The organism is Candidatus Nitrospira nitrificans (assembly GCF_001458775.1).
Lineage (GTDB): Bacteria > Nitrospirota > Nitrospiria > Nitrospirales > Nitrospiraceae > Nitrospira_D > Nitrospira_D nitrificans.
In genome coordinates, this window is record NZ_CZPZ01000001.1 from 230,686 (window position 1) to 346,028 (window position 115,343).

A 115,343-nucleotide genomic window follows, 5' to 3' on the forward strand; every position below is an offset into this window, starting at 1 on the left:
ACCCACTTTCACGGCGATCTTCATGATTGATTCTTTGGTCATCTCGGCATGGGACGCGAGAAGCGCCTCATGGAAGACCTGATGCTTGCCTTGCGCCTGAGACGCGAGCGCCGCCTTGGCCGCCAGTTCAGAGGGTTCGCCCAGAATAGGCAAGTCCTTGTAGACCACCCGCACTCGCCGATCTTCTTTCTGGAGTTCCGTGACGGCCGAAGCTGCTTTTTTGCAGAAGCCGCAGCGGTAGTCATAGAACTCCACCAGGGTGATGTCACCTTTCAAATTTCCGCTGATCGGTGACGCCGGATCGTGCAGCAGTTCCTGCTGCTTCGTCGCAAGGGCAGCTTTATGATGGTCCCGCAATTCTGCTTCGCGCTTGGCGAGCAATCCCTGCAACGATTGTTCGATCACTTCCGGATGGGCACGGATATAGCGCTCGATGGCGGCATCAGCGGGCTCTTGAGAATGGGCCGGTCCACTCTTGGCCGTGGTTGAACAGCCAGAGAGGAACATGGTGAGGATGGCAAGGGCAGGCAGGGACAATGGAACACGACTCGAGACAAAGGTGCTGTTCATGGATGGTCTCCTGTACAGGGGCGTTCGTCAAGGAGGCTGTGGATAGGATAGATGGTAAGCGAGTTCCCTACAGCATCCTGGCGCAGAGCACTTCATCCTGCCGAAGCGCTTCGAGTGCATTCGCGGGAACGGTCGTCACGGTAAGTGTACTTCCGAGAGCCGTGAAAACTTCAATGGAGTAGCCTTCGGTCCCATCAGGTGCCACATGGTGCTCGACGAGCTTGACAATATCTCCTCGACGGAGCCGATGCTCCGGTAGATCACAAGCCAATGTCACATCGGTATAGAGCTCAAATCTCACTTTACCTCCCATTATCTGGAATCAGTGTAATAAACTTCGTCGTTCCCGACAAGTGTTCTGTCATCCAGATCGTTCGAACCGACAGGATTGTCCCGTTGGGCCCTTTCAATGCGCCCCTGATTTCGTAGTACTGCCCGAACTGGTTTCTCTCAAGCGGTATCGCGTCTAACGGTAGAATCTGATCGCGCATGTCACGTAAGAGATGCGCGGCGTTACTCAACTCATAGCCGGATCTTCGGAGAAACGATGACTTATCTCCACGAAGCTGTGGCACGAGAAGATAGCGCACCAGCTTGTCCTCGGAAATGACGGTCTCAGCCGATAATTTCATAGGATTAAGAGGAACAGAGCCCTCAGCGCCACCCCTCCCCGCTTGTCCCTCCGCCGAAGCCGCCCCAGTTGCCGCCGAATCCGCCTTGGCCGGTGCCCCAATATTCCCTTTTTTGGATGCGCCGATAGGGGTGCCGCAGATCCGGACGGCTCAGCCACCAGAAAAACGAGACGATCGCCGCGGTGGTGCCGAGCGTAATCCAGACTCCGAGCCCCTTAATCCGAGGCCTGGAGGGAGGCGTGAACCTCACCTCTTGCGCCGGAGTCGCCAGCGCAACCGCGGTGCGGTACAGCCCTTCCCCGAAATGTCCTCGTTCGATCGCAGGTTGCAGATACAGACGACTGACTTCGTTCCTCACCGCCGGGGTGATGACCGGAAACATTTGGCGCCCCAACGCCATCGCCGCCTGCCTTTCTTGTACGGCCACCAACACCATCAGTCCATGTTCCTGCTGCGTCGAGCCGATTTGCCATTTTTCATACAGCGCGTCCGCATAGTGCTTGGCCGACGGATAGGGCTTGATACTGGGCACCGTCACAATCACCATTTCCACGCTGCTTTTCTTCTCAAGGTCGATGCAGACGGACCTGATCCGGTCCTTCCACTCGGGCTCCACCACTTGTGCATGATCGCTGACATACCCGATGGGGCTGGGAAGAGGCACGCGTTCTTTGGGCCGGTCATACAGCGAGGCCTGGGCATCAACCGCCGACAACATGAGCAGCAGGCTTGCCCAGCCGATCCCGATCCCGCGCCCGTTCGGTCGATGTACGATCACGTGATCCGTGATTCTGCGGTGGTGACGAGCCGAGTCAGGCTCTCGAGATATCGATCCATGAGCCGCGGAATCTCTTTCTGCCCGGGAGAAATCTGCCCTCGCTTGAGCAAGAGCGCATCGCGAAGGCCGGTGAGATCAATCTGAAGATGAGATTCGAGGTCTTGCAGCAGCGGCTCCCCATGCGTCGGCACAGGGCGCTCCAGCAAGCGCTGGAGCCCTCGCAGCACCGGCAGGAGCGCGGTCAGAGAGAGCGACAAGAGGATGGTCATCGCTTCTTCGGTGCTTCGTCCTTCCACCAGGCGCTGGCGGAGACGGAGAAGATTTCCGCGTAAGCCCTGCAACACTTCAGCGGCCAAGTGCCGGGAATCGATTTTCAGGCCGACGAAGGGATCTTGCCCCCACAGCAGTCGATGGCATTCATGGATGTCTTGGTATTCGAGAGGGAAGACGAATGAGGCGGATTGCAGATCAGCGGCCGTGAGAAAGAGCGGGACGACGACATGCTCCTTGCTCCAGCGCTTGTGAATGCCGTCATATTGTTTCAGTACCGAGAGGTCATAGGACGACATCACCAACAACAGATTAAGATTGGAACTGCCCGGCAAAAATTCTCCTCGCACCGCGCTGCCATATAACAACACCCCTTCCAACTCGCTTCCATAGACTTTTGTCACGTCCTTCACATAGGACTGTAAAAGTTTGTGCGTCTCCTCCGACAAGCCGTTGATCGTCCAGTCCATCGGAGACATGCCGTTACTGAACTCCTCCCGCTGCCATGTCACGAGCCGAGGGATCTGGTAGAAATCCGGCCGCCATCAGGCGATCCATCATGCCGAATGGAGGCTCGTTGCGAAGTCCGGCTGTCGTCGACAAGACGCGATACCGAAGTCGCGCGTTGCGATCCAACGTACTGAAGACGCGGTCTCGGAGAAAGGCGATGATCGGATTCGCCGTGTTCCAAAAGATGACCTGTTCATCCGCGAGCTTCTGCAACATGGTGACCTGAGGCCGACGCGCGGTTTCATAGGCCCTCAGTTTTTCAGCGGAGTAATCATTCGTGGCGAGACATCGAGGTAACAGATCGGCCAGCGTCGCCGCATCCACCATGGCCTGCATGCGGCCCTGCGACGCGTGAGGATTCATGGCATGCGCCGCGTCCCCAAGCAACACCGCTCCGTCCGCCACCCACGTCGGGGTGCGGACACGGCCGGTCGGCATGAAGGCGGTTTGCTTCCAGTCGGTGAGCGTGCGGAAGATGGCCTCACTGAACGGGTCGATCGAGATCCAGGCCTCTTGCAGCGCCGCGATGCCTCGTGCCTTGACAGTCTCATATGAACCGGCCTTGATCATGTAGAACGCATACACCTTGTCCCCGGCGGCGGGAAACATGCCAAGGATCGTTCGCTTGCCGACAAAATACTTCGCCTCTCCCATAGGAATCGCCGCATCCAACAGGGCGATCAAATATCCTTGCGGATAGAGATGAAGATCGGCCGGAATCCGCAAGGCCTCTCGAACTTTTGAGAATGCTCCGTCGGCGCCGACGACCACCTTAGCTTTCACGGTCACAGGGTCTTCCCCTTGCTTTGCCGTCAACCCAACGACCCGCCCATTCTCTCGAAGCAGGCCCGTGAACGCCGATCGATACCGCAATGAGACGGATGGTTCGCGCTCGATCGCGTCCAGAATGGCATGGTGCGCCACATTCGGCAGTGTGACCACGGCTTGATTGTACGGTGGGGGCAGTTCGCTGTAGTCGACCGTGCACAGCCGCTCGCCGCCGACACGGCAAAAGTGAAACTTATGCACCGTCCGGGTTGACTCGACCGGCAACCGGCTCAAAAGCCCCAACCGATCAAGTATTTGTTGTCCGTTCGGCTGCAGGATCTCTCCGCGTAAACCCTGGGGTGGTCCCGGCGCCTGTTCGAACACGATCGTGTTGATCCCCTTTTGAGCCAATGCGAGGGCCAGCACGGCTCCGCCTCCGCCGGCTCCCACTACGGCAATGTCGGTTTCTTCGACCATTGTTCCTCAGCCTTCCCCGGCCATGGAGATGCGTTTGCACCTTACCCCCAACATTCCTCCTATTTCCACTCCTGGAATCGCTCGCGATCTTTCCAGAGCGAAAGAAACTTTTCACGCGCCTTGACCGTCATGGCATGGTCTCTCATGATATCCAACCGTTCATCATTGTAGCGGTTTCCACTGGTCGTCTGATTCATGGACCCGTTGGTATTGATCTCGTCATCGATCACCGCCTGTTTCAAATGCATCAGCCCGTCGTGCCGATTGATCTTGATCGGAATCCCGGCTTCGCGCAACGTTGAAAGGGCAGTTTGCTGCTTCATATCCACCAGTCGCTCGCGATCCGTCAGGACACGAACATCCACGCCACGTCGTTTCGCCTCGACCAGCGCCTTCACCGTAAGCGGCGACGTTAAGCCATATACGGCCACAAAAATATAGCGTGTGGCACGATCATACATCCGTACGAGGTGTTCGAGCGGCCTATCCTCCGGGCCATACCAGACTTCGACCGATGTCGCCGAGATCTCCGCGCTGGGCCCAAGCAGAACCGCTGCAAGCAGCCAGGCGAGACACACTCGGCGGCACTGCACGGATAAATGGAGCGGTGACGGCCGGATCATTCAAGTTCGAAGAGGTCGCGGAATTGATCTTCTGAGGACTCCCAGGCCTGAGGAGCATGTACCTGAAGCCATTGCCGGAGAAACTGCTTTTGCTCCCGTGTGAGCAGTTGCTTGATCTGATGAGTGCGCCCTTGAAGGGGCTGAAGGAGACTGACGTGCTTTTTCACATCCAGCATCGCGGTTCGAACATACAGATTCGTAAAGCTCGACGGCTTCTCTTCCGTCCCTTCGCCCTGCACCCACACCGAAAGAAACTTGTCCAGAACGAGGCCTGCGCTGTCCAGCGCCGGTTCCGTATCGTGGAACAGCTCGTTCTCGGACTCGGTCAACGGCGCCGATTCAGCGGCGCGAAAGAGGAAGTTCTTTTTCCACATCTTGCAGGCGGCATAGTGGCGGCGAGCCGGATCAAAGTCAAGCAACCCCTTCAGATATTCTCTCCCCTTCTCAGCGGATACCGACGAGTATGAATCCAATCGAGCCTTCGTGTCTCTCACTGTGGATGACGTAGCCTTGACAAGCAGCGCATGCCTTTGCTAGTTTCAAAATTCTTTAATCTCTAAGCCAACTTGGGAGAATCCGTGCAGGTCAAGATCAATGGAAAGCCCGAAGAGGTCCGGAACGGGACCATCCTCGATTTGCTGAAAACCAAGAACATCGAACCACAGATGGTCGCCGTCGAGGTCAACGATAAGGTGCTGGACCGTGACCATTTGGCCACGACCCACCTCAACGAAGGAGATCATGTGGAGTTCCTCTTTTACATGGGAGGGGGTCGTTGAGCACCACGTTGCATCAAGACATTACCGAGCTGATCGGCAAGACCCCGCTTGTCCGGTTAAACCGTCTTTCAAAGTCCGGTTCTGCGACGATTTACGGAAAGGTCGAGTTTTTCAACCCGGGCGGCAGTGTCAAGGATCGGATCTGCCTCAACATGATCAATGAGGCGGAACGCCGAGGAACGCTTAAGCCCGGCGGAACCATCGTTGAGCCGACCAGCGGAAACACGGGTATCGGACTGGCCTTGGTCGCAGCCGTGCGCGGGTACAAGCTGATCCTCGTGATGCCGGAAAGCATGAGCATGGAACGGGCCAGCTTGCTATCGTCGTATGGCGCCCAGCTCGTGCTCACCCCGGCTTGGGAAGGCATGAAAGGGTCCATTAAGGAGGCGGAAAGTATCTTGGCGCAAAATCCGTCGTACTTTATGCCTGATCAATTCTCGAACCCGGCCAACCCCGCGATGCATAAAATGACGACGGCTCCGGAACTCTGGGACGCGCTCGAAGGAAAGATCGATGCCTTTGTCGCCGCCGTCGGAACCGGTGGGACCATCACAGGCTGCGGTGAAGTCTTCAAGGAACGGAATCCGCAGGTACAAATCATCGCCGTCGAACCGGCAGGCTCGCCCGTGCTGTCCGGAGGAGACCCCGGCCCCCATAAGATTCAAGGGATCGGAGCCGGCTTCATTCCTAAGGTGCTCAACCGAAAGATCCTCGACCGCGTGATCACGGTGACGGATGACGAGGCCTATCAGACTGCGAAACAACTCTCGAAGAAAGAGGGCCTGTTGGTGGGCATTTCAGCCGGCGCCAATGTGTTCGCCGCTCAAAAGATCGCCGATGAACTGGGCCCCGGTAAGAATGTCGTGACCATACTCTGCGACACCGGCGAGCGCTATATCAGCATTGAGAAATACTTTAATATCTGAAAGGCCGTTAATCGTTAACCGTGAACCGTTAAAGGCAGGAACGATCGATTAACGAATAACGATTAACGTTTCACGTCTCGATCCATGGATTTTACTGAAGAACAAATCAACCGCTACAGCCGGCATATCCTATTGCCGGAGGTCGGCGGCAAGGGACAAAAGAAGATCGCCAAGTCCCGGATTCTGCTCGTCGGCGCCGGTGGCCTCGGCTCACCAGCCGCGTTGTATTTGGCCGCGGCGGGAGTCGGCACCATCGGGTTGATCGACAGCGATGTGGTGGACCTGACCAATCTGCAGCGCCAAGTTCTTCACCATACTTCCGACGTGGGTCGTCCCAAGGTCCTCTCCGGCAAGGAAAAGATCCAGGCATTGAACCCCGATGTCTCAGTCTCTCTGTATGAGGAACGGCTCACGGCCGGCAATGCGCTCAAGATTTTCGGCGATTATGATGTCGTGATCGACGGAGTCGATAATTTCCCAGCCAAGTTTCTGATCAACGACGCCTGTTTTTTCACCGACAAGCCGCTGGTCCATGGCGGCATTCTGCGATTCGACGGCCGTGTCACGACCATCATCCCGAAGAAATCGGCGTGCTATCGTTGCGTGTTCAAGGCGCCGCCTCCTCCTGGCCTGGTTGCCTCCTGCCAGGAAGCCGGAGTGATCGGCGTCTTGGCAGGGATTATCGGGACGATTCAGGCGACGGAAGCATTGAAGCTTGTCCTCGGTATCGGACGGCCGCTGACAGACCGCCTGCTCGACTTCGATGCGCGCAAAACCCAATTTCGAGAAATCAAAGTCCGCCGCAACCCGAATTGCGCGCTCTGCGGAGAACATCCGACGATTACCGAACTGTTCGACGATGGGGACCCCTATGCCGGATGCGCCATGCGTCCATCTGCATAGAGTTTGAGAAGGTGATGTGACCATGAACAAAATGAAAGCGCTGGTATGCCGCGAGTGCGGCAAGGAATATCCGACGAAGGCGATCCACGTCTGCGAAATGTGCTTCGGTCCCCTTGAGGTGAAGTACAACTACGACGAGATCAAGAAGACTATTTCTCGTAAGAAAATCGAGGATGGACCGCACAGCATGTGGCGCTATCTTGACCTGCTGCCGGTCGAAGGCACGAACTTCGTGGGGCCGCATGCCGGGTTCACCCCGCTCGTACGGGCGAAGAACCTTGGCGCCTATCTTGGCCTCGACGAGCTCTACATCAAGAACGACACGGTGAATCACCCCACCCTCTCCTTCAAAGATCGCGTCGTCGCCGTGGCGCTCACGCGCGCGCGCGAGCTCGGCTTCGAAACGGTGGCCTGCGCGTCGACCGGCAACCTGGCGAATTCCGTCGCCGCGCACGCGGCATCCGCCAATCTCCACTGCTACGTCTTCATCCCCGGCGACCTTGAGGCCGCAAAGGTGCTCGGCAATCTGATCTATAAACCGCACGTGGTCGAGATTGAAGGTAATTACGACGACGTCAACCGTCTCTGCAGCGAGATTGCCGGTGAACATGGCTGGGCGTTCGTGAACATCAACATCCGTCCCTACTATGCGGAAGGCTCCAAGACCCTTGCCTTCGAGACCGTGGAGCAACTGGGATGGAAAACTCCGGATCAAGTCGTCATTCCCATGGCGTCGGGCTCGCTCTTGACGAAGATTTGGAAGGGCCTGCATGAGATGAAGGCCTTGGGCCTGATCGACCACGTTCGTACGAAGATCAACGGCGCCCAAGCGGAAGGCTGCTCACCGATTTCGACCGCATTCAAGGCGGGACGCGACTTCTTCAAGCCGGTGAAACCACAGACGATTGCCAAGTCGCTGGCCATCGGCAACCCTGCCGATGGGTACTATGCGCTCAAGGCGACCGCCGAGAGTCATGGCGCCATGGATATGGTGACGGATGAAGAAGTGGTGGAAGGCATCCAGCTGCTGGCCCAAACCGAGGGCATCTTCGCGGAAACAGCCGGCGGCGTCACGATCGGCGTGCTCAAGAAACTCGTCAAGCAAGGGGTGATTAAACAAGATGAGGTTACAGTGGCCTATGTGACCGGCAACGGCCTAAAGACCCAGGAAGCGGTGATCGATTCCGTCGGTCGCCCAGTCCGCATTCAGCCCAGCCTGGTGGACTTCGAAAAGACGTTTAAGATGGGAAAGAACGGTGGTGGCGCATGATTACAGTTCGCATTCCGACTCCACTTCGCCCCCTGACCAAAGGTCAGGGCGAGGTCGAGACCAAAGCCGACAGCGTGGTGGCGATGATCGACGCGTTGAACAGCGCCTATCCCGGCATCAAAGACCGCCTGTGCGATGAAACGGGAGAGCTCCGTCGCTTCGTGAACATGTATGTCAACGAAGAAGACATTCGCTTTCTGAAAGGGAAGGAGACCTCCCTCAAGGATGGCGATGAAGTCTCCATCGTCCCGGCGATCGCGGGAGGGTAGCCATGGCACACTTGCGATTCCATATTCGCTTTCCCGAAGACAAAATCCGAGAGCCGATCATCTATCAGATCGGGCGCGAGTATAACGTCGTGACCGATGTCAGACGAGCCGATGTCCGCGAGACGACCGGATGGGCCGATGTGGAACTCTCCGGCGACACTGCCGAGATCGAGCGGGCCGTCGCCGGACTGCGAGCCAAAGGCTGCGTCGTCGATCCGATTGAATTGAATGTGGTGGAATGACAGAACGTGAAGCGCACCTAGGCAGTTTCGGGTTCAAGGTTTCTTGTTTCATGTTCGAACTTGAAACCTGAAACTTGTCACTAGAAACTCGCAAGCGACACAATGGAACTCACCGAACAAGAAATCGAACGGTACAGTCGGCACATTATCCTCCAGGACGTGGGAGGCAAGGGGCAACTCAAGCTCAAGCGGGCCAAGGTCCTCCTCATCGGCGCGGGGGGTCTCGGCTCTCCTGCCGGGCTCTATCTTGCCGCCGCCGGCATCGGAACAATCGGGCTTGTCGACGGCGATGTCGTAGACCTCTCAAATTTGCAACGACAGATCATGCACTCGACCGCCACGCTCGGGCAGCCCAAGGTCGAGTCCGGACGGAAAACCTTGTCGGCCATTAACCCTGAAATTACGATCAACGCGTACCATCAGCTCGTCGATGCCGAGAACATTCTCCCGCTCGTCTCCCAGTATGACATCGTGCTGGACGGATCGGACAATTTCACGACGCGGTTTCTGGTGAACGACGCCTGTTTCTTTGCCAAGAAAACATTGATCTCCGCCAGCATGTTTCGATTCGAGGGGCAGCTGACGTCGATCAAGCCGCACCAAGGCTATCCCTGCTATCGATGCCTCTATCCCGAACCTCCGCCGGCCGGGCTGGTCCCCAATTGCCAAGAAGCCGGCGTGCTTGGCGTTTTGGCCGGCACGATGGGGGTTCTCCAGGCCTCGGAAGCGATCAAGGAAATCCTGGGCATCGGCGAAACGATCGCCGATAAATTGTTGATCTACGATGCGCTCGAGATGAAGTTCCGAAAGGTCGGCCGGCCCAAAGATCCTGCCTGCCCGCTCTGCGGGCCACATCCCAAGATCAAGGATTTGAGCCTGGATTATGCCGTCAGCTGCACCATCTAGTGGACCATCGTGGCTGACTTAGTCATTCCACAACCCATCCTCGACGACATTATCGCCCATGCGAAGGAGCTCGCGCCATACGAGTGTTGCGGGCTTCTAGCGGGAACCGATGGTGTGGTCAGCCGCATCTATCGTATCAAGAACATCGTCGCGATGGAGGGGGCGCACAACCTGTCGTCCTTCGACTCGGCAAAAGCCGCGCATCTCGAGCGGCTCTCGCCCGCGGAACGGGCTGAAATCGCCTTCGTGATGGACATGCAGGACTTCTCCACCGCCAAGAAAGACATGCGCAACAATGGACTCGATCTTCAAGTCGTCTACCACTCGCATCCACACGACCCGGCCCGTCCCTCCGTCACCGACATCAAAATCGCCACCGACTACGAAGAGATCTGGCCCAAGATCAACCTGCCCCTTCCCGCCTATCTCCTGGTCTCGCTCATGCATTCGGAACCGGACGTGAAGACCTATTGGATCAAATCCGGCCGGGTCACGCCCGCAGACGTTCTCATTCGCTAAACTGATTTTTGCAGTTCACATCATCGCCGAAATATACTAATGTTCCCTTGCGACCCCTACGAGGAGCGTTGCGTCCGAACATGCGACGACGACTATTCCCATATGGTCTTCCCCTTCTTCTTCTCCTTCTATTGCGTACGGTCATTCCGATTTCAGCGTGTGCCGAAGACCGCAGCTTTTACAGCCCGGTGATTTACATCGATAAGGAACAAAATCAGATCCTCATCTCGACGAGTGCCAGCGTGTTCTATATTGAAGTGCCGGAGGCTGCCAAGCCCCATATCGAGAAACTTCCCCTTTCCGGCCTTGTGGATTTCGTCGTCGAGATGCGTGGCGAGGACAAACGTCCGTTGATCAAAACCTGGAAAGTGAAATCAGGAGAATCAGCCTGTATGTACTTCAACGGGAAGGAGTGCAAATAACGACCGGACAAACCGCGACTACGCCGCGCTGCAGCTACTCAGTAATTCGACATAGAGCCTGTCAGCATCTTTGAAATAGCCAAATTTCAGGACAATACCCGATCACAACATGCGCTGAGCGCCCGCTCGCTATTTTATCGCTTCACGCTCGCCTCGCACGATGCGGGCTGAGTCGAAGCGGGCTTCACAAACGGCGCTTCACCACTATTCCCCGCTCCCCGCCATGTCGTCGATGAGGGGACGATTGATGTCGGTGCAACCGCAACAGATGGTATCGAAGAGCGTCTCCGAGTCTGCCACAAAATTCTTCTCGTCGGTTAGCTTGTCGGCAATGACCTGGGCATAGCAGACTTCGCAGAGCATCATCAGGCCGCGCGACACCCCTACAGTTTTTCGTCCTGCACTCGTAGCCATGTGGCCTATACCGATCCTTTCTGAAGGGCAACGAAAAAGTCTTCGGCTTCAAGATCGATTCCGCATTGCTGGCACTCATACGGACGATCAGGTTCCGGAAGGTTCAACGGTGTGCGGTCGATGCGCCCCCTGCAGACATGGTAAAAGCTGCCCCTTGAATTTTCATCGTCCATGGGGTCACTCTCGTAGATCAGCACCACCGATACATTACCTCTCTAATATTTGATCGTGGGGAAGTATACCGGCCTCAACTCTGTAGCCGCAACCCAAAGCGATGACGAATGCGACAGCCTTGTCTCGCAATAGGCCCTCATCCTACTACACCTGAAATTGAGCTTCATAGAGACCTGCGTACACTCCCCCTCGGCTCAGCAGCTCATCATGCCGGCCGTCCTCCACGAGTCGACCGTCATCGAGCACGACGATCCGGTCCACATCGTGAAGCGTGGATAATCGGTGGGCAATGATGAACGTGGTTCGCCCTGTCGTCAGTTCGTTCAAGGCCTCCCGGATTTTGACCTCGGTTTCCGTATCAATATTCGACGTGGCCTCGTCGAAAATGACGATGGGGGGATCTTTCAACAACACCCGCGCAATCGAAACCCGCTGTTTTTGACCGACCGACAGTTTGACGCCCCGTTCGCCGATCCAGGTGTCATACCCTTCGGGTAACGCCGCGATAAACTCATGGGCGCGCGCGGCGCGGGCCGCGGCTTCCAACCGAGCCTGGTCCGCATGCAAATCGCCGTAGAGAAGGTTGTCTCGAACCGTCCCGTTGAACAAGAACGGCTCCTGTTGCACGAACCCGATCTGCTGCCGTAAGTAGGCAATCGGCAGATCACGGATATCCTTCCCATCGATCACGATCGCTCCGTCGGTGACGTCGTAAAACCGCATCAACAGCTTGAGGAGGGTGCTCTTCCCTGCCCCGCTCATCCCGACCAGCGCCACGCGCTCTCCTGGCGGCACGGCCGCTGAAACCCCTCTCAGGACGGGCACGTCAGATCGATAGTGGAACCGGACCTGGTCGAATCGAACGGCTCCGTGGGCACGATGGGCAGGAGCAACCACTCCGGGACGATCGGCGACGTCTGGAATCGTATCCAGCACCTCAAAGACCCGCTCGCTCGCCGCCAACGCATGCTGCAACATATGATTGACCGAATGAATCTGATTGATGGGCACGTAAAACATCGCCAGGTAGGAAAGGAACAAGACCAACTCGCCCAGGGTGAGACGCCCCTCCATGACCTCCCCCGCCCCGTGCCAGAGGACTAAGACGGTCCCGAAGGCGGCAACCAAAATCATTCCCGGCGAATAGACCGACCACAAGACCATCGCCTTGAGGTTCTTCTCACTATAGGTCTGGCTCAGCCGATCGAAGCGGGCTTGTTCATGCCCCTGGCGGCTGAACCCCATAGTCTCCCTGATACCGGACAAGGCATCTTGCAGATAGCCGTTCAGTTCGGCGGCGCTCTGACGGGTCTCCCGATAATACCCGTGGACCTTCGACGTAAACCAACTCGCGGACAAGGCCAGCAATGGAATCGGCAAAAGCGAGAGCGCCGCCAGCTTCCAATTGAGCATGAACAAGAGTCCCGTGATCCCGATGAGCGTCAGCGACGCCGTGAGCATCCCTTCAAGCCCGTCAATGAAGATCCGCTCGACGTGCTCCGTGTCGTTGGTCACCCGGGACATGATCTCTCCTGTCGAACGATTCTCAAAATAGGTGATGGATAGACGTTGGAGGGCGGAGAAGATATGCCGGCGAAGATCGTGGACTACCGTCTGCTCCAGCTGATTATTCAGCCGGATCCTGAGCGAGGCAAACACATTCTTGAGCACATGGGCGCCCACCAGCAGACCGATGACCCATGGCAGCAATGAGGCCTGCTTCGCCTGGATCACGTCGTCGATGATGATTTTGATGACCCAGGGAGGCACCAACTCCATCGCCGTCGCGCACGCGGCGCAGAGGAGTGTGGCGATCGCGAGAGCGCGGTGAGGCCGAAGGTACAGGAGGACGCGAAGAAGGGACTTCACGAGCGGCTCAACAAGGCAGGCATCAAATTACGTTCGTGGGCTCTTTCTGCCAATACTGCGAAAATTCGTCCAGTTGCGTGAGGGTGGACATATCGGTCATGCGATCCAGAAAAACTTTGCCGATCAAGTGATCGAGTTCGTGCTGAATACAGACCGCATAGAGGTCCGTCGCCTCGAAATCCAGAGCTTTCCCTTTCCGGTCCAGTCCCTTAACCCGCACTAATGAGGGTCGGGTCACTTTGCCCCGTAGTCCATCAACACTCAGACAGCCTTCCCAGTTGTCCACTTGTTCAGGCCCGTAATACACGATCGAAGGGTTGATGAGGACCGTTTCCGGGAACCCACCCTCACCTTTGCAGCCCATCACCACCAGTTGAATCGAGCGTGAGACTTGAGGGGCAGCCAACCCGATGCCCGGTTCGTCGTACATCGTTTCAAACATATCGTCGATCAACCGCTGCATCTCGGACGATTTAATCTCGCGCGGATCGATTGGCGCAGCAACTTTGCGAAGAATAGGATTGCCTAGCTTGGCGATCTTGAGCATCGTTCCGCTCTTGAGCTTCATATCGCTATATTCGTAGCATAGGAATCTCTCGGCTCGCAACCTCCTCGGCGGAAGTGTTCATGAATCGTGCGGGTTAAGAGCTCCGCTTCGGCCGCCGCGGTTCGGGAATCTCAAAGGTCTCCTTGTTGGCGTCCCACCACTCGGTCCATTCACTCGACCATGCGGCACGATCCTGCTTGGTCGAGGTGTCCCAATCATGAAACTCGGTCTCATGACGAGTCAGAATCCACAGTGATTGCAATGCCGACAGCGCTACAAAACGCTCGTCGTCGCTCACCATCGGGATCAAGGCGGAGATCACGGCCTTCTGCCGGACATACCGCGCTTCGAACGCCGCCGCTTTTCTGACGGATGGATTGGAGTCCTTTGCCATGACATCGATCGCCTCGGGCGCTTTCGTCGAATCCAGGCGAACGGCAACGCGCAGGGCATGTTCCCGCACCCGAGGGATTTCGCCGGACTCCTTTGCGGTGGAGAGCAGGGCGGGCACGCCGGCGACTCCCTTCATCATCAACAAGGTTTCGATCGCGTTGTACCGAATCCGCGGGCTCGGCATGGTCAAGGCCTGAACAAGGGCGGGAACGGCCGGCTCTCCCAAATGCACGAATTCTCCCATCGCCCAGAATTCCTGCTTGCCTTCCAGCAACGGCAACAAGGCTTCCGCGCGCTTGACCTCTTCAGGGGTGAGCGGGTCCTTATTGGGGGGAACCGAGACGTCCGGCACATCTTGATTCTTCGGTGGCGCTTCATAGGGAATTTGGACCGACCATGCCCGCGCGGGCTGATCGGACACCGCATACAGCGTCTGTACTTGCGCGAGGCCGGCAAAAATACCCGCGGCAATGCCTAGAGAGGTGATCACGGCGCGTATGCTCCTGTTCTTCCGGTTCATGATCGATGACACGTTCGGGAGGTTATATATTGACACGAGTGCGCATCCGGCACATCGACTGTGGCGATGGGCGCACACGACCCACCGGTCGTCGGCCTTAGTCCAACCCTGAATTGGCTTCCCGGAGGTGCTTTCTTACCCGAACCTTCTCATGGTGCTTCCGAAGCAACTGTCGGCGGACGACATCCTGGTTCTCTGCGACAATCCGAACCAACCGATCCATATCCTCGGCATGATCCCGAACGAGTTCGGACAGCTTCTGGATCTGCTCCTCCAGCTTTTCCAGACGCCAGGCCATATTGCGTGCCGGATCCGCGGGTCTCTCCGTCAGCTTCGTCACACGCCTGGAATCGACTCGTGGGAGAGCCGCGACAACGACATCTCGCTTCATGCTCACTCCTTTGTTCATCATCAACCGATCCCGAGCTGCTCACTTCGGTGTTCCGATCGCTAGTATTATCCGCATGGAACGGGAAGTCAACGATTCCACTTCCTTTCTATTTCATGGTGGTCCTGGTAGAATTCAGCCGATGAAGAACATTTTCACGATGATCTTGGCCGGCGGCAAAGGGGAGCGACTCTTTCCGTTGACGGACCAACGCGCGAAGCCGGCGGTTCCTTTCGGCGGCAAGTATCGCATCATCGATTTCACGTTGAGCAATTGCCTGAATTCCGGGCTCCGCAAGATCGCGGTTCTCATTCAATACAAATCACACTCGCTCGATCGCCATATCAGGACCGGCTGGAATATTCTCAACGCGGAACTTGGCGAATATATCGCCTCGATCCCTCCTCAACAGCGTATCAGCGAAGATTGGTACCGTGGCACCGCCGATGCCGTGTACCAGAATATGTTCTTGATCGACGGGGAACACCCGGAGTTCCTGCTGATCCTCGCCGGCGATCACGTCTACAAAATGAACTATGCGGAGATGTACCACTGGCTCATCGCCAAGAGCGCGGATGCGGTCGTCGGGGCCATCGACATTCCCGTCCAGGAGGCGACTCGCTTCGGCGTCATCGCCGTCGACAAGGACTACCGGATTACGCGCTTCGATGAAAAACCGGCGCATCCCATTCCGCTCCCCAACGATCCCGCCCATGCCTTCGCGTCGATGGGCATCTATCTGTTCCGCACCAAGGCCATCCGCGAACACCTGATTGCGGACGCTCGAGAGGGCAGCGCGCACGACTTCGGGAAAAACATCATTCCCAGAATGATCGAACAAGGACGTGTGTATGCCTTCAAATTTCAAGATGCCAACAACAAAGCCGTCAAGTACTGGCGCGACATCGGAACGCTCGACGCATACTGGGAAGCGAACATGGATTTGGTCGCCGTCGATCCTCAATTCAATCTGTACGACTCAGGCTGGCCGATCCGAACCTATCAGGGGCAGTTTCCACCGGCCAAGTTCGTCTTCGCGCAGGATTTCCAGGGAGGCCGGATGGGGGTCGCGCTTGACTCGATCGTCTGCGGCGGCTGCATCGTGTCGGGTGGACGGGTCCAAAATTCGATCGTGTCCCCGAATGTCCGCGTACAAGATCACGCGGATGTCCGTGAATCCATTCTCATGGAGAACGTGACGATCGGCGCGCAGAGCCGCATCAGACGCGCCATCATCGACAAGGACGTGACGATCCCGCCGCACACGGAAATCGGGTACGATCGAGAGGCCGATGCGCAACGATTTACCGTCACTGAATCAGGCCTCGTGGTCATCTCAAAAGGAATGAAGCTGCATGCCGCCGTCGATCCATCCGGTTGATCTCATCGCGGCGCTCCGCCAACGACATCTCACGCCAGCCATCGTATTTCTCACCTCACGCCGAGCCTGTGACGAGGCGATGGAGGCGTTCAATCACGCCGATCTCGTGCTGCCTCCGGCGCGGCAAGACGCGATCGGTGCGGCTCTCGAGCAGGTCATCGCGCAGTATCCGAGCATTACCGAGCATCCCCTCATTCCCATCGTGCAGCGGATCGGCGTCGCCGCCCATCATGCCGGACATCTGCCTTCTTGGAAAATAGCGATCGAGGAGCTGATGCGACAGGGCCATCTCGATGCGGTCTTCGCCACGACGACCCTGGCGGCAGGTGTCGATTTTCCGGCCCGCACGGTCGTGATCACTCAATCCAGCATCCGCAAATCCCGCGACTTCACCGACCTGACCATCGGCGAAGTCCAGCAGGTCGCCGGACGAGCTGGCCGCCGAGGGAAAGATCACGTCGGGTTTGCGGTCGTGACCCCGTCTCCGTATATCGATCTGACGGTCCTGACCAAAGGGTTGACCGGACAGCCGGAAGCCATCGACAGCCAATTTACCATCAGCTATCCGATGGTCTTGAACCTCTTGAAAGCCCATCCTCACGAACAGATTCAAGGCATCCTCGCCAAGAGTTTCGCTCAGTTCCAACTCAACCAGCGCGCTGAGCTGCTCGAACACAAACTGGACGCACTCCATTCACAAATGGAACCGTTCGGCCCTCGCGTCTGTACGGACTGGATCACCCAATGGCAAACCTTCGACCATGCGCGGAGACACCGCCACACGCGACATCAGACGCATCGATCGGAATCGCCGGAGATTTCTGCTCGGTTGCCGTTCCTGAGCCCTGGGCGCGTCGTCGGGCTCAGCAGAGGCCGTGGGATTGTGCTGCGGCAATACCGGAGTAAAGGCCAAAAGACTTCCATGCTCACCATCTTACGACCGGACGGGGCCGTCACCGAATGCCCGGTCACCAGCGTGAAAGAGATCTACGACCGCACGTACGACTTCGCGGAGACGCCGACCTATCCTTGGTGTTCCACCGACACGTTCGATCGACTCAGTCATCAGTTGGAAGAACTTCCGCAACGCTTGCCCGTGCTTCCGATACTGATCTCCACCAGTCGCGAGCCGCTGCCCGACGCCATCGTCCAATCGTTGGGAGATTTCCCTTGCCCAACATGCCCTTCGCGGCCGGCCTGCCAGAAAGACTTCGTGACCGCGTCGCGACTACGCCAGGAACAACAGCGCCACACGAAATCCATACAAGCGCTGCGGGCCAGTTTGTGGCATCGCTTCCAAGAGCGTGTGGACGTCTTGCAAAAGTTCGGGTATCTCACGCTGACGACCCAATTGACGAGCGAAGGAGAATGGGCACGGCTGATCCGGATCGACCATTCGTTGCTGATTACCGAGCTGATCCGCGCGGAAGCTTTTACGGGGGCAGACCCGTCTCTCCTCGCCGGCATCTTGGCCAGTCTGGCCCACGACGACGATCGTCCCGGCGCATTTCCGCGCATCAGTGCCGGGCTGAGTTCCCTGCTCGGGCAGGTTCGCAAGTTGGCGGAGAGTTTATCTCCCTATGAAGATCCTCCCCTCCTACGCGCCGATGTGGCCGCCTTGGTTGAGCGCTGGGTCGCCGACCCCACCCTCACATGGATTGGGCTCTGTCGACTGACCACGATGGCGGAAGGCGACATCTATCGACTGCTGGCCAGGACCTTGGAGTTTCTGTCACAAGTGCAGGCCTTAAAATCGACTCATCCCGGCCTCGCCGGATCCGCTTCGCAGGCGATCACCTTGATCCGCCGGGGAGTATTGGAGGAACTGCCATGAATGCGTCGCTCGTCGTTCGTATCTCGGGATCCGGAGTTTCAGGTGGCTAATTTCATGTTTCACGTTGCATAAGAGGATCATTCCCAACCTGAAACGAGAAACCTGGAACTCGAAACCTAGCAGCAAAATACGTTTCACAGAAACAAGATGACCACCGACGAACTGGAACAATTACTGGCCCAACAACCGGTCGCGTTGTTGCATCGCCTGGCGCGGGGACGCGTCCATCGGCAGTTTCGCGCCGGCAAGCGGCGACTGATCGAGCTGTTGCTTCAGCATTCAAGTCAAAATCTTGCCGGCCTCGAATCCGACCTGCAGACGTTGATCGAAGAACGGCAATCTCGATCAGAACCAAGACCGTCACAGACTCCTCGCCCTTCCCTCCCCCCTCCCAAGAAAGCCTCGCTGCGGGGAACGGACTCGGAGCCGTTGGAATCCGCCGTCTCTCTCTCAGCTTGGCTGGAAGGAATCGGCGTCCCTTCTCCCCAGCCGTTTGTACCGGACCCTTGGCAAACCGAGGCCTTATCCGCCGTGAGTGAGACCGATGTCGTGATCAGTGTCCCAACTGGAAGCGGCAAAACGTATGTGGCCGTTGAGGCAGCCCGTCGGGCCATGGAGGACAATCGCACCGTTATCTACACGTCACCGCTCAAGGCCTTGTCCAACACCAAGTACACTGAGTTTTCGAAAATCTTCGGATCGGACACAGTGGGTATTCTGACCGGCGATCGTCAGGAAAACGGGCAAGCCCCATTGCTCATCATGACCACGGAAATTTTGCGCAATCTGCTCTATGATGCCGCCAGCGGCGAAATCGATATCAGGCTGGATACGCTGGGGCTGGTGATTCTGGACGAATCGCAATACCTCGCCGACCCCGAGCGAGGGGTGGTGTGGGAAGAAACCATCATCTTTTGTCCCGCACAGGCCCGACTCCTCTTGCTCTCCGCCTCGATCGGAAACCCCCAGGACATCGCCGATTGGCTGACCTCAATCCGATCCACTGCCTGCCGGCTCGTACGTCACAGCAAACGCACCGTGCCCCTCAGAGCCGGGTATCTGCATCCGAACGGGAAATTGACGCCGCTGTTTAGAACGCCGGGGATCCCCTACGGACATCCCAATCAACTCCATCCAGAAGCCAAGCGCCTCTTCCTTGAGTATGAAGACGAAACCCTCCCATCCGGACGGCACAGACGATAACTTGCTTCTGATCCCACGCAGTTAAAATGACGCACTCAGCGCGACGGTCACGCCGTGACGGAGGGTTTGAAATTCAGTGAGAGGAGCTGTTTCTGAACCGGTGCCGAGACCGTGAACTTCCCATCGCCCGTAGTATGCCCGACTCCACATGACGCGATACCCTCCTACGAGCGCGAGATGACGGGTCAGCATGATTTTCACGGTCGGCTCGACGGTCGCACTTACTCCTACACCCCACATCGAGAAGCTCGGATCCTGCTCTAAATCACTCCGTTGAAAATGGATATCCTCGTTGTAGACGATACTGGCCGGCGAGAAGAGCATCTTCACATGTGCGCTCACCCGGCGCACGATCCGATATTCGAGCTGTCCGCCGATCTGGAGCGGCGTAATCCAATGTGCCGTATTCTTGATCGCCGGAAAGGCAGACGCCGGTGGAATGCAACTCAGGACCGACGAGTCACAAACAACTCGATTAAACCCGGTTGCCTCGTACGCCGTTCTCCAATACTGAAATCCCGCCAGCACATCCAGATGACCGCGTTCATTGGGAAGCTCGGCTGCGCGATATCCGACATTTCCATTGAAATACCATGTCCCTTTACCGGTGATGCCGCTGCTGGTGCGGGAGAACAATCGCTGCCCGGCCGAGTAATCATCATCGATCAATGTCCCGCGATCGAAATCGACGGACAACCCAAACTCTCCCTCCAAGAACAATCGACGATTCAGATGCGCTTTCGCTCCAAGCCCAACAAGGTGGGTATCGGTGTCTTTGTATTTCAGCTCAGACGTAGGATCGCCCAACGTGGGATTGAGTCCGGATGCATCATGGCTCCATCGGGTTTCGCCGGCAGTGAACAACCATGACCTCAGAGACAGTTCCACTCGCGGCCGTGCTTGAACATCAGAATCTTGTCCCCAGCTCGGAGCGCCCACAGTGAATAGAATCAGCATTACCCCTGCTGAGCACATCCAAGGTCGCGCTCGACGCATTCCGATCACCGCCGCACCCTTCCTCGCTGGATCACCACTGTATCGAAGCATCGGTCGGCCATGTCCGGCACCGCTCGTCGGCAAGCGGCTCGAATATCGTCTTCTTGAAGGCTCTTCTGGATAAACGCCGAGAACCAGACAAGCCATGTCCCAATCACCACAAGCAGTACCAGAGTCACTCCCAGATAGGCCCAGACTCTCGTAGCGGAGGTTTTTACGGTTGTGACGGTGCAGGACCGACCTCCTCATGTGTCACGATCCGAACAGCCGGCATGATTGATCTCCCACCTTGTTGTGTGGTGAAACAACGTTGCTGCCGCCACCATATGAATCTTACGGGAGACGATACTGTATGTGTAGGGTTTTTTAATCTCTCACTGACAACGCGTACCGCGGAGACAGACCAGATCACTCAAGATCGAGCGTCGCGCCACACCCACGAGCAACCATCTTTCTTTAGTCATTCACGAAACGAATCCCGATTCACTTCCCGGCGCAACCCACCTCAAGGGCTGATTCCATGGACGCACGACATTTCATCTCCGCACGATGGGCAAAACAACCCAGCCTAATCAGTTGGCTATTTTTCTGTTCCATCTCGCTTTTCGAAGGCTGACTCCTTCACACCCTACACCTTCAAGTTTCAACCACCTAGCTCTAAGCAATTATAAATCAATCCCTTCGAGCATATCTCGCCCGGCATCACTCTTGCTCATCTCTCTTCTCCAAAGAAGGCAATACTTGTGGTGATTCCCCCGGCTTTACATTGATCACCATTGGACACAGCCTGAATTCCATAGCAGCTCCATGCCGATTCATCTTTTGAGGAGTGTTCCTATGTTGACTTGGAAACCGATCTTCTCGATGACCCATCTAGCGTTTTTCACTCTCTTCCTGATGCCACTGGCTGGTTGCTCAGGTGAGGGAGCGGGGGGACCGACAATTTCTAGCCTTCCTAAGCCAACGAATGCGACAGCGGAACTGGACTCAGATCCGGCCTCTGACTCCGATGCCGCTGGAGAAGAGGACCCGGTCATTTCCATGACGTCCACACCAACGGGAGTGACCGCGAAGTTGACGTGGGATCCGCCCCCTGACATTAAAGTAACCGGCTACCAAATTTTCTATGAGAAGCGTTCACCAGAAAGCCAAGGCTCGGAAGAGTTGGACTGGTCAGAAGGGTCAGCGCAACCAGAAGAGTTAACTTCAGATAAGCCAAGCTTATGTTCTTACGGAGAAAGCCACGCTGCTGAGGCTTCATCCGCCACCGTTGTCGGACTCGAACCCAACACGCCATACGTTTTTGCGATCCGCGCATTCAACGAATTGGAAAGCCTCTGTTCAAATGAGATCCCGGCGGTAACGCCTCCGACCCAATCCTAAGAGGTTGGTTCATTGACCGGCAGCACCACACGCCTCGTCGGGTTTCTGAGGTTCGTTTCGCAGGCTTGTGAAGACTACGCATCGGAGACTCCGTGGGGCAACGCCCACCACCGAAGAAAGGCAGAGACGCTGATGAGACGATTTTCTCAGACACCCACTCCACGCACGGCACGGTCTCGTCGTGCGGATCAGGCTTCGGCAACCTCCTTGTTCTGGCAGGTTCTCGGAATCACGGTGTGCATCTGCCTGGGACTCGTTCCTGACGGCTTGGCGCAAACGACCATTAGACCGACCGCACTGACCTATTATGCGGTGCAAGGCGCAACGAACCCACCGAACCAAACATTAACCCTCTCCAGAACCCGTACCTATTCGGTTAGTCTCACTGCCTCAGACAATGCATCTTGGCTTACGGTCTCTCCTACCAGCACATCCTTCACCACATCAAAGAATGTTGCAGTAGCTGTCAAGACCAGCGGGTTAACGGCAGGCACCTACAGAGCCACCATCACGTTCACTGTTGGCACCTGGTCGAAGTATTATGTCCCTGTGACATTGATTATCTCGCCTCCGAGTGGTGGTGGAGGCGGCGGCGGGACAACCTCTTCGGCAGCCCTCGCATGGAACGCGGTCACCGGCACCCCCATCAGCGGCTATAGGGTGTACGTCGGAGAGGCACCTCGCCTCTATACCAGAACCATTACGGTGGGCACCGTCACATCCGCCACCGTAAGCAGTTTGACCCGAGGGCGAACGTACTATTTTGCCGTCGCAGCGTATAACAGTGCCGGGCAGAGTCCCCCTTCCAACGAGGTCAGCAAGACGATCCCATGACCCAAAGAGCATTCCCGCATTCGAGCTCACGCGGTTAGGTCGCGTGGAGCGCTGCACGGAATCTCTACCAACGCAACGGGCCATCCTCCAATGGGGGATGGCCCTTCTACCTTATCTCTTCGTGGACAAAGACGGGTTATACCTCTCTAGATAATTCCACCGCTGATCTCTTCTGCTTTTTTTCATCACGCACTTCTTATCAAACATCGTTGATTACCAAGAGTCACAACAAAAACTAACAACACTGTGAAAGAGACGAGCCGTGCACTTTCTTCTTGATTTCCATAAGGAAGGAAGTCCCGAAACCCTTCAAGACGGAGAAAGCAGCGCAAGTAAAACCTGTGCACCGTCCGGGGCGAGCGTCTCTGCGCTGCCGGTTCTATAGTAAGCGAACACCGCCGCATCCTGAGTGGTGCTACCAGTACAAAGAATAGGCATTGTATTATGCGATTGGCCCTACTAGCGTAGAAGTATGCTGTCGATTCGTCATCTGACTCGGATACACAAATGGAACCGCCCAGCCGCCTTCGGCCGCTGTCGCGCGTGATAAAAACCATTACTCCACTGCTCATGCGGTCTTTGTAGCCTGGCCTACAGAAGGTAAGAGGAGAAGCGGCATATTGACAACGCATCGAGGACTTCGGTTGTTGCCGTTAGCCCTAGCCGCCATCATATTCTGCACGGCAGTACCCATTGAGTTCCGCGGGCCGGTGCTGTGGTCTAATGAGTTCGATATCGGGGACTTTGTGAATAACGTGCTGCTCTACGCCCCGCTGGGAGTGGCGCTCTGGAGGCGATCTTTGCTTGTCGGCCTGGCGGGAGCGGCGACGCTTTCGACTGCCATTGAGACTCTGCAGATCTGGCATTTCGAGCGGTTTGGATCAGCCTTCGATGTTTTGGCAAACATACTTGGGACAGCCTGCGGCATTCTATTGGCTGAGCGACTAGCGCAGTCAAGACGCCGTACACCCGATTTATTCTCGATCAACCAGCGACTGGCCGCGTTTGCCATCCTGGGTGTTGTGATGCTGCTTGCCCTGTGGATAGTACCTGTTCAACCCGCTACCCTATCGAATTGGAACCCCGACTTCGAACTGCTTCTTGGCAACGAGCGAACTTCGGATCGCCCCTGGCGTGGCACCATATTGGAACTCGCTCTCGTGCCCGCGCCATTATCAGATGCGGAAGTTTACGACCTGAGAGACGTTTCTGCCCCATTGGTTCGAAGCGCCCTGCTCGCTCGCGGGGCATACATCCTACCGGAGCCTATCACGCTGGACGGAGGTGAAGCCAAGCGGCTTTCGCCTGATGTCTCCCGTCGATTTTTTCATTCGGCAACCACCCGCAACGGGTTCACCCTCATTGCAAAAGTCATGACTGCGAATGCCCACCAACACGGTCCGGCTCGGTTGATGAGTTTTTCCGCCGATCAATTCAATCGGAATTTTGATCTGGGGCAGGAAGATGCTCGACTGGTCTTCAGAGTGCGGACATTCATCACGGGACCCAATGGTATGCACCCGCATGTTGAAACGTTGCCTGTTCTTGTGGCTCAGATCCCCATTCTCGTGGTCGCGACGTTCGATGGAGCAGTTTCGCGAGTCTACGTGGATGGGCAAGCACGGGGTCGATCCAATCTCGCGGCGGCGGGCTGTCTCATCCCTGTGCTGTGCGATACAGGGGTGCCAATCGCTTCCGCCCTGTTCGGCGGCCTTTGCGCAATCGCGGCCATCGGCATCTTGAGGCCGACGTCCAGGGGAAGCGCCATGATACTGGCAATTCTGGCCGGAATGCTGGGTACCGCACCATTCTACCTCGTGACAGAATCACTTCCGCTTGGTGTAGGAAAACTTGCAATAGTCTTGGCCGGTGCGATCACAGTGGGCCTCGGAATCTCAGAACATCACCAGCCGATTGAGTCTGAGGGCTGACTCAGCACCCAGCATCCGCTCACAACCCATAACCAGTTGTACACTGTGGAATCAACCGGATTGAGAGAACGCACGAACTACATGACACGCAGATTGGTGGGTGCAGAAGGAGGAACTGTATCACCCGCGGCCCTGATCGGTCCTATAGGTTTGGTTGCCACGACGAGATCATCGAACAAGACATCGTATGGCGTCCCCACGTCACTATAGTTTTGCAACTTGATCCAATTGATTCCATATGTCAGGACGTCGCGCCACTGGAGACCAGGAAATCCACTTCCTGCGCCAGTCCTCCATGCACCACCCGCATCATAAGTCCCGATTGGCGAGCCAGGAACAAAGTTTTGAACCTGAGTGCCGTTGATCCAGATTTGCAGTTCACCGTCGCGCCCAGTTGCTGTGGTATTCATCTTCACTCGCATCTCTACGCACTGCCACTGCCCGACGCTGAGGGGCACATTCTCGGTAACAATGTAATTGCGGCCATAATACAGACCATTAAAGGCTGAACCTTGCATTCCCACGAAATTGTTATAGGTATCAAGCCTGGTTGCGGGCTGACCGCCATTGGGTGAACCCTGCTGCTCCAAGGCTGAGATAAAGAGCCTGTCACCGTTCGGACGCACTCCCTTCAACCCGGCATCGCCCTGAGGCCAACCAGATGGTGGAAAGTAGCCGCCCATATATCCACCGGCATGGTGCGAGACGTTCCCGAGATATTTCACATAATAGCGAAAGTATAGGGTGTTGTAGTTCGTAGGAAGCTGTCGGTAGAGCGTTCCATTTCCCCCGTTGGGGATCAGGCGTACTGATTGCCCTCCACTGCTGACAGAGGGATGGTCTGTGGATGTGGAAATTCCAGATGGACCTCCTCCGTTAAACCGTGTACTGAAAACCGAGACGTTTGTCTCGAAATTCTCGGCGAAGATCACATCGGGATCATTCGCGATCCCCTGATCGCCTATATACTTACTGGCAATCCCGACTTGAGCCAACACATGCGCTGGAGTGAGGGGAAACACCATTCCAAATAATATACCTACCAGAAAATGCGAAAGTACCCAGATGTGTTTGGTTCCAGTTGGTCTCATAATCAGTTTTTCTCCATCACCACGTATTCATAATCTTGAGATACATCTATTTCTGAATCTCAATCAAGCAATAACCGTACCGACCTTCTCACCGGTGAATTTATGTAAGTGCCTGCATTTTCACTGTAAGATTAACAAAGTTCCTACGTTGTCCTACTGTAGGAAATCCATATGGGAGGGCAAACCCTACACTCCAATACACACAACAGGATTTGAAATGTCTTACGCAGCAGCGTTCAGTTATTGATCCGAGTGACGTTTCCTCGAAAACGACGACAGGGAGTCACGCTTCTGATGGACCGTCCGTGTGGCACGGCAAATAGTTGGGAGAAACGCGTCGGCCTGATGTGGGTGCGGACACGAGTGAGCGGGGTTCCGACGAAGAGAACCCGCGCACCCATTTCATGTAATGCGTCGCGCAGCTGTGCTCACTCGCCCTGTATCTCGGAATCGGACATCGCCTTGAGGAGTTCGTCCGCCACAGCCTGGGACTCGCGGGCTGGTCATCGAGAATGTTGATCATCTTGTGGTTCCTGCATCGCAACACTACGCCGGTCGGATGACTCACCCAAGGCCGTCCAGCCCCCCGAGGCCCGTCGGCTTCTTAGTCCAGCTCGAACCGCGCATTGGGTCGTTGATCCGCATTTCATCCTTTTCCAGGTCTACATCGAGTTCTACAGCACATCCGAAAATGCAATGATGGTTGCAAAGCTAGATAACCGTGTCGGTCTAGGACCCCATGGCCATCATCAAGAAAATAGATCAGCTTCGACACCCAACCCTCCCTATAGTGCTACAGATTCTGTCGCACACTCTGTTCGAGAAGGTACCTAACGAGCGAATAGGTCCCTGGCTTAACATGGATGGATTTACCTTCATAAGCAGATGGACTCCACATGAATATCCTTGAATTAAACCAGTAGAAACATGGCCTGAACCTTGCATTCACACTGTACTGGAACTGGAACCATGACGGCCTTTATTAATAGAATCGTACGTCAAAAGTTATCGCTCAATAGGACATAAGCGCTGAATACGCAAGGTCACGAGGAGGAGAATTCATGTCTAATCGCCATCTCGCAATTCATCGAGTAACCAAATTTCTAGTATGGGCGACTCTGTCGCTTGCTTGGGACGCACACGTAAACGCGGAAGAAAGGCGATGCAACGAATTAGGCGCCAACTGCATTTGCTCTGAGCCGTTCAACACAAATTCCTATACGGTCAACAGCGGATCCTGGTACAACCCAGCTGATTCTACAATCAAGGAATGCCTTTCATCGGGCGTCAGCCCAGGAGGGCCGCTTGAGCAGCTTGGTGGAGGCGCCTTTTCGGCAGGCATGAACACTCCCAGTAGTGGAGAAGCGATCAATGCACTTCCATCAGGTCACACTAACAACTATGTGCTCGCTGCGAATGAGGGACGGGGGTTTGGCTTCATCGGCGGCAAGATGCCACCAGGAACACCGACGGCCCGTGTAGCTGTACGTTTTTATAAATACTGGTCGACGAATTATGCCTGGGTTGGTGGGTCGTGCCTTAACAGTAATAAGCTCGCCGAATTTGGGTATAGAGGTGCTGGCACTATGGGGCCTATTTTCACAGAAACCGCAGGTACTTGGGCATTTTATGGAGTGACCAATAGCGGGGGAATCTGGAACCAGTACAGCGAATGTTGCTCTAAGGGGCCTGGAGGCGCGTCTGGACCTTCTTTATCGAGCATTCGCGGGAAATGGCTTCGCATCGAGATCATCCTTCACAATGCGGCACCCTCAGGGGCGGCGACAACCTGGGAGGTATATCTCAAGAATGTCACGGATAACACCTCGGAAATAAAGATTATCGACTCATCAATCCCAACGGCGATGTCAGAGGGTGGGTTAGCGAACTGGACCTCCGCCAACGCCACATCATTACATCCAGGCAATCTCATTAATGAAATATCTGTTAACGGATTTCGTAACGGCAGCTGCCCCGGCTATTCCGCCGTGTCACATTACTTAGCCGCCGCCTGGTCCACTGATGCAGGACAACGCATTGGGGCAGCCACGGAAATTGAAGGGGGCGGAGGTGGAGGAAATATAACGCCCCCTCCTCCACCTGCAAATCTCAGAGTAAGTATGTTAATGGGGCAATAAGGAACTACCGCAGCACACCGAAGCAGGTCTCGACTCACAGGCTGAGAGGCCTGCTTCGGCAACGTCAAAGATCCACTACGACTGAGAGAGTTTTTGACTAGAGCCGTTGACTTCTTCGGCTGCACGGATGACCCGCGATCGCTCAATGAACGCTACGATCGATGCTCATTGTAACCCACGCACCAAGTTTCGATGCCGGCTGCGTCTCTGCGGCAAGAATAGCGTACGCTCAAACCCCTGTTTCCTAGCTCGGTACACGACTCGATGAAGACGTTCACCGGGGGATACACGAGGAGTGGGTCTATCGATGGATGCTTAACTGTCTCGCCTACCATTCGGTGAAACAGCCAACGATGATCTCCTGACAGCGCCTCTTCATACTGCCACTCCATTTTCGAACTGCGCGGCTTGAGAATCCTAGAGGCCAGAGCTGGCTTTGATCGGCATGGACGGGAAAGGCTGGCGAGACAATCTGTTCGCGGAACGACTGGTGTATGTTGACAATCTGACGACGGGGCTGACCGCCGCGTCGTCATCAACACGCTCCCAGCGCTCGGACCTTTTATCCAGGCCAAGGCCCATCGCCATCGGCCCCTGAGCGAGGTGGAGCGCGCCAGCAACCCACGAAGGCGAAGGTCCGGGCCTAAAGTCGAGCACGTGTTCTTGATGATCAAACGGATCTTCGGGTGGGCCACAGTGCGCTACCTCTGTTTGTGGTGCAACTGCGGCTGGTGGCAGGGAACGCGAAGGCAGGTGTATGAGCGGAGGAGAATGGGTGGCCCGACCGCAAGCAACCCCGAAAAAGAGAATCCCTAGCTATGAATCGTCACTGTTTTCCGAGAGAGATCAAGCTCACCGCTGAGGGAAATCCATGCGTTGTAAATTCATCGCAATGGTCTGAACTGCGGGGGAGAGGATACCGGCAATTAGCTCATGTCCCGCCTTACTGGGATGCATTGTGTCCCAAAAAAGGAGACGCTTATCTCGCTGGTTGAAATTTTCGTCCAGATCTATCAGCGCAAGATCAAACCGCGCCGCAAGTCGACGCAACGAGTTGTTGTACGCGTTATGAAGACTGAGCAATCGCGGTACACTATAGGCCTCTGGGAAAAACGGAAAAAACACATGCTGTTTGCGAAGATCTTCAGCCGTCATATCCAGGAATAGAACGGTCGGCCTCGTCAGTAACAGTACGCTCACATTCCGTTCTTTTAGTAAAGCTATCATGGCTGACACATTTTCTTCATATGTGGCCGGGATAAATTGATCAAAGACATGGTACTCGGATGTGTCCCCTTTCAAGGCAGGAGCCGAAAGTAACGGTCGAATATGAAAGAACATGACCTTACTTAAACCCTTATAGAGATAACTGCGGTTTAGAACCCTGCCTAGCCAAGTCACCCGCCCGCTTGAAGAAATATTTTCAGGGTTCGTCTTCATCAAATCATTCCAACCGATATAAATAGTCACCAGGTCCGGCTGGTATTTAAGTATGTCATCCCGCAAACGGCCGAGCGCATACTCCGAATTATAGCCTTCAATTCCTGCATTGATAACTTCATACGATTGACTGGTAGAATTGAGCCGTTTCCCAAGATATGCGGCGTAGCTGATATCCCAATCTCCAAACGTGCATGAATCGCCTAGCGTAAATATTCTAAAAACGCCGGGAGCCTTCGGGTCAGCGAACTCAGGACCAACAAACCCTTTCGAGTTGACCCGAGCTATACGTCCATCCGGCAATACGGCTTGATAATTTGGAACGAGCTCCAGGCGGCCCTTTACGGAATTGTATTGTTCGTATACAGTCCTGAAATATAGGGCGTATACTCGAAGTCCCCCTTCCGCAAGGATAAGTATTAGCATGACAGGAAGCAGAGAAAATGAAATGACCTTCATCCATGAAAGCGATTTACCATTAACGAGAGATGACTGAGTAGCCATAGTTGCTATGCCGAGCTCCTATATCGATAGTGTGCCGCTGAGGTCCATGCCGGTCTTGAGCCGGACCACCATCTCGCTCACCGTCGGACCGACTCTTCAATCTCACATGGCCGTCGGCGAAAATTGGTCCTTCTTACGCAAGAAAAGCCGCTTTGCTCCACCTTCGATTTCGCCATGACCATGCTGCCCCTCTCAGGTATGGAGATGAGATCACGCAGCATTTGCGGGCACCGGCAAATGCTGCAGCTCGTCAATCCGCCCCATCAACGCGAGCGCCATCTCTGATACCGGCATCGGTTGGTAGTCCGTCGTCAAGCGTGCCACGCCAAGCAGTTGTCGGATGATAGGCAACTGATGAGGGCCCGTCGATCATCGCTTTGGACTCAGCACGCCGCCTTGATGAGCGACCCTTCTAAAACATCTTTCGCCAGTTGCCAGATTTTCGCGTGGATGGTTTTGAGCTTCGGGGCCTCCAACGGCAGTTTCGTTCCGCCAAACTCGTCCGTGGCCCATGCCATCAACGGCCGCTTCTATTCCGTGATCGGCGTGGAATGGGCACGGAATTGATCGGCTAACTCGGCCAGATTCTTGTGGCCTTTGACCGCCGCCAACAGCAGAAGCACCTTACAGGGATCCCCGTGATTACGTCTCGTCCTCTTCCTGCATGGCTGTTCAGCGTCGTCTGAACCTTCGATATCCGTGACGGCTAGCAGGAGACAGAAGGTGTTTTCCCGCAACTTGCTAAATGGCTCAACCGTTCTTTTACAACACTCGCTGCAAGCCGATGTCCTTCGGCCGTCCAATGCCCGTCATCAAGAAGATATAACTTTCGAGGATCTTCTTTTTCAGCACGCTGAAAATCATGAAGTAAATCAATAATCGCAATCTGTTCCTCTTGACCGATCGCTTTCATGCGCGATTGAGGCTGATCAATCGCAATCTGCTCAATTGATAACTGGTGCTCACTGAGAAAACCTTGAAGCCGCTCTTCAGAAACTTGAATCCAGAGCGGGATTAAAAACACCGCTACGTTCGCCCCTTGCTTCAGGCTCTCTACCTTCATCTTCCTGAATAAGTGTTGTGTCATATCCCACGCCTGCACCACTTCCGGCGTGGACTGTCTCTTAATCAGTGAAGCCACGTGAGAGGACAAGCGATTGCCCTCTTGCTGAACCCAGGAAAACCGCTTCACCCGAAGCAAAACCTGATAGAGGTGCGAATGCGACGCCAAAAACTCCTTCATTTGAAGAAAAGCAAAGTCTCCTATAGAAATTTCCGACCTAGGCTTTTCTTGAAGACGGCCGTCTGTAAACACATGAAACTCTTCGTCTTGATTATCCTGGACATCATTGTGAAGCGTCATGCCGACGAGGACAAGATCGGGGCGATATCGTAGACCTTCGCGCATAAGATACATGAGTTCATCATCGGTACCCCAACCGCTCACACTTGCGTTGATAACCTCTATCGAGCGGCCCGTCACACCCTCTACCTGACGCTCCAACAAACTCGCAAAGGCATCTTCAAACTTGACCTGATTCGCTTCCATGAACGAATCCCCGAGAAGGAGAATGCGGTAAACCCCCGGAGACTTTTCCAAACTATGATCATGATCTCGCATTCCTACTGAGTTCGTCGTAATCAGATGTCCGAACCTATGAGACCACTGGGTCATATTGGGAAGATGAAGCGTTAATCCATCACGTGTGTAGGTCCAATTGCCGAGTTCCTGGGGGTATATGATTCTGACAACTCCTTCCCCGGCGCACATCGCTATCAAAACGGAAGCCAAAAATAGGAGACCATTAATCAAGCCTCCCCTCCATGGTGACCGACCTACTCGGCCATCAGGATCGTCGTTATGATAGCCCACATTACCTCTCTACTACGCAACTCGCGTAAAGCATTTGCCTGCCGAAGAACGTGACCGGTCTATTTTGTGCCTGGCGCCCTAGTCGTCTATCAGCAAAAGCGCAGATCAGCTATATCGTCCCACGATAATCTGAGAGCGACACACATCTGATGAATTGCCAACCATCAAATGGTTCAAGATGAACTACCAGAAAACCGAGCTTCCGCATTATTTTAATTCACGAGTAGGTATTTGAACCATCCTCTCAAACACTAATCTAAAACCAGCAATCAACGCACTGTACAGCCACCAATAGCTGTAATATAAAGTGCTGATAAATGCGCTGCAGACCAAAAATGCAATGAGGGAAGCAGTCAATCCGTGCGCATAACAGTGAACAAGCTTCAGGATGGCTGGCGATGGAAGATGCGGATCGAGAAACTCTCCCATACGTATGACCGAAGATTCTCGATCCAGCATCGTCCGAACCCCTGCCTTAATTTGCGAAAGATCACGGAAGTTCTGCACGAGGAGGAGCCCAAAGATAATAACGCCGGCGATTCCGAGTTCAGCCAGAAGCTCAAAATATAATGAATGGGTAAACGCACTGCCACCCAGCGAATGTCCATACTTCTGGATAATCTCACTTGTCTCAAATTCCTGAATCCTCCAACGAAAGTTATTAGGCCCCACTCCCGTCAATGGGTAGCTCATGAACATATAAGTTGCAATACGCCATAAGTCTTTTCGATGGTCAGCTGTTCCTGTTTCCGTATCTGTAATCGTTCCTATTTCCTGCCAATACGTGGCGCCGGCCATTACCCCGACCACCACCGCCAACACGCCAATGCTGATCAGAGCGGCGATGCGGCGCCTGGAATAAAACACCATGTAACCGATGACGCATATGAAACCGATAAAGCCCCCCCGAGACGGATTTTCTGCTACGACAACCGCAAGCAACAAAATAGGAATCGGAGCGAGATAGAGAATCTTTTTTCGACGAGTTTCTGCCGCAAGATACGAGTACAAGAAAAAAGGAAGCCCCATGACCATGCAAGCCGTGACATAATTTTCATCCTGACCACCGTCTGCGGCTGCAGGCCCATAGCCTCTGTGAAACGAGGCCCATACTCCGATCACGACAAAGATCCCCATCAATGAATGCATTATGGCTTGAAATCTGGCGATTGAATTGATGAACTGCACAAGCGGCAAACACAGCCCCAAAAAGAGAACCGCCATTCCATAACTCGTCCATACAGTCGCAAAGGTGTTTTGAGCTATCGGGACATCAAGGACCATGACAGCGAGAAAACACAACATCAAAAGAAGCTGTCTCGGCATGCGCTTATCGGGTTGGAGCAACCAACTAACGAAGAGCACAGTGGAAAGAAGTTTCGGGAAATGCCAGACAAAGCTCGGACGGACAAGATCGAGCCATATATAGGAATGGATAAACCATGTTGCGATCGTCCCTTTCTCAGTCGTCTTGGGGACATTCGCGGACTTCTCCTGCCGGAATCGAGGCGACATATGCCTACCTATTGGCTTTTCCTGGTGCGGCTTAGAAGCGTCATTTGACCCGATAGACGGCATTACTAAAACCTACCTCGCATTAACCTGCACAATCTTCACTGGATCAATCCAAAAGGCGAATGGGTTCATGATGTCGGACGAGACCAGTGCGTGATGGTTGATCCAAATCGCCGTTCAAATTGAAAGAGAATCATGAGGGTGCATGAATCTTAACCGGCGATCTTCGATCGCAAAGCTATGGATTAGATTTTCCGACGCTGTTGTTCCCAAAGAATCAAATTGATCAAGGCCCATAATTTACTCTCATGATTGGCAGTCCCGGAAAGATGCTCGGAAATCAATTTTTCAATCTCGACATGTTCGAGATACCCAACAGTTTTAAGCGCATCCTTCGAAAGGACGTCACAGAGAAGTGACTTCAAATCAGTACGCAACCACAACGCCATCGGAACCGAAAATCCAAGCTTCTTACGGTCAAGGATGCTGGACGGCAATAGGCCCCGAAACGCCCGCTTAAACAGCGCTTTTTTTGACCATAGGGTGAGCTTGTGCCGCGCTGGAATTTGCGCCATCAATTCAATGAACGGATGATCGAGAAACGGCACCCGCACTTCCAATGAATGGAGCATACTTACTCGATCCGTCAGCATCAACAAATCACCAGGAAGATACAGTTGCATGTCACAAAGCAACAGATAGTGCAGTAAACTATCGGCGTCAGGAGAATGAAATATGGCTCCGACCATCTCATTCGAGGACTCCGGCTTGGCACCGGCATGAAAGTCAGGCGAGAGAATCCGTGCCCGTTCAGAAATGGAATGCGCCATAATGAAGGCGGCATAGCGCTCGACCTTTGGATTTGCCGCAGAAGAAAGAAATCGTTTAATACGGCTCATGCCCGGATGACCGGTTGGAGAGTCCGGCAATCGATGCACCCAATATTCCCCGAATAACCCTCGTGCAAGACTCGGAAGCTTTCGAAAGTACTCTGCCCACTGCATGCCCAAGTAGCGCTCATATCCTCCCCCTATCTCATCTCCTCCTAACCCCGATAAGGCCACAGTCACATGCTGCCTCGTCAGCTTGGTAATGTAGTAGTTAGGAATCGCAGAGGAGTCCGCAAATGGCTGATCGAAGCATGCAACCAGCGTTGGAAGAATACCTAGAATATCTGCGGATACAACAAACTCATGATGGTCTGTCCGATAGCGATCGGCGACTATTCGAGCGTATTGCCGCTCGTCCTGAAAGGCTCCTTTTCCCTCGTGTCCGATCGAAAACGTCGCCACAGGCTTCGGCGACTCCAAGGCCATCGCCGCGACGATCGCGCTCGAATCAATCCCGCCGGATAGAAATGCGCCTAATGGCACTTCGCTAATCAAGTGACTTTTTACGCTGTCACGAAACTGATGAAGCACGCGCTCCGTCCATTCACCAATCCGGACGTCAGTGCGGGAGTGGTACCTCAACGTCCAATAGCGGTGAATCGACGTTCGTCCACCCTTCTGTACGAGTACGTGAGCCGGAGGCAGTTCAAGCACATCTTGATAGATAGTCTCAGGCCCGGGGACATAGAGAAAAGCCAAATACCGCTCGATCGCGGCAGGATTAATTGTCTGCTGTAGCCAAGGAAGCCGAATCAGCGCTTTCAGCTCAGAAGCAAATGCCAACCGGCCGTCGATGAAGGTGTAATACAGCGGCTTGATGCCTACACGATCTCTGGCCAACAGAAGCTGCTCAGCCCTTTCATCCCAAAGCGCGTAAGCAAACATGCCGCGAAGCTTTGCGACACCATCCACCCCGTACTGCTCATAGAGATGAGCCAGCGTTTCCGAGTCGCTGTTCGTGTAAAATCGATGTCCGGCCCGTTCAAGATCTCGCCGCAGTTCGAGATGATTATAGATTTCTCCATTAAAAACAACACAGACGCTCTTGTCTTCGTTGTAGACCGGTTGATGACCGCCGGCCACATCAATAATGGAAAGGCGCCGCATCCCAAGTCCCATGTTTCCTCGGACATAGGTTCCGCTGTCGTCGGGACCACGATGGATGATTGAGTCATTCATGGCATCAATCCACGATGGATCCACGGTGCGGCCCTTCATATCGAGCATGCCGACAATGCCGCACATACGATTATCGTTCCCTTCCTTTAGCGACTTGGTCAAGCGCCTGGAATAACCGCAGCTCATCGACCGCCCAATTATACTTCTCGGCGATCGCAGCCTTCCCATTCCTCCCCATTTCTTCCCTCGTACTTGCCTGCTCCAACGTAAGAACGGCACGTGCGAACTGGTCGAAGTCTCTGTCCGGAAATACCAGTCCGCATCGCTCTTCCTCGACGATGCGTTCTGTCGGCTTTGCATTCGATACGATCACAGGTTTGCCCATCGACATATAATCAAATAATTTATTGGGAACGGTCGTGTTCCAACTCTCAGTAGCATGGTGGGGGACCAAACCAATGTCCGATTCCAGAATGACACGAATGGCAGAAACATAGTCGAGCCAGCCTAGGAATGTCACGTGTTCCAGTAAATGCAATTCGGCCGCAAGCCGCTTAAAATCATTCTCGTGCCGTCCCGTGCCTACGATGAGAAGCCGCGCGCCAGGAATCCGCTCGCGGATAATCGGCATAGCGCGAATAGCCGTTTCGATCCCACGTGGCCATTCCAATAACCCCAAATAAACAAGCACCAAACTGTTTGAATCTCTTATCACCACACCATCATGCGAACTCGGCGCTTCTTCCCATCGCGCAGACGTCGGGGTATTGATGACGAGTGAGATTTTTTCTGCGGGAACGCCGGCGCTCAGAAGGCGATCGCGGGATTCCTCAACCACCACGATAATATGGTCACACCACCGAAGACTGAGGTATTCGACCAGACGAATGATATGCGGATTTCTCACCACCAGATTAAGAATTGAGAACCCACCTCGATCCCATAGATCTTGAATCATAGCGGGATAGTTCTCAGCCATGTCGACGACCACAGGAATGCCCAGGAGGCGGCCGCTTCCGATCGCCGTCAATGCCAACGGTAGATCCCGGACGATGATCACGTCCGCTTTTACTTTTCGAACTGTTCGCCAGATATGATAGATCCAAAGGGGATTGCAAAAAGCCGGAAAACCGATGAGGTTATTCAGCCTTCCCCAACTTGAAGACAGCGCCGGGAGGCGATGAATATGAAGATGTTTCGTTTGCTCATAACTTTGACGTCGCTTTGAATTCCGACAAACGAGATGGACGACGTGCTTCTTCGCAAGCGAGTCGCATACTTTTTCGACCCGGACATCCCAAGGATAATCTGCATCCCAAATGTGGCAAACAATCACGCAGGCACTCTCGAGTTACCCATCAGCTCACAATATAAATCGCCTGTCAGGGCTGCCGTCCGCTCAATGGAAAAGCGTGACTCGACTCGCGCCCGCGCAGCCTTTCGCAGCCGATTGCGCAACACCTCATCATTCGCCATCGTCTCAATAGCATCCGCGAGTACGTCGACATCCCTGGCCTGCACCAGTAGGGCTCCTTGCTCGTCGTCCAAGATCTCCGGAATCCCTCCGACACGGCTCGCAATGATCGGCACGGCCATCGCCATCGCCTCCAGTAAAACCATCGGAACACCTTCGTGGAGAGACGGCAATGCCAAGACATCAAACACCCCCATCAGGTCGTACACATCATTTCTGGCGCCCAAGAACAGTACGCGTCCCGCAACACCAACTTCCCTCGCAAGCCCTTCCAACGCAGGCCTTAACGGACCATCGCCGACAATCAATAACTTCCTCTCCCGAGGTCCTTTATTCTTCGATACGGCCCGTATTAAGTATTCAAGCCCCTTGACCGGGGTCAGGCGCCCCACCGATCCAATCACAAACTCGCTGGACGAAATACCTAACTGCTTACGCAGATGGGCGCCGCTGCTTGTCGTTTTCACACGTGTTAAGTCGACGCCGTTTCTGATACAGCTGACCTTTCCTGTCGTATACCGACACCGAAGTATCGCGGAGATTTCTTCCGACACGCCTACGAATCCGTGCCCCGCGACTTTTCCTACAATCGTATTCAGTGTGGTGTAGGCTCTCATCTTCACCGCAGCCCAGCCGTGAAGATGCTCATCCAATCCATGGTAAGTTTGGACCACTAGTGAATTGTGCGATAGTTTTGCGGCAAAGGCACCTAAAATATGCTCTTTGTATCGATGGGAATGCACAATGTCCGGACGGTGACGGCGCAGATGAGAGACCAGGGAACGCAGGGTTGACCATGCGCCCGCAGACTCATCATAGACCATTACCGAGATACCAGCAGCCGCAAGCTCTTCCGCTAGTCTCCCCTTGTTCAGCACAATCGCCGACAGATCAAACCTCTGATCAGCCTTGAGTGCCCGAAGTAGCGTGGCAATTTGCACCTCGGCCCCAGCCCAGAGATCTCCAGAGGCCAGATGACAGACCCGAATAGGTTTCAACGCTGACACCTGCCTCTTGTCCGTCCGTCAAAGCCAGATACCTTCCAATGATTTCTAAAAGTTCTGGTCAGCATCAGAGTCACCACGCATGAGGTGCCAGTCATCGAGCGAGATCTTTTCAAGCTCCAATGGAGATCGACTGTGGTATGCGAAGTGGAGATTCCCATGGATTCTTAAAAACCCGTTTCTTAGCAGCCCCTGTCCAAGCGACTTGAGAGATGCCGTGCAGAGTAGAGCATCGACTCCCTCTTGCCTCGCCCACTGGGCGACATAGGCAACGAGTCCATGCAGAACAGAGGACTCCCGAGGGTCATAGAGACAATCCACGATGGTGCCGAACTTCATATCTCCCATCCGTCGATCATTCAAAAACTGCTTGAACTTTACGATACAGTAACCGAGCAGTTTTTCATCGCGGCGGCACGTCAGTAGCCGGTATCCCTCGATCTTCCTCCCATACCTAGATTCCAGTGCGGCGCGATCTCGAACCAGAGCCGCGCCCAGCTGCCCGGCCACGGATTGCCAGAGATGGGTATAGCTATCATCGAAAGCCTCTTCCCATTGAAGATCGGCCTGGATCGGTTTCGGCCTGGCCAGGCAATTCATTCCCAACCATAATCGCTGCCCGAGTGCCAATCCGGCACTCCCTACCAAGCGAACAAATCTGCTCTTTAAATAAGGCCGTAAAAATGAGCTCTCGCCCCCTGCAGATACCGCTTCTACCGTGGACGGCTGAATATTTTCCAGGACGCCTCTGGCATTCATCACACGGAGATACTGCGGGAGCACGCCCTTATGCACCCACTTGAGACCTGTCAAGATTCGAAGGACGGGAGGTTCGACGTGCAGCGACATCGCGCAATCCAACGCGCGATTGACTTCCTTAATCAAAAGCGGCCCTACCAACCCGCTCCGATACTCAGGAAGGACCATAAAACCGACGATCCAGTGTGCGGCCTTCACCCCGGAAGAAATCGACAACCGCACGGGAATAGTCGTTACATGCCCGACGATCTTCTCATCTTTGAGAAACACAAACGTCGGCGCATCCGGTGGGGAAGCTGGGCCTGTATCCGCTTGTGAAGCAGGTGTGGTCTGCCCTGAGTCGATTTCTCGGGATGAACCAGGCCATATGACGCGACAAAATTCATGAAAGGCACGGGCCAGGTGCTCACCATACAGGCATACCCCGGCAATCTCTTTGCTTTCCATTGTAAGAGTTTTTGTGTTCTGGCCGAGATCGGCCCGCATCAGGAGGAAATGCCGTAGCCCTTCAAGATCGCCTTGATCTTTCCGACACTCGTCATTTCCATGGCATCGGCGATGGAGAGAGAGACTTTATAATGTTCCTCCAGACTCGTGATCAGCGACAAATGTCCCATCGAGTCCCACTCCGCAAGAGTGTCTTTGGAGGACGAGTCGGTCACATTCCACGGATCAAGATTAAATACTTTTCCGACAATCGCTTCAATGGTCATCAGACTTCCTTTCTTCAGCCACTCTGATCCACGCAGGTCTTGCAATCCCAGCCTGAGAGAGATTCAGTTCCCACTCCTGATGCTCCCCGTCTTCCTTCAGAAGACCGAACCCGTGCTGAGCGTAAAACTCCGTGACGGGATGATTTTTTTTCGTCGCGCGAAACTCCCCCACCAGCCTCATGACGCCGGCCCCCGCTGCGTCCGAGCAAATCCGTTCCAGGAAGGCGGTCTCAATACCGAGCCCCATGACCCGACAGCTCATGAGGAGGCTATCGATATGCCAGACATCTGGTCCCTTCCATACCACCGCAGCGCCCACAAGTCCGTGATCCCCAAAGCGGTCTTTGACGTGGAGGTCATAGAGAATCGTCTCAGCCGATGCCATGAACCTTCCAACGTCTTCGGCTTGATAACGCCGTGTGGTCAGATTGAACTGATTCGTCTTATTAAATAACTGCACCAGCCGGGATGACACCTCCCGAGATGCCTGGGCGATCACAACTTCTATTTCAAGAGAATGCAGGTACTCATCCAGCGAGGCAGATGTACTCTTGGCTGCCTTCCGTTTTGACTGAGCCTGATACTGAGCCACTCGCGTCTCATCTTCTTTCGTCAGTGCTAACAGTTCAAAATCCGACAACTCCTCGATTGTCCGGCGATAGAGAGAGGCATCCTTCGGTAGATCGACGGTGTGCACTTCCGGAAGCAGTTGTCGAACCAATTCCCGTTCATTCGGATTATCATCGATGAAGACGAGCGAATCCAGGCCGATGTTCAGCTCTTTGGCAATTTCTCGAATATTCTCCGCCTTATTCTGCCAATTGATCCGCATCGCGGCGAAATGCTCCTCCCGCAACACCATGTGCGGATGGTGGCGGATCACCTGAAGCGCATCGTCCGGATTGTTCTTGGAGCAAACGGCCAGCAGAATTCCCCGGCGCAAGAGCCCGAGCAGCGCCCGTTGGAATTCCACGTATTCAATCCCCGGGGCCGCCGGTCCAAGCCCTACACCTTCAGCCCCCACCTCTCCCACGATACCGCCCCATAACGTGCCATCGAGATCTAGCACGACACACTTTTTCGTCAGCCCCTTCAATGGTTTGATGTACCGCATGGAAAATTTGGCCAACTCGTGCAATGCCGTCTCACTAAGCCGCATGCTCGCCATATATGACAATTTCGGATTGAGGCTGCGCTCTTTCCCCACCCAAGAAAGGACGAAATCCAACGGCAATAGATACGCCCGTTCGTGAGTGCTCAATTCCTCGGCAAGAAGACGGTTCACCCCCGCGATCCAGGGAGCGATCCCTCCAGCGAGTCTATTATCAAGAATGCCGTAGCCGCTGCGATGCGCAGATGAAAACTCATGCACGACGATCATGGCATTGCATCGAGCTTCTAATTCGCGAATCACAGTCAGCACGTGTTCGACGATCGTGGATCTGACCTGGCTTAGCTCCTCTTCCTTCGGCCCCGCCCCCAGTAGGGGAAACATATCCTCTAAGGCAAGAGCCAGAAATACGATATCCGGCCTCCCTGCATACAGTTGACTTCCAGGGTTCAAAACTTCCTGCATGTATTGGTTAAACGGAGCGAGATGAAATTTCGGGGACAAACCAACCCTTCGACACTCATCATCCAAATAAGGAATCAGCCAATCCAGTACATATGAACTGAGAACACCAATGCTCACATCACGTCCCTGCGCCGGTGGCGGATATTTCTGCCGTTCTTTGAAGACATAGGCACGCATACTGTAGGAAGTATCGAGTGTGACGAGCATGCCACGGTACCGTTCTGCTTGCTGAAGGTCGCCGCTTCGAGCGGCGGAGTCGTAAAGTCCCCTCACGACCGCGACATTCGCCGGATCCTGTTCGAGTGCCGCACAGAGTACCGCTGTCGCATCACTGTGGTTGCCCTCTTGCATCAACACTTTTGCAAGACGAACGCCCACCCCTCCCTCGCCAAGCCACTTCAGCTTGAACGCCATTCGAACAAATCCCGTCGCTTCCTTGAGCAGCTTTTTTTCAACTAGCCTACGGCCAAGAATATCGGCCAATCGCCCCTTGCCGTCCAGTTTCGATACCTGTTCATCGTGCTGCCTCATCAACTCCTGAGCTTGTTGCGGGGAAGAGATGATCAACCGCTCCAGCGCTTGCTCCAAGAGCAAGGTTGAGGGCAGCAAGCTTCCATCAGTGTGATCTGGGAAGAGGGCGGTTAGGAATGTTTTCAGTCCGCTATCATCCGTAGAACGATCTTCCGTCATATAAGTCAATCCCGCTTGGCTGCCCGACCACGATTCCTTCCCGTCAAACTGAAACTATTTTACCGAGCAAGTAACGAGCCTCTAGTTTCAACATCTGCCACAATCCCAGCACTTGCCCTCTACCTTGGGTATCCACCAAGTAGTCCAACAGTTCGGACGTTGGCACATACCAGCCGGGCCGATTTCCCAGCCGCTCAATGATGCGCGCGACCTGTGGGTCAAGCACACCATTCTTTGAAAATCCTTTTCCCAAATGAGTGGACACGATGCCTATGCCGCCTGCCCGCTCCAATGCCTCAAGCCGCTCATCGGTCAGAAGCCGGACAAAGGCAGACGCATCCGGCGCGTCGGCCGTGGAAAACCACTGATTGACATAGGGCGTATTCGAATGACGATACGGCATCTCCGGATTTACATCCAGCATATTGAGACAAGAGAACGTAAAATTCCGCACATAGCGGATATGAGCTTGAGAAAAATCTCCCCAAAAGAAATCCGAGCCCGGCACAGCGCCTGCGTAATGAGCCCGCCGTTCTTTCAAGAGCAATTCGACGAGGGCACGAAAAATCCTCGTCTGAAATCGGCTGCGCCCCCAGTAGAGATTGTCTCTATTATACCCATGGTTGCAAAAAAGCCTGGGGTATTGCCCGAATTCCGCCTTGATCAGCTCCAGCCCCTGGATGGTCCTGGCGCGCTTGCTGGATTCCATGGTTGCCCCATGAAAGGCGATCTCAAATCCAGCCCGAGCTAAATCATGGACAAAGCTGAGATACTCTTTACGCTGTAATGTATCGGCCGCAAAAAATAGCCGACTTCCCTCCGGACAGTCCATCGGCCACACGGTCTTGGTGGTGCGAAGGCCCGCCGCCTGTAAACACTCGTAGACAGGCTTCACGTTTTCCAACGTGGCATCATCCGTATCATCAAGAATCGTAAACGCGAATGTTTTGTCGTGTGGGAATTTCATGGTTCAGCGCCCGGCAATGGCATCGCAATAACATTCCTGATAGGCATCGGCCATCCCCGCCAATGAGAATTCGTCTCGGACCCGTTCTCTTCCGCGACGTCCGAATCGCCTTGCCTCTTCCTTGTTTCGCAAGAGATCAATCACTCGCTCGGCCAGGAGCTGCGGATTCTCCGATGGGATAAGATATCCCGTCACCCCCTCTTCGACAAGTTCCACATTGCCACCCACGCGCGTCGCTACCACGGGGCATTCAGCCGCCATCGCCTCAAGAAGAGCCATCGACAGCCCTTCGGACAGGGAAGGCAATACGAATACGTCCATTAGATTCAATAACACTGGAATGTCGCTACGGAATCCCAACAACTGGACATGCTCTTCGACTCGAATCCTGACAGCTTCCTCTTTTAACTCCTCTGCGAAATCGCCCTGTCCAACGAGTACGAGTCCTGTCCGGGGATAGACTCGCAGGATGGCCGGCATGGCTCGAATCAGGTGAATCTGTCCTTTCACGGGATAGAGCGATCCGACCGAACCGATCAGATGATCCCATTTCGTCAGATCGAGATCTTTCTTCACCAATTGAATGTGCAGCTCATTGGAGCGCTGAGGGGTTTCAACCCCGTTATAGATGACCTTGATCCGGTGGGAAGGAATGCCGACCCGCTCGACCACGAACTGTTTGAGATCTTCAGAAACCGCGACCATTCTCGCCGCTCGGCTGACCAAACGATAGGCCATCCTCCTCTTGCCTTGCTCGGAGTAATAATTCTTTCCATGAATCGTCGCTACGACAGGAATACCAGCCAACCTGCCTAACAAAGTCCCATATGTGTTCGCCGTAAACTCATGAGCATGGATCAATGCCACTCGCTCAGCTTGTAACAGGTGTAAAAAGTTTTGGGCCCATCGCACATCAAAAGCTCCGTTGATCTCGATCACATGCGTCGGCAGGCCGACCTGCTCGCAAGCCTTCGAAAGCCATCCCGTTCGGAACAAACACACGACCGATCGAAACCGCTCCGGATCCAGCGCGCCTGCCAGCCGTTTCACGATCATTTCAGCGCCGCCAGGCCCGCTGGTACTCGAGAGATGCAGAATTGTCGCGGGAGTCATATCACATCCCTACCAGCGCAACTTTGAGCCATGATTCAGACGAGGCTCCGGCAATGGCACCTGCCCCAATAGCGACCGGCCAAACGAATATTTCCCCAACACTTTCGTGATCCCCCAGGAAAGAGCGACCGTCACAATCGAGGCAACAACCACAGAACCAAGATGGTTGGGAGGGGCGAGACCCGAGAGCACCGCGACGACGATCCAGACAACATAGGGAGCGTGAAGCAAATAAATACCCATCGTGTCGTATCCCATTGTGAACTTCCAGCCGGTTGCAGCCGCTATTTTGAGCAACACCCCGTACATCCCGACCAGATAGACCAGCTGCACAAGAAATGAGCTCGCTGGAGAGAGCACGAACCATCCCAGCGTGGCCAACCCCAACCCAGTGAGGCCGATCAAACCGGCCGTCGGCTTTATCTGTTCATGCCATTTCCTCAACACGACTCCAAGCAGATAAAACTGCATTCCCCACAAGGCCAGCAACACCGGATCGGCGCCGGGGAAAAACCAGCGCTTGGGATTACTGGACACATAGAGCGCGATGTATGAGAGTGTAAGTCCGAACCACACTCCGCCCGAGCATCTGAGCATAGGTTTCACAGCCACAGTGCTAAGACGTACGAGAAAGAGAGAGAGAAGAAAATACATATGATGGGACAGTTCTGAATAATAGAGCACTGTCGCGAGTCCGCTGAGGCTCTTGCCCAGAATAATCGTTTCCTGGACGAGTCCTTTTAGTTCGATCGCGAATCGCATGAGCATATACAGCATGCTGAATGCGGCCCAGGGGAGAAGCAGTCTTCTGACGTTTTTCCTTATGTAAGCCCCATAGAGAAAATTGTCCTTTCCCGCCCACTGATGCGCAAACAGAAATCCATCCGAAACCAGAAACAACGGCACCGCGACGGCCCCCACGAGAAACAGGAGACCCTCCTGCATAGCCGGAGCAAGCTCAACTCTCGACAGCACATGCACGGCAACCACCATCACAATTCCTGTTGCTTTGATGGCGTCAAGAAACGTCATGCGTTCGCCCACGGATCGTCCGAACATCGCGGCACTGCCGGTGGCGAGTCGAACGTCAGCTCTGAATGTTTCGCTCGACATGAATCTCTACTCTTCCATTCTCAATAGACTCTCGAACCCAACGGTTCCATTTCCCCGTTGCAAAGGAGACCCGTCAGTGCGTCACATCTCCGGCTTCTTCGTTCGCAATAGCATGAGACACGTATTGCGCCACCTGCCACGCACCATCGTCATTAAAATGCAGCATGTCCACCATCCACCCTGCTTCATGCCCCTTGATGGCTTGGCTTAAATCCAAGTATTGAATATGTTTCGAGCGGGCAAACTCGCTCGCCTCCTTTCCCATCCTCACACGCGCTTCGCGCCACCAAGATTCATCGATATAGGGCCAGCTCAAGTACATGCTGGAGAGATTCTCCTCGGTCATCCACATGGCTGGAGACAACAACACCAGCCGACTACCTGCCGATTGCGTAACGTGAGAGAGGTCATCAAGATCCTGCCTAAAGACCTCAACTTCGAATGGCATTACATGGTGAAAGGATCTGAATCGCTCGCCGATATCTTTCTTTCTCAGCTCCAGCTTCGCCGCCTTTTCCCACTTTGCCAGCCACGCTTGCACAAGCGGCGACAGCATCGGAATAGCGACTTCCTTGATTTTTACCGGCGCCCGAAGCGACTTCATCTGCTCGATTAGTCCTTGATGATCAGGCAAGACGGCCCGCATGCTCCGCTGTGCGCGCAATCGTTCCGGAGTGAGTCCTGCATAACTTCCATATTCCAACATCATCACAACCATATCCGGGCGCAACTGCAGAAGCCGCTTTTGTAGGTGTATCGTCCGCTGGGACAAACTCATGCCGGCGATCGCCGCATTGATGACTTCCACCTCTATTCCCTGGGTTTTCAATTTCCGCTCCAGCTGCCTGGGCCACTCATTGTCCCTGCCTTCATATAAGCCAAACGTCTCAGAGGCACCGATACAGACGATCCTGAGCGTGCCGGGTTGCTTCTCGATGCCCAGTTCAGGCCCACGAAATCCGAGTGAGTTCAATCGCCATTTCTCATAGTCTCCGTTAGGCTTTCCTCTAATGCCATATTCATCCATGGTAAAGAGCGCCGTATCATACGTGTACATACCCAATAAGGGCGCCTCGTAGAGAACGTATTGCTCAATCCGGCAGGCGAGCTCGATGGTCCCTAGAAAACACGCCACCAGCAACGACCACCTGACCAGCCTATTGAAGACCTGTTTCATATCAAAACTGAAAATAGATGAAGGAATTGGAGGTGCCACCGTGAAGCACCGTCAGGTAAAACAACAGACCGTACGCCACACCCTTCAACGGCAGAGAAATCCCCTTCAGCACCGATAAGTCCCGCCGCCAGGCTTGAATCATTTGCACGGCGAGAAGAATCGATACATAGCCAAGTAGCATTCCAAGACGCGAGAGCGCGAGCGCGTCGGGTCTCGCGCTGTCCAATATTGTCATCAGCAGGCCGCCCGCTTGCTGAAGAGACTCGGCGCGAAACAGCAGCCAGCCAAGACAGGTCGCATGAAACATCAAGACCACGTTCATCCAATGCACATACCACGGGCTTGTCACTGGTTCCCGCCGGGGAGGGACTAGCAAGCGGTGCGCGATCAAGATACTTCCGTGATACATACCCCACACAATGAAGGTCCACGCGGCACCATGCCACAGCCCGACCAGGACCATGGTTGCCATGAGATTCCGATTCGTGGCCCAGGCTCCATGACGGTTCCCCCCCAGCGGAATGTACACGTAGTCTCGCAACCAGGTGGAAAGGGCTATATGCCATCGCCGCCAGAAGTCGGATGGATTGGCGGCAAAATATGGCAAATTGAAATTCACCATGACATCGAATCCCAGCAGTTTCGCAATGCCTCTGGCCACATCCGAATATCCTGAGAAATCACAATAGATCTGAAAGGCATAGGCATAGACGGCAATCAGCGCCTCCCCGCCCGTTCCGTCCCATCCTTCGGCGAACACCGGATTGACGAGCCCTGCCAGATTGTCGGCGATAAACACCTTCTTGAAGAGGCCCCAGGCCACAAGCCAGATCCCCTCTTCCACATGCAGGGATGTCACCACCCGAGCCCGCATGAATTGCGGCAAGAGATTGCTCGAACGCTCGATCGGCCCCGACAAGAGAAGAGGAAAGAACGACACAAACAAAGCGAAATCGAACAATCCGACTCCCGACAAACTCTTGCCGTGGTACGCATCGAGGACAAAGGTCATCCGTTGGAAGGTGTAAAATGAAATCCCGACGGGCAGGATAACCCCGGTGAACAGCGGTGAAGCCTCGACGCCCAAGTGATGCAATGTACCCAAGACATTTGCCTGAAAAAACTCAAAGTACTTCAGGATAAACAACACACCGAGATTGTTCAGAAGACTAATGCCAAGCCACGTGCTCCGCTGTCCCTGATGCTGCTGCATGCGGCCGGTAGCCACATAATCCACCACGGTGGTCAGCGCCATCAGGCAAGGAAATCGCCAGTCCCAGAATCCATAAAATAGGAAACTGGCAACCAGCAACAACCGGTTTTGCATGATATAGCGGTCCCCGAGCGCCCGGTATGCGCCGTAGAGGACGAGAAAGAAAAGGAAGAACGCTGAGCTATTGAATACCACTGCGTGCATCCCCCGTTCTGACAATTTATCGGATTAGGAAGGTTCTGCAAGAAACCGGCGATTACCGTCTTCGGCTCGCCTTAAGCTGGCGGAGGAAACCGTCACATGCCTGGCCAATCAAGGCATAGCACCGTTCAAACTCTTCCCTGGTCCCGCCATATGGATCTCGAATCTGAGTAACCGGGCGGGAGGAAAAATGGCCGAGGAGAAAGGTCTTTTCGGATGCCTCGGGAAACTTCCTGAACAGCATCGTGTTATGCACCAGCTCCATAACCAGGATCAGATCGGAGCGTTCAACCAGTTCCTTCGAGATGACCGTCGTACGATGCATGCTTAAATCGAGGTCATGTTGGGACGATGTGACAATGGCCAATGGATAGGCCGGCTCGTGAGCAGTAGTATCCAGGCCGGCCGATAAGACTTGAAGGGGCAGACCCTGCGCGTCAGCATGCCGTGCAAGATACTTTTCCGCAAATGGGCTTCGGCAGACATTCCCCTTGCATAGCACAAGCACCGTTTGGATCCTGCCGGACAATCTCCGTTCCATTCTCCCGCGATGGAGTCCCAATCCAAGACCGAGCTTCCACACCGCATCGGCTGTGGCATAACGTACCGCCGCCGTCCGCCGATTGAGAGCGGGGCCGACACGTGCCGCCAGCGACAGCAGATAGGCCTTCATTTCATACAGACCCGGCCCCGGATCTCCGAACCGTAACACCTCGGATTTTGTTCTTAGGTCAAAGACATTCAGAAAACCGGCGATAGTTGCCAGACGCGACGGACTCTCAGGCGGGAGACTAAGTTCGCTCTCCGACTTCCGAAGGCGGAGAAGTAGATGATCCACGTCGCCGAGCCACCAGCGTGACCGCACGCCGACTCGATAGGGCTCCGGCTCCGGCACCCTTCCGGCAACGGCCAATTGATAGAGCAACCACGGGAAATCAATGCCGGAATCGACGGCTAATTGCAGCGAGCCCCAAAACCGCCCGTTCACCTCCATCAAGTAGGGCACCCCCTGCCGGTCAACCTTGAACTCCATCATCGCCACGCCGTGCCAATGGACAGATTCGGCAATCATCTGTGCGTACTTTGTCATGGGCTCGGGCAAGGCGATGCTCTCGCGCAATACGCTCACGCCGCCGGACGGAGGTTTTTCCCGGAGACGCCGATGAGCGAACAGCGCCCGCGCCTGGCCCCGTTCGAAGAGACCGAAGACACCCTCTCCATGACCGATAACCCGCGATTGGATCAGCGACGGCTCCCGCAACTCCGCATGCTCTGCATAGAGCCTGCGCAATTCGTCTGTATTTCTCGCGTATTGAACGGACGTCTTCTTGACTGTGCCGCAAGCCCTGACCAGAGACCTCCCTGGCTTCACCACCACCGGCCAGCGATCAAGAGCTGGAAGGATGGAACTCACATCGCCACCGACGACAAAGTGCGTCTCGGGAATGGGAATGCCATGGCTCTGCGCCCATTGCATCAACCGATACTTGTTCGAAAGCGCGTGGTATTGTTCCAACGAAGGGATCGGAACAGCAAAACCGGCATGGGCCCGCACCTCCGGTGTTCCAAGCAATTCAACGGCCAAATCCGTCATAGGAAACAGCACGGCAGCATCGTGCACACGAGCCTGCTCAATGATACAAGCCACATACCCGTCCGGCGACTGCCACGGAGAGGGGTAGACAAACGAACCCTGGCAATATCGCGATGTTCCTGCCAGCGATCTTCTGTTTTCGGCGCCGACATGAACTGGAATCCCGCGCCGCCCCAGCGAACGGGTAACGGCCAGCGCTGAGCGCTCATTGCCGTCAGTCACGATGACCGCACGCTGCCCCGGAAGCGGCATTACCGATCTCCCTGAAAATTGGCGGCATTCACCAGCGCATTAAAGCCAACCATTGAACCCTGCCAGATGGAACGCCAACAACGATTCATTGTAGGCAATCCCTTGATGGATATTGATGCGCTTGAGCGCGAACCAGGACGCAGGCTTTCCCTCCTCATGTCCGAATTGCGTCGTCGTAGCGGCTCGATACCCTGCCTCACGCACCTGATCGGCGACGAGCGGCGACCAGTTTCCATTCGGGTAACAAAACACCGGGATAGGACTGAGACCTTTCTCCCGAAGCATGGCCATGGATTCAGCAGCTTCTCGCGCCACATCAGGTGGCGACAAGGTCGTCATGATACGATGGCTGACCGAATGCGACCCAAACTCCACGCCGGAGGAAGACATCTCACAGGCCTCTTCCCAATTCATCAGAACGCGCTGGGACGGGAATGCCGTCTGCGATTCAGCCAGCCATTCCTCAAGGCACGCGTCGATTTGCTCCTGGGGCTGAACCTTCCAACACTCGACAATCGCATCGGTATCGCCACGCTCAAACGCATCGATCGCCGGCATGAGCCACGGGAAATTCTTCACAAGACGGCGAAATCGATTCTGCCGTTCCGGCAGGGCTCCACGGAAATGGCTCTGCATGATGAGCCCAAGGCGATCCGGCCAGAACCATCTATCCGTGCCGATAAAGGCGGTCGGCAAAAACACCGTCGCAGGGATTCGATGCCGTTGAAGAGCAGGCCACGCATGCCGATACGTATCCAGCCACCCGTCATCGAATGTCATGACGCAGTACCGGGCCATTGGGTCCCACCGGCGCGCCGTCCACAATGTCAGCAATTCCGAGAAACTAATGAGTTGAAACTCTGCGGATAAGAACGCAAGGTGCCGCTCAAACATGTCAGGAGTCACATACATCCCTGGCTGCACACATTGCATGCGCACATCTTCAAGGGGAAGCACCCGATGGTATGTCAGGATAGAGACCTTCCCCCTTAACGGGGAAAGGCAGCCAGGCATGCGAGAATATAATCCGGCCGCACCTTGACGAACCCAGGATTTCAATCTATTTATCGCTTGGACGGTTCCCATACCACCACCCGCTCCCCGGACCAATACAGAATCCAGGCTTTGAGAATTGATGCATTCACGAGCAGAAAAAATGCCGCCAAACGGATGACGGACCATTGTTGAAGCGGACGAATGAGGAGCCCACACAACGCCGCTCCATAGAAAAGCGCATGCGCGTAAAACATCCCCTGATAGAACGCGTGAGTGGAAGCTAAGATCGCATTGGCAACGAAGGCCGTCAGCATCTCGAACGGCACCAGCCATCGGCATAGCTTATGGCTGACGAGCTGCCACGCAAACGTCGCGTGCGCAAAGGGGTTTACCAAACTCAAGCTTTTCATAAACACAGAAATACCGCGCAAAACCGTCCGCACCTTCCGATCAAACTCTTTTCGTTCATCGGCAATATTCCTGTAGTATCCGATGCTGTCCGGATCAGCCACTCCGCGCAGACCCATGCGCATGCTGTTCAACACCGTATTGAAATCGCTCTGCAGATCTTCCGACCAAGCCTGTCTACACACCGCGCTTCTTGCGGCAAAGAACGATCCGCTGAGGCCCACAAGCGAATTGACGCGAGACTCGAGCGAGCGAAGAAACATTTCATACTTGACATACGCGCCTTCCCCGCTGGGACAGCCGTTCTGATCGATGAAACGATCCACACTGCTCACGCAGCCCACCGACGGATCGTGAAAGTTTCTGACGATATTTTTGATCGCCTCTTCGGGCAGGATTGTCGCGACGTCCGAGAACACCAGAATCTCTCCCGCTGCTTCATCGACAGCCAGTTTCTGTGCCGCTTCTTTGCCGTTTCGTTGCGGAGCACGCACCAATCGAACCCCCCGAGATCCGTACGACCGAACAATCGCATCCGTCCCATCAGATGAATAATCCGATGCCACCAGGACTTCAAGCTTCTCTTTCGGATAGGCCAGCTTGAGCGTGTTATCCAGTTTTTCCGCGATCCGCTTTTCCTCATTGTAGGCCGTAATGACGAACGAGACGGAGAACGGAGCTTCACCTTTCTTGACCGGCTGACTCCGGATCAGCGCCAACACACGCAAGACCAAAGGGTAACCCACGTAGGCATATCCCATCAGTCCGATGGACAACCAGAACAGAATTTCCATGGCCGGCATCATGCTTTCATCTTCGTAGCCGGAACCGAATCAGCAGGCAAGGCCGGTGGCTTTCCGGCGAATCGGTCCTTATTATCAACCACTCCTTGAAGAGCGCCGGCAATATTCAGAATATCTTGATGCGTCACGTAGTGATGCACCGGACATGTCACCATTCGATCAGCCAGGACCTGCGCCCCTGGAAATCGGCCGGTCCCACAGGTCGATCGCAAGGCCGGGATTTCAGATATCGGCGACGGATAGAGACCGCTCACCCCCAGGCCTGAGGCAGCACTCACCTGGCATGCCCGCGCTTTCATTTCGGCTGAAGGAAAGATCACGGGAACGCGAAGATAGGGAGTTGCCTCGCGACACGTCGGCCCGAGCCTTCCGAGCGAAGTCCGCAGAGCATCAAGCATCTCTCGGCTATGGCGCACCCGCTCGACATTGGACTGTTCCAACCGCGACCGCCACGATGCGAGAAGACCCGCTCGCATGCCGTCCAGACGGCATAATGAAAAATCCGACTCAAACTTCGTTTCTCCTAGTCCAAGAAACGGCAGCCCGGCCGGCAGCCAATAGAGAGAAGGTCGAATGAGAATAGCCGTTGCCACCGCTTCGCCAAACGCTTGCACTTGGCTGATCCAGGATGTTTCTGGAATCTGTTTGCATTGCTGCGCCAGCGCCGAACCTAACGAGTCCGAATTGGTGAGAATCACTCCGCCCGATCCTGCTGTCACGTTCTTTCCACGCCCTAAACTGAAAAACCCGACATCAGCCTGAGTGCCCAGCCAACGGTTTCCCTGCGTCCCGCCCATGGCTTGAGCCGCATCTTCCACCACCGGAATCTCGTAGCGGCAGGCAATCCTCTTGGTTCGAAGGATGTCTGCCGCCTGGCCGAGCAAATGCGGGCTCACGATGCAGAGAATGTCACCGCTCACCAGCGCCTCCAGATCAGAGAATCGATAGTCCAATGTCTCAGGATCAACATCACAAGGCACCACATCACATCCGGCCCGAAGAATCGCCGAGGGTACGGAAAAACAGGTATAGGCCGGCACGATCACCTTCCGTCGGGAGGAGGCTGCAGCCAACACCTGGAGGATCGTTGTCAGCGCGGCTTTTCCTGACGACAGCGCAAACGCATACTTCACCCCGAAGTACCGAGCAAATTCCATTTCCCGGCGCGCCCGCGCACGCCTTCCCTGAAACAGCCCCCACCCCCCTCGCATCACATCGAGCCATGAGACCGGCGCGGCAGTGGGAGCCAGATATCGCTGGATTTTCATGGAAGATACTTCGCAACCCAGGGTCCGACGGTGGTCGTCACTGGCACAGGAAGCTGTTGCCAGACTCGAATAGCCAGCGCATATTTGGGATTCTGTGGATTCAATTCAGGCAGCGGGCCGCCATCGCGCAGCCAATAATGCCAATACAGCTGAACCGGCTTGGCTCCCCACTGTTCTTTGAAACGATACGTCCCGCTGTCCTTGGTGGAACGGCCGAAGTCAAAGACCCGGTACCCCTGCTCGCAGGCATATTTCAGCAACGATCCATACAGCAACATGTTCGGCGCCAATTTGGCAAACCGGCGGTCGGAAGAGGCCCACGGGATCTCCAACGTTTGCCGAAACCCATAGACCAGTCCGGCAGCCACCGTATCGGCACCCAACCAAACCGCACAAATCTTCGCGTCCTTGGGGAAGGACCGGAGAATATCCGCAAAGAAATATTTCCCGTACACCGGTGTCCCGAGATCTCGCATATTTCGCGCAAATACCGCATAGAAATCATCCAACAGATCCAACCCGCCCATCTGCACTGTCATACCCTCTTTTAATCCACGCCGGACCTGGCTCCGCAGTTTTGGAGGAAAAGCCTTCATCAGTTCATCAAAGTGCGCGGGCAAGTCGAGTCGCATCGAGACTTTGTGATCTTTACACGGCCACGGCAATTTTGCTTCGGCCTCGTGCCGTAACTCAATATGCGTCGCGCCCAATTCCATGGCCGCGACGACTGCCGCTTCCACCAATGCGCTCCTGGATTGCTCTCCGTCCGCCAATACGCCGCCATAGTTCACATACGGCACCGATACGAGAAATTGGCCGAACAGGGGGCTTTTCAACAACACCAGCGGGAGAACTCCTCTGATCTCACCCCGATCGTCCCGCGCCATGAGATACACGGTGCGATGCCCAAACGTGCGTTCAATGACCTGGCGCCATGCCACTAAATGATAACCAGTCCCCTCCGAATGATCGCACACATACCGATCCCATACCCCTTGCTCCTCGGTGTGCTGAATACGGGATACCGTCAACCCGATGCTCCCTGCTCCATCCTGTCCGAATCCTGCATCATTCATCGGGATTTCTCCTGAACGGCATTATCCAATACATCGGCTAAGTGTCCGGAGAGAACGGCGTAATTGAACCGTTCCGTATCGGCAGGATCCGGGGGCGCAAGGCTTGTCCGGTCATTCATCAGTTCCATCAAGGTTCGTTTGGCCTCGGACACACGGTTTGGACAGCATTGGCCAAGCCGATGTCGATGGACAAGGTTAGCTGTGGCGCCTTCCCCCCCGAGCACAAACAATGGGCGGCCCGCAGTCACATATTCATAGATCTTGGCCGGCACCTGCAGCGGATAGTCGGGCTGAAGGATCAACAACACATCGGACTTCGCCATTTCCTTCATGCAGGCCTGATGCGGAATGGAGGGAACTCGCTGCAGTACTCCACGCTCTTCCAACGACTTGGCGAGCTGGTTGCAAATCGGATCGTCCACATCCCACGCGCCAACGAACCGAAGGGTCAGGCGGGAACGATCCAGTGCGCCCTCGCTCATCAGCGCTTGTACTGCTTGCAACAACGCAAGAGGATTCCGATTGCCATACACCGTGCCAAAATGGGAGAACTTCAGCACGCTTGAGGAATTCGCGACGGCATTGTCGATCGCAGGATGGAGTGCCATCTCTTGAGCATATCCGTTCGTGATGGCCACGAATTTAGTCTGCCATTGAGGGTATTGTTCGCAAAAACGAATTCTGAGTTCTTCAGTGTTCAGGATCACACGGCTCGCCGCCTCACAGACTGATTGTTCGAGTCGCGCGGCTCGCCGATGCAAAAGCGCGGACGAGAAAAACTCATGCCCGCCAACCCAAGGATCTCGAAAATCAGCCACGAAAGGCACCTCCCATTGCTGCGCAAGCCGCTTCCCCACCAGCAGGCTTGTCCAGGGACCTCCGGTTGCCCAGACAATGTCCGGACGTTTGGCGTCACTTTGTGCTGCCATTGCCCGTACAGCCGGTCCATACCAGCTGCTCTGGGGGTCGGGGAAATTCAACCAGGCATCAAACACAAAACGCCGCGCCCTGGCGAACGCCGACTCCCGCTGGTCTGCACCGTCATTCAAATCGGCACGACCCGGCCTGGCAGCTTGAGACAAAAACGTCCTGGTCTTGCAATTGACCATCCGTTTGAGCCGATCCCGATAGGTCAGCAGACGCCCAAGGAGGTTGCCGTGTTGCACTCGAATGACATCGGTCTCAGCTGGAACCCGCTGAAGCAGATCGGCATCCGAGGCTTGAGGCGGAAGCGCCGACGCATGATCCGTTGCCAACACGCTCGGCATCCAGCCATACGACGGAAGATGCCGGCAGAAATTGAGCGGTCTCATCGCTCCGGTTGCGGCGATGGGAGGGAAGTAATACGCAATCATGAAAACCTTTCTCATGTTTCAACCTTCTCACGTCTTCTCCCGGATGACGACGGATGCCATGGAGAAATTATCCACGACATGTGATCTGGAAAAGTCCTCTTAGGATTTCTGGAATATCCATAAGCGCCGCGAGGCCTCAAGCGAATCGATCCTGACATCGTTCACGGAGAATACTTTCTCGGGATCAACACCTTCGGCTTGCAGATTCACCATGCCGGTTTCTTCCGTCACAAACAGATAGTCGAAGATTAAAGACTTAACCAGGCCCGTTCTTTGTAGCCCACGAATGTTCCCAGCATGCACGGTGAAAGATGAAGTAGGACCAGGCCTGCGGCATGCTCCCTGGATCCGTCGATACGGATTCCCGCCACAGAAACATCCACATGCAAGCTGCCAAGGCAGGCCCTGTGCGCCGATGATAATTACCGTTACTTGTGAACCATTATCGGATAGTCACGCGAGGGTCGATGAACAGTACGTGAAGGCGACGTCCTTCGGCAGGAAGGAACTCACCCCATTGGCCGGCCTTCTCAATCACGCTTGGCTGACACCCCGCCGATCGTGACCGCCCTGGCTTCCCGCTTCCCTAAGATATATCTCGCCGCCTTCACAACGGGAAGAACATAGAGTTTCGACACCGTGGAAAAGTCTTCGGAATTGGCATTGACGATTCCGAGCTGAAGTGATTCCTTTTCACGCGGGATGTAGAGCGTCCCGAATAAGGCATCCCATATGGAAAATACAAAGCCGAAGTTTTTGTCCCAATGCTTCGGGGCCTTGCTGTGGTGAATCTGATGCTGGGCCGGGCTCTGGAATACCCAGCTGACTATGGGGCCATAAGAAAGCCAGATGTGAGAGTGCCGCAAATGATGTCCTGCCATGTAAAAAAAGAACGTAAATGCATTCAATCCGAGTATCGTGAGCTCCCCCACCGGCTCGCCGCTCGTTGTCGTATAGGTTACGGCAACCAACGCCGTAATTATGGATATGACGACGCTTGCCATCAACGCATCGATTGGATGCCCTCGATAAACCGTCACCGGCGTCAAGACCTCGGCCGAATGGTGAATCTGGTGAAATATCCAAAACAGCGGAATCTTATGGGCGAGGTAGTGCCCAAAGAACACTCCAAAGTCCCCCCACAAGCAGGGCCACGAATGCAACCATGACCGGGTCAGTCTGGATCGGCGATACAAATCCCAACCACGTCGATTGGCTGACATAGAAGGCTGCCTTATAAGACAACAGGGTCATCCCGGAGAACATGGGTCCATAGGTCAGGGATTTGATGGTCATATCGATCGCTACAAACTTGTAGTCGACGATTGCAGACGGATGCCACCATACTTCACGGGGAAATATGAATCTCGCCAACGAAACACCGTCACCGAGTGTTCTCTTACGCTTTTCGAAGGCATAGACTCCCATGCCGACAAGGAAGCTTGCTCCGAAATATATCCAATTAAATTTGCTTTCCAATTGAAAGAACATCCGAATTCCAAGCGTAGCGGCATTCACGAACGCATCCCATGATTGGTACGGCTCACTCATGTATTCAATGACTTTCCCGACAAGCCACGCAATGCCGTCAGTGATCATGTTGACCTATGCCTTTTCAGCTGGTACGTAATCGGAAATGTTGGATCACCAAAACCTCAGTACACTACGAATGCTCCGTTGAGAACCGTGCAGCATACTGTATCCCACCCCATACATGATTCTTGAAATGATGATCGGCCCAGCTCTCAGGGCTGGCCCCTCCTGCCGTATACCAGGATCGTCCGCCGTCATACTCGTGATACCAGGCGACCGGGTGATCTCCTCTCATATTTCCACCTTCATATGTGCTCTCATCGAGCGTGAGAAGAACTGTCACTCCGTTCTCGCGAGGATTTGGAGAGAAATCGTACCACTCATCAAGACGCTCCCAAGCCTTCGGCAGTTCCTTCGTTGAAACATGGGCACTCTCTTCAACCTGGACAACTCCTCTCACAGTGGCCGAATGACTCCCGCCATACCGGGCGCCAAGCAATTTCCCATACCAAGACCAATTTGATTCCGTATCCGCGGCTGAGTGGATGCCGACGAATCCACCACCCGCTTTGATGTACCGTTCAAATGCAGCTCGCTGATCGGGGTTTAGAATTTCTCCTTGGGTCGATAAAAAGATCACGGCTTTATATCGAGCCAATACGGCATCCTCAAGCATATGGGCATCGCTGGTATCATCGACCTCAATCCCCTTCTTCCGCGCCATCTCCCTGATGACCCTGATCGCATCCGGAATGCTTTCATGAAACGCGATATCCGTTTTCCAAAACACCAGCAGCCGGGACGCTGCCGAGCGAGGCTGGCCCAATGTGGTTAACCCATTTTCCCATACCTCGACATTGCCCTGGTCGAAGGTAACGGTCCCAGCGATATCTTGATCCCCATCGCCGTCAAGATCACCAACAACGACATTGTGAAGAAAGGGAATGCCTACCACTTGCCGGCCCCACGGCCTTCTCTGGTCTTTTTGATGGTACACCAGCAATCTGCCGCCTCCCCTAAACTCAGAGGTCACAATATCGAGCAGATTGTCGCCGTCCATATCCACCAATTGAAGAGCATGGGCTGAATCGACGGGCCCCTCGTCCACGACATGTTCTTCCCAATGACCCGATCCGTCTCCGGAGTTCTTAAACCACGAGATCTTTCCGGCTTTTTCTGAAACGGACATCACAATATCCGGTCTCCCGTCGCCGTCTATATCTCCGGTATCGATAGCGGCATACTCGTTCCAGGTTCCGAACAAGTGTGTTTTCCATTCCTTCGTCAGCACGTTTCCATGGGGATTTTCCAACCAGACACCCGGCGCAATGATGTCCGGAAAGGTATCTCCGTTGAGATCTTTCACCGCGAGTCCATTGCGCCCGGCTCCGGGTTCCAGCGTCTTCATAGACCAAAATCCGGACGGGTCGTGGATCAGCAGAGTCACCAGAGAGTTCGATTCGCCGCGCATGATGATGTCGAGGTTGCCGTCCTTATTGAAGTCAGCCAGCACAATATTATGATTCGTCGCTGCTGCACCAATCGAATGAAGAGGCCATAACGCCGCGACGTTTCCCTTTGGACGAGGATTTTCCAGCCAGACATCTCCAATCACGATATCGACGTCTCCATCATTGTCGATGTCGCCGAGAGCGATTCCACTCTGAGTAGAGTATGAGTCGCGTGAACTAATGATCGCCTTGTCCGGTCCTCCACTCTTGTACATGACCAATGGGCCATGACTTCCGGCCACAATGAAATCGCCGATGCCATCTCCGTCGAAATCACCGACGGCCTTCGCCCAGGGATTAGTCGGACTTTGCCGGTCAATGACGTGCTGACTAACGGGATATCGATAATTGATCAGATCGACCTTCTTGGAGCTGTCTATCTTGTTTTTCACCACCGGATACAGCTTGAAAGCCAGCAGTCCGACTGTGATACAAAGTCCAACCATCAACCCTGTTCTAGCGATCCCCATCTGATTATTCCTCGTAGTTCCATGCGCCATGATTGTGACAAGTCGGCCGATCATTCAGGTTAAAAAAACCGCGCATCAGCCAGAAAGCATTCCGGCGTACCTGCTCTCCGCATCCTCATCGTCTGCGCCCAATACTTGACGCGCCACGGCACATATCGTGCCGCAGTCACGATCGCATCGTTGAGCCAATGCTGGTTAATGGGCACTGATAATATCGTTGGCCCTGCAGCAAGTTCGGCGATTCGCCGCAAGAGAATGTGCGGGGGCTTTCTATATTCCACGTCAACACCCAGCGCGAGCTCCATCAGCTTTCGGCAGTTATAGGGAGAACTGGTGTCACAGCCAACGGCGTCAAACCCCGTTGCGCCAAGAGACACCCAATTACCTTGGCGATGCTCCCAATAGATGAGGTCGAGTAGAGAAACATTGAGATTCATAGGCGCTCCAGCAAGCCATTCTGCAAACGCTTGTAAGGCTACGGCATTCGCTTGATAGCCCGTGACGCAGGCAAGAAGCGGTGGATCAATAACCGCGGGCAGTTTTCCCTCCCGGTAGTAAAAGGTCCTTGTCACTTCTCCCATTGCTCCGATCAAAAGATAATAATTGGGGAAATGTTGCCCGTACGTAGGAATATGGTTGGCACCTTGATCCCAATACATCTCGGCCGTGTTTCGGAGGAAGGTGCGCCAGAATCGTTCATCAAATGGGAGGGATCGAAGGTAGGAGACCTCCAATCCGTATTTCCTGGCAACCTGCTTGGAGAGTAGCTTGTCGTAATACAGGGTATTGGGCGCATCGATTAAGTAGAGCGGGAGTTTTCCACGGAGTTCTTTCGCGCAGGCAAACGACACGCGGCTTTCGTATCCCCCGGTCAGCGGAAGAGCGACATTACCTCTTGTCGCAACAGCAGCGATCAGTCCATGAATGATATCAGCCATCTCTGCGGCCGCATCATCCAGTGTTTTTGGCACCACATCCCCGGACGGCCAAAAGCGATGGACGGTCCGGCGGCCAAGATCCAAATAATGGTTGGGAAGGAGCTGGCGGACATGGAGATACGGGGTCACCTCACACACCCATGAGTTTTGATAGTGCGACTTCTTAAATTGCAGCACTATCTTCTCATCAGCGACAATTCCAAGGCTGTCCTCAAATAAGCTCGGTTCTGAAGCGATCCAAATTTCTCTTGAGCCAGGCTCCCCATACCAGAACGTGGACTTATGCCCGCCTGCGTCGTGATAGACACGCCTTTCACCGCTGAGTTCGACAAAGACGACCCAGCGGCCGCCAACTATCGACAGGGCCCTTTCCAGAGCCGCAAAATCTTTCCCGGCGGCAAGCAGATTATTTATGATCTGGCCGTTTGTGTACTCACAATGCAGAGGGTCCAGAATGTGCCCGAGACAAACGATGCGCCCCTGCTGATTCGAGGCCTCTGTAACTTCAAGCTCGAGATGACAACCGATGATACAGGCATTAGAAAACCGTATTTGCCGCCACATCGCAAACTGTCGCGGCAACGACGGACCGGCAATGTATTGGCGGCGATACAACAACTGAGAATCAAACATTGAATGGTCGGGCATGGAAAAACTTTGTTCAAGATATCAAAACAGAGTATCAGTCATTGCGCACATCAGTTATCTACTCCCACGCACCGCTCCGCCAACAGCATCGACAACAAGCAGAAACAGCACTCTCGCCTGCATGCGAGAGCTCTCTTGCAACACGGAAGACTGCGCCTGCAAGCTCACGGAACTATTCCTTTCTGTTTTCCCGAATAAACTGCAAGAGCAGTACTAGCCGGCGGCGGTGAAATAATTGCACTGACATGAGATACGCGGCGCCACCAACCAGAATCTCTATACCCAAGTGGATCATCAGCGGCCAATCAGCAGGGATTGCATGCTGAATTCCGAGGATGCAGGCTGCCATGAGAACAATGCTGGAGAGCGCCGGCCATAGCGCGCGAAGATAGCCCCACAGTGATAGCTGAGTCGCACACAGCACATACCGATAGGGTTGAATAAATGCGAGCGGCTGCACGAGAACCCAGGCCCAGGCTAATCCGATAACCCCCCAGTGGCTCCCGATCCAGAACCCCACAGGATAGGTTGCAACACAGTACAGCCCGTTCAACATCGCCATCCTTGAGTTCCCTGTGACATACAAGAGAGGCGCGATTAATCCGAAAATCGACCGCACCCCTGCCCAGCACGCCAGGATTTCCAATGGAGCGATCACTCCGCTCCATTTATCTCCCAGCACGACCAGAATAAAATCATGGGCGATAAGGGACATTCCCACTCCCATGGGCCACACGATTAATGCGAGTGCTTCCGTCAGCAACAGCAAATAGCGCCGCATTGCTCCGACATCGTGTTGCACCGTCGAATAGAACGCCGGCATGACGCGACTTAATAGTGCCGTCACCTTGTCCTGCGGCACATTGGCTAATGTGCCTGCAAATGAATAGGTACCGACAAGCGCTTGCCCCAACACCCGCCCGGCAATGAAGATGTCGGAGTTGCTGGACACGTACCAGGAAATACGGCTTATCAATACGTGAGAACTGAATCGAATAGCCTCCTTGAGGGACTGCCACGACGGCTTAGCGTACGTGAGGGGATGACTCAGGCAAATGACACTTGTTGCGCCAACTTGACCAGCCAGGCCGCCTAATACCAACGCCCAGTATCCGGCCCCACTCCAAGCAAGCAGGACCGTGGTCAGCATGGCCAGCAGTGATTGTCCCCCCTCTAGAAATGCCAAAAGCTTGAAGCGTAATTCTTTCTCGAGTAACGCACTCGGAACCGATCGCATGGAGAGAACAACTAACCCAGCTCCCATGGCTATCATAATGGGTGTTACTTCTGGAGCATCAAAGAATCGTCCTACTGGAATCGCTATGGCACAGGACAAGAGAAAACCGCCCACGCCGAACAAACTGGCAAGGCTATGAATCTGTGATATGTGCTCCTTCGTAAGGTGCCGCAACGCCACCACCGCCGCACCCAATCCGAACTCGTTCAAGAGGGTAATGAGACCCAACACTGCCGTAGCCATGGCCACCACACCATAGTCTTCAGGAACCAAGAGACGCGCCACGACAATAGTGGAGAGCCAGGAGAGGATTTGACTCAGCCACTTCACCGCGCCAGTCCAGGCCAGCCCGCGAACTAATACGCGATCAAGCGACGACCCCACGGCAGTCGTGGATGGCGATTCGGAGGTGGAGGCGGATACGATCGGTTGCATCATTTCCTGAAGATATGGTGAATGAAGTGCTCAGACGGAACGAGATAGGCCTATGCGTAAGATCGACTCATTATCGAGCGGCCCCGCGCCCTCGGGGATTCATCAAGAGAACCACTTCCTGCACGTATTGGTCGCGCGCCGCAATCATCTCTCGCATCAGGAACAGAAGCAGCCTGGCGCGCTCTCGCACAGTAAGCGGGGCATGCAGCAGTGCCTGCATGCCTTCAAACAGGTGCCGCCACAAACGTGCAAAGGTTTTTTTGCGTACGATCTTCGGATCCATGAATGCCTGTATGCCCTCCAGCGATTGTATGCTGCTGGACGCCCCTGGATGCATCCGTCGGAAAAACAACCGCTGGTCGATTTCGTGAAACTGCCCGAACAGTGCCAGTTCCGTCACGAACACGACATCGGCGCCGGGGAAGCTCCTAATCAGGCGCGTCTGCCGGAGCACGCTGGTCCTCATTAATCCATAAATGACATTCGTCAAGCCGATCTGTTTGACTGCGGCTTTATATCGCTCTACCGGACTGGCTTGCCTGAGGTCGAGGTTGTCTTCATACGGCTGAATGACATGCCCCTGCGCATCGATGAGCGTCGTCTTCGGATAGCACAGGACGGCTTCAGGATGTTGATCGAGCACCTGGACGCAGCATGCGAGGGATTCGGGAGCGAATAGGTCGTCAGCAGGAGCCCACCGAAAATACCGTCCCCGCGCGAGATCGAGAACGTGCTTGTAATTCCATGCCGCACCCCGGTTGCATTCGCTCCGAACGACTCGGATGCGATCGTCTCGCCGGGCGTACGATTCGGCGATTGCGATCGATCCATCGACAGACGCATTATCGGAAATAATCAATTCAAAATCGGTACACGTCTGGTTCAGAATGGAATCCAAAGTCTGAGAAAGAAAGCCCTCGCCGTTGTAAACCGGCAATCCAATACTGACAAGAGGCACACATTCGGTCATGCTGCAAGGTTCCTCGGCGTCACTCCATCACCCGACCACCCACTTCCGACTGTAGAACGCTTCCGCATACCGCCCGCTGCCGTTTGCCTCAATCCCTCGCAACCGGAGCATCGCCAAAAATGTATCGCTGCTGAACCATTGCTTGCCCTGCTGACTGGGAAACCCTTGGACGATGTACGCCGCCTTCCGCCTCGCCAGAAGGTTCGGGAGGGACACGAAGAAATTGGGAATGCCCATATCGCCGTCATATTTTGGAATTTCGTACTCGAGAATGCAGTGCCGGCGGAAGGTATTCCACGTGAATTGATTAATCACACGGTGATCCTGATGCAGGTCGTCTCGGTAATGAGTGAAAACCAAATCCGGTGAGACCTTCTGTTTCAGTTGCTCGAAATATCGTTTTATCGATCGGCCGCAGTAGGGAAACACACTCTCGTGGAATGTCTTGACGATGATCGTTTTTTTTGAGGCGCCCGCCAGAAATCGGGCGGCACTCGCCAGTGCCTCTTTCTTCCTGACCCGGCTGGCACTAAAGACCACCCAGACAACCTCCACATCAGGATGCGTGTTGAGCAAATACAAGAGAGTTCCACCGCAACCAATCTCAATATCATCCGAGTGAGCTCCTAGACACAGCACGGTACACTTCGAACCCGGCGTAGATTTCTGCAATAACGGAATCATAGTTTTTCCGTTTCGCTACCGAGACCCACCGGATTGTTTCCAAATGAGCCAGGGAGCCCGTTCTTTCGCGTACATTTCATCGAGCACCTGCTTGTCCTTGAACGTATCCATACTGGCCCAGAACCCGTCATACCGGTACCCCACTAACTTCTGTTCCTTGATGAGCCGCTGAAACGGTTCTTGCACGAGTTCCTCACCAGGCTGTATAAAATCAAAAATAGCCGAAGTGAACAGCATATAGCCGCCGTTGATGCGCAGGCTAGACTGACTCATCTCTTCCACGCCAGACACCAGCCCATTTTCCCGGGCTGTCACCATGTGATAACTCAACCTCGGAGCGACGCTCACAAAGCTTCCCACGGCCTTCATCCGACGGAAGTGCGCCAGCTGATCCGGCAATGGAAGATCGGTCAGGCCATCGCTATAGTTGGCGATGAACTCTTGATCGTTCCCCAGGTATTTTCTCACTGCAATCAGGCGTTGAGCGATATTCGCATTGGTCCCCGTATCAGCGAACGTGATGCGCCAATCCTGAATATCCTTGTTGATTAAATCGAGCTTCTTGCCGCCTTGCGACATGACAAAATCATTCGACGCACATTCGCTGTAGTTGAGAAAATAGTTCTTCACGACGTCCGCGCCGTGGCCAAGACAGAGGATGAACTCTGTATGCCCGTAATGGGCATAATACTTCATGACATGCCATAAAACGGGACGATACCCGATGGGGACCATCGGCTTGGGGATGTTTTCGGAATACTCCCGAATCCGCATTCCGAACCCTCCGCAAAACAATACGACTTTCATGAGCCGCCCTCTCGTTCAGATGGATTCCTCAAGAGACCTTCTCGAGCCAGGCTTCGCGCCAGAATAGATATTCCGTTCTAGGGCAGAGTTTTTGATAATCCGCGTGGCACAGCACTCCGTCGAGCATGATACAAGGCGCTTGTTCCGTCATATGAATCATCTTTCCGGTTTTCTGGTCGATAAGACGGTATGCGCGCGTCACGACGCGATATTCTCCCTCGCAATATCGAAACATGCCGACATCGAAACGCAATCCTCTGGTTTTGCCGTAGCCATCCAGCGTCTTCATGATATCGTCCGGCTTTTTTACGCGAACAAGATCACCTGTCTGCAGGTTAAGATTGACGACAGGTGTTTTCTTAAGCAAGCCTGGCTCCATATAGGGGAATCCTACGCCGCCTCGTTTCTTCTGTGCCCAATTGAAGATATCAAGAAGAAGCGTGCGCACAACTTCTTTGAGGGTTCGATTTCCGCACGTCACGTCCGCCGCATAGTGGCGGATATCCCACCAAGCCATGGGAAGGCTGGCTTTCTTCATCTCTGTGATCAAGCACATATATGTCGGCTCGTCACCTGACTCGACCTGAACGACACGCTTAACACGTGCCGCCAACTCGTGGTATGCCGAGTCCGGCTGATTGCCTGATCCCTTGGCGTAGGCCGAGGTGAATTCGACATCGGTTCCGGCGGAAACTTTTCTTAGCCAGGCTTCCTTCCAAAACAACAGACAACCGGCCTGACACTCGCCATGGGAGGACCCGTCGCAACGAAGCCCCTCAAGCATCACCGTGTCTCTCACGCGCCGAAAGCCCTGTTTACTGATCGTGTCGCAGGTCTTTGTGGCTCGCTTGAACACTTGAAACCGCCGGCCGATGAACGGCAACATTTCCGGCATGAAGGGTAGTGACTCCATGGTTCCCCGTTCATCTAGCGTCCGGAGAATTTCTTGAGCGCTCAGGACTTCAACCCAATCTCCGACGACCAAGCTACCTGCCATCTCGACGCCTCCTCCACAATACCCTCGCATCGCAGGTCACATCGCTTACTCGAAAACCGCTCGTCCCTTTGCATCATAACGCAGGGCCAATACCCCGCCGGCTGCGATGCTGTATCCTACCAACGCACCAGCCAGGCACAGGACGCCTGCCACGATACGAATCGGGAACGGCAGGAGCAGCACTGCTTGCATCCCGGTCCAATCCACCACAGCGGCACCTAGGAGCATGGCTCCAACGCACAAACATCCCGTTCCGGCCATTGCCGCCATGACAGCGGTCTTTGCATAACTGCGTCGATACTGCTTCATGAATTGCTTCCCTTTGCTTCTACCTGACCTCCCCCCACTTCTTCGAGCAATCCATGTTCACTCAACAGGTCGGCGGCATGCCGTACCTGCCGAAATGACAGGCCAGACCGATCCGCGATGTCTAACAGTGCGTGTGAGCCATCGGAAAGATTAAGCGTCCAGAGGAGTGGAAGCTCATTCCCTCGCCCGCCCCCGGCCAATCCTCCCATAGCGCCATACAATCCTCGTTTGCCTAATTGTGGTTCGCCATTCGGCGACAGACTCCGAAAGACTCTGTTGCCTTCCAGCACATAACAAATCTCCATACATTTGCGATAAGAATCCGCCAAGGAGCTGGGTTTGACACACTCAAGGTTGTCCGCGGACGTATGGTATTCTGGGAAACGTGCCCCTGTTGAACGCATGAAACATCCGACCGGTAGGTTAAAGCCGGGAGAACAATATTGACGTTCGTCGTATCCGTAAGGAACAAACTTGAAGATTTCATAGGGCTGACCGCTGTGCTTCAGCACATGTGCAACAACGCGATCGATCTCCGCTGTTTCCCGGCGGCTGCACTTGTACGTAGAGCACCCGATATCCCCAAGTGCAACCAACACAACACCGTGCCGGATTCTTCCGCAAACTTCCTGGTTTTGAGCCAGCCAGGCCAGAGACCCTATCTGAGCCGGAACAAAGAGAAACCGATAGGTATAGCGCCGTTTCGGCATAGCCTCGATGGCCTTGGCCAGATAAGCGGCGATAACAATCCCTGAGAGATTATCGTTGCACAAGGACGGATGGCAGATATGCGTAGAAAATAAAATCTCGTCGGCCTGCTCGCCGGAAATCACACATTCTCCATACGTCATCGCACCATTGGACAAGGTAGAATCGATGCGGACCTCATATCGATCTTCAGTTAGCTTGACCAGATCGTTGTGGGCGATTGAAAATCCCCAATTCGGTTTGTAATACGAGGCTCGTTGCGGGATCCAGTCGGGATGTTCCGGGAGTGAATAGAGTCGCGGCAGCAATTCAGCCAGACTCATGGTCTCTGACACGGGCACGCTGTAGCCCATGACGTGCAAATTCGACTTTTGAAAATCAACAACGCGATCGCCTTTTGAGTTTTTGATATAGGCATCTCTGATATTCCACTCTTGCGGAATGGTCCAATCAAAGACGGTCGTCCCTGTCGGCACTTCATGGATGACGAGCGGAATCACGTCATTGAGTATGCGCAAGGTCTGACGAACTCCGTTGCCTGTCAGACTGCGGCAAATCGGATAGAGCTCAGCCATAAGCTGATGCATCTGTGCGCCCATGTTAGCTTGTTCATCCCCCCGCCAAGCATCCGGGACAATCATCGATTACTCCACTTGAGCACTAATTACACACTCGCACTTCAGGAATCGGGACGACAAATTGACCGCCCCATTCGCGAATGAAGGCCATTTGCTGCATCACCTCGTCCCGAAAATTCCATGGCAGGATGAACACATAGTCCGGCTTGGTTTCTTGAATCTTTTCCGGAGCATAAATCGGTATATGCGTACCCGGCAGAAACTTCCCTTGCTTATACGGATTGCGGTCCACGGTGTATTCAATGAAATCTGAGCGTATCCCGCAATAATTGAGGAGCGTATTGCCTTTGCCAGGAGCTCCATATCCGACGATGACGTTTCCTTTTCGTTTCGCCTCGATCAAGAACTCCAATAACTTTCGCTTGGTCTCCTTGACCCGCTCCCCAAACAACGCGTATGTTTCTGCTCGTTCAAAACCAGCCGTTTGCTCACGCCGCTTTAACTCACTATATCGATCCGTCATGCGATGGGTCGTGTCATCGGCATGATGGGCATAGATACGGAGAGATCCTCCGTGCGTCGACAGTTCTTCCACGTCGAACAATTCCAGACCATGTGCGGCAAATACGCGCTCCGCGGACAGGAGCGAAAAATAAAAGAAATGTTCGTGGTAAATGGTATCAAACTGATTCTCTTCCATCAGCTTCATCAAATGTGGAAACTCGATGGTGACGACACCCTGCGGCGCCAACAACAGTTTCATGCCGCCGACGAAATCGTTCAAATCCGGCACCTGAGCCAGAACATTGTTTCCCGCGATAAGATCGCCCTTTTTCCCCTGCTCAACTAATTCGGCCGCAGTCTGTTTCCCGAAAAACTTCACCAGCGTCGGCACATTCTTTTTTCGTGCGACTTCCGCTACGTTGGCCGCCGGTTCGATCCCTAAGACGGGAATGCCCTTGGCGACAAAATGCTGCAGTAAATAACCATCGTTGCTCGCAAGTTCCACCACAAAACTCTTGGCAGTGAGCTGAAGTCGTTCCGCGATCATCTCGGTGTAGTTTTTTGCATGCTGCACCCAGCTGTCCGCGTAAGAGGAAAAGTATGCATACTCGGTGAAGATATCCGACGGGCTGACATATTCGTGGAGTTGCACAAGCCAGCATTGCTCACAGACATATACGTGCAAGGGATAAAACGGCTCCATATTGTCAAGGTGATCTTGGCTCACATAGCTTTCACAGAGCGGATGCATTCCAAGATCGACGAAGGTCCGGCGCAACGGTGTCTTACAAAATAAACAAGCATTGCTTCCCATGACTACCTTCCCTTTCCTTCGTTGTGGATCCGTTCAAACAGGCACCTGCGCTGGCGTGCTTCGCTTCAGGACCGGCAACCATTCAAGATAATCGGTCAACCACCCATCCTCCTTGAACTTTCTCAGGACATTGAGACGCATGAAACTCGATTCGCGATACGCCTGATCGGCAAATCCGTCCCGTTCCAACCCATCTTTCGATTCTAAGATCGCGGTGCGCAGATCCGACAGCGGCTATGGCGCGTTCAGTCTGAGCCAAAACTGCAGCCTCCTTAAAACAACGTGTAGATGAACGGTGCAACTGCCGATCCCTGTGTCAATACGATGAGACTTCCCAGCAGCACCAACACCAGTACAATGGGCAACAGCCAAAACTTCTTGCGTTCTTTCATGAAGGCCCACAGTTCCCCTACGAACTCGCCCATGCTTCACCTCCTTGGCACGCGATCGACGAATTAGAACTGAAATTTCATGTGACTTCTTGCTCGTGGTGTCCGAATTACGCGATACGTGGAGCTTGATTCAGAAAAAGCTTGCCGCACTGTGTTCTTTCCCATTAGCCGGAAGATCAAACCGATGGGGGTAATCAATCCATAAAATACGATGCTCAACAAAATCCTGGTATTGATCCACCCCAACACATGGCCGACCCACATCCAGCCCGTATGAAGAGGGCGGAGCAGTTGAGGAACGATCGCTCCCAGTAGAACCAGGAGCCCTCCCCCTCCAATAACCCATTCCCGCATCGGCTCGCCCCGAAATATCAAGGGCCATAGTCCAATAACGCAAAACACCGCCCCCACCAATAACCCAAAACTCCGAAGGTCTTTTGTTGTTGCCATGTGATTCACGTGTTCCTCGCTCAGATTAGTCGAGAGCAAACTCCTGTTTCCAATCCGTATCCCTTTCCAACGGTTTCTGGTCTTCCTTCTTCAGTACGCAGTTTTCCAACACCAAGACATCCATTTCGGTTCGCATGAAGCAGCGGAAGGCATCTTCCGGTGTACAGACGATCGGCTCTCCGCGCACATTGAAGGAAGTGTTAACCAATGTGGCATATCCGGTCTTCTCCTCGAAGGCCTTCAGCAAATAATAGTAGCGAGGATTCGTATCTTCGTGGACTGTCTGAATTCTTGCCGAATAGTCGATATGCGTGACCGCTGGAATATCCGACCGGAGAACGTTGAGGAGTTCGATTCCCCACAGTCCTTTTTCACTCGGGTTGAAAGGCAACCTGCGCTTCTCTTGCACGGGTGCCACCAAAAGCATATAGGGGCTGTCACAATCCATTTGGAAGTAACTATTCACTCGTTCACGTAGGACTGACGGAGCGAAGGGTCTGAACGATTCTCGATACTTGATCTTGAGATTCATGACGGACTGCATCTTCGTATTGCGTGCATCTCCCAAAATACTCCGCCCACCCAATGACCGCGGCCCAAATTCCATGCGACCTTGAAACCAGCCCACGACTTTGCCCCTGGCAAGCTCCTCCGCCACCCGAGTGAATAGATCCTGCTCATCCAGTCGTACATAGGCAGCGCCGACTTGTTTGAGCCTTAACTCAACCTCGTTGTTGCTGAAAGCTGGTCCCAGATAACTGCCTTTCATCTGGTCTTTGACGTTATTCACAGTTCTTGGTTTATTTTCATACAGATGCCACGCGCTCAGCGCCGCGCCCAAGGCGCCCCCAGCGTCACCCGCTGCTGGCTGAATCCATATACCCTTGAATGGCCCCTCGCGTAAGACCCTTCCATTGCCCACACAATTCAGTGCTACCCCTCCAGCCATGCAGAGATAGTCGACACCCATCTCGCGGTGCATGGTCCTGGAAAGTCGTAACATCACTTCTTCGGTGACTTCTTGAATTGAGCGAGCCAAGTCCATTTCTCGTTGGGACAACTTCGATTCCGGTTGGCGAGGCGGGCCGCCGAATACTTCATCAAACTTCCGGCTAGTCATGGTAAGCCCGGTGCAGTAATTGAAGTACTCCATGTTCAGGCGAAACGTCCCATCTGGCTTCAAATCCAGAAGGTGCTCATAGATAGCTTTCACATACTTTGGCTCTCCATAGGGAGCCAGACCCATCACCTTATATTCCCCTGAATTAACCTTGAAGCCGGTGTAGTAGGTGAATGCCGAGTACAAGAGCCCCAGCGAGTGGGGAAAGGGAATTTCCCACAACGGCGTCAGCGTGTTCCCTTCACCAAGCCATGCAGAGGTTGTCGCCCATTCCCCAACCCCGTCCATACAGAGCACGCCGGCTTTCTGGTAGGGGGAGGCGAAGAATGCGGAGGCGGCATGAGATTCATGGTGTTCGTCGAACAAAAATTCAGGCAACTGCGCCCGATCCATCCCCTCGCCACATGTCAGGACCTCCTTCTGAAGCAACTTCCTCAAAAACAGCTTCTCTTTGAGCCACACGGGCATGGCGGCGAGAAATGACTGAATGCCTTTGGGTGAGAATCCTACGTATGTTTCCAGAAGTCGTTCGAACTTAATAAGGGGTTTGTCATAGAACACTACGTATTTGACATCCGTGATCCCAATGCCTGCTTGGGTAAGGCAGAATCGCACTGCATAATGCGGAAAACTCGAATCATGCTTCTTACGTGTGAACCGTTCTTCCTGCGCGGCTGCAATAATTTCTCCGTCACGAACTAGACAAGCTGCACTGTCATGATAGAACGCCGAAATGCCTAGTATATACATTGCCTTCTTTGCTCCAAAATCTAGATCTAGCTGACAGGGTTCTCTTCGACTCGATGTTTCAACTTTGCGATCTCGGCTGCAGCCTCACGGTCAAACTACCATTGCGCTTTAGTAGTGAAGTTTGTACTGCACAGCTCAGGCTACCGCCCATCCGATGTCAGACACCGGGTCTTTTAAATAGGCGACGTTCGACCAACTTGCAAGCTCCCAGGATCCTTGATCGAAAAAGGAACGAGATCAAAGTCCATCAAGAAACGCTGTCGGCTTCTACACCTAAACAGAACAGAACTTTCAAGCTTTAATTTTTTCAGGCATTGACCACCCCTCGAAGGTCAATAACAACTCGCGCCTGATAGGAAATGGCCTTCAACAGTAACACCACACGAGACGTCCCGTTCAGCTTTTTCTCAAAGACTGCGTCCAACCCGCACAACGGTCCATCGTGAATTCGGACGGCTCTGCCTGGCACAAACGTGCCATCAGCAATTTCGATGACACCATTCACAGCTTGTCCCTTGATTGAATCGATGATCAAATCGTCCACAATGGCGGGATCTGCGCCAAATGAGACCACGCTCTTGACCCCAGTGGCATAACTGACCGCGCGATGCTGAGCCGGCATCGCACACCGTACAAAGAGATATCCTGGAAACAAAGGCGTGGCTAATTTTCGATTCACCACGGACATGGGCTTGCCTTCGATCAGCATCGGAAGAAACACTTCCACCCCAAGCCGCTGAAGATTAGCCTCTGCAAACGCTTCGCAACGAGGCTTCGTTCTTACTGCATACCAAGACTTGGTCATGACCTCCGCCCGGAACCGTTCTTCTCCCACGTACTTCACCATCCGCTTCGGTGTCTCATCCAGACACCGCACTTGCAACCGTACCACCCTGTACCCGGGCTCGACACATGTCACGGATCGGCCGAACCGCTTCCACTACAGGGGCAAACGTGAAATCACGCAACAGATATTTCAACCGTTGCTCGGTCCACTCGAGATTTAGATAATGGCGAATTTTTGAGATCACCGGCCCCTCCATTCGAGGTTGATCCGGATCAATTTCCCAAGGGTGCAGATACATGACGAACTGGGTGCCGGTTTTCTCAAACTGCTTTAAAACCATTCTGGAAGCTGAATAAGGCAAGAGGCGAAAGTATCCCCCACCGGGAGTAGGAAGTTGAATACCGCAGAGGTTCGCCGTAGGTAGCGCAACTTCAAAAATGGGACCGGCTGCCGTCACGATCTCTTGCACACCTCTCTGCATCCCGACTTTCTCCGAAGGTTGGAAGCGAGCATAGATACTGGAGTCATAGAGATAGCCTTCTTCGACCAAAATCGGTAATGCCCACGGGGTCCGATCGGTAATCGAGAAGCTGGGCGCCCGATAGCCGAAGATCACCTCTCCCGTCAACTCTTCCAAAATGCGCTTAGACCGCCTGACATCATCCCGAAACTCGTTTTCGGTCTGACTGCCGACCAACTCATGTCCGTAACCATGCGACGCAATTTCATGCCCCTGTTTCGCCAATGCTTTGACCAGCCCCGGATGTCGTTCCGCCACCCATCCAAGAATAAAAAATGTGGCCTTGGTCTCAAAATGCTCCAGAAGCTCCGCGAGCCGGAGCGTATTCTGCTCGACGCGACTTTCCAATCGATCCCATTGTTGTCTTCTGTCGTCGGACCAAAAGGCCGACACCTGAAAATGCTCTTCCACATCAAATGAGAGGACATGTCGTACACTCGCGTTCTGGCTCTGCTGGTTGAAAGCCATTACTGCGCCCCTTCCCCGAGCAACATCACTCGCACCGTCTGCATCAGAACACTCATATCGATCCCGAAGGACAACCGCTTGACGTAGTAGAGGTCATATTGCAACTTCATATGGGCATCTTCCGCAGAGGCGCCGTAGCGAAATTTTACCTGCGCCCATCCGGTGATGCCGGGCCGGACCGTGTGGCGCAAATCATAATAGGGAATGGTTTTTCGCAGGTCCTGCACGAACACCGGCCGCTCCGGGCGCGGCCCGACAAGACTCATCTCACCTCGTAACACATTAATCAGCTGTGGAAACTCATCGACACGGGTCTTTCGCAGCCACCATCCGACTCGGGAGATGCGCGGATCGTCCGCTTGCGCCCATTGAGCCCCCGCATTTTCCGCATCTTGCACCATTGATCGAAACTTCCAGATCAAAAAGGGCCGGCCACGCAAGCCGACACGGACTTGGCGATAAAACACGGGCCCGGAGGAATCGATCTTAATCAAAAACGCGACGAGTAAGAATAGTGGAATCAGCACCAGCAATCCGACGATTGCAACCATCATGTCACCGAACCGCTTCATGATACGGGTAGCCATGCGTTGCTTAAACCCATTCGAAAACACCAGGGCGCTCGGGCGAAGCGAATCAATTGAGAGGCGACCTGAGATTTCTTCGAACAATTGATGCCCATCACGAACATCTATTCCCATTGCCTTTAAATCGAGCAGCTGTTCAACCGGTAGTATTGAGCGACGATCTTCAATGCAGACCACGACGGTAGTTACTTTCTGCGCTTCGACCACCCGTGTGACCTGTTCATGAGTGCCAATTACGTCAGGCATGTCGGAATTGCTCTCTACTCGCTCATTTCCTCCTACAAGAACTCCGACAATTTCCGCCAGCCCAAGACGTTGCGAACGTACGACTCGACAAAGTTCCCCGGCGAGCTTTCCAGCCCCTAAGATGAGTATCCGCCTTCTGGGGCTCAGCGAGTCCCACATCGGATAGATATTCTCCGTGAAGCGGCACAGCCGCAGCTCCGGCTCCACTGCAGCGTCTTTATTCACCACTTCGTCCGTTTTTACCAGCATAGGGCGTCTCGTACATGAAATAGGGCGCAAACTCCATTTCCACCTTCGTCAAGACAACTCCAATCTCGTCGCTACTGACATTGAGCTGCTTTACTGCCTTGCGTACCATCTCGAGACTCGTCAAGCCGGCTCGCACCACAAGAATCACCTGATCCGCCAGACTACCAAGGACATTGACATCAGCAAGTGTTAATATAGGCGGCCCATCCAAAATCACATGATCATAACGAGTCCTTAGCTCTGGCAAAATCTGTTTCACATACTGAATCCCGGAAATACTGGCAGGCCTGACCTTCGAATCCCCGCACGGCAAAATCGAGAGTGGAATCCCTTCATAGTGATGAATACAATTCTCAAGGATGTCTCGTCCCAACATCGCTTCACTGATGCCTGGCTCGACCGAAATGTCCATGTATTCATGCACCATCGGGCGCTTGAAATCGCAATCGATCAGGAGCGTAGATTTCTTCAGATCATGGGCTAGAACATAGGCAAGATTTACGGCCGTGGTTGTTTTACCTTCTCCCATAATACTGCTGGCCACTAGAGTGACGACATTTTTCTTTTCAGCCGACATCAGCAGCAGACGTGTCGACGCCACTCGATATTGCTCGGCAATAATGGAATGCGACCCCCACTTTGCAATTAAATGAAATGCTTGGGGCAGACTCGTGAGTGATGCACGCTTAGTACCGAATCCGGCACCCGTCCATTTCCTTCCATATCCATAATGTGATGGAATACGTCCTGGAACACTGATACTGGTTTCTGGTCCAGGAAGAAGCGCCCGCGATCCCGTCGCCCCCATTCCGACTGTCATGCTGTCAAAAGGAGGGATCGACGCGATGACCGAAAGACCAAGATAGCTTTCGACTTCTTCGGGGCGGCGACACCCTGGCTTCAAAAACTCCACCCCAATGGCTCCTCCCAACCCGATGACACAACCCAGCACAAGTCCGCCGAGTAAAAAATGGAGACGTGTCGGTGGTTCTTCGCTATAGGGCAGGTTGGCCGGCTCTATGATTCGATACTGTTCTCCGAACTGACGACTCTCATAATTCCCAAGAATCCTGGCATTGGTCCGCTTATCAAGAAGAGATTGATACCCCTTTTGAAGATTCTCATAGTCTCGGACTAGGATTGTGAGTCGCTGTTCTGCCGCGGGTATCCGTTGGACGTGCGCTTCAAGCTCCTTGATCTGACGAACTGTCTTGGCCTGCTTTTCCTTAAGGAAGGCCATCTCACTTTTTAGTTCATTGCGCTCTTTCATCAGTTCTCTCAGGAACGGGTCAATGGGCTTACGGACAGCCTTGCCACTGCTCTCAACCCGTCCTCCTGTCGTCTCACCCATACCCGGTTGATCGCTGTCAGCCACTCGCGGCTCCAACTCTAATCGGCGAATTTCCTGCCGAAGGTGCACCACATCCGGATAGTTCTCCTTGTAGATCCCCAAGAGTTCATTTAGCTTTTGCTTTAATTCCTCTAGCTTGGCACTACGAAGGTCGGGAGGCCTAGATTCAATCATTCGCCCGCCCCTCTCGACCGGAACCACATCGGTTGACCCGATCTCAGAGAATTCCCTGATCGCTTTTTCCAAGGCCGTAAGCCGTTCCCCCCCCTTATTCAAGGATTCACTGGAAGTCGTAAGATCGGTCTGCAATCGATCGAGCGTGCGCAGATTAGCCTCCATCTGGCCCGGTAATTCTCCAATATGATCCTTCTTGAAATCAGAAATCGCCTGTTCCTTGGCTTCAAGTTCAGCCTTCATTCGGTTCAACTCAACAGACAGAAACTCGGTAGTGGTCTCGACCAGTCCTTCTCGGCGCTTGGCATTGTCTTCCTGCAGTTTGACGACGAGAAAAGCTGCCACGGCTTGAGCCATGTGAGGATCAGCGTGTTGGTAAGAAATCGCTATGCCGGGGCCCTCTTTGGGCCGTGCCACGCTAATGGCCATTCGAAGGCGTTTGATTAAAGACTCCTCGGTTTCTTCTTCGCTGTCCGGATACGGTTTCATGGTTTCGATGATAGGCACCAATACGGATTTATTCGTAAGAGCGAGCAGGACCTGTTGCATAGCAACAGTCGCGAGGTCCTCAAACCCTTTTACCTCTACCCCCCCCAGACCTTTCACATAATCCTTCGCCACTTTTGGGCTATCCATTGTAATAATGACAGTGGATTTATATGTCTTAGGAAAGACCTTCCAACCTCCGTAGGCCAGCGACATGCAGATGACGATACTTACAACAGTCCACCACCATTTCTTCAGCAGCACTCTAATCAGATCTTCTTGAGTCAACGATTGCATACGAGCGATCTTCTCAGTATTCAGTAAAAGGCCTGGGTCAGATTCAGCTGGACCACGTGCTTATCGTAAGCAAAATGTGTCCCTCCGAAGACGTTATCAACATTTTGGTAACTATAGGCCAGCGTGAGAAACATCTTCTGGGTCACTCGGTACACCAAACCTCCCATTCCTCCCACAGTGGTCCAAGAGAGCGCGCCCCCTGAACTCGACCCAAACTGGTTCGCAACACCATAGTTCACTCCAAGCAACCCAGCTAGATCACGGATCGGGGTATTCTGAGTCAGGCTGAACGACACCGAGTGACTGAGCATAGGCGCGCTTCTGAAGGCCAATGAAGGAGCAATGCTGGACTGATACAGGAGAGCAATTGACGTCGTAGGATCCTTCCAGAGGATAGCGAGCCTGCCGAATGGTGCAATGGTCGAGGGAAACCGTACTCCATTTGATTGCCCCGAGATCTCCTGCACACCTCCAGTGGCATTGAAGCTGACGGCAGACGAAAACCTATGGGCCCAGCCTAGGGCACCGCCCCTTGTGCTAAAATCCCCCAGTCTGCCTTGATCAAAGTCGCTACTCATGAGATCTACCGTTATGCTGTCCTGAACGGAGGCCTGTACCAAAAGACCAGCGGTATAGCCTTGAGTGTCTTGGCTGATCAAGGTAGCGGCCTGAGAAACTTGCGATGTGGAGGCCTGAGGAACTTGCGTTGCCCCATAGCGGATAAAACTGTGCGTATAGCTCCCGGTCAACTTGACAGTTCTATAAAGTGGAAGCTCCAATTGAGTATTGACACTATTGGCGCTTGTGTTAGTGCGGGCCGCCTGAAACCCTGTCAGTAACGGATTTATCTGTTCCCCTGATTGGTTCCCTAAAAGAAATGCGGGGGGCTGAGGACTGTAAAAGTACGTGTCGGACACCGTCCACCTTGCCCCCGGCCTCCACAGGCTTATGAGATCGCTCATGTCCAGCCCCACTCCGGCATTCGCGCCCACATAATTTAGTCCTGTATTGTTCGCGTAATAACTGCCGACCACTCCCACGGACGCGTTTACCTTCACCAGCTTGTCATGATCGGTATACAATCCTCTGACTTGGGGCGCGACTGTCGTGATAAAGTCACCGGGTGCTGTTCCCTGAAGCTGGCTCTTAGACGCAAAAAACACATTGCTGTCGTATCGTTCAGAAACTTGAACGGAGGGAATAATGCGCAACCCATCCGTTGCTTGAATCGAGCTGGGGTCAGTCGCTCCGCCAAACGCTGTTCCCGGAACAATTGGCATCCCTCCCCCCATCCCACCCATCTGTGCCTGCCCTAACGAACACAATCCAAGGCCTATCCCCAAAGTGATGCTTGCTATATGCGCAAGTAGCCATTTCCCGCTCACCTAGGGCACCACGATGACATCACCGCTCCGCAGAATGAAATTTCCCGGCACGGCGGTACCCGTTAGAATATCGTTATAGTGCACCGGAATCTCGATCTGACGTTTCTTTTCATGTCCTTCCGGACCAGTGCTTACGTTACGCAATACCTTAATTTTGTTCTTGTTCGCAAAGGGGCCGAACCCGCCGGCCAACGAAATACCTTGCACCACATTTGCATATGACTTGAGCGGGTATTTCCCCGGTTTCACAACTTCTCCCAAGACGTAGATGAAATAGCTGTTGACCTCTTTGACCTGAATTGTGACAACTGGTGATGAGACATATTCTGTGAGCCTTTCGCCGATCCGCTTCGCCAACGCATTCGCCGTCAGACCGGAAGCTGGCACATCCCCGATCAGAGGCATGGTAATCGTGCCATCCGGGCGAATCGTCACCTCGCCCGACAGGTCTGGGCTTTTCCAGACCATCACCTTCAGTACATCCTCCGGCCCAAGGAAAAAATCAGATGGCGCCGTCAGGTCAACTTCGTAATTCACTCTGTCTTGGGCACATCCCACCGCTCCAAGTGCTATGGCGGCGACGAGAATCCCGCTGAGTAAGGTGCGCATACAATGTCTACTTCCGACGATAACCATCATCGACTCTCTCCAATGTCAAAATATTGGACGCATCGATCGACTATCCGCCGCTTGAATAAGTACCATTGACTCCGATACCACCAAGGCTCCCGGCCTACGCTAAGATGGCAAAGAAATATCCATGGTAACCAACAAAATTACCGGCCATACTCTATAACTGGACTATCGGCAGCAGTGTCGCCCCAACGGAAGCAAGGATTTCCTCCCCACATAGCCAGTGTCGGTTCCGAACTTGTCTCTCGTGGCGAAAGATAGGGCTGCAAGGACATATCTTCTGCGGTCAGTGTCGATGTAGTTACCGTGTTTCGACTCCAGTCTTTTTACTTGCTCCTACGGTGTAGCCAATCATTCATGACAAGTAACCCTCATCTAATGAGCCAAATCCATTCATCCATAAAAAATAAAGCTGTTCGGCTCTTGCAAATAGAGCCTATCGGACTGCTCAATATACGGTACTGGCAACCCTAAGCTATAAGCTAAATATCCAGTTTTAGTGTAGCAGACCTGGTATATTATCGGAGCAATTGGCTACAGAAATTGTTATATCGAGCCATGGAACAGAACTGTTTTTACAAAGACTGTCTCTCTCTCCCATATTAATAAGGTCGGCTATTTCCTTAATCTACTTGAGCCTATCAATACGTGTGCCTTACTTGACGCACCGAGCGAGGACTGCATAACCGGAGGAGGGACATGAGAATAAGGCAGTTGATTCAATAAATTGGATACAGGCGATAGCTTTTGTTGTGCATACCCAACTAATGGGTAATACCATTCATACCTATCAGAAAGCGATAAATGCACTCATGTATCAGTTAATTGGTAGGAAGATTGAAAAAACAGGCAGTCTAGAGATCGGAATCTCTTTCACCTGAACACAAGTGTGGAGCTCCTAGAGATGTATCCGGTCTTCCACCGTCTTGAGCCAGTGTACTATGCCTAACACGAATCCATCCCTCACGATCGCGATTCTGAGCCGTCAATGGCTCGTATGGTTAGGTTTGCAGAAAATACTTGATGGCCGTGCAACCGTCCAGATGGTCGTGCCTCCCTACCAGTGGAGGATCCCGGACGGATCCCCCACCGACACACGACCAGACGTGGTTATTCTAGATCTAGAGACCGCACCAGACGCCGTCGGCACCATCAACCAGATTCGGGAATCTGCCCCGACCTGTAAGATTGTGTTGTTATGTGGCTTAGAAGACCGAGACCACATGCGCGAGGCGTATGACGCCGGCGTTGACGGTGTCATCCTCAAAATTCAACCGCCCACTGTCATGCTGGCAGTGATTGAGTCCCTGTATGCCCCCACCAAGCCCCAGGACTATTGGGAACGAACTGGTGCAGTGCTCGGATCCCCCGTCAAGAAGAAGGATGATGCCGACGCCTTAACGCTGGCCTGGCCCAATGCCTTGACGGAGCGGGAACGCGAGATTATCCGATTGGTAGCGCAGGGCCTCTCCAACAAAGACATCGCCTACAAGCTGTCGATTAGTGACAGTACGGTCCGACATCACATGACGAATATTTTCGAGAAAGTCGGCGTACCCAATCGACAGAACCTCCTGATCCACACCTATCAGTTCCATTCCAGGCTGTGAAGACGAAGCTAAGAGCAAAGGCATGCAACGTAGAGGAAGCCTCGCCTGTATTCAGAGGCTCGGTAGAGAGCCGGCGCATGTCTCACTTTCGATCGCTATCGCACGGAAGTGGGAAAATGAAAGCAAGATCTTTCTGAATCACCTGTCGATACTCAGCACCCATTAGTCATCCCAGACTCAGTGCTATGGTGGACGTTGTCATCTCGCTTATCCACAAACTGTCATCACCGTTGACCGCAAATCCTTATGCCTCGACCATCGATCCCTCACCCGCCCGAGAACTTTTCCCTGCGTACTCATTGCGGTTAAGTGCGACATGCGACGAAAACTCATCCTAAGTTCCCGCACCAAGAAGAAACACCCTGTACATGCGAAAGATGTGGAAGTCAGATATGTGACCTTGGTAAGATGCGCAGGGTATTGGCTGGTCTCGCGAGCATAGGAACAATCCAGAGCTGAACGATCAAATCCCTTCTGTGCCGAGGTAGCTCAGTTGGCAGAGCACAGCCCTGAAAAGGCTGGTGTCGACAGTTCGATTCTGTCCCTCGGCACCATCATCATCCAGCTTCTATAGCTAGCTGAACCGCTGATGTCAGCGATACCGTGAGATTCACCCATTCCACTTCTGAAAAATTCTGGTCGTGGGGCGGTGTGGGTGCTTCGCTTTGGCGGGTCTGCCGCACGGATCGAGTAATGGGTTGGGCCGAAGCCTTCTACTTCTTCAATGTCCGGATATACGCCAGTACGGCTCGACTATCTTCTTCCGACAAGCGAGTTTTCCATGACGGCATGTTCGGCTTTCCCTCGTGAATGGTCTGAAGCAGTATTGTGTCGGACTTTTTCTTGGTAGTCGGTCTCGTGAGGTTGGCCGGCTCTGGCCCCAGGAGCAAATAGCCATCCCCCTTCCCCTCAGAACCATGACAACCGGCACAATGCCGGACAAATACTTTTTCCCCTTTTGCGACATTGGCGCTCGTTGATTCCGGCTCCTTCGGCGCGGCAATCGATGCCTGGACTCCCACAATAATGGCAACCAGACCCATGCATATGGCACCAGCGAGCGTAGACATCCTCATCTCATCCTTTCTCTGGCCTGACGTTCCGCATCACGTCGATGGCATCTCGTCAGGCCGGCTAGTCGGCCGGGGCTCACCATTGCCATGAATGTCCCCTGCCGCAGAATGGACAGCAGGAACTGATCCTCCTCGTAATTCGCCTGGGGCGATCCCTCCTGTCGAGCGGCCTTCCAACCACTGATAGAGGACCGGCAGCATGATCAAGGTCAGGAGCGTCGAACTCACAAGGCCGCCGATGACGACGATCGCCAACGGACGCTGCACCTCCGAGCCGATCCCGTTGGCAAACGCCAAGGGAACCAACCCCAAGAGTGCGACCAACGCCGTCATCAAGACAGGGCGTAGCCGAAGCAGGGCGCCTGAGGTCACCGCTTCGTCTAAACTATGGCCGTCCTCTCGAAGTTTATTCATATAGGAAACGAGCACGATCCCGTTCAACACCGCGACGCCGAAGAGATTGATGAAGCCCACCGATGCCGGGACACTGAGATATTCCTTGGTGAGCCACAGCGCCACAACCCCTCCGATCAACGCGAAGGGCAGATTCAAGATGATGAGGGTTGCCTGACGGAGTGAGTTGAAGGTTGAATACAGCAAGAAAAAAATCAGGCCGATTGTGATCGGAACGATAATCTGCAGCTTGGCCATTGCCCGTTCCATGTTTTCAAATGACCCGCCCCAGGTCACCCGGTAACCGGGCGGAAGCATGACGCGTTCGGAAATTTTCTGTTGCCCCTCCGCAACCAACCCCCCGATGTCTCGTCCCAGCGTATTGAACCCGATCGACACGTAGCGTTGCAGCTGATCGCGGCTGATCCGGCCGGGTCCCTCTTCCAACTGTACGGTGCCCAGATCCGCCAAGGGAATCTGTGCGCCCGCATGATCGCTGACCCGAATATTGCTGATTGTTTCGACACTGTCCCGATACTGCTCGGGAAACCGCACCACCAAATCAAACCGTTGCTGGCCTTCATAAACACGCGTGGCTACGTCTCCACCAATGGCGGTGGTGATGATCTCCCGCACATCGGCTACATTGATCCCATGCCGCGCAATCTTGCCGCGATCGATATCAATCGTGAGGTAGGGCTGGCCGAATAATTGTTCGACTTTGATATCTCGAACCCCTCGCACGGTTTCGAGCACCTCGGCGATCTCTTGGGCTTTGTTCCGCAGTATCTCCAGATCGTCACCGAACAGTTTCACCGTGGCTTCCGTGCGAACTCCGGAAATCAATTCATCGACCCGCTGCTGAATAGGCTGGCTGATCAGGAATGTCGCCCCCGAGACTCCCGCCAACCGCTCACGAAACTTCTGCATCAACTCCGGCATCGTCTTGGCCGTGGTCCACTGATCCAGCGGACGAAGCCGTACGACCGGATCACTCTCATTGGGCTCTTGCGGATCGTTCCCCAATTCCGTACGGCCGATTTTGGAAACGACCATCTCCACTTCCGGAAACTCCATGATCGCCTGTTGCATCCGCTTTTCGATCTCGATTGAGGCGGGAAGCGACACGCTGGGGAGACGAATAGTCTGAGGGGCGACTGATCCCTCGTTCAGAATAGGGATAAATTCTGAGCCCAACGAGGGCACCAACGCAAGCGCGCCGATGAGCGCGCCGACGGCCATCACCACCACGGCGATCCGATGCCTGAGGGCCCATCGGAGGGTAGGCGCATAGAGACGCTTGGCCAATCGGACGATCCACGGATCTTCTTCACTGCCTTGCTTCAAGGCCAGCGAACAGAGCACCGGTGACAGCGTCAGCGACAAGACAAGGGATACCAACAGCGCGATCATGATGGTATAGGCAAGCGGCTTGAACATCTTCCCTTCCATCCCGTGAAGGGACAAGAGAGGGAGAAACACCAGGATAATGATCAGAATCCCGAATACGACCGGCTGTCCGACTTCCTTCACCGCTTGCGTCACCAGCTGAAGCCTCGGTATTGCGGCAGCAGAATGGTGCGATAGATGGCGGTACACGTTTTCGACGACGACGACCGACCCATCCACGATCATGCCGACCGCGATCGCCAACCCTCCCAGCGACATCAGATTTGCGGTCAGCCCGATCTGTCCCATGACGATGAATGTGGCCAGCGGCGCCAACACCAGCGTGCCAACGACGATCAGCGCGCTGCGAATGTTCCCAAGAAACAGAAACAGCACCACGACCACGAGCACCACGCCTTCAGCCAACGATTTGTACACCGTATTCAACGCTTCGGTAATCAGTTCAATACGGTCGTAAAACGGCACGATGCGCAATCCATCCGGCAACAGATGCTTCGCATGGATGTCCTCAATCCGCCTCTTGATCCCCTCCACGACATCCCGGGCATTGCCTCCACGCAACATCAGCACGATGCCGCTCACCACCTCGCGATCCCCATTCAGCACGGTGGCACCATGCCGCACTGCGGGATTGATCACCACTTGAGCCACGTCGGAGATATAGACCGGCGTGCCACCGGTTTCCTTCACCACGATCCGTTCAATATCTTGAAGCGAGCGGATCAGCCCGATCCCGCGCACAATGTACTTCTCCGCATGTTTTTCCAGAATATTCCCGCCGGCGTTGGCGTTATTTCTCGCCACCGCATCGAACACCTCACGAAGCGTCAGACCATATTTCCGCAGCAGGCCTGGTTCGACCAACACCTGATACTGTTTGACGTACCCGCCCATCGAATTGATATCGATGACCTCCGGTGTGCTCTTCAGGAGGGGGCGAATGATCCAATCTTGTATCGTCCGCTGGACGATCAAGCTCTGATGTTCGGCTTCAGCATCGACCACAGTCCCGCGAGGAGCCTCCAAATAATACTGGAAGACCTCTCCCAATCCCGTGCTGTTCGGCACCAGCATCGGCTCGGCTCCTGGAGGAAGCTGTTCCTCCACTTCAAGCAATCGCTCGAGCACCAGTTGGCGGGCCAGGTTGATGTCCATGGAGTCATCGAACACGATGGTGATCAGCGAGAGACCGACTTTTGTGAGGGAACGCATTTCCGTGAGAGACGGCACACCCGTGAGCTGCAGCTCGATGGGATAGGTCACCAGACGCTCGACCTCGGCGGGAGAGAGCCCCGGCGCCTTCGTGACGACCTGGACAAGCACGCTGGTCACGTCCGGAAAGGCGTCGATCGGAATAGTCCGAAAGGCATAGATCCCGCCGGCGCCGATCATGATCGAACAGAGAATGATAAGGAGCCGCTGGCGGAGGGAGATGTCCAGAAGACGGGAAACCATCAGACGGGTTTCTTCAATAACTCGGACTTCAAGACAAAGGCGCCATGTGTCACAACCGGTTCGCCTTCGTTCAAACCGCCGAGGATGGCAGTCACGGTCCCATTGGATTCGCCGACGTGCACTTCCCGCAACTCATACTCGTTCAGGCTGCGTTGCACGAAGACGAAGGTGCGCCCTTGATCGCGTTGCAACGCGGCCTCCGGCACCGCCAGTCGATCGGGCTGGGCTTCGGAAAAGAGTCGAATCGTGGCAAACATTTCAGGTTTGAGCCGCCCATCGTGATTCGGCAACTCGATCCTGAGTTGCATGGTGCGTGTCACGGGATCGAGCACATCACCGACATAAGTGATCGTTCCTTGAAAGACCTCCTTGGGATAGGCGTTGATCCGCACCTCGACTTGCCTGTCTCCGGATGCATGGATGGAATGGGCGAAGGGAATGTCCTTTTCGGGGATATTCGCTTGCACCCAGACTTCCGAAAGATCAGCGATCACGAACAGATTTTCGGTCGTCTCGACGACCTCGCCCCGCGTCAACTTACGCCCGATGATCCGGCCGGCAAAAGGAGCCACGATCGGCACGACCGAACGGATCTTCCGGCTGCTCTCGAGACGCCTGAATTCTTCGTCATTCATGCCAAGCAGCTTGAGCCGATCGTGCGATTCATTGGCCTCGGCCTGGCTGCTCAACAACTCTGCTTGCCGGCGCTGCAATTCCGCCTCGCCGATCACCTGCTCCTGTAGGAGGAATTGGGCACGGTTGAAGGCCTGCTCCGCAACATGCAGCTTGGCCTTGGCTTTGAGATAGGCCGATTGAGCAAGCCCCAGCTCGCTGCTGTACAGGATCGCCAACGGGGCATTTGCTTTGACCTCCTGGCCTAGCTCGCCGTACACCTCGACCACTCGACCTCGAACCAACGCGGTGATCTCCGCCATGTTCCGCTGATTGGGTTGCACGATGGCGGGGAAGTCCCGGTGCGTTCGAAAATCGCTGCGCGCTACCGGCTGGACAACCAGGCCCACCCGCGACGACTCCTCCGCCGACAGCGCGATGCGGCCAGGCGTTGACACTGCGACGGGCGACTTACTCGCCACCACGTCGCTCGGCGTTCCATCACAGCCTGATTCCAGCACCATCAAACCGAACAGAAGACCGGACATACCTCGCCTGAAATACCTCGATGAAGCTCGTCGCGAACCAAAGAGGGCCTTCACAGCGCCACCCCTACGGCTTGCTCCAGCCGGGCCAGCGACACGGAGAGGTCACGACGCGCTAACGCATAGTCCAGCAAGATCTGTCGCTGCACACGCTGCGCATCAAGGACTTCCAGCAGGCTTGACGCCCCTTGTTGAAAACTGAACTGCGCCAGCCTCAGCGCCTCCTGAGCCTGCCTCAGCAACCCTTTATCGAACACCTCGATCAACTCCGCAGTGGTGCGGACATCCTGAAAATGTTGATACACGGCTCGCCCGAGTTCATTGCGGGTCCGAAGCAGCTCGGCTTCCTCTCGGCGTTTCACTCCTAACGAGGAGGCGATTTCTCCCTGACGCCGGTACCAGAGCGGTAGCGGAATAGAGAGACCCCCTTGACCTGCTTCCCGTCCAATCTCGCGCCAATAGCTGAGATTGGCAGTAATGGTCGGCACCCGTGCCTGCCGTTCGAATTCAATCTTCCAGTCTGATTGTTCGACGGACTTGAGCAGGCGCTGGATCGTTGGATGCTGCTCCATCATGCGAGTCATCAGTCCGTCGATCTGGAGATCACGAGGGAGTCTCCTGAATTCGCCATGGACCAGATAGGATGGCCCAAGCGCGCCACCAGTCAAGGTATCGACGGCCACGCGGTTGATCCGAACCAGATTATCCGCGCGCGCGAGTTGTTGCCTCGCCTTTAAGACTTCTACTTCCGCCTTGATGGATTCAAATTGAGGCGCTTCGCCCGACTTGACCCGCGCTTTCACGATCCGGGCCACGCCTTCGACGGTATCAAGATTCTGGCGCGCCAAATCAGCATCATGTTGAGCCAGCAGCAGGTCGTAGAATGCCACCTTGACCTGTGACGCCAAATTCAATCGCGTCTCCAACATACCCACATTGGCCGTCGCTAAGCCGAGATCCGCCACTCGTTGCCGCGCGGCGCGCATGGCCGGCCATTCGAGCGGCTGTCCCACAACCACGTTGTATTCAGTGACCGATTGTCGGTCGAGGAACGGTCCGATACCGGCCCGGCCCGTGTCTTGAAGGTTGCCATGGCCGCCGGAGCCGGCAACGGTCGGATTGGGATAAGCACCGGCCGCCGTCTGCTGGCCTTTCTGCTGTTCGATGGTTCCTTCCGCAAACGAGACGGCGGGATTCTTTGCCAAGGCCAGATCGACAATCATGTCGAGACTGTACAACTGCCCATCCGATTGGGCAGAGGCCGAGGCCACGCTCATTCCGAGACCGATCGCGCACACCACCACGAACCTGACCCCCATTCTCGTCTCCAGCCTGTCTAGCATGAACCGCACCTCATAGTAGGCCGAACGTAGTTCAATTTCAAACGTCTATGCTGAATAGTCCGATCTTCTGGATCCGCTGTCGGAGTCGAATCGCAATCCGCTGAAGTAGAATGCCGAAATCGCCGCTGTCGCCGCGACATTCAATGACTCCACCCCCTCGGCCAGTGGAATAGAAAACCTCACGCGTGACGCCTTCACGATGTCCGGGGTCAACCCCGCTCCCTCGTTTCCGACCGCAACCATGAGGCGGCTTGGGATTGTTCGAATGGTCCTGATAGGGACTTGATCCGCCGAATCCAGGACCGCCGAATAGATGTCACACCCATATGAAGAAAATGCCCGCCAATCCCAAGTGTGAAAAACCGGAAGGCTCAGGATACTACCGGCCGTGGCACGAACCACTTTGGGACTAAAATGATCGGCGGAATCGGCGCTTAACCAAACTCCGGACAAGTTCAGCGCCGCGGCGGTTCGAATGATCGCGCCCACGTTCGCTGGATCTTGCAGACGATCCCCATACAGGCCAAGCACACGCGACTGTTTGAACACATGGGTTTCATCCCATCGAGGTTGTCGGACAACGGCTACGATCCCTTGCGGCATCTCCACATCAGTCAGTCTTTCAAAGTCGGCGTCCGGACAAAGGAACTGGGACGCAGGCAGTCTCGCGCGCGCCTGTCGATCTACCTCGGTCTCCACACAGAGAAAGCCCGGCGAGACGATCAGACTGAGAATGGCTTGGGGAGACTGGTGAATCAGATCACGACAGGATTTAGCTCCTTCAAGGACGAAGGCCCCTTCTGTCGATCTGACCTTCTTATCGCGAAGCAGTTGCCGGACCCGCGAGGCCCCTGCACGAGTGAGAGCCGGTAGCTGCAATGCGACAGCCACCTAGAGACCCGTCATCGCACTGAAGCACATATGAACAAGACAGCTGGAATGGATGATCAACGACGCCTTCGTTCAGAGGCCGCTTCAGCAGCGCGGATACGTTGAGCCCTCGCCTTGGCACGTTTCAAGGCCGTCAGCTTTCCCCGAGTCCGATTCTGCTCAAACTGTAACTGTTCAAGCTGAGACTTCAGATGGGCCTTTTCCTGCTTATGCAAACTCGCGCATTCCGCCTTGGATAACTGGGTCCAATCCCCGCTGCTCCTAGCACGCTTGATTCGATCATCCAACGACTCTCGAAGCTGCTTGGACCGCATCGTCATGAGCGACTTGAGCGCCTCTTGTCGGCGCTGGACCTCTTCTTCCTCAGCCATGATGCCACGAATATCGGTTCCTAACATAGGTCCCCACCTCCTTCAACACGATGAAACTTGTGTCCGTATTATACCGATTTCACACCCGCACAGGAAATAGATCATAACATATTGATTTTCATAAATAAATGTCGTTTTATTCACGGAGTTTATTGAAGCGCCTCCCTTCATTGTGTATTATGCCCCCATGTCGATAGGGCTATTCATCCAGGGCTGGAGACTTTCCCGAAACCAATCGATCGAGTCGTTATCAGACGCGGCAGGAATTTCGACGACGCTCCTTGAACAAATCGAAGCGGACCAAGCCGATCCTACAACCAGTACAATTGAAGCTCTTGCCTCCGCGCTTCGCATTCCGCCTTCTTGGCTGTTCGATAACCCTCAATCCTTTAAATGGCTCTTCACCGATTCAGCAGAGGATGAAGAGCCGGATACCTCACAGATCGATCCGGTGACCGATCGGATCGTGGCCGGATCTCACTCCGATCGGTCACTCTATGTCCTCTTGACCATGCTCATGCAAGCCGGAGATCCCAAACTCCTGCGGGCCGCTGAGATGAGCCTGCGGAGTTTAGTCAAACAATCGCGTCAAGCGACTGTGCCATGGCAACAACGCCCCTCCGGGCACTTCGAACCGCCCAGCGATTAACGCAGCTATCTGATCCTAAGCCTGAGCCAGTCCCACACCTCCTCTATTGCCAACTTGCGGCGAGGATCGTCTGCACCTCCTGCGGGCGCTGCTCGATCGCGTGCTCCCACGTCAGTCCCGTTTGTTGCGTGAACGCCGCCATGGCGTGGATCAGTTGGTCCACCTGGGTGCTGAGCAAAACCTCCCCATTACCGGCGTGAATCATTTCAATGTGATTCGTCCTACCAAGATACCAGTCTTTCACCGTGACCTGATCGGTCGAGCCGTGAATGGCAAGCCGGAGGTCATGGGCCTGGCGACTGATCACGAGATCCAGGGGATCGATGGTCGTCTCCAAGAGGACACGGTCGTGGTTGCCTGCGAATGCATCGACATCCTGAATGGTGTCCTGACCATCCCCTCGCGCGAACCGGTAGGTGTCGCTCCCTGAATTGCCGACCAACGTGTCATTGCCGAGCCCGCCGATGACGTGATCGGCCCCGCTGCCCCCCATGAGCTGATCGTGGCCGGCGTCGCCGTCTAGGTAATCGTTTCCACTCCCTGCGGAGAGGGTATCGTCTCCCCCTCCACCCACGAGCCGGTCGTGACCACTCCCTCCCAGGAGGACGTCATGCCCCATCCCCCCGTCCAGCGTATCATCACCGGACCCGGCGTCTAAAATATTGTTGCCGCGGTTGCCCACCAGCACGTTAGAAGCTGTGTTCCCCGCCCCGTTGATATTGGCCGACCCGGTCAGGATCAGATGTTCCATGTTCGGTCCAAGGATATAGGCAAGACTGCTTTCCACCGTATCGCTCCCTTGTGCTGCGTGCTCAATCACCATATCGCCCGCTCGATCCACGACATAGGTATCATCGCCTCCCCCACCGATCAGCACATCGCTCCCGAGACCGCCATCGAGCCGATCGTGCCCCGCTCCGCGCTGCAATGTATTGTTCGCACCGTTGCCCAGGAGCACGTTGTTCAAGGCATTGCCGGTTCCACTGATCGCCGCGGTGCCGGTCAAGGTGAGATTCTCGAGATGGGCGCCCAGGGTATAGAGCAGGCTGCTGTGCACGGTGTCGATCCCGTCATCGGCGAATTCGACGACGACGTCGCCAGGCCTATCTACCGTATAGGTGTCATGGCCCGGTCCGCCCTGCATCGTATCCACTCCCGTCCCTCCATCGAGCACATCGTTCCCATGCCCCCCATTCAAGCGATCGTGTCCAGCCAGCCCGTTCAACGTATCGTCGCCTCGGCCACCGGTCAGCACATCGTTCCCCGGGGTACCGACGAAGGTGTGGGGCAGGGGGCCAGAGATGGACAGCATGAAGAGGTCGGTGGCGCTGAGATGACCCTGGTCCGTCGCGGTGATGGTGATCTCCAGCATCCCGGCCTCGCCGACGCCGGGCGTCCCGCTGAACGTGCGGGTGATCGGATCAAAGGTCAGCCACGTCGGCAGGGGGCTGCCGTCAGCGAGAGCGGCGCCATAGGCGAGCGTATCGCCATGACTCACATCGGCATCGGTGAACGTCGTCGCGGGAACTGTGAAGGTAAAGAATGCATCTTCGGCGGCGGTCTGATCCAGCACGGGAACCGCAACCCTCGGGGCGTGGTTCGGAGAATAGCGGTCACTCAGGTGCACCACATCGCCATCGGCGAACTCCAGCGCTGATACCACCAGGGACCCGTTCGCATGAGGGGGATCAAAATTGGCCAGTACCAGTCGATCAGTCCCGCTGCTGCCGACATGAATGGTCAAGGTTCGCGCAGCCTCATCCTGCACCAAGCTCACGTCGCTCTGACTGATGCCCGCCCCGAATTGAATGCGATTCCCTGCGCCGGGCAGCGCCACATCGTCAATAGTGTCAACGCCATCGCCGAGATTGAAGATGTACGTATCGTGGCCGCCGCCGCCGATCATCTGATCGTTGCCACGTCCGCCGGCCAAGATATCATCCCCCGCAAGCGCCGTGATCCGATCCACGACGTTCGTGCCGGTCATGGAATCGTGGCCGTCAGTCCCGGTCAGATCAAACCCGCGCTGAACAAGCTGGTCGTAAGACAAAACTGTTCCATCAGCGAATCGGAAGGTTTCGATCGTATGCGACCCCAGGACGTTCGTCGGATCAAAATGAGTAAGATGGATCGCATCGCCCGTCGTGCCGACCTTAATCACCAATGAACCGATCCCGAGACGCAGATCAGTTGGGGCGATCCCGGCCCCGAACTCCACGGTATTGTCTTCACCAGGCGCCGCCGTGTCGGAGATCGTGTCAATGCCGTCACCAAGATCATAGATATAGGTGTCGTCGCCAGAGCCGCCGGTGAGCGTATCATTCCCGATTCCACCGGCGATGATGTCGTTGCCGGCACCGGCATCCACGATGTCGTCGCCGCCGAGCGCATTGATCACGTCGTCTCCCGCTCCGGTCGTGATCGTGTCAGGCCCTTCTGTGACGGTCGGTCCGAAGAAACCGGCCAGGCTCGTTGTGGTGCCGTCCGCAAAGGCCAGAGTCTCAATGACGGGCGTGCCGTTCACACCGGCCAGATCGAAATTGTTCAACACCAGCCGGTCTGTCCCACCTGCGCCCACTTGAATGATGAGCGTCCGAGTGACCTCATCATGTGTGACCGTCAGATCGTTCCGGCTGATGCCCACTCCGAACTGAATCCGGTTTCCTTCACCGACCACTGCGGCATCCTCAATCGTGTCGATCCCATCGCCGAGATTGAAGAGATAGGTGTCCTGGCCGGTCCCGCCCTGCAACAGATCCTCGTCAAGGCCGCCTTGCAGCCTGTCGTTCCCCGCCGCACCCTGCAAGACATTCGCGAGGCGATTCCCCTGAAGGACGTTGTCCAATTCATTCCCCGTTCCATTCGAGGTGCCAGGAATGGCGGAATCCACCAATTCCAGATTCTCGACATTCCCCGGAAGGGTATAGGTCACGGCACTGCGAACCCGGTCGGTCCCTTCGTCGACCCGTTCGATGACCATTTCTTCCGCATGATAGAGGATATAGGTGTCATCACCCCGCCCACCCACTAACACATCATCGGCCTTGATGATCGCCGCATTCGTGATGGGGGCGATCAAGCCTGATGACTGGTAGACGCCGCCGACCGGAACAAGCGTGTCATTCCCGTCGCCACCGATCAGAATGTCGCTGCCGGAATCGTCCCGGCTCACCGGCATGGAACGCAAGAACCCACCAATCAGCACATCGTTCCCATGACTTCCATCCAATGTATTGGAGGCTGGTCCCGCTGTGATCACGTTGTCGAGAGAGTTGCCGGTTATCACGTGGCCCGAAAACTCGGCCTGCTCGACGTGGTCCGGCAAAACATATCCCTCAGGCAGATCCCCCGTGACAGTATCCACGCCCCCATGCGGGTCCTCGATAATGACGTCGTCTCCGGCGAAATCGATCGAATAGCGATCATCGCCGGCGCCACCGATCAACGTATCGCTCCCATTTGAGGAGAAAAAGACATCAGGACCGGCGGTGCCACTCAGCAAGTCGTTTCCAGCGGTTCCCAGAATCGTGGTGGCCGATTCCCGAACCGTGGCCACGTTTTTCCAATCTGGACTGACGAAAGACGGGCCGGTCACTATCCGCTGGTTAACGGCAGCGAGATCCCAGGTCGTCCCATCGTCAAACCGGATCAGCGGAGGCGCACTCAGGTGAAAATAGCTCTGTATATAAAGGGCATCGGTCGAGCCGAGAATGCCAAGAACCAATCCGTTCGGCTGGAAGTTTCCGGAATGGAAGTACTGAGCAGCGGCCATATCGTTCGGGGTAATCCCCGCCTTCAACTGAACGACATCTCCGACACCGGAATCAATGACCCGATCCCATCCAGACCCATGACCGAACAGATAGGTGTCGCCTCCCGCTCCACCTTCGAGGCGGTCATTGCCTCCGGCTCCATCAAGCACGTTGCCCGCACTATTGCCGACGATCCGGTTATCCAGTTGATTGCCGGTCCCAGACGTGGTCCCCGTCCCCGTAAGCCACAACTCCTCCACGTGATCAATCAGCGTATAGCTGATCGCGCTTTCAACCGTATCGATGCCGTCCACCGCCGTTTCGACGACGACGTCCCCTGCATCGTCGACCACGTAGGTGTCGTTCCCGGCCTGTCCACGCATCACATCGGCCCCCACCCCCCCATCCAACCGATTCACGCCGCGATTGCCCGTCAGCGTATTCTCGAGCTCGTTGCCCATGGCATCAATCGACATCGGTGACAACTGATTCCCGATGAGCGAGCGATCCGAATCGAGCAGGGTGAGCTGCTCCACATGGGAGCCCAACTGATAACTCTGCGCCGTCATGACCGTATCGATCCCTTGCCCAGCCGACTCGGTCACGATTTCCAGGCCCTTCAGCACGTACGTATCGTGGCCCGCGCCACCGGCCAACCAGCTCATCGACCCGTTGCCGGTCAGCACATTGTCCAGCGCATTGCCGGTCCCCTTGATGGCCGCCACGCCGGTGAGTGTGAGGTTCTCGACATGGGCGCCGAGCGCGTAACTTTGATCACTCTGCACGGTGTCGAGACCTTCGTGCGCCTGTTCCACCACCGTATCGCCCATGCCGACCACATAGGTGTCGTGGCCGGCCCCGCCGGCCAGAATATTCGTGGCGCTATTACCAATGAGGAGGTTGTCCAGGACATTCCCCGTGCCGTTGATGGCACCGAGACCGGTCAAGGTCAGGTGCTCAACGTTCTCCCCGAGCGTATGCGTGACGGAACTGTGCACGGCATCGATGCCTTCGTTCAGATTCTCCGTGACCTCATCGCCTGTGGCATCCGCCACATACACATCGTCGCCGGGACCGCCGACCATCGTATCGATGCCCGTCCCACCGTCGAGATAATCGTCGCCTGCCAGTCCCGTCAGGTGGTCGTCACCCGCGAAGCCCATGAGCAGATCGTCGGCGGCAGTCCCATCAAGCCCGTCAGGACCCGCTGTGCCCGTGACACGGCTTTGCACCGACTCAGCCAGAAAGGCCGCATCCCAGACTGTCCCATCGGCAAACCGCACTACCTCGATCCGGAAGGGGTCCGCCAAAAAGAATTCCGAGACCGTCACCCGATCTGTTGTGCCGGTGATCGTCAGCTCGAGATCGTCGCCCGATCGCGTCACCGTCACCTCACTGGGCAAGACATCGGCGGCCCATTCAATCGTATCCGACGTGCCCGCTCGATCAATAATCGTGTCCTGCCCTGACCCACGTCCAAAGATATATCGATCATCGCCACCCTTGCCTTCCAACCGGTCATTGCCCTCCCCTCCGACGAACCGATCGTCGGCATTCGTCCCGGTTAGGGTCTCGTCTCCGGACGTGCCGCCGATCTCAATCCCACGCTCCAACAATTGGGCGTAGCTGAGGCTCGTGCCGTCCGTGAACCGGAAAGTCTCCACGGCGTGCGGCCCCAAGACATTGTCACGATCGAGGCCGGTGAGCCACAGTTGCTCCCCCCCGCTGCCAATACGGATGACGAGATCCTGGCCCGTCGGGGAGTTGATGGAGTCTTGCACGAGGCTCAGCGTCAGCATCGACGACGCAATGCCGGCGCCGAACGTGACCTCATTTCCTTCAGCCACCGATGCCGCATCGACAATCGTGTCGAGGCCGTCACCGAGGTTGAACCGATAGTGATCGTGCCCCGCTCCGCCGAATAATTGATCGTTTCCGGCTCTGCCCACGAACCGGTCCTCAATGCTGGTCCCAAACAAACGATCATCGCCCGCCGTACCCACAATATCGATGCCCCGCGCCAACAGATCGGCATAGCTCAGCACTGTGCCGTCCGCGGTCTGGAAACGATCGATATCATGCGTGTCGGTAATGCTGTTCCGCCGCGTATTCCCCAACAGAACACCCTGCGTCGGATCGCCGGCACCGACGACGATGGAGCCCCCACTCACCATGAGCCGTAGGTCAACCGAGGCGAGGCCAGAGCCGAACGACAGCACATTCTCCTCGCCCACTTCGGCGGTATCGACCACGACATCAAGACCATCTCCGACGCGGTACACATAGGTGTCGTTCCCGCTGCCGCCGTCGAGCTGATCATCACCCGTGCCACCGAGCAAGGTGTCCGCGCCCGACCCTCCTGACAAGGCATCGTTCCCGGCGCCGCCGTGCAGGAGGTCATTGAGACTCGTGCCAGTGAGCGGATCCCCACCGGTCCCCCCGGCTATCACACGGCCGGTCACCGTGGCATTGGCCAACAGGGTTGGATCCAGGCCTAACCCCCGTGCGACGAGGTCGGCATGGGTAACGATTGTCCCGTCGGCAAATTGATAATCGGCAATTGCCGAGGGCGCCAGCGCGTCGTGGGCATTAAAGCCGGTAATGGCCACGTGATCGCCACCAGATCCGATGTGCAGGACCAGCGCAGTGGGAGCGAGCCCGACATGCAAGTCCTCAGGCGTGACCCCTGCATCGAACACGACACGATTGCCTTCCCCGGCGTGATCGGTCATCACATCGGCGCCCTCTCCAACCCCAACATGATAGAAATCCCGACCTCCCCCGCCAAGGAGCAGATCATTGCCAGTCCCGCCAATGAGCACATCATCGCCGGCGTCCCCTGCAAGCTGATCATCGCCGTCATCGCCCCACAGGGTGTCGTCCCCGGCGTCACCAAAGAGGACATCCCTCCCGGCTTCGCCGAGCAGGGTATCGGTGCCGTCGCCGCCTTGCAGTTGATCGTTCCCCTCTCCACCGAACAGGGTATCGTTCGCGCCGTCGCCGAGGAGGAGGTCGTTGCCTAGTCCTCCGACCAGTTGATCGAGCCCTGCCCCGCCGCTCAATTGATCGTCTCCCTCCTCGCCAACCACGGTATCGTCCGCGTCCCCGCCGAGGAGCCGATCGTTGCCCAGCCCGCCCACCAGCAGATCCTGTCCTGCTCCGCCCTGCAGCTCGTCGTTGCCCTCCTCGCCGAACAGGTGATCGTCCCCCTCCTGACCGGCGAGGACATCCACGCCGGCTTCACCGAGGAGCACATCGTCGCCGTTACCGCCTTGGAGATGGTCATCCCCGAGCCCCCCATACAGCTGGTCATCTCCCTCCTGGCCAAAGAGACGGTCGTGGTCGCTGCCGCCGTTAAGTAGATCGTTCCCCCCGCCCCCATGTAGTTCGTCCACCCCGGCGCCCCCGTCGAGCGTATCGTCGAATCCGAGTGTTGGATTGTTGGCATAGTCGCCGACAAGCAGGTCGTCGCCCTCCCCGCCGAAGAGCGCATCCTTGCCCCCGCCGCCCACAAGCTGGTCAGTCCCTCCTCCCCCTTCCAGCCAATCATCCCCTTCCTGAATCACCCCGACTTGTTGATCGTCGCCCCAGAGCTCGTCCGCCCCATCGCCGCCCAGGAGGACGTCGTCCTTCCCACCGCCAAACAGCCGATCGGTCCCTCCACCGCCATCCAACAAGTCTTCCCCGTCCACGGTGGGATTCCAGGGTAGAGTCGCGTTCAACAGATTATCGCCGCTCAGTAAATCATCACCGAGACCGCCCAGTAGGATATCGTCGCCCGCAAACCCCGCTAGGCCATCGTGGCCCTCCCCGCCATCGAGATAATCATTGCCGGTGCTGGTCCAGGCCGCGCCATCGACCAGGATCCCTTCGCCGGACAACTGATCGTCCCCGGCTCCGCCGATCAGCTGATCATGGCCAGATCCCCCCAGCAAGATATCGAGCCCCTCTCCCCCGTCCAGGTAGTCGTTCCCAATTTCATCCGCCAGCGCGCCGGTTCCCACCAACACATCGTTGCCGAGGCCACCAGAGAGGACATCATCGCCCTCGCCCCCTTGGAGTTCGTCATCCCCCGCGCCGCCGTCCAAGAGATCCTGGCCCTTGTTCCCCTGCAGCACATCATGGCCTCCGCCGCCAAACAACTGATCGTTGCCCAGGTCAGCCGTGATCTGGTCGCTCCGACTGCCACCGGTCAGCACGTAGTTGACCTCGCCGAATCGCGCAATGTTCCAGGCACTGCCGTCCGGATTTTCGGGAGTGAAGACCACGGTCGGAAACCCGTTGCTCCCGGAGTCAATCGTGGGCGCCTCGGGCGTGGCCGTATGGGGCGCGTCGGCCAGCTTGATACCGAGCGCACCGCCATCAAAATCGAAGTTCTTGATCGTTACCGTATGATTGATGACGAGATCCGTGCCGTGCTTCACATAGGTGAATTGGCCATCGAGGCTCTGGTACGTGCCCGCAGGGTCTGTCTCGCGCCGGATCCCGCCGACAAGAACCGCCCCGCCGAACCGAATGCTGCCCAGCTGATCGAAGTCCTCGATGGTGTCATGGCCTTGGCCGGTGACATAGGTGTAGTGATCAGAGCCGGTCCCTCCTTCCAATCGGTCATCCCCGAGACCGCCGTTCAGGCGATCGTTGCCTGTACCACCGTTGAGAGTGTCTGTCCCTTGCTGGCCGAGGAGAATATCGCTCTCGCTGCCGCCATCAAGGGTATCGTCGTCGGAGCCGCCCTCGAGGTAGTCTTGCCCCGCTCCGCCTGAAAGAGTATCGTTGCCGCCGCCTCCGTATAAATGGTCGTTCCCTGACCGCCCCACTAGCTCTCGGCCTGCAAAATCGCCAAAGATGATGGCCTCCGTTGCAGTCGCACCTCGCTCGTTGGTGAATCCGGTAAGCTGATCTTCGTACAGCGTCGTACTCCGGTTCACCGGGGTCCCATCGGCTAATCCATACGTGTGTTTTTCCGCTAGGAGGTCCGCCCGATCGGACAGGTACAACGCCGTCACGGTGCCCTGGCCCGTGTGGGCATCATACAGATCGAGGGCACCCCCAACGTTGTGTTGGCCATAATCCACACCGGTGATGACGAACGGGTTCAGCTCGCGCAGGGCATACCGATAGGCTATACCATCGGACGATGAGCTCGTGGCAAGACTGGCCGCCGTCTGCTCGGTGCCGACCAGACTCACGACCTGGTAGGGACTGACAGCCGGCAAGCTGCCGCGAAGCGCAATGAGGTTGGTGTAGTACGCGTCGCGATCGCCCACTGGGGTGGGCGTCGCCGTCGGTCTCTGGAACACCTTGCGGAGGGCGTCGAGGCTGGTTTCTAAACTGGTGGTCGCGGTCGCGGAGACCGTGCTGAGAAGGGTCGTCACCGTTGGCGCTGAAACGGTTGGATCAATCTGGTGCATAAGATCGTAGAACGCCAAGGCATCGACTAAAGACCGGACGCTATGATTGGTCAGTGGATTGAGGCTCGTTTCGATAAACGCATGTTCTGGCTCTCCAATTTGGCGGCCCTGACTAGAAACAAAGGAGGGGCCCTGCGCAATGATGTTTGCAATCAAACTGTCAGGTACGGAAGCCCCTGCAACACCCAATGAACCAAACGGATTGATCAGAACCCCACCGAAGCCCGGCGCATTGTAGGTATAGGCATGGGACACAGTGAGCGAGTGATCGACGGTGAAGGCCTGCGCCAGGAAGCCGCCCAATGAATGCCCGGTGACAGTCAGCGTGTCCGTAGAGAGCAGTTTGCCTTCAACGATGAGTTGTGAGTAGAACATGTTCAAAGAGGCATACTGGTCGGCCATGCCGAACAGGCCGATCTGCAAATCCGAAATGAGAAGGTCCACGATGTCATTCGTTCCACGAATCGCAAGAATCTTCTCGCTCGTGCCGTTCCGTTGAAACAATGTCGCAGAAAATCCCGTCGAACTGTCGTTCAAGGTGCTGACAATCGCGTAGCGATTCGCAAACTCGGTGGCCTGAAGCGATCCAAAGCCCCTGGCTTTCAAGGCTTGGACGTAGAGATCTTGCGGCATTCCGACGGACAAATTGGCATAGGCCGCATCGGACAGTTGGGCATGTTCATAATACGTGCGGATTACCTCACTCATGTCTGTTCCTTTCCAAATTCGCTTCTGTCCTAGGACGAATGACCTGGCGCCAGAGACTCGTATAGATGTCACGGTCGAACTGCGGACAGGTATCTTCTGAGCCTTCAATGAGGATCGTGGTATACAGCCAGCCACCGTAGTACCAAAAATCGGTTGCAGTGCCCAAGTGCGCCCCATTTTCCTTATCGACGAGGACACCTTGATGCTTTGTCATGTGAAACAGTTTCGAGAACGTGCGATCCATTGTTAACTGCATATCAAGTCGTTCCCGTAGTTTTTTTTCGTCGTGCTGTCCATCAGGAAGAAAATAAGCTTTGTCGACCTCGACCGTCTTATAGACCCGGACTCCACCCTGCGTCTCACAGACATGCTGGTGGTACAGCCGACCCGGGAGAATGTCCCAGGTCGGAATCAATACGAACACGGCGATCGTGGCATACATGGCCAGTTTGCTCTCTGTATGCCTGCCAACGAATTGGGCAACCACTTTTGCCAGATAGACATACACACCTAATGCAATAAGTACCGCCAGTCCAAACATCTATGCCGCCTTTCGCGAAGAAGAGACCGCTGTCATCCTCTGACAGGCCCGATACGCGTGACAGCTACAATCCTGCATGTGTGCTTCGCATCCCCGGTATCTTCGTCTTCTGTAGTGTCTGCAGCCCCACCAACACCTGCTGAATCTGCTGCTGCAGGCGGGCCAGAGCACCGACATCCATGGCCACGCGGGTGACAAGGTGGCCGTCTAAGCCCTTTGGTGCCGCGTGACCGTCCTTCGCAGTTTTCGCGACGGCAGCCAGCAACGTCGGCTCAATGAAGCCAAAGTCGAGATAGGCCATCCCCTGTGCGATCCCGACAGTCGTGTAGTTCGCCGCACGTGGGTGCGCGGAGGACTCGGAAGGTTTCAACCGAACGTTCAACGCCATGGTGATGCCTGTCGGTTCGCCCATAACTTCATACTCCCTTGTCGTGGATAAGACCGAGCGGATGACGACAGCACAAGAATCATCATGTGCATTGTGTTCCTAATAAGGAAATGCGTGAGTCTAAGAATCCGTCAGGTGGCTGTCAAGAACCCCCTTCGCCCCGCTCCGACACCCAAGTCTGCCGGATGAAATCTGCCAGAACATGCCTAGGGATTGGCACTAGCCAAAAGAGGGGGATGGCAGGAAGCCGAATGGCCCTGCGGCCCGGACATCTAGAGATTTCGTGACACCTTATTCGTTCTCGGCCCACATGCGCATATGCATCATTCGACTCAACAACACCGCCCCGTGGTCATCTGAACCAGGGTCACGTGCACACCCGCCCGGAAATAACATCACCGGCGTACAAGAAGCTCGTTTCACTATAAAGACTCCCGACCCCTTTTATGCTTGCACCAAGGTTGGACGGGCTCACAAAGACATCACCTTCGTCGATGACATTGTTCAATTTACAGAGACATTCCTCAAGACTCCCCTCATCGGACGTGCCGTTTCCGAGTTCAATCGCCAAGACCTTCGAGAAGTTATGTTCAGGGGATATCGGATCGTACCTCGTGCGAATGATGGAGTGCTTCTTCTTCGCTTTGTGCATGGTGCACGAGATCTACTCGAACTGATCAGCGAGAGCCTTGGGATCGAGGCGGTTAACAGCCTAGCCCCGCGCGAGAGCCTTGTTACGCCTTCGATTTGATGGTGGATGAGGAATCTGAATTCTCAGGTTCGCTGTTTCCTTCTTCGGCAGGCTTTTCTTCCTCCGGCACGTCGAACCACTGGACAAGCATCTCCTCCCACCAGGCTTCGGTCACCTCTGCTCCCGGGTCGGTGCCTAGAAATGCCACGTCTTCTTTCTTGATGGACGAACCGACGAGCTGCGGCTGAAACTTCGCGCGAGTGATGACTTCCTTCGTGGCATAGCCGCCGATGATCCAGGAGTCCGGATCGGCTCGGCGCGATTTGTAGGCTTTCAAGCCATGCTTGAGATACATGAAGATCTGCTGCTGGATCGAATCAGCGACACCGGTCTGGGGGAGGCTGAGGGTTTTCTCGATGTGCTTTCGCCAATGCCGATCGTCGTAACGAGACGTGATCAACTGCAGCATTTTCTTTCCCAGCTCAGTATCAAGCGGCATCTTCGGGCTCGTCGTTACTTGCGGCTGTAGAGACCCGTGAACGAGGCTTTGGCCAAGGCATTCTGGTTGAGATAGTACCCGATCATTGCGCCGGATGCCTGAGGCTTCAACGAGAAGTGCTCCGCCCTCAGCGCGTACACTGTAAAGATATAGCGATGCGCCTTGTGGCCGGCAGGAGGACAGGGGCCCCCATACCCAGGCTCACCGAAATCCGTCATGCTTTGCACCGCGCGTTGTGGCTCACCGGGGCCGCCTGGCTTTCCGGCGCCGGCGGCGAGCGCCGAAATATCCGGAGGAATATTGAAGATGACCCAATGCCACCAGCCGCTGCCGGTCGGCGCATCCGGATCGTACATCGTCACGGCAAAACTCTTGGTGCCCTTGGGTGCGTTGGTCCAGCGCAATTCCGGAGACACATTGTCGCCGGCGCATCCAAATCCGTCGTAGACATGCGCCTTGCCGATCGTCCCCTGATGCTTGATCGTCGGACTGACAAGCTGAAAATCCGCTGCGGCACTCGCGCCGGGAAGGAATGCGACCGCAAACAGCATGCTCCACCATGTGGATCTCATAGCTCGTCCCCCCTCTACTCCCGCAGAATGCTGGAAAGTCCTCCAGCGGACTATTGAAAAACCCTTCCAGCTTCGTTCTCACATCGCACGCCTCGCAAAGTCGGCGATGCGGACTCAAAAACTCAACGTACGTGCTGGCTAGCTGAGATGTTGCGTGAAGAAGGCTTTGGTTCTGGTCCAGGCGTCCTTCGCAGCGTCCGGCCGATACACGGACGGATCGGTATCTCGGAAGAAGGCATGCGGCGCGCCGGGGTAGGTCTTAATCTCGCCGGCTTTCCCATACTTCTTCAATGCCGCTGCCAGCCGCTGGACATCCGCCTTGGTAATCCAGCCATCGTCCTCACCATAGAGATACAACACCGGGCAGGCCAGCTTCTGAATCGGAGTGTCAGGATTGGGCACTTGGCCGTAGAACGGCACGGCGGCTTTGATCTCTGGGTTCACGCAAGGCAGCATGAGCGCATAGGAGCCGCCCATGCAGAAACCGGTGACGCCGATCCTGGTGGCATCGGCCTCCGGGACCGATTTCAGATACGCCACGGTGGCATTCAAATCGGCGAGGCCATCCTCCTGTTTCAGCTGATTCATGAGCGTGCCGGCTTCACTCGCATCGGTCGTCAGCGCATGGCCCAGGCGTGAATAGAGATCCGGCGCAATGGCGACGTAGCCTTCTGCGGCATGGCGTCTCGCAATATCCTTTATATGGTTTGTGAGCCCCCACCATTCCTGGACTATGATGACGGCCGGCCGTTTTTCTTTGGTCTGCGGAGCCGCGACGAACGCCTTCATCTCCACGTTTCCACTCTGATACCGCACAGTCGTTTCTCGTATGGATTCAGCCATGGGTCACCTCTGCGCTTTCGCGAGTGCTGAGCGACGAGTCATGAGTGCCGAGTCTTGAACCATCAGCCGAGAATCGCCTCGTTTATTACGCTTCAACTCAGGGCTCACCACTCGGATCTCATCGGATCTCATCACTGTTCAGTTGCCTGCCACCATCAGTTCTGAAATTTTCAGCGTCGGACTCGCAATTCGCCCTCTGAACACGAGATCATTCCCGATTACTTCAATATCCTTGAGCATCTGCTTGAGGTTGCCTGCGATGGTGATTTCTTCAACCGGGTACGCCAGTTCTCCGTTTTCGATCCAGAATCCGCTGGCCCCTCGCGAGTAATCACCCGTGACCATATTGATGCCAAATCCGATCAACTCGGTGACATAGAGCCCTTCCTTGACTGAACCGATAATCTCCTGAGCGCTCTTCAATCCCGGGACGAGATAAAAATTCGTCGGACCGACGGAAGGACTCTCGCCCACGCTCCGTGATGCGTTTCCGGTCGAGGGCAACCCCAGTTTCCTTCCGGAATAGGTGTCGAGCAGGTAACTTTTCAGCACTCCGCGTTCGACAATCGTATTCTTCCGCGTCGCCAATCCCTCACCGTCAAACGGGCGAGATCCAAGACCTCCCACCATACGACCGTCGTCGTACAAGGTCATGAGATCGGATGCAATCGTCTGGTCGAGCTTGTCGAGCAGAAAGGAGGCTCGCTTATAGAGCCCGTAGCCGGAAATGGCACTGCACACGTTTGCGAGCAGACTCCCGGCCGTCTCTTGATCGAACACCACCGGTACTCGCTTGGTCGCCACTTTGCGCGCTCCCAGGCGGCGAACGGCTCGCCTGGCCGCCTCCTGCCCGATCGACTCCGCCGATGCCAGCCTGGCAAATTTGCGCTGCACCTCGTACCAGGCATCTCGCTGCATGGCCCCGGTTCCGGACTCGGCCGCAATCGGAGAGACGGACAGTGAAAAGTTTGAACTCTTGTAAGACCCGACGAACCCATGGCTGTTCGCCAGCACGACACGTCCCGATGAGGAATCGAACTCCGCGCCTTCCGAATTCGTGATGCGTGGGTCGGCGGCAAACGCCGCCGCTTCTCCGCGCTTGGCCCAATCGATCTGCGTTTCCGTATCGAGCACGGTCTCATCATAGAGATCGAGACTCGGCTGGTCCGTGGCCATCTGAGCCGCATCCGGCAACCCCGATACGTCATCCTCAACAACCGCCCTGGCCAAGGTGCAGGTGTCGGCGACGAGCCGCTCGAGGGAGTCTTGCGAGAAGTCTGAGGTCGAGGTCGTCGCCGAACGTTTTCCGATAAAGACGCGGAGGCCGAGCCGTTTCTCTCTCGCCTTCGTTAATCGATCGACCGCGCCGACCCGCACCTGAACGGAAAAGGTCTCGCCATCGGCCACCACGATGTCGGCCTCCGTCGCGCCGCATGCTTTCGCGCGAGCCAAGACATCGGCAGCCAGCTGCGCATAGCCGTTGGAGGTTGTCGGTTCTGTTTTTCGTCGCGTTTGAAGCACGTGCTCTCTTTCTCAGTCATTGGTCAATGGTCATTGGGGAGAGGCTCTCCTCGTTTAGCCTGGCTATTGACAATGACTGATGACCATTGACTCTCTTAACGTTGAGTCCCACCGACCGTAATTTCGTCGATTTTGATGGTCGGCAAGCCGACCCCGACCGGCACCGATTGGCCGTCTTTGCCGCAAGTGCCGATGCCATTGTCGAGTTTCAGATCGTGCCCCACCATCGAGACCTTGGTGAGGATCTCCGGCCCGCTCCCGATCAATGTCGCTCCCTTCACCGGCTTGGTGATCTGTCCATCCTCGATCAGGTAGGCCTCGCTGGCAGAGAACACGAACTTCCCGTTGGTGATATCAACCTGCCCACCGCCGAACGAAACGGCATACAACCCCTTTTTCACCGACCGGATAATGTCCTGGGGATCCGACTCGCCGGCCAACATGAAGGTGTTCGTCATTCGAGGGAGCACCACGCTTTGATAATTCTCACGCCGACCGTTGCCGGTCAGGGGAATCCCCATGAGGCGGGCGTTGAGCTTATCGGTGATATAGCGACGGAGGATGCCCTTCTCGATGAGCGTCGTGCAGCTCGTCGGCGTTCCCTCATCATCCATGTTCAACGAGCCGCGGCGAAACGGAAGCGTGCCGTCGTCGACGATGGTGCACACATCCGACGCGACACGTTTCCCGATCAGGCTTGAGAAGGCCGATGTTTTTTTCCGGTTGAAGTCGGCCTCCAATCCATGTCCGATCGCCTCGTGCAGCAGGATACCGGGCCAGCCACCGGCCAGCACCACGGGCATCACCCCGGCCGGAGCATCCACCGCGGACAAGTTCAGGATCGCCTCCCTCGCGGCTTCTCGCGCATAGCTCAAGTGCCGATTGTCCTCGCGGTAGTACTCGAACCCGACCCGGCCGCCTCCTCCGAAGCTCCCGACCTGTCGATTGTCTTGGTCCTCGGCAATACAGGTGATCTGCAGGCGGGACAACGGCTGGATGTCGCCGACCAGTGTCCCATCCGAGGTGGCAACCGCCACCACCTTGTATTCGGTGTTAAACGACGCCATGACGTTCTTGATGCGAGGATCGTACCGTCTGGCCTCAGCATCGATTTCATTCAAGAGCGCCACGCGATCAGCCGTGGCGACTTCGGCCTTCGCCCGCTCGATCGGATACAGGTCTCTGGTCGGTCGGCGCTGGGTGGGCACCGGAACGGAGGAATCGCCTTTGGGAGAATTGGCGATGTAGCGCGCCGTGTCGGCCGCAATCTCCAGATCCTTCTTCGTGAGTTCATCCGAATAGGCAAACCCTGTTTTTTCGCCGGCGGTGGCCCGGACGCCGACTCCTTGAGAGACACTCTTGGCGGCGCGTTTAACGAGACCTTCTTCCATCGACACAGACTCCGCGGTGCGGGACTCAAAGTAGAGATCCGCGTAATCGACATCCCTCACGTTCAAACGATCGAGTGCCTGTTGAGCTTCGAGTTCAGTGACACCGAATTTGGCTAGCTGAACCGGCTCGAGCATAGTGATGGGTGCCTCCTCGTCTCTGTTGAGTGAAGGGTGAGTATAGCCCATTCATTTCCGCCGTCGCAATGCAATGATTCCTCGCCGATCGGATGACTGACGTCGCTTCCGAGTTAGCGTTTGACATTCCATACCCCCGACAGTAGACTTTCCCCACTTTTCTCCCTCCCAACACTGGATATGAGGAACGCGTTCTAGGCTTGCTATGGCACATCCTCCGGCTCCAAGTTCTGACCATCTGTCCGAGAGCGAATTGATCGCCAAGTTGGAGCCCGATCTGCTCCCCAAACATATCGCGGTCATCATGGACGGCAACGGACGGTGGGCGGAATTGCGCGGTCTTCCTCGTATCGCAGGCCATCGAGAAGGCATCAATTCCGTCCGAGAGATGATCACCCTCTGTCTGGAACTCGGCATCCATGCCCTGACCATTTACGCGTTTTCGCAAGAAAACTGGAACCGTCCGACACAAGAAATCAGCGCACTCATGGGACTCTTGGAGCATTATCTTTCCACGGAACGGGCCAGCTTGATTGAGCAAGGCGTCTGCTTCCGCGCCATCGGTCGCCATGAGCTGCTTCCTCCATCGGCTCAGCATTGGGTTCGCACGACCGAAAAGGAAACGGCGCACCTCGAGAAGCTGATCCTGACGGTCGCCCTCAGCTACGGAGGACGAGCGGAAATCGTCGATGCCGTGAAAACGCTGATGGAACACGTCCGGGCGGGAACCGTACAACCAAGCCAAATCGATGAAACCACGATTCAACAGTACCTCTATACGCACCCCCTCCAGGATCCGGACTTACTGATCCGGACGAGCGGAGAAACGAGGATCAGCAACTTTCTCCTGTGGCAACTGGCCTACACCGAGTTGTGCTTCACGTCGACCTTGTGGCCGGACTTTCGACGGCGGGAATTCCTCCTCGCGCTGATCGAGTATCAAAAACGGGAACGCCGCTTCGGCCGAGTGTTGAGCACTGTGTCTTCCTAACCCATGTGGGACATCCACTCGCCACCGACGCGACCACCCACCGCTCAATATCCGTGACCATCCCACCGGCACGCACCAGACAGTTCGATCTCCGGCGTCTCTATACCGCGGCTGCGCTGATCCCGGCGGTCTACGTCATCATCGTCCACCTCGCTCCATGGGCCTTGACGCTGCTGTTGATCGCCGTCGGCTCTCTTGCCCTGCTCGAACTGTATCGCCTCAGCTTTCAAACACGGTTGAATCGCGTCCTCGTCGGCGTCGGGTCGGCAATCTTTGTTCTGACCCTCGCCCGATCTCATGTGTCGCTCACGCTTCCCGAGCTTCTTCTCGGCGGCGCGCTTGTGATCGCAGTGACGGCCTCTTTTGTTGCCACATCCGCAAAACATCGACGGAACGACGCGCTGATCACCATGTTCGGCGTGCTCTACGTAGGCGTCACCCTCAGCACCATTGTCTCGACACGCGCGCTGCCGGCCGGCGAATTCCTCGTGCTGTTTCTGGCGGTGGTCACATGGGCTTCTGACACCGGCGCGTACTACGCCGGGACCCTGTGGGGGAAACACCCTCTCTTGCCGTCGATCAGTCCCAAGAAGACCGTTGAGGGCGTGCTTGGAGGGCTCGCACTGGCCGTCGCGGCCGCCCTAGTGGCTCAGTGGTGGTTTGCCTCGCAACTCTCGCCGTTAGATGCGTTGATCCTTGGCGCGCTGCTGACGGGGACCGGGCTCATCGGAGACCTCTTCGAATCCATGATCAAGCGACGCACGGGCGTCAAAGATTCAGGTGGAATCTTGCCCGGCCATGGCGGTATGTTGGACCGGCTCGATAGTCTCTTGTTCACCGCCCCCACCTTCTACTACTATGTCGTTTACGTTCGGGACCTGGCACCGCCTCTATAAGAGTGGAGAGGAGAGGATATGAAGTCGATTATCATCTTGGGATCAACGGGATCGATCGGAACCAATACGCTCGATATCGTTCAACGGTTTCCCGATGAATTCCGCGTCGTCGGCCTGACGGCCGGCAGTAATATCGACAAGCTTGAAGCCCAGATCCGCCGATTCACCCCCCTCGCCGTGGCGGTCTCCACCGAATCCTCCGCGGCATTGCTCCGAAGCCGGTGCGCCGATCTTCCCGTTGAGATCATGGCCGGCGAAGAAGGCATCACCCAGGTGGCCTCTGAACTGGATGCCGAATTGGTGATTTCGGCCATCGTGGGAGCAGCCGGACTCGTCCCGACCTTGTCCGCCATCCGCAGCGGGAAGCACATTGCCCTGGCCAATAAAGAACCGATGGTGATGGCCGGCAAGCTGATGCAGGATGAGGCCCGGAAGCATGGAGTCAGGATTTTCCCGGTCGATAGCGAACACAGTGCCATCTTTCAGTCATTGGAAGGACATCGGATTGAAGACGTCCGCCGATTGATCCTCACGGCGTCCGGTGGGGCCCTCTGGACATTGTCCCAGGATCAGCTCCTGCATGTGACGCCGGAACGGGCCCTGCAACATCCCAATTGGAAGATGGGATCCAAGATCACCATCGACTCGGCCACCCTGATGAATAAAGGATTGGAAGTGGTGGAAGCCCGCTGGCTCTTCAATATTTCCGCATCCGACATCGACGTGCTGATTCATCGAGAAAGCATCATTCACTCGCTGGTAGAATATAAAGATCGGTCCATGATCGCCCAACTCGGACTCCCGGATATGCGAACCCCGATCTCGTACGCCATGCGCCATCCCGCCAGAATGGCCCTCGACCTCCCCTCGCTGGATTTGACGGAGATCGGACGATTGACCTTTTGCAAACCGGACCATGAGCGCTTTCCGTGTCTCAATCTCGGATACGAGTCGCTTCGAGTCGGCGGCACCATGCCTGCCGCGATGAATGCGGCCAACGAAATCGCCGTCGAGGCATTCCTCAACCATGGCCTTCGCTTCAGTGAGATTCCTCAGGTCATTCGCAGCACGATGGAGGCGCATGCGCATCAGGAGATCACCTGCCTTGAGGATGCGCTGGAAGCGGATCGATGGGCCCGAGAAAAGGCGGAATCGTTGGTGCATGCGTTGCCTCGTTAACGATCGGTTGCATTTCCCGCAGCGAATGTTAGAGTACAAGACCACACTCGATAGGGAGTTTCGATGACGTCCGTATTTGCCTGGTCCCCCGATACCTTGTGGCTGCTCCTCCAGAAAGCCTGGTGGTTTCTTGTGGTCCTTGGCGTGCTGGTCGCCTTCCACGAACTCGGCCACTTTCTCGCCGCGCGGTGGGTTGGAGTGAAAGTCCTCAAATTTTCCATCGGCTTCGGCCCGAAGTTATTCGGCCGCCGAGTCGGCGAAACCGAATATCTCGTCTCTGCCGTCCCGCTCGGTGGGTACGTCAAATTATTCGGCGAGGATGAGACGGAAGCCACGACTCCCGAGGACCGCCGGCGATCGTTTTCGCACCAGAGCTTGTGGGGCAAGGTCCTTATCGTCGCGGCAGGCCCCGGGTTTAATTTCATTTTGGCCTACTTGATCTTCGCCGGATGGCTGTCCACTGGCGCGCCGTTGTTTGTCCCGACGTTCCGCGATCTGAGTGCCGACGTCGAAGCCCTGGTTCCCGGCTCTCCCGCCTCGATGGCGGGGGTGGAAGTCGGCGACCGCATCGTCAAGATCAACGGCAAAGACATTTCGACTAAAACCGAATTGCTGGATCTCGTCTCCAAGAGCAAGGGCCAACCTGTTTCACTTGAAGTCCGACGAGACGATCAACTGAAGACACTGACGGTGACTCCTATTCCGATTACGGAAGACGGAGCCAGCGGCGACGAACCGCTGTATACGATCGGTGTTGAGGAAACACCTCCCCTCGTCACCTCAGTCATGCCTGGATTACCCGCCTCCCTGGCCGGATTCAAACCAGGCGACCGAGTGGTCGCGATAGATGAGCACGCCATCTACACCTGGGCGCAAATGACGACTCGGGTCCGGGAACACCCGCAGAAACCAATGACGATCGAGGTCCTCCGCGACGGGAAACGGACCGCACTGACCGTCACACCGACGAGTGAAAAGTTGACGGTGAACGGACAGACTCTCGAGGTAGGGAAAATCGGCATCTCGGGACCGGGCCGCTCATTGATGCGATCCGACAATGCCGCAGCGGCTGTGTATCAAGGGCTCGAAGCCACATGGGGCTGGACCGAGTTGACCGCGATCGGTCTCTATAAAATGATCGTGGGCGATATTTCGAGCAAGAATATCGGTGGACCGCTGACGATCGCCAATATTTCCGGCGAAGCGGCTTCCCAGGGCGCCTCCAGCGTCGTGTTCCTGATCGCCATTTTGAGCATCAACCTCGGTGTTCTCAATTTACTGCCGATCCCGATCCTCGACGGCGGACACTTGCTCTTTTTTCTGATTGAGGGCATTCTGCGCAAACCGATCGGCGAACGGCAACGAGAAGTTGCCCAGCAGGTCGGATTGGTCCTCTTGGTCGGCGTCATGATCTTTGCCTTCTGGAACGACTTGGAACGCATCTTCTCCCGCTAGGCAGCATGTTGAAACCAGTCCCTCTCTTCGTTCTCGGCTTCAAGAAATCCTCAACGTACCCTGTTGAGGCGAAGAGCTGTCTCGGCAGCTTGGAGCGGGTGGGTGAGAGCACAGACGCATCCGGTTTCTCTCGCTCGAGGCCTTGCCGGACAACTTGTCGGAATATGCTATGAAATCTTCCACAGCTCAACCCGCGTCCTAACAGTTACGACACCATGAAAACCTCCCAATTGTTGATTCCCACACTGCGGGATGATCCCGGCGAAGCGGAAACCGTCAGCCACCGACTGATGTTGCGCGCCGGGTTGATCCGAAAGGTCGCGGCCGGCATCTATACCTATCTTCCGCTCGGTCTCCGCGTGATCCGGAAAATCGAGCAGATCATCCGGGAAGAAATGAACCGCGCCGGCGCGCAGGAACTCCTGATGCCGATCGCCTCCCCTGCTGAATTGTGGAAAGAAACCGCCCGATGGGACTACTACGGGAAAGAGCTTCTGCGCTTCAAGGATCGCCACGAGCGGGATTTTTGCCTGGGACCGACGCATGAAGAGGTCATTACCGATCTCTTTCGGCGAGAAGTGCGGTCCTACCGACAACTTCCCCTCAATTTCTATCAGATCCAAACCAAATTTCGAGACGAGATCCGCCCGCGATTTGGACTCATGCGAGGGCGGGAATTCATCATGAAGGATGCCTATAGCTTTGACGTCGATGAGGCCGCCGCCAAGACCAGCTATCAGAATATGTACGATGCCTACACCCGGATCTTCACGCGATGCGGCCTCACCTTTCGAGCCGTGGAAGCCGATACAGGTCTCATCGGCGGGGATGTCTCACACGAATTCATGGTCCTGGCCGATACCGGCGAGGCGACGGTGGCATACAGCGACCAGGGTTCTTACGCCGCCAATCTTGAACGGGCGGAAGTGCTTCCTCCATCTGATATCGACACACCCCCCCTTCTCCCCCTGACGCTGATCGATACGCCCCAGCGCCGGACCGTGGAAGAAGTCACGGCTTTTTTGCAGATTTCACCCCGTCAACTCGTGAAGACTCTGCTGTACCGCGCGGGGACCGAAACCGTTGCCGTGCTGATCCGAGGAGATCATGAAGTGAACGAGGTCAAATTGGCGCGGTTGCTCAAGGTGACGGATGTGGCGTTAGCCGATCCCGTGACGGTCCAACAGGTCACGGGGGCCCCTCCCGGATTCGCCGGACCAGTCGGCCTGCAGCACACACGAATCCTGGCGGATCACGCCATTGCGGGAATGAAAAACGTCGTGGTCGGCGCCGACAAAGCCGATACGCACTATCAAAATGCCAATCTCGGCCGTGACTTCACCGTCGAACAGTTTGCTGACCTGCGTAATGCGCAAGCCGGCGACCCTTCTCCCCGAGGACCGGGCGCGCTGACGCTCGCCAAGGGTATCGAAGTTGGACAGGTGTTCTTACTCGGCACCAAATACAGCCAGAAAATGAACGCCACCGTCCTCGACGATCAGGGCAAGGAGCGCCTTGCCCTGATGGGTTGCTACGGTATCGGCGTCGGTCGAACGGCCGCGGCGGCGATCGAGCAACATCACGACGAGAAGGGCATCATCTGGCCGTTTCCTATCGCGCCGTTCCATGTCCACCTCCTGACGGTCAGCCACTCGGAAAAGACGACCGAGGTCGCCGCGCGTCTCTATACCGACTTGATGGCGGCAGGTCTTGAAGTATTGTGGGACGACCGCGCCGATCGAGCCGGCGTCAAATTCAATGACGCGGATCTCATCGGTGCCCCGTTCCAGGTCGTCATCGGCGACAAAGGCCTTGTAGACGGCGTTGTCGAGATCAAGATTCGACGAACCGGGATCAAATCCCGCATCGCACCTGGTGAGCTGATCGCCCACCTCACGCGCCTTTCTTTCGAAGCCCCTCCATCCGCCGATTGACCGCTCGCGTGGTTCCAGAGCCGAATTGCCCTCGCTTGCCCCTGAACTCACCGACAGAAAATGTCTTTTCCTTGCCTTCCCATCTTGTTCCTTTAGACTGAGACTCGCGGTCTAGCTCCGTGATCTGTTGTTGGCCAGACACCTATAATCCAGCGCAAACCCAGACTGGTTCACATCTCAACCGCAGAGAAAGCGCAGTCGGATGCAAGCCAAGCCGATGACTCAGAATCTTCACGACGCGCAGCACAAGGTCGATCATGCCGAACATGTTCAACGTATTACCACCCAGATTCATGCGGCCAGCAATCTCGATCAAATCCTTCTGGACTTGCATAAAGACATCTTAAGCTTATTCGACGCGGAGGATTTGACACTTTTCGCGTTCGACCCGGAAAAGAAGGAAATCTTCTCTAAGGTTCCTCATATCGACGGAGTGGAGGAAGTGCGCATCCCCATTACCGAACAAAGTCTCGCCGGGTTCTGCGCCAAATATCTTCGCCCCGTCAACATTGCCGATGCGTACAACATCGCGGAGCTCCAAAGCATTCACCCATCCCTGCTCCACGATACATCGTATGATAAGCGGACCGGATTCAGGACCAAGCAGGTCCTGACGTATCCGATCGTGGCCGACAACAAATACTTGATGGGCGTGCTGCAACTCCTGAATAAGAAGAGCGGGAGTCGCTTTACCAGAAAGGATGAAGAGGCCGTTGATGAGATCGCAAAAGCGCTCGGCATCGCCTTCTTCAACCTCCGCAAGATCTCAAAAAAGAACCCGACCAAGTTCGATCTCTTAGTCAGTAATAACCGCCTCACGCAAAATGAACTCGACCAGGCCATGGCCGAGTCAAGAAAAGGGATGAGTGATCTCGAGAGTATTTTCATCGAAAAACACAAGATTCCGAAACTCGATATCGGCAAATCGCTCGCTCAGTTCCATCGGTGTCCCTACATCGAGTACAGCGAGCGCACCATCGTCGATGTGGAGCTGCTGAAGAACCTCAACGTCGACTATCTCAAAAAGAACCACTGGATGCCGCTCAAACGAGATCGTACGGCCATCGAAATTCTGACCGACGATCCGGGAGACCTTGATCGCGTTCAAGACATCAAGCGGACCTTCCCAGGTCTCAACATTCGTTTCGCCGTCAGTCTGCGCCGGGACATCGCCCAATTTCTAAGCTCTGCGACCGGGCAGAGTGACGGCGGGGGCAGCGGACGCAAGCTCGACGAAAATGTGTCCGATATTCTCGGTGAACTTGTCATTGAAGCGCAGGCAGAAGGGATCGAGGACTCCTCCGCTGCCGGCCTCGATGAAAACGACAGCGCGATCGTCCGCCTGGCCAACCAAATCATTGCCGATGCCTACCGGCAGAATGCGTCGGACATTCATATCGAACCGTACGGAGAAAAACGCGAAACATTGGTCCGCTTCCGAGTCGACGGAGAATGTTTCGAGTACATGAAGATTCCGCAGAGCTATCGCCGCGCGATCGTCTCCCGGCTCAAGATCATGGCCAGCCTGGATATCGCCGAGCGCCGCAAACCCCAGGACGGAAAGATCAAATTCAAACTTTCAGAGACGAAGGAAATCGAACTCCGCGTTGCCACCCTCCCCACCGCCGGGTACAACGAAGACGTGGTCATGCGCATCCTCGCGGCGAGCGAACCACTGCCTCTCGATAAAATGGGGTTCTCGGAACGGAACCTCAGAATGCTGAAAGAGATTTCGGAAAAGCCTTACGGCATCATTCTCTGCGTCGGCCCGACGGGTTCCGGAAAGACAACCACGCTGCATTCGGTCCTGGGCAACATTAACACGCCGGACATCAAAATATGGACCGCCGAAGACCCTGTCGAAATTACACAGTATGGCCTGCGCCAAGTACAGGTACAGCCAAAGATCGGCCTCACCTTTTCCGCTGCCATGCGCGCATTTCTCCGGGCCGACCCCGACGTCATCATGGTAGGAGAAATGCGGGATAAAGAAACGGCCGACACCGGTATCGAAGCGTCGCTCACCGGCCATTTGGTGATGAGCACACTGCATACCAACAGCGCCGTCGAAACGGTCACCCGCCTCCTCGACATGGGCTGCGATCCGTTCAGCTTTGCCGATGCCATGCTGGGCGTGCTTGCGCAACGGTTGGCTCGCCGGATCTGCAAGGAATGTAAAGAACAATACGTCGGAAGCAAAGAAGAGTACGAAGAACTCCGATTGGGTTACGGAATTGAGTATTGGGACAAGCTCGGCATCAAGCAAGATAACACGTTCCGCCTTTCCCGTGGAAAGGGCTGTGAAACGTGCAATCGTTCAGGTTTCAAGGGGCGAGTCGCCTTGCACGAACTCCTGCTGGGCACGGACCACATGAAGCGGATGATCCAACAGAAAGCGCGCACCGAGGATATGCTCAAAACCGCCCTCGAAGAGGGGATGACAACGCTGGTGCAAGACGGGATTCAAAAAGTTTTGCAAGGTCACACGACCTACAAAGAAGTCAAAGCGGTCGCCATTAAATAGGCGTTCTGACTTCCTTCACTACACTTTATCTTCTGGAGCCAGCCCCCTTCACTCTCTTCCCACAACCATGTAGAATGCGCCGCGCAGTCTCGGACACCTATGATGCGGATCACGTCGCTTTTCTTGGCCTCACTGCTCATTCTCACGGGATGTGAATCCACGGACCGTGTGCTTACCAACGCTGAACGAGTGCTCGGCAGCCGAACCAGCAGGACCGTGCTCGACATTGCCACGGGCAAAGACCCCAAGCAAATTCTCAAAGAACGTGTCGACGCCTATCAGCGAGACCCCGAGGCCGTGATCCGGGATCTGCGGACGATTCAACGCGACTTCAACACCCTCATGACCGCATTGACCGGGCGAGTCCGGCAAACCTGGGGTGAGAAGGAAGTGAAGGTCCCGGAACAAAAGAAGTACGTGAAATACACCCAGAACTACATGAGCCGAACCATCGTCGACTTCGACGACGGGACGATCGTCGTAGAGACCTTGGATGACAAAGCGCCGAAAGAAAGTTTGAAGAACGCGATTGTTACGACCTTGCTCACACCGGACGATCCGCGCTCCGTCGATCTTTTTTCCGACAAGCCCATCACGCTGACCAGTGACCGGCCTCCCTATTTATTCGGATTGGTGCTGGATCAACAAGGACAGCCGATCCGCACGCCGGCCCAAGCGGAAGCGTTCGCAACATCGACGACCGAGAACGCGAAGACAAGGACGGTGGATCAGAACGGTGGGACGAAGCAAGCGCTGATCACCGAAATCAAGATGGTTGCGAACTTTTCAAACAAACAAGCGGACAAATATCGAGCAACGGTCTCCCGATTTGCCGAGCAATTCAAGATCAGCCCAAGCCTCATCTTTGCCGTCATTCGAACGGAAAGTAACTTCAATCCCTTTGCCGTGAGTTCCGCCCCGGCCTATGGCTTGATGCAGTTGGTTCCAACCAGCGGCGGCCGAGATGCATACCGAAAAGCCAAAGGGAAAGATATGATTCCATCGCGCGAGTATCTGTTCGACCCGGAGAATAACATCGAGCTCGGCAGCGCCTATCTCAATGTCTTGTCGTATAACCTGCTCGAGCAGATCGACAATGAGGTCTCGAGAGAGTATTGCGTGATCTCGGCCTATAACACAGGCCCTCGGAACGTCTTCAAGACGTTTGCCGGAGACTCCGTAGCCGCCCTCAATCACATCAACAGCCTCGAACCACCGGCCGTCTATGACCGATTGCGCAATAACCTGCCGTACCAGGAAACGAGGGATTATCTCGTGAAGGTCGTCACTTTCCGCAGGCAGTTCGTCTCCCTACGCGAAGACAGTGACCGTTGAGCATCTTCAAGGTTGCTCAGCGATATCAGGCCCTCACCCTGAGGGCCTGAAGATTAGACGGCAAGAGGCGGGCCCGACCTGGACTGGTGGGTCATGAAGGCCTGGAGATGCGTATTGTCATTGGGAGACAACTT

98 protein-coding genes and 1 tRNA gene (2 of these 99 only partly in view) are annotated in these 115,343 nt (G+C 55.2%); 27 read left to right on the forward strand and 72 right to left on the reverse strand.

Going from position 1 to position 115,343, the window contains the following annotated elements; translation table 11 throughout:
• From COMA2_RS01010 to COMA2_RS01045, 8 genes are all read right to left on the reverse strand, one after another.
• A protein-coding gene (locus tag COMA2_RS01010) for a DsbA family protein (protein ID WP_090893873.1) crosses the window boundary here: on the reverse strand, positions 1-570 show its 5' portion. Its footprint begins 195 nt before the window's first position; the window shows 570 of its 765 coding nt (coding positions 1-570); the start codon lies at positions 568-570; the stop codon falls past the left edge of the window.
• 67 nt (positions 571-637) lie between these two features.
• On the reverse strand, positions 638-871 hold the full coding sequence (locus COMA2_RS01015) for a DUF4926 domain-containing protein (RefSeq protein WP_090894194.1): 234 nt from the start codon (positions 869-871) through the stop codon (positions 638-640).
• A 1-nt stretch (position 872) separates the two neighbouring features.
• Positions 873-1,202, reverse strand: coding sequence for a DUF6883 domain-containing protein (locus COMA2_RS01020; RefSeq protein WP_090893874.1), 330 nt, complete (start codon positions 1,200-1,202; stop codon positions 873-875).
• Positions 1,203-1,224: 22 nt separating this feature from the next.
• On the reverse strand, positions 1,225-1,980 hold the full coding sequence (locus tag COMA2_RS01025) for a TPM domain-containing protein (RefSeq protein WP_090893875.1): 756 nt from the start codon (positions 1,978-1,980) through the stop codon (positions 1,225-1,227).
• Positions 1,977-2,729, reverse strand: a complete 753-nt coding sequence (locus COMA2_RS01030; RefSeq protein WP_090893876.1) for a hypothetical protein — start codon at positions 2,727-2,729, stop codon at positions 1,977-1,979. The genes COMA2_RS01025 and COMA2_RS01030 overlap by 4 nt, the downstream gene beginning before the upstream one ends.
• A 4-nt stretch (positions 2,730-2,733) precedes the next feature.
• Positions 2,734-4,005 (reverse strand): FAD-dependent monooxygenase, encoded by a 1,272-nt coding sequence (locus COMA2_RS01035; protein WP_090893877.1) that lies wholly within the window; start codon positions 4,003-4,005, stop codon positions 2,734-2,736.
• 59 nt (positions 4,006-4,064) lie between these two features.
• The gene (locus COMA2_RS01040; RefSeq protein WP_090893878.1) at positions 4,065-4,628 is read right to left on the reverse strand and encodes a phospholipase D-like domain-containing protein; all 564 of its coding nucleotides are present in this window, start codon (positions 4,626-4,628) and stop codon (positions 4,065-4,067) included.
• Positions 4,625-5,122, reverse strand: coding sequence for a hypothetical protein (locus COMA2_RS01045; protein ID WP_245630796.1), 498 nt, complete (start codon positions 5,120-5,122; stop codon positions 4,625-4,627). Before COMA2_RS01045 ends, COMA2_RS01040 begins: the two co-directional genes overlap by 4 nt.
• Before the next feature lie 84 nt (positions 5,123-5,206).
• On the opposite strand from COMA2_RS01045, the gene thiS reads away from it, so the two are divergent.
• The 9 genes from thiS to COMA2_RS01090 all read left to right on the forward strand — a co-directional run bounded on the left by thiS (position 5,207) and on the right by COMA2_RS01090 (position 10,864).
• The gene (thiS, locus tag COMA2_RS01050; protein ID WP_090893879.1) at positions 5,207-5,407 is read left to right on the forward strand and encodes a sulfur carrier protein ThiS; all 201 of its coding nucleotides are present in this window, start codon (positions 5,207-5,209) and stop codon (positions 5,405-5,407) included.
• Positions 5,404-6,333, forward strand: a complete 930-nt coding sequence (gene cysK, locus COMA2_RS01055; RefSeq protein WP_090893880.1) for a cysteine synthase A — start codon at positions 5,404-5,406, stop codon at positions 6,331-6,333. The genes thiS and cysK overlap by 4 nt, the downstream gene beginning before the upstream one ends.
• A gap of 84 nt (positions 6,334-6,417) precedes the next feature.
• The gene (locus COMA2_RS01060; protein WP_090893881.1) at positions 6,418-7,236 is read left to right on the forward strand and encodes a HesA/MoeB/ThiF family protein; all 819 of its coding nucleotides are present in this window, start codon (positions 6,418-6,420) and stop codon (positions 7,234-7,236) included.
• A 22-nt stretch (positions 7,237-7,258) separates the two neighbouring features.
• Positions 7,259-8,506, forward strand: a complete 1,248-nt coding sequence (gene thrC, locus COMA2_RS01065) for a threonine synthase (RefSeq protein WP_090894199.1) — start codon at positions 7,259-7,261, stop codon at positions 8,504-8,506.
• Positions 8,503-8,775 carry a MoaD/ThiS family protein gene (locus COMA2_RS01070; RefSeq protein WP_090893882.1) on the forward strand — a complete coding sequence of 91 codons (273 nt, stop codon included), beginning with the start codon at positions 8,503-8,505 and terminating at the stop codon, positions 8,773-8,775. Before thrC ends, COMA2_RS01070 begins: the two co-directional genes overlap by 4 nt.
• A gap of 2 nt (positions 8,776-8,777) precedes the next feature.
• Positions 8,778-9,017 carry an NIL domain-containing protein gene (locus tag COMA2_RS01075; protein WP_090893883.1) on the forward strand — a complete coding sequence of 80 codons (240 nt, stop codon included), beginning with the start codon at positions 8,778-8,780 and terminating at the stop codon, positions 9,015-9,017.
• A gap of 102 nt (positions 9,018-9,119) precedes the next feature.
• Entirely contained in the window at positions 9,120-9,923 is an 804-nt protein-coding gene (gene moeB / locus COMA2_RS01080; protein WP_090893884.1) for a molybdopterin-synthase adenylyltransferase MoeB, read from the forward strand.
• A 9-nt stretch (positions 9,924-9,932) separates the two neighbouring features.
• On the forward strand, positions 9,933-10,442 hold the full coding sequence (locus COMA2_RS01085; protein ID WP_175304309.1) for a M67 family metallopeptidase: 510 nt from the start codon (positions 9,933-9,935) through the stop codon (positions 10,440-10,442).
• A gap of 80 nt (positions 10,443-10,522) precedes the next feature.
• A complete protein-coding gene (locus COMA2_RS01090) occupies positions 10,523-10,864 on the forward strand; it encodes a hypothetical protein (RefSeq protein ID WP_090893886.1) in 342 nt (113 codons plus the stop codon).
• A 204-nt stretch (positions 10,865-11,068) separates the two neighbouring features.
• Here the strand turns inward: COMA2_RS01090 and COMA2_RS01095 are convergent, their stop codons facing one another.
• From COMA2_RS01095 to COMA2_RS01115, 5 genes are all read right to left on the reverse strand, one after another.
• On the reverse strand, positions 11,069-11,278 hold the full coding sequence (locus COMA2_RS01095; protein WP_090893887.1) for a hypothetical protein: 210 nt from the start codon (positions 11,276-11,278) through the stop codon (positions 11,069-11,071).
• Positions 11,279-11,596: 318 nt separating this feature from the next.
• Entirely contained in the window at positions 11,597-13,321 is a 1,725-nt protein-coding gene (locus COMA2_RS01100) for an ABC transporter ATP-binding protein (RefSeq protein ID WP_090893888.1), read from the reverse strand.
• Positions 13,322-13,343: 22 nt separating this feature from the next.
• Positions 13,344-13,889 carry a peptide deformylase gene (def, locus tag COMA2_RS01105; RefSeq protein ID WP_245630797.1) on the reverse strand — a complete coding sequence of 182 codons (546 nt, stop codon included), beginning with the start codon at positions 13,887-13,889 and terminating at the stop codon, positions 13,344-13,346.
• A gap of 73 nt (positions 13,890-13,962) precedes the next feature.
• Complete coding sequence (locus COMA2_RS01110; protein ID WP_175304310.1) at positions 13,963-14,751, reverse strand: HEAT repeat domain-containing protein; 789 nt, start codon at positions 14,749-14,751, stop codon at positions 13,963-13,965.
• Between the two features lie 127 nt (positions 14,752-14,878).
• Positions 14,879-15,172 carry a hypothetical protein gene (locus COMA2_RS01115; RefSeq protein WP_090893889.1) on the reverse strand — a complete coding sequence of 98 codons (294 nt, stop codon included), beginning with the start codon at positions 15,170-15,172 and terminating at the stop codon, positions 14,879-14,881.
• A gap of 139 nt (positions 15,173-15,311) precedes the next feature.
• On the opposite strand from COMA2_RS01115, the gene glgC reads away from it, so the two are divergent.
• The 3 genes from glgC to COMA2_RS01130 all read left to right on the forward strand — a co-directional run bounded on the left by glgC (position 15,312) and on the right by COMA2_RS01130 (position 19,587).
• Positions 15,312-16,550, forward strand: coding sequence for a glucose-1-phosphate adenylyltransferase (gene glgC / locus COMA2_RS01120; RefSeq protein WP_090894203.1), 1,239 nt, complete (start codon positions 15,312-15,314; stop codon positions 16,548-16,550).
• Positions 16,525-18,384 carry a helicase-related protein gene (locus COMA2_RS01125; RefSeq protein ID WP_090893890.1) on the forward strand — a complete coding sequence of 620 codons (1,860 nt, stop codon included), beginning with the start codon at positions 16,525-16,527 and terminating at the stop codon, positions 18,382-18,384. The genes glgC and COMA2_RS01125 overlap by 26 nt, the downstream gene beginning before the upstream one ends.
• Before the next feature lie 147 nt (positions 18,385-18,531).
• On the forward strand, positions 18,532-19,587 hold the full coding sequence (locus COMA2_RS01130; RefSeq protein ID WP_090893891.1) for a DEAD/DEAH box helicase: 1,056 nt from the start codon (positions 18,532-18,534) through the stop codon (positions 19,585-19,587).
• A 21-nt stretch (positions 19,588-19,608) separates the two neighbouring features.
• Here the strand turns inward: COMA2_RS01130 and COMA2_RS01135 are convergent, their stop codons facing one another.
• A complete protein-coding gene (locus COMA2_RS01135; protein ID WP_139076943.1) occupies positions 19,609-20,451 on the reverse strand; it encodes a hypothetical protein in 843 nt (280 codons plus the stop codon).
• 969 nt (positions 20,452-21,420) lie between these two features.
• On the opposite strand from COMA2_RS01135, the gene COMA2_RS01140 reads away from it, so the two are divergent.
• From COMA2_RS01140 to COMA2_RS01150, 3 genes are all read left to right on the forward strand, one after another.
• Entirely contained in the window at positions 21,421-21,966 is a 546-nt protein-coding gene (locus COMA2_RS01140) for a fibronectin type III domain-containing protein (protein ID WP_175304311.1), read from the forward strand.
• A gap of 132 nt (positions 21,967-22,098) precedes the next feature.
• On the forward strand, positions 22,099-22,800 hold the full coding sequence (locus COMA2_RS01145) for a fibronectin type III domain-containing protein (RefSeq protein WP_090893894.1): 702 nt from the start codon (positions 22,099-22,101) through the stop codon (positions 22,798-22,800).
• Positions 22,801-23,420: 620 nt separating this feature from the next.
• Entirely contained in the window at positions 23,421-24,731 is a 1,311-nt protein-coding gene (locus COMA2_RS01150; protein ID WP_175304312.1) for a VanZ family protein, read from the forward strand.
• A 77-nt stretch (positions 24,732-24,808) separates the two neighbouring features.
• Here the strand turns inward: COMA2_RS01150 and COMA2_RS01155 are convergent, their stop codons facing one another.
• Positions 24,809-25,822 (reverse strand): hypothetical protein, encoded by a 1,014-nt coding sequence (locus COMA2_RS01155; RefSeq protein WP_090893896.1) that lies wholly within the window; start codon positions 25,820-25,822, stop codon positions 24,809-24,811.
• A 1,061-nt stretch (positions 25,823-26,883) separates the two neighbouring features.
• Here COMA2_RS01155 and COMA2_RS19655 point away from each other — a divergent pair.
• Positions 26,884-27,960 carry a hypothetical protein gene (locus tag COMA2_RS19655; RefSeq protein WP_139076945.1) on the forward strand — a complete coding sequence of 359 codons (1,077 nt, stop codon included), beginning with the start codon at positions 26,884-26,886 and terminating at the stop codon, positions 27,958-27,960.
• Positions 27,961-28,812: 852 nt separating this feature from the next.
• On the opposite strand, the gene COMA2_RS01160 is transcribed toward COMA2_RS19655, so the two are convergent.
• The 42 genes from COMA2_RS01160 to COMA2_RS01350 all read right to left on the reverse strand — a co-directional run bounded on the left by COMA2_RS01160 (position 28,813) and on the right by COMA2_RS01350 (position 78,097).
• Positions 28,813-29,904, reverse strand: a complete 1,092-nt coding sequence (locus COMA2_RS01160; RefSeq protein ID WP_090893897.1) for an SGNH/GDSL hydrolase family protein — start codon at positions 29,902-29,904, stop codon at positions 28,813-28,815.
• Between the two features lie 383 nt (positions 29,905-30,287).
• Positions 30,288-30,422 carry a hypothetical protein gene (locus COMA2_RS20865; RefSeq protein WP_281176417.1) on the reverse strand — a complete coding sequence of 45 codons (135 nt, stop codon included), beginning with the start codon at positions 30,420-30,422 and terminating at the stop codon, positions 30,288-30,290.
• Between the two features lie 188 nt (positions 30,423-30,610).
• Positions 30,611-31,453: an alginate O-acetyltransferase AlgX-related protein gene (locus tag COMA2_RS01165; RefSeq protein ID WP_175304313.1), complete on the reverse strand. Its 843-nt coding sequence runs from the start codon at positions 31,451-31,453 to the stop codon at positions 30,611-30,613.
• A 531-nt stretch (positions 31,454-31,984) separates the two neighbouring features.
• Positions 31,985-33,292 carry an O-antigen ligase family protein gene (locus COMA2_RS01170; RefSeq protein ID WP_175304314.1) on the reverse strand — a complete coding sequence of 436 codons (1,308 nt, stop codon included), beginning with the start codon at positions 33,290-33,292 and terminating at the stop codon, positions 31,985-31,987.
• Between the two features lie 245 nt (positions 33,293-33,537).
• Positions 33,538-35,529: an asparagine synthase (glutamine-hydrolyzing) gene (gene asnB / locus COMA2_RS01175; RefSeq protein WP_090893900.1), complete on the reverse strand. Its 1,992-nt coding sequence runs from the start codon at positions 35,527-35,529 to the stop codon at positions 33,538-33,540.
• On the reverse strand, positions 35,432-36,637 hold the full coding sequence (locus COMA2_RS01180) for a glycosyltransferase family 4 protein (protein ID WP_090893901.1): 1,206 nt from the start codon (positions 36,635-36,637) through the stop codon (positions 35,432-35,434). Before COMA2_RS01180 ends, asnB begins: the two co-directional genes overlap by 98 nt.
• On the reverse strand, positions 36,634-37,773 hold the full coding sequence (locus tag COMA2_RS01185; protein ID WP_175304316.1) for a glycosyltransferase: 1,140 nt from the start codon (positions 37,771-37,773) through the stop codon (positions 36,634-36,636). Before COMA2_RS01185 ends, COMA2_RS01180 begins: the two co-directional genes overlap by 4 nt.
• A gap of 54 nt (positions 37,774-37,827) precedes the next feature.
• Positions 37,828-38,985, reverse strand: coding sequence for a GNAT family protein (locus COMA2_RS01190; protein ID WP_139076949.1), 1,158 nt, complete (start codon positions 38,983-38,985; stop codon positions 37,828-37,830).
• 38 nt (positions 38,986-39,023) lie between these two features.
• A complete protein-coding gene (locus tag COMA2_RS01195) occupies positions 39,024-39,251 on the reverse strand; it encodes an acyl carrier protein (protein ID WP_090893904.1) in 228 nt (75 codons plus the stop codon).
• A complete protein-coding gene (locus COMA2_RS01200; protein WP_175304317.1) occupies positions 39,241-41,436 on the reverse strand; it encodes an HAD-IIIC family phosphatase in 2,196 nt (731 codons plus the stop codon). The genes COMA2_RS01195 and COMA2_RS01200 overlap by 11 nt, the downstream gene beginning before the upstream one ends.
• A gap of 124 nt (positions 41,437-41,560) precedes the next feature.
• Complete coding sequence (locus COMA2_RS01205) at positions 41,561-42,484, reverse strand: polysaccharide deacetylase family protein (protein WP_090893906.1); 924 nt, start codon at positions 42,482-42,484, stop codon at positions 41,561-41,563.
• A 3-nt stretch (positions 42,485-42,487) separates the two neighbouring features.
• Positions 42,488-43,597 carry a glycosyltransferase family 4 protein gene (locus COMA2_RS01210; RefSeq protein WP_090893907.1) on the reverse strand — a complete coding sequence of 370 codons (1,110 nt, stop codon included), beginning with the start codon at positions 43,595-43,597 and terminating at the stop codon, positions 42,488-42,490.
• A 9-nt stretch (positions 43,598-43,606) separates the two neighbouring features.
• Positions 43,607-44,710: an acyltransferase family protein gene (locus COMA2_RS01215; protein ID WP_090893908.1), complete on the reverse strand. Its 1,104-nt coding sequence runs from the start codon at positions 44,708-44,710 to the stop codon at positions 43,607-43,609.
• A 73-nt stretch (positions 44,711-44,783) separates the two neighbouring features.
• The gene (locus tag COMA2_RS01220; RefSeq protein WP_090893909.1) at positions 44,784-45,887 is read right to left on the reverse strand and encodes an SGNH/GDSL hydrolase family protein; all 1,104 of its coding nucleotides are present in this window, start codon (positions 45,885-45,887) and stop codon (positions 44,784-44,786) included.
• 1 nt (position 45,888) lies between these two features.
• A complete protein-coding gene (locus COMA2_RS01225) occupies positions 45,889-47,295 on the reverse strand; it encodes an MBOAT family O-acyltransferase (RefSeq protein WP_175304318.1) in 1,407 nt (468 codons plus the stop codon).
• Positions 47,296-47,356: 61 nt separating this feature from the next.
• Positions 47,357-49,147: an arsenate reductase/protein-tyrosine-phosphatase family protein gene (locus COMA2_RS01230; protein WP_090893911.1), complete on the reverse strand. Its 1,791-nt coding sequence runs from the start codon at positions 49,145-49,147 to the stop codon at positions 47,357-47,359.
• Between the two features lie 39 nt (positions 49,148-49,186).
• Positions 49,187-50,080: a polysaccharide deacetylase family protein gene (locus tag COMA2_RS01235; protein ID WP_217490572.1), complete on the reverse strand. Its 894-nt coding sequence runs from the start codon at positions 50,078-50,080 to the stop codon at positions 49,187-49,189.
• 131 nt (positions 50,081-50,211) lie between these two features.
• A complete protein-coding gene (locus COMA2_RS01240; RefSeq protein WP_245630798.1) occupies positions 50,212-51,357 on the reverse strand; it encodes a glycosyltransferase family 2 protein in 1,146 nt (381 codons plus the stop codon).
• Positions 51,354-52,622, reverse strand: a complete 1,269-nt coding sequence (locus COMA2_RS01245; protein WP_090893916.1) for a DegT/DnrJ/EryC1/StrS family aminotransferase — start codon at positions 52,620-52,622, stop codon at positions 51,354-51,356. The genes COMA2_RS01240 and COMA2_RS01245 overlap by 4 nt, the downstream gene beginning before the upstream one ends.
• Entirely contained in the window at positions 52,619-53,698 is a 1,080-nt protein-coding gene (locus tag COMA2_RS01250) for a FemAB family XrtA/PEP-CTERM system-associated protein (protein ID WP_090893918.1), read from the reverse strand. Before COMA2_RS01250 ends, COMA2_RS01245 begins: the two co-directional genes overlap by 4 nt.
• Positions 53,695-55,068 carry a glycosyltransferase gene (locus COMA2_RS01255; protein WP_090893919.1) on the reverse strand — a complete coding sequence of 458 codons (1,374 nt, stop codon included), beginning with the start codon at positions 55,066-55,068 and terminating at the stop codon, positions 53,695-53,697. The genes COMA2_RS01250 and COMA2_RS01255 overlap by 4 nt, the downstream gene beginning before the upstream one ends.
• 515 nt (positions 55,069-55,583) lie before the next feature.
• Entirely contained in the window at positions 55,584-56,180 is a 597-nt protein-coding gene (locus COMA2_RS01260; protein WP_175304320.1) for a sterol desaturase family protein, read from the reverse strand.
• Positions 56,152-56,652 (reverse strand): hypothetical protein, encoded by a 501-nt coding sequence (locus COMA2_RS19990; protein WP_175304321.1) that lies wholly within the window; start codon positions 56,650-56,652, stop codon positions 56,152-56,154. Before COMA2_RS19990 ends, COMA2_RS01260 begins: the two co-directional genes overlap by 29 nt.
• Before the next feature lie 64 nt (positions 56,653-56,716).
• The gene (locus tag COMA2_RS01265) at positions 56,717-58,567 is read right to left on the reverse strand and encodes a ThuA domain-containing protein (protein ID WP_175304322.1); all 1,851 of its coding nucleotides are present in this window, start codon (positions 58,565-58,567) and stop codon (positions 56,717-56,719) included.
• A 59-nt stretch (positions 58,568-58,626) separates the two neighbouring features.
• Positions 58,627-60,153, reverse strand: a complete 1,527-nt coding sequence (locus tag COMA2_RS01270; RefSeq protein ID WP_139076954.1) for a hypothetical protein — start codon at positions 60,151-60,153, stop codon at positions 58,627-58,629.
• A 172-nt stretch (positions 60,154-60,325) separates the two neighbouring features.
• Positions 60,326-61,828: a lipopolysaccharide biosynthesis protein gene (locus COMA2_RS01275; protein ID WP_090893926.1), complete on the reverse strand. Its 1,503-nt coding sequence runs from the start codon at positions 61,826-61,828 to the stop codon at positions 60,326-60,328.
• Positions 61,829-61,895: 67 nt separating this feature from the next.
• Complete coding sequence (locus tag COMA2_RS01280) at positions 61,896-62,795, reverse strand: glycosyltransferase family 2 protein (protein WP_090893928.1); 900 nt, start codon at positions 62,793-62,795, stop codon at positions 61,896-61,898.
• A 27-nt stretch (positions 62,796-62,822) separates the two neighbouring features.
• On the reverse strand, positions 62,823-63,479 hold the full coding sequence (locus COMA2_RS01285) for a PIG-L deacetylase family protein (protein WP_090893930.1): 657 nt from the start codon (positions 63,477-63,479) through the stop codon (positions 62,823-62,825).
• A 15-nt stretch (positions 63,480-63,494) separates the two neighbouring features.
• Complete coding sequence (locus tag COMA2_RS01290; protein WP_090893932.1) at positions 63,495-64,286, reverse strand: sugar phosphate nucleotidyltransferase; 792 nt, start codon at positions 64,284-64,286, stop codon at positions 63,495-63,497.
• Positions 64,287-64,314: 28 nt separating this feature from the next.
• A complete protein-coding gene (locus tag COMA2_RS01295; protein ID WP_090893934.1) occupies positions 64,315-65,283 on the reverse strand; it encodes a hypothetical protein in 969 nt (322 codons plus the stop codon).
• Between the two features lie 45 nt (positions 65,284-65,328).
• A complete protein-coding gene (locus tag COMA2_RS01300) occupies positions 65,329-65,592 on the reverse strand; it encodes a hypothetical protein (protein WP_090893936.1) in 264 nt (87 codons plus the stop codon).
• Positions 65,589-66,941: a DUF4910 domain-containing protein gene (locus COMA2_RS01305; RefSeq protein WP_090893938.1), complete on the reverse strand. Its 1,353-nt coding sequence runs from the start codon at positions 66,939-66,941 to the stop codon at positions 65,589-65,591. The genes COMA2_RS01300 and COMA2_RS01305 overlap by 4 nt, the downstream gene beginning before the upstream one ends.
• Before the next feature lie 19 nt (positions 66,942-66,960).
• Positions 66,961-68,196, reverse strand: a complete 1,236-nt coding sequence (locus tag COMA2_RS01310; RefSeq protein WP_090893940.1) for a class I SAM-dependent methyltransferase — start codon at positions 68,194-68,196, stop codon at positions 66,961-66,963.
• Positions 68,197-68,468: 272 nt separating this feature from the next.
• Positions 68,469-68,621: a DUF5989 family protein gene (locus COMA2_RS19995; protein ID WP_175304323.1), complete on the reverse strand. Its 153-nt coding sequence runs from the start codon at positions 68,619-68,621 to the stop codon at positions 68,469-68,471.
• A 30-nt stretch (positions 68,622-68,651) separates the two neighbouring features.
• The gene (locus tag COMA2_RS01315; protein WP_090893942.1) at positions 68,652-69,038 is read right to left on the reverse strand and encodes an SxtJ family membrane protein; all 387 of its coding nucleotides are present in this window, start codon (positions 69,036-69,038) and stop codon (positions 68,652-68,654) included.
• Positions 69,039-69,063: 25 nt separating this feature from the next.
• Positions 69,064-70,908 carry a carbamoyltransferase family protein gene (locus COMA2_RS01320; RefSeq protein ID WP_090893944.1) on the reverse strand — a complete coding sequence of 615 codons (1,845 nt, stop codon included), beginning with the start codon at positions 70,906-70,908 and terminating at the stop codon, positions 69,064-69,066.
• A 307-nt stretch (positions 70,909-71,215) separates the two neighbouring features.
• On the reverse strand, positions 71,216-71,755 hold the full coding sequence (locus COMA2_RS01325; protein ID WP_090893946.1) for a transcription termination/antitermination NusG family protein: 540 nt from the start codon (positions 71,753-71,755) through the stop codon (positions 71,216-71,218).
• Between the two features lie 13 nt (positions 71,756-71,768).
• Complete coding sequence (locus COMA2_RS01330) at positions 71,769-72,683, reverse strand: XrtA system polysaccharide deacetylase (RefSeq protein ID WP_090893948.1); 915 nt, start codon at positions 72,681-72,683, stop codon at positions 71,769-71,771.
• On the reverse strand, positions 72,683-73,765 hold the full coding sequence (locus COMA2_RS01335; RefSeq protein WP_090893952.1) for a TIGR03013 family XrtA/PEP-CTERM system glycosyltransferase: 1,083 nt from the start codon (positions 73,763-73,765) through the stop codon (positions 72,683-72,685). The genes COMA2_RS01330 and COMA2_RS01335 overlap by 1 nt, the downstream gene beginning before the upstream one ends.
• Positions 73,734-76,073, reverse strand: coding sequence for a GumC family protein (locus COMA2_RS01340; RefSeq protein WP_090893955.1), 2,340 nt, complete (start codon positions 76,071-76,073; stop codon positions 73,734-73,736). Before COMA2_RS01340 ends, COMA2_RS01335 begins: the two co-directional genes overlap by 32 nt.
• Positions 76,074-76,093: 20 nt before the next feature.
• On the reverse strand, positions 76,094-77,353 hold the full coding sequence (locus tag COMA2_RS01345; protein WP_139076958.1) for a porin family protein: 1,260 nt from the start codon (positions 77,351-77,353) through the stop codon (positions 76,094-76,096).
• 105 nt (positions 77,354-77,458) lie between these two features.
• Entirely contained in the window at positions 77,459-78,097 is a 639-nt protein-coding gene (locus COMA2_RS01350; RefSeq protein WP_090893958.1) for a polysaccharide biosynthesis/export family protein, read from the reverse strand.
• 935 nt (positions 78,098-79,032) lie between these two features.
• Here COMA2_RS01350 and COMA2_RS01355 point away from each other — a divergent pair.
• Positions 79,033-79,701: a response regulator transcription factor gene (locus COMA2_RS01355; protein WP_090893960.1), complete on the forward strand. Its 669-nt coding sequence runs from the start codon at positions 79,033-79,035 to the stop codon at positions 79,699-79,701.
• A 478-nt stretch (positions 79,702-80,179) separates the two neighbouring features.
• Positions 80,180-80,255: transfer RNA gene (locus COMA2_RS01360), tRNA-Phe, on the forward strand.
• A gap of 159 nt (positions 80,256-80,414) precedes the next feature.
• On the opposite strand, the gene COMA2_RS01365 is transcribed toward COMA2_RS01360, so the two are convergent.
• From COMA2_RS01365 to COMA2_RS01390, 6 genes are all read right to left on the reverse strand, one after another.
• The gene (locus COMA2_RS01365; protein ID WP_175304324.1) at positions 80,415-80,771 is read right to left on the reverse strand and encodes a c-type cytochrome; all 357 of its coding nucleotides are present in this window, start codon (positions 80,769-80,771) and stop codon (positions 80,415-80,417) included.
• Positions 80,772-80,807: 36 nt separating this feature from the next.
• Positions 80,808-84,032, reverse strand: a complete 3,225-nt coding sequence (locus tag COMA2_RS01370) for an efflux RND transporter permease subunit (RefSeq protein WP_090893965.1) — start codon at positions 84,030-84,032, stop codon at positions 80,808-80,810.
• Positions 84,032-85,192 carry an efflux RND transporter periplasmic adaptor subunit gene (locus COMA2_RS01375; RefSeq protein ID WP_090893968.1) on the reverse strand — a complete coding sequence of 387 codons (1,161 nt, stop codon included), beginning with the start codon at positions 85,190-85,192 and terminating at the stop codon, positions 84,032-84,034. Before COMA2_RS01375 ends, COMA2_RS01370 begins: the two co-directional genes overlap by 1 nt.
• Before the next feature lie 50 nt (positions 85,193-85,242).
• Entirely contained in the window at positions 85,243-86,508 is a 1,266-nt protein-coding gene (locus COMA2_RS01380; protein WP_175304325.1) for a TolC family protein, read from the reverse strand.
• 69 nt (positions 86,509-86,577) lie between these two features.
• The gene (locus tag COMA2_RS01385; RefSeq protein WP_090893972.1) at positions 86,578-87,423 is read right to left on the reverse strand and encodes a TrmH family RNA methyltransferase; all 846 of its coding nucleotides are present in this window, start codon (positions 87,421-87,423) and stop codon (positions 86,578-86,580) included.
• A gap of 56 nt (positions 87,424-87,479) precedes the next feature.
• Entirely contained in the window at positions 87,480-87,821 is a 342-nt protein-coding gene (locus COMA2_RS01390; protein WP_090893974.1) for a hypothetical protein, read from the reverse strand.
• 160 nt (positions 87,822-87,981) lie between these two features.
• On the opposite strand from COMA2_RS01390, the gene COMA2_RS01395 reads away from it, so the two are divergent.
• Positions 87,982-88,443, forward strand: coding sequence for a helix-turn-helix domain-containing protein (locus COMA2_RS01395; RefSeq protein ID WP_090893976.1), 462 nt, complete (start codon positions 87,982-87,984; stop codon positions 88,441-88,443).
• 43 nt (positions 88,444-88,486) lie between these two features.
• On the opposite strand, the gene COMA2_RS20870 is transcribed toward COMA2_RS01395, so the two are convergent.
• The 3 genes from COMA2_RS20870 to COMA2_RS01410 form a co-directional block, all read right to left on the reverse strand.
• The gene (locus COMA2_RS20870; protein WP_090893978.1) at positions 88,487-98,314 is read right to left on the reverse strand and encodes a calcium-binding protein; all 9,828 of its coding nucleotides are present in this window, start codon (positions 98,312-98,314) and stop codon (positions 88,487-88,489) included.
• Entirely contained in the window at positions 98,307-98,855 is a 549-nt protein-coding gene (locus COMA2_RS20000; protein ID WP_090893979.1) for a hypothetical protein, read from the reverse strand. Before COMA2_RS20000 ends, COMA2_RS20870 begins: the two co-directional genes overlap by 8 nt.
• Positions 98,856-98,919: 64 nt before the next feature.
• On the reverse strand, positions 98,920-99,267 hold the full coding sequence (locus COMA2_RS01410) for a hypothetical protein (protein WP_090893981.1): 348 nt from the start codon (positions 99,265-99,267) through the stop codon (positions 98,920-98,922).
• 286 nt (positions 99,268-99,553) lie between these two features.
• Here COMA2_RS01410 and COMA2_RS21220 point away from each other — a divergent pair, with 286 nt between their 5' ends.
• Entirely contained in the window at positions 99,554-99,994 is a 441-nt protein-coding gene (locus COMA2_RS21220; protein WP_407919002.1) for a type II toxin-antitoxin system RelE/ParE family toxin, read from the forward strand.
• Here COMA2_RS21220 and COMA2_RS01420 read toward each other — a convergent pair.
• The 5 genes from COMA2_RS01420 to tldD form a co-directional block, all read right to left on the reverse strand.
• Positions 99,978-100,433 carry a hypothetical protein gene (locus tag COMA2_RS01420; protein WP_090893985.1) on the reverse strand — a complete coding sequence of 152 codons (456 nt, stop codon included), beginning with the start codon at positions 100,431-100,433 and terminating at the stop codon, positions 99,978-99,980. The two genes, COMA2_RS21220 and COMA2_RS01420, sit on opposite strands and share 17 nt — an antisense overlap.
• A gap of 14 nt (positions 100,434-100,447) precedes the next feature.
• The gene (locus tag COMA2_RS01425; RefSeq protein WP_090893986.1) at positions 100,448-101,005 is read right to left on the reverse strand and encodes a YbhB/YbcL family Raf kinase inhibitor-like protein; all 558 of its coding nucleotides are present in this window, start codon (positions 101,003-101,005) and stop codon (positions 100,448-100,450) included.
• 138 nt (positions 101,006-101,143) lie between these two features.
• Positions 101,144-101,848 carry a dienelactone hydrolase family protein gene (locus COMA2_RS01430; protein ID WP_090893988.1) on the reverse strand — a complete coding sequence of 235 codons (705 nt, stop codon included), beginning with the start codon at positions 101,846-101,848 and terminating at the stop codon, positions 101,144-101,146.
• Positions 101,849-101,986: 138 nt separating this feature from the next.
• Positions 101,987-103,369: a TldD/PmbA family protein gene (locus COMA2_RS01435; protein WP_090893989.1), complete on the reverse strand. Its 1,383-nt coding sequence runs from the start codon at positions 103,367-103,369 to the stop codon at positions 101,987-101,989.
• Between the two features lie 95 nt (positions 103,370-103,464).
• Positions 103,465-104,895, reverse strand: a complete 1,431-nt coding sequence (gene tldD / locus COMA2_RS01440; RefSeq protein ID WP_090893990.1) for a metalloprotease TldD — start codon at positions 104,893-104,895, stop codon at positions 103,465-103,467.
• 205 nt (positions 104,896-105,100) lie between these two features.
• Between tldD and COMA2_RS01445 the strand changes: the two genes are divergently transcribed.
• The 7 genes from COMA2_RS01445 (at position 105,101) to COMA2_RS01475 (ending at position 115,209) form a co-directional block, all read left to right on the forward strand.
• Positions 105,101-105,886 (forward strand): isoprenyl transferase, encoded by a 786-nt coding sequence (locus COMA2_RS01445; protein ID WP_090893992.1) that lies wholly within the window; start codon positions 105,101-105,103, stop codon positions 105,884-105,886.
• A 5-nt stretch (positions 105,887-105,891) separates the two neighbouring features.
• Positions 105,892-106,782, forward strand: coding sequence for a phosphatidate cytidylyltransferase (locus tag COMA2_RS01450; RefSeq protein ID WP_175304326.1), 891 nt, complete (start codon positions 105,892-105,894; stop codon positions 106,780-106,782).
• 18 nt (positions 106,783-106,800) lie between these two features.
• Positions 106,801-107,961 carry a 1-deoxy-D-xylulose-5-phosphate reductoisomerase gene (locus COMA2_RS01455; RefSeq protein WP_090893995.1) on the forward strand — a complete coding sequence of 387 codons (1,161 nt, stop codon included), beginning with the start codon at positions 106,801-106,803 and terminating at the stop codon, positions 107,959-107,961.
• 63 nt (positions 107,962-108,024) lie between these two features.
• The gene (rseP, locus tag COMA2_RS01460; RefSeq protein ID WP_090893997.1) at positions 108,025-109,416 is read left to right on the forward strand and encodes an RIP metalloprotease RseP; all 1,392 of its coding nucleotides are present in this window, start codon (positions 108,025-108,027) and stop codon (positions 109,414-109,416) included.
• Positions 109,417-109,631: 215 nt separating this feature from the next.
• Positions 109,632-111,350, forward strand: coding sequence for a proline--tRNA ligase (locus tag COMA2_RS01465; RefSeq protein WP_090893998.1), 1,719 nt, complete (start codon positions 109,632-109,634; stop codon positions 111,348-111,350).
• A gap of 217 nt (positions 111,351-111,567) precedes the next feature.
• A complete protein-coding gene (locus tag COMA2_RS01470) occupies positions 111,568-113,874 on the forward strand; it encodes a GspE/PulE family protein (protein WP_245630799.1) in 2,307 nt (768 codons plus the stop codon).
• Positions 113,875-113,973: 99 nt separating this feature from the next.
• Positions 113,974-115,209 carry a murein transglycosylase domain-containing protein gene (locus tag COMA2_RS01475; protein WP_090894002.1) on the forward strand — a complete coding sequence of 412 codons (1,236 nt, stop codon included), beginning with the start codon at positions 113,974-113,976 and terminating at the stop codon, positions 115,207-115,209.
• A gap of 53 nt (positions 115,210-115,262) precedes the next feature.
• On the opposite strand, the gene COMA2_RS01480 is transcribed toward COMA2_RS01475, so the two are convergent.
• Positions 115,263-115,343, reverse strand: the final stretch of a protein-coding gene (locus tag COMA2_RS01480) for a PilZ domain-containing protein (RefSeq protein ID WP_175304327.1). Its footprint extends 318 nt past the window's final position; 81 of the gene's 399 nt are visible here — the last part of the coding sequence; its start codon lies beyond the right edge, outside the window; its stop codon occupies positions 115,263-115,265.

What these genes read in the sequence shown, in the direction of transcription:
- COMA2_RS01300 (WP_090893936.1), bottom strand. Translation starts at nt 65,592, where the DNA reads ATGAAGCAGTATCGACGCAGTTATGCAAAGACCGCTGTCATGGCGGCA.
- COMA2_RS01430 (WP_090893988.1), bottom strand. Translation starts at nt 101,848, where the DNA reads ATGGCTGAATCCATACGAGAAACGACTGTGCGGTATCAGAGTGGAAAC.
- COMA2_RS01465 (WP_090893998.1), top strand. Translation starts at nt 109,632, where the DNA reads ATGAAAACCTCCCAATTGTTGATTCCCACACTGCGGGATGATCCCGGC.
- COMA2_RS01040 (WP_090893878.1), bottom strand. Translation starts at nt 4,628, where the DNA reads ATGATCCGGCCGTCACCGCTCCATTTATCCGTGCAGTGCCGCCGAGTG.
- COMA2_RS01350 (WP_090893958.1), bottom strand. Translation starts at nt 78,097, where the DNA reads ATGATGGTTATCGTCGGAAGTAGACATTGTATGCGCACCTTACTCAGC.
- COMA2_RS01250 (WP_090893918.1), bottom strand. Translation starts at nt 53,698, where the DNA reads ATGAATGATGCAGGATTCGGACAGGATGGAGCAGGGAGCATCGGGTTG.
- COMA2_RS01195 (WP_090893904.1), bottom strand. Translation starts at nt 39,251, where the DNA reads ATGACCATTGAAGCGATTGTCGGAAAAGTATTTAATCTTGATCCGTGG.
- COMA2_RS01280 (WP_090893928.1), bottom strand. Translation starts at nt 62,795, where the DNA reads ATGACCGAATGTGTGCCTCTTGTCAGTATTGGATTGCCGGTTTACAAC.
- COMA2_RS01475 (WP_090894002.1), top strand. Translation starts at nt 113,974, where the DNA reads ATGATGCGGATCACGTCGCTTTTCTTGGCCTCACTGCTCATTCTCACG.
- rseP (WP_090893997.1), top strand. Translation starts at nt 108,025, where the DNA reads ATGACGTCCGTATTTGCCTGGTCCCCCGATACCTTGTGGCTGCTCCTC.
- COMA2_RS01455 (WP_090893995.1), top strand. Translation starts at nt 106,801, where the DNA reads ATGAAGTCGATTATCATCTTGGGATCAACGGGATCGATCGGAACCAAT.
- COMA2_RS01245 (WP_090893916.1), bottom strand. Translation starts at nt 52,622, where the DNA reads ATGAAAATCCAGCGATATCTGGCTCCCACTGCCGCGCCGGTCTCATGG.
- COMA2_RS01370 (WP_090893965.1), bottom strand. Translation starts at nt 84,032, where the DNA reads ATGGTTTCCCGTCTTCTGGACATCTCCCTCCGCCAGCGGCTCCTTATC.
- COMA2_RS01215 (WP_090893908.1), bottom strand. Translation starts at nt 44,710, where the DNA reads ATGTCGAGCGAAACATTCAGAGCTGACGTTCGACTCGCCACCGGCAGT.
- COMA2_RS01295 (WP_090893934.1), bottom strand. Translation starts at nt 65,283, where the DNA reads ATGGCAGGTAGCTTGGTCGTCGGAGATTGGGTTGAAGTCCTGAGCGCT.
- COMA2_RS01410 (WP_090893981.1), bottom strand. Translation starts at nt 99,267, where the DNA reads ATGGGCGAACCGACAGGCATCACCATGGCGTTGAACGTTCGGTTGAAA.
- COMA2_RS01265 (WP_175304322.1), bottom strand. Translation starts at nt 58,567, where the DNA reads ATGGGGATCGCTAGAACAGGGTTGATGGTTGGACTTTGTATCACAGTC.
- COMA2_RS01240 (WP_245630798.1), bottom strand. Translation starts at nt 51,357, where the DNA reads ATGATGCCGGCCATGGAAATTCTGTTCTGGTTGTCCATCGGACTGATG.
- COMA2_RS19990 (WP_175304321.1), bottom strand. Translation starts at nt 56,652, where the DNA reads ATGATCACTGACGGCATTGCGTGGCTTGTCGGGAAAGTCATTGAATAC.
- COMA2_RS01345 (WP_139076958.1), bottom strand. Translation starts at nt 77,353, where the DNA reads ATGCCAATTGTTCCGGGAACAGCGTTTGGCGGAGCGACTGACCCCAGC.
- COMA2_RS01270 (WP_139076954.1), bottom strand. Translation starts at nt 60,153, where the DNA reads ATGCCCGACCATTCAATGTTTGATTCTCAGTTGTTGTATCGCCGCCAA.
- COMA2_RS01365 (WP_175304324.1), bottom strand. Translation starts at nt 80,771, where the DNA reads ATGTCTACGCTCGCTGGTGCCATATGCATGGGTCTGGTTGCCATTATT.
- COMA2_RS01310 (WP_090893940.1), bottom strand. Translation starts at nt 68,196, where the DNA reads ATGGGAAGCAATGCTTGTTTATTTTGTAAGACACCGTTGCGCCGGACC.
- COMA2_RS01395 (WP_090893976.1), top strand. Translation starts at nt 87,982, where the DNA reads ATGTCGATAGGGCTATTCATCCAGGGCTGGAGACTTTCCCGAAACCAA.
- COMA2_RS01255 (WP_090893919.1), bottom strand. Translation starts at nt 55,068, where the DNA reads ATGAGAAAGGTTTTCATGATTGCGTATTACTTCCCTCCCATCGCCGCA.
- COMA2_RS01275 (WP_090893926.1), bottom strand. Translation starts at nt 61,828, where the DNA reads ATGATGCAACCGATCGTATCCGCCTCCACCTCCGAATCGCCATCCACG.
- COMA2_RS21220 (WP_407919002.1), top strand. Translation starts at nt 99,554, where the DNA reads ATGCGCATATGCATCATTCGACTCAACAACACCGCCCCGTGGTCATCT.
- COMA2_RS01390 (WP_090893974.1), bottom strand. Translation starts at nt 87,821, where the DNA reads ATGTTAGGAACCGATATTCGTGGCATCATGGCTGAGGAAGAAGAGGTC.
- COMA2_RS01205 (WP_090893906.1), bottom strand. Translation starts at nt 42,484, where the DNA reads ATGAAATTCCCACACGACAAAACATTCGCGTTTACGATTCTTGATGAT.
- COMA2_RS01285 (WP_090893930.1), bottom strand. Translation starts at nt 63,479, where the DNA reads ATGATTCCGTTATTGCAGAAATCTACGCCGGGTTCGAAGTGTACCGTG.
- COMA2_RS19995 (WP_175304323.1), bottom strand. Translation starts at nt 68,621, where the DNA reads ATGGGCGAGTTCGTAGGGGAACTGTGGGCCTTCATGAAAGAACGCAAG.
- COMA2_RS01315 (WP_090893942.1), bottom strand. Translation starts at nt 69,038, where the DNA reads ATGGCAACAACAAAAGACCTTCGGAGTTTTGGGTTATTGGTGGGGGCG.
- COMA2_RS01170 (WP_175304314.1), bottom strand. Translation starts at nt 33,292, where the DNA reads ATGTCGCCTCGATTCCGGCAGGAGAAGTCCGCGAATGTCCCCAAGACG.
- COMA2_RS01325 (WP_090893946.1), bottom strand. Translation starts at nt 71,755, where the DNA reads ATGGTGAAGTACGTGGGAGAAGAACGGTTCCGGGCGGAGGTCATGACC.
- COMA2_RS01075 (WP_090893883.1), top strand. Translation starts at nt 8,778, where the DNA reads ATGGCACACTTGCGATTCCATATTCGCTTTCCCGAAGACAAAATCCGA.
- COMA2_RS01145 (WP_090893894.1), top strand. Translation starts at nt 22,099, where the DNA reads ATGAGACGATTTTCTCAGACACCCACTCCACGCACGGCACGGTCTCGT.
- COMA2_RS01235 (WP_217490572.1), bottom strand. Translation starts at nt 50,080, where the DNA reads ATGCAATGTGTGCAGCCAGGGATGTATGTGACTCCTGACATGTTTGAG.
- moeB (WP_090893884.1), top strand. Translation starts at nt 9,120, where the DNA reads ATGGAACTCACCGAACAAGAAATCGAACGGTACAGTCGGCACATTATC.
- COMA2_RS01060 (WP_090893881.1), top strand. Translation starts at nt 6,418, where the DNA reads ATGGATTTTACTGAAGAACAAATCAACCGCTACAGCCGGCATATCCTA.
- asnB (WP_090893900.1), bottom strand. Translation starts at nt 35,529, where the DNA reads ATGGGAAGGCTGCGATCGCCGAGAAGTATAATTGGGCGGTCGATGAGC.
- COMA2_RS01335 (WP_090893952.1), bottom strand. Translation starts at nt 73,765, where the DNA reads ATGCTGGTAAAAACGGACGAAGTGGTGAATAAAGACGCTGCAGTGGAG.
- COMA2_RS01355 (WP_090893960.1), top strand. Translation starts at nt 79,033, where the DNA reads ATGCCTAACACGAATCCATCCCTCACGATCGCGATTCTGAGCCGTCAA.
- COMA2_RS01140 (WP_175304311.1), top strand. Translation starts at nt 21,421, where the DNA reads ATGTTGACTTGGAAACCGATCTTCTCGATGACCCATCTAGCGTTTTTC.
- COMA2_RS01290 (WP_090893932.1), bottom strand. Translation starts at nt 64,286, where the DNA reads ATGAAAGTCGTATTGTTTTGCGGAGGGTTCGGAATGCGGATTCGGGAG.
- COMA2_RS01230 (WP_090893911.1), bottom strand. Translation starts at nt 49,147, where the DNA reads ATGCCGCTTCCGGGGCAGCGTGCGGTCATCGTGACTGACGGCAATGAG.
- COMA2_RS01020 (WP_090893874.1), bottom strand. Translation starts at nt 1,202, where the DNA reads ATGAAATTATCGGCTGAGACCGTCATTTCCGAGGACAAGCTGGTGCGC.
- COMA2_RS01340 (WP_090893955.1), bottom strand. Translation starts at nt 76,073, where the DNA reads ATGCAATCGTTGACTCAAGAAGATCTGATTAGAGTGCTGCTGAAGAAA.
- COMA2_RS20870 (WP_090893978.1), bottom strand. Translation starts at nt 98,314, where the DNA reads ATGAGTGAGGTAATCCGCACGTATTATGAACATGCCCAACTGTCCGAT.
- COMA2_RS01190 (WP_139076949.1), bottom strand. Translation starts at nt 38,985, where the DNA reads ATGGAAAGCAAAGAGATTGCCGGGGTATGCCTGTATGGTGAGCACCTG.
- thrC (WP_090894199.1), top strand. Translation starts at nt 7,259, where the DNA reads ATGAACAAAATGAAAGCGCTGGTATGCCGCGAGTGCGGCAAGGAATAT.
- COMA2_RS01420 (WP_090893985.1), bottom strand. Translation starts at nt 100,433, where the DNA reads ATGCCGCTTGATACTGAGCTGGGAAAGAAAATGCTGCAGTTGATCACG.
- tldD (WP_090893990.1), bottom strand. Translation starts at nt 104,895, where the DNA reads ATGCTCGAGCCGGTTCAGCTAGCCAAATTCGGTGTCACTGAACTCGAA.
- COMA2_RS01070 (WP_090893882.1), top strand. Translation starts at nt 8,503, where the DNA reads ATGATTACAGTTCGCATTCCGACTCCACTTCGCCCCCTGACCAAAGGT.
- COMA2_RS01155 (WP_090893896.1), bottom strand. Translation starts at nt 25,822, where the DNA reads ATGAGACCAACTGGAACCAAACACATCTGGGTACTTTCGCATTTTCTG.
- COMA2_RS01220 (WP_090893909.1), bottom strand. Translation starts at nt 45,887, where the DNA reads ATGAAACAGGTCTTCAATAGGCTGGTCAGGTGGTCGTTGCTGGTGGCG.
- COMA2_RS01330 (WP_090893948.1), bottom strand. Translation starts at nt 72,683, where the DNA reads ATGGCTTTCAACCAGCAGAGCCAGAACGCGAGTGTACGACATGTCCTC.
- COMA2_RS01130 (WP_090893891.1), top strand. Translation starts at nt 18,532, where the DNA reads ATGACCACCGACGAACTGGAACAATTACTGGCCCAACAACCGGTCGCG.
- COMA2_RS01160 (WP_090893897.1), bottom strand. Translation starts at nt 29,904, where the DNA reads ATGGCTACTCAGTCATCTCTCGTTAATGGTAAATCGCTTTCATGGATG.
- COMA2_RS01380 (WP_175304325.1), bottom strand. Translation starts at nt 86,508, where the DNA reads ATGGGGGTCAGGTTCGTGGTGGTGTGCGCGATCGGTCTCGGAATGAGC.
- COMA2_RS01210 (WP_090893907.1), bottom strand. Translation starts at nt 43,597, where the DNA reads ATGACTCCCGCGACAATTCTGCATCTCTCGAGTACCAGCGGGCCTGGC.
- COMA2_RS01305 (WP_090893938.1), bottom strand. Translation starts at nt 66,941, where the DNA reads ATGATTGTCCCGGATGCTTGGCGGGGGGATGAACAAGCTAACATGGGC.
- COMA2_RS20000 (WP_090893979.1), bottom strand. Translation starts at nt 98,855, where the DNA reads ATGTTTGGACTGGCGGTACTTATTGCATTAGGTGTGTATGTCTATCTG.
- COMA2_RS01165 (WP_175304313.1), bottom strand. Translation starts at nt 31,453, where the DNA reads ATGGAAGCGAATCAGGTCAAGTTTGAAGATGCCTTTGCGAGTTTGTTG.
- glgC (WP_090894203.1), top strand. Translation starts at nt 15,312, where the DNA reads ATGAAGAACATTTTCACGATGATCTTGGCCGGCGGCAAAGGGGAGCGA.
- COMA2_RS01125 (WP_090893890.1), top strand. Translation starts at nt 16,525, where the DNA reads ATGCCGCCGTCGATCCATCCGGTTGATCTCATCGCGGCGCTCCGCCAA.
- COMA2_RS01470 (WP_245630799.1), top strand. Translation starts at nt 111,568, where the DNA reads ATGACTCAGAATCTTCACGACGCGCAGCACAAGGTCGATCATGCCGAA.
- COMA2_RS01095 (WP_090893887.1), bottom strand. Translation starts at nt 11,278, where the DNA reads ATGGCTACGAGTGCAGGACGAAAAACTGTAGGGGTGTCGCGCGGCCTG.
- COMA2_RS01115 (WP_090893889.1), bottom strand. Translation starts at nt 15,172, where the DNA reads ATGAAGCGAGATGTCGTTGTCGCGGCTCTCCCACGAGTCGATTCCAGG.
- COMA2_RS01445 (WP_090893992.1), top strand. Translation starts at nt 105,101, where the DNA reads ATGGCACATCCTCCGGCTCCAAGTTCTGACCATCTGTCCGAGAGCGAA.
- COMA2_RS01035 (WP_090893877.1), bottom strand. Translation starts at nt 4,005, where the DNA reads ATGGTCGAAGAAACCGACATTGCCGTAGTGGGAGCCGGCGGAGGCGGA.
- COMA2_RS01425 (WP_090893986.1), bottom strand. Translation starts at nt 101,005, where the DNA reads ATGAGATCCACATGGTGGAGCATGCTGTTTGCGGTCGCATTCCTTCCC.
- def (WP_245630797.1), bottom strand. Translation starts at nt 13,889, where the DNA reads ATGAAGCTCAAGAGCGGAACGATGCTCAAGATCGCCAAGCTAGGCAAT.
- COMA2_RS01090 (WP_090893886.1), top strand. Translation starts at nt 10,523, where the DNA reads ATGCGACGACGACTATTCCCATATGGTCTTCCCCTTCTTCTTCTCCTT.
- COMA2_RS01030 (WP_090893876.1), bottom strand. Translation starts at nt 2,729, where the DNA reads ATGTCTCCGATGGACTGGACGATCAACGGCTTGTCGGAGGAGACGCAC.
- COMA2_RS01375 (WP_090893968.1), bottom strand. Translation starts at nt 85,192, where the DNA reads ATGTCCGGTCTTCTGTTCGGTTTGATGGTGCTGGAATCAGGCTGTGAT.
- COMA2_RS20865 (WP_281176417.1), bottom strand. Translation starts at nt 30,422, where the DNA reads ATGGCATGGGCCACGGACGAGTTTGGCGGAACGAAACTGCCGTTGGAG.
- COMA2_RS01320 (WP_090893944.1), bottom strand. Translation starts at nt 70,908, where the DNA reads ATGTATATACTAGGCATTTCGGCGTTCTATCATGACAGTGCAGCTTGT.
- COMA2_RS19655 (WP_139076945.1), top strand. Translation starts at nt 26,884, where the DNA reads ATGTCTAATCGCCATCTCGCAATTCATCGAGTAACCAAATTTCTAGTA.